Raw genomic sequence first — 95,178 nt, forward strand, 5'->3', positions numbered from 1 at the left:
CTGGTGGCACGATGGTGTGCTCACCAACAAAAGCATCAAGCGACAGATCCTGAAAGAGATGCTGGCCAAGCGCCTCGGGCGCTGAGGCCGACGCAAACACCGCTGTCGCCTCCCCCCAGACGTGGATGCCCGGGACAAGCCCAGGCATGACGCAACCATCAGACATCGGAGTGCTGGATCTGCGCGGCGTGCTCAGGCGTGGTGCTCTTCGAGCGTGGACTCGCCGATCAGGCCCAGCGTGTGCTCGGGGTTGAGATGCAGGCCGGGGTCCATCAACTCGCCGCGCAGCAGCGCCAGTGGCGCGTTGCGGTAGAGCATCAAATCGTGGAAGGGGTCGGTCAGGATCTTGGTCATCCAGACGAGGCCGGTCTCGACGTCGCGGATGAAGAACAGGTGCACCGTGCGGAACATGAGACCGCCGCCGCCGACCACGAGCCAGATCTTGGCCACCTGCCGCATGAAGTCGGTCGCGCCCGCCCAGGGCGTGAACAGGCCGAACAGCGTGGGATCGACCAACAACACCGCCGGCGACAGCGCCCAGATCGACATCAGCACCACCTTGCGCCGAAGGTTGTAACCGACCTTGATCTCTTCCTTGTGCTCGTGCGTCGCCTGGTTGAGCTGGTCGTAGCCGTGCGGCTCGAAGAAGAAGTGACCGGCCTGGCGCGAGGTCATCGACACCAGCCAGCCGACAAGCGCGGAGATCATGGGGTCGACGAACAGCCAGACATAGGCGAACAGAAAGCTCAGCGCGCTGACGAAGTGCAGGCTCTGATTGATGCGGCTGTGGTGATAGTAGCGATGGTCGTCCCAGCGCTGGATCCGCAGCAGCTCGAGATAATTCTTGATCATGCTCTCCCCCAAAATGCTTTCGGGTTCAGGATTTACAGGGATTCGGTGTAGGCCGTGTGACATCATCATTTTGTCATGTGACGATGTGCAGCGGCGCGATGACGCACGGTTACTTTCTCCCCTCATCCTGAGGAGCGCGGAACGCGCGTCTCGAAGGATGAAGGCCCGAGTGCAGCAGCGTGGGCCTTCATGGTTCGAGACGGCGCTTGCGCGCCTCCTCACCATGAGGAGCGGCAGTCAAGCCGCCTTGGCGACGTCGATCTTGCGGAAGCGCACCAGCGAGAAATGACCGAGCGGCGGAATCAGGCGGCGCTCGGAAAGCTCGATGCCGTCGGCACGGGCCAGCCACTTGGCGTAGCGCGACCAGGCGAACTCGGCGGTGCGGAAGCCGAGCGGACGCACCACCGGCTGGAGCTTCTGCTCGATGAAGCGGCGCATGCCGGTATCGGCGCTGACGCGGGTGAGGATGATCAGCTCGCCACCCGGACGCAGCACGCGGGCGAATTCGTCGAGCGCGACTTCCGGATTCGGCACGGCGGTGACGACATACTGGGCCATCACGACGTCGAAGGAATTGTCGGGGAATTCGAGCCTTTCGGCATCCATCACCGCGAGGCCTTCGACGTTCCCCAGCTTGCCCTCGGCGACGCGCTGGCGCGCCTTGTCGAGCATCGCTTCCGAAATGTCGGTGCCGAAGATGCGCAGATGCGGCGCGTAGAGCGGCAGCGAGATTCCGGTGCCGACGCCGACCTCGAGCACGCGGCCGCCGATCTTGTTGGTGGCCGCGATCGCGGCCTGCCGACCCTTGGCGAACACGCCTCCGAACACGAGGTCGTAGACCGGCGCCCAGCGGTCATACGCCTGCTCGACCGTGCCACGGGTGAGGTCGAGCTGCTGGGTGCCGTCAAGATTCATGATCTTAGCCATCGATGGGGTTCTCGCTGTGGTCGAACGGTTGAGATCAGCCGCGCACCGGCCGCCGCGCCATGACCGGCGAGGCGCGCAAGGCACGGCTGGGCTGAAGTGAAGTGAGGTTGCCGACGAACTGGCGCGCGCTGTTTTCCCAGGAACGCTCCAGCGCGAAATGACGACAGGTCTCGCGCGACATGGTGAGCGCGCGCAGGCACGCGGTACGCAGATCGTGATCGATCGCGCCGATCGGATGATCGGCGATGACATCCTTCGGACCCGTCACCGGAAACGCCGCAACCGGCGTGCCGCAGGCGAGCGCTTCGAGCTGCACCACGCCGAACGTATCGGTCAGGCTCGGAAACACGAACACGTCGGCGGCGGCAAGATGCGCGCTGAGATCGGCGCCCTTCTTCTCGCCGAGGAAGACGACATCGGGGTACTTCTTTTCAAGTGCGGCCTTCTGCGGGCCGTCGCCGACGACGACCTTGGTGCCGGGCAGGTCGAGCGAGAGGAAAACCTCGAGATTCTTCTCCACCGCCACGCGGCCCATCGTCATGAAGATCGGCCCGGGCAGATCGAGCTTTGCCGGCGAGGCGGGATGAAACAGCTCGGTATTGACGCCGCGCGTCCAGAAGCCGAGCCGCTTGAAGCCGCGCTCGGACAGCTCCTGCCGCAGCGAGGGCGTCGCCACCATGGTCATGGCGGCGGCATCGTGGAAGTGGCGCAGCACGGCATAGCCGACGGCGGTGGGGATGCCGGTCCGCACCGAGACGTATTCCGGAAAACGCGTGGTGTAGGAGGTGGTGAAGGCGAGCCGGTTGCGGCGGCAATAGGCTCGCGCCGCCCAACCGATCGGCCCCTCGGTCGCGATGTGCAGGGCTTCCGGCGCCGCCTTCTCGATCCGCCGCGCGATCTCTTTGCCGCTCGGCAGGGCAATGCGCAGCCCCGGATAGGTCGGCAGCGGCCACGATCGAAAGCCGTCCGGCGTGACGAAGTCGATCTCGACATCCAGTGCCTTGGCGGCACCAGCCAGCGAGGTCAGCGTCCGGACCACACCGTTAACCTGCGGATGCCAGGCGTCAGTCGCGATTAATACCCGCATGGGGAAATCCCGAGAGTTTGATGATTCTCGGCTTAGGACCATCAACCACGGATATTTCAGGCGTGTGACGTCATAGAAATGTCGGCCCGCTGTTTTGTTCGTTAACGGGTCCGCGCAGCCACGAAACCGTCATGAAACAATCCTTTCCGCCATGAAACCGTTTTCGGTTTTCCGCGCAAACGTCCCGAAACTTCTTGCCGTTAGTGATCTACGCAACAGAGCACCGAAACGGTGCCGGGGTGACTAAGAACACCGCGCAAACAGGGGCGACCAATGATCAATCTGGACATGTTGAAGACTTATTCGCGCGCCGTTGCTTTTGGCGCGGTGGCTGTGACCGCGATCGCGTTCGCCGGCCCGGCCAAGGCCGCGCCCGTGCAGCTCTTCCCCTTCTTCCAGCCGTTGCCGACGATCGCAGCGCCGCAGCCATACCAGCCTTATCAAGCCACGCCCTATCAGGCCGCGCCGTCCGAAGATCGGGACGCTGTCGAAACGCCGGCGCGGTTCCGTCGCCAGACGGTCTCCTATGCGACGCGTGAGGCACCGGGCACCATCATCATCGATACGCCCAACACCTATCTCTATCTCGTGCTCGGCAACGGGCAGGCGATGCGCTACGGCATCGGCGTCGGCCGTGACGGCTTCACCTGGTCCGGCACGCAGTCGGTGACCAAGAAGGCCGAGTGGCCGGATTGGACCCCGCCGCCGGAGATGATCGCCCGCCAGCCCTATCTGCCGCGCCACATGGCCGGCGGCCCCGGCAATCCGCTCGGCGCCCGCGCCATGTATCTCGGCGGCACCATCTACCGCATCCACGGCACCAACGCGCCCGAGACCATCGGCAAGCACGTCTCCTCCGGCTGCATCCGCCTGACCAATGACGACGTCGCGGATCTCTACTCCCGCGTCAACGTCGGCACCAAGGTGATCGTGCTGCCGATGACGGAACGCCGCGCCGACCTCGGAGCCGCGACGCGGTAAGCGGCAGGACATTGTGACGCAAACGGCCCCGGAACCCACCGGGGCCGTTTTCGTTTGCCCTCGGCATCCCGATGCGCGCGCGTGCTGCGGCGCGATCCCCGATGGAGGCGCAAATGCAATCACGCCCGCAAACGCCGCCGGGCACATGGCTGCGCACGATGAGCGGCGCCGGCGCATTGACGCTGCTGCTGACCGCGCCCGCCTCGCTGGCACAGCACCCGGCCAGCGACGACGCAGCCCGGCAGGCCTTCAACAATTCCTGCCGCACCTGCCACTCGGTGAAAGAGGGCGACAATCGTCTGGGTCCCAATCTCAATAAAATCGTCGGACGCAAGGCCGGCTCGCTGCCGAACTACAACTATTCTCCGTCGATGAAAGAAGCCGGCTTCGTCTGGGACCAGGACAAGCTCACCCGCTTCATGGTCAAGCCGGACGAGATCGTGTCCGGCAACAAGATGCAGCCCTATGGCGGCGTCTCGGCGGAGGAAGCGGCGAAGGTGGTTGGTTATTTGCAGGCGGCTTCGCAGTAACCAACCCCGCGATGCAGGGGCCGCTTCGTTTGGAGTCGGTGATCGTGGCCATCCTTCGAGACGCCCGCCTGCGGCGGGCTCCTCAGGATGAGGTCGGAGCGTGCGGCCCGCAGGATAGTAGTTGAGCCTCATCCTGAGGAGCCGCGCTACTAGCGGCGTCTCGAAGGACGAGGCTTTCACTCTGCCGGGAGCCCCTCAAGTCTGCCCGCGCCGCCGCTCCGAGATCAGCCTCAGCCATGCCGCCGAATGAAACGCGCTCATCAGCAGATACATCGGCACCATCCCGCCCAGCAAAGATTCGTGTCCGGCGGCGCACAGCATGTCCGCCGAGCCGCCGCCGAGCACGGCCGTCAGCACGGCCATGATCGCGCAGGTGGGCGTGGCCGCCAGCCCCAGCCATCTGGCGAGGTGACGCGCGGCCACGACGCGGTCACGGCTTGCACTGGGGACCGCGCTGACGGGATGGGTCATTTCCTTTCGCCTGCGGCCTCCTCGCGAAAAGCCTTCTCGCCGGCGGCCGAGATCTCGACCCATTTCTTGTCGGGCGCCGCACCTTCGGTGTAGCTGTCATGCCAGTTCCACCATTTGTAGGTCGGCGTCTGGGGATAGCCTTTCGGCGAATCCTCCCAGACCTCCTGCCGTCCCAGCGGCGTGATGTCGAGATAGTTCCAGGTGCCGCCCATCTGCTCGTCGCCACGGCTCTTGACGAAGTAGGTGCGGAAGATGCGGTCGCCGTCGCGGTAAAACACGTTCGTGCCGTGCCATTCGTCCACGCCGAAATCGGCATCGAAACTGTCGGTGACGGTGACCCATGGCATGGTCCAGCCCATCCGCTTCTTCAGCCGTGCGATATCGGCCTGCGGCGCGCGCGAGGCGAACACCAGCGTGGTGTCGCGGGCATTCAGATGCGCGACATGGGCGACCTGGTCGGCCACCATGGAGCAGCCGCGGCAGGCATGATCGGGCCAGCCGAACACGCCAGGCTCGAAGAAGGCGCGGTAGACGATCAGCTGCCGCCGGCCCTGGAAAAGGTCGGGCAGACTGACCTTGCCGCCGGGCCCCTCGAACGCATAGGTATTGGTGACTTCCATCCACGGCATGCGCCGGCGTTCGGCGGCCAGGGCGTCGCGGGCACGGGTATGCGCCTTTTCCTTCACGAGCAGTTGCTGACGGGCGGCCTCCCAGTCCTGCGGCGACACCACCGGCGGTGTTTGCATGGCAGCCTGTCTGTTAGTTCCTGCGTTTTCTGATGATGTCATCATGGCTCTCCTGTTTCCGCACATTGTCGGCCGTCAACGATTTCTCGCACCGGACAGTTGCGGAGTGGGAGTAACAAGTGTGGCGGGATTTTAATGGAGTCGCTGATCACGGCCGCGGCGCGCGCGCTCGAAGCCGGCGATCCGCTCGGCGCCTTGAACCGCGTTGCTCTGCGCAACGATGCACCTTCGCTGGCGCTGCGCGGCATCGCGATGGCGCAGCTCGGCGATCTCGCGAAGGCGAAGACGCTGCTGCGGAGTGCCGCACGCGCCTTCGGGCCGAAAGAGGCGGTCGCGCGCGCAAGATGCGTGGTCGCGGAAGCCGAGATCGCGCTCGTCTCCCGCGACCTGAACTGGCCGGCAAAGACGCTCGCGGCCGCGCGGGCGACGCTCGCAAGCCACGGTGACCTCGCCAACGCGGCCCATGCGGGCCACATCGAGGCGCGCCGTCTTCTTCTCGTCGGGCGCCTCGAGGAAGCCGAACGCACGCTGGCGGAGATCAAGACCACGCCGCTCCCCCCGGCTTCGCAGGTCGTCCGCGAGCTTGTGATCGCCGGCATCGCCCTCAGGCGGCTCAGAACGAAAGACGCGCGCGTGGCGCTCGGTCGCGCGGTGCGCGCAGCACGGCAGGCCGGCATTCCCGCGCTTGCGGCCGAGGTCGAGATCACGACCTTCGTGCTCGACACGCCCGCAGCGCGCCTGATCACGCGCGGGCACGAACGGCCATTGCTGCCCGAGGAGGTCGAGGACCTCGCGACATCAGAGGCGCTCGTGGTGGATACGTTTCATCACGCGGTTCGCAGGCGAGGCATCGTCGTGCCGCTCGGAAGGCGGCCAGTGCTGTTCGCGCTCGCCCGCGTCCTGGCGCAGGCCTGGCCCGCGGATGTCTCGCGGGAGGCTTTGATCACAGCAGCTTTTCAGGCGAGGCACGTCGACGAATCGCATCGCGCCCGGCTTCGCGTCGAAATCGGGCGGCTCCGCACCAAGCTCAAGCCGCTCGCCGATGTCAGCGCGACGAAGCAGGGTTTTGCGCTGACACCGCGAAAGACGCGGCAAGTTCTGGTGTTGGCACGGCCCGTCGAAGAAAAGCACGCCACTGTGCTCGCCTTCCTCTCCGACGGCGAGCCCTGGGCGAGTTCGGCCCTCGCGCTGGCGCTGGGAACGAGCGCGCGCACCGTGCAGCGTGCCCTCGAAGAGCTGGCGCGGTCGAACAAGGTGCAGTCCTTCGGACACGGCCGGGCGCGGCGCTGGATGACGCCGCCCGTCCCGGGTTTCCCGACAGGCTTGTTACTCCCCGGACCGCTCCTGAAGACGTAAGGTGGGGTCACACCACAGGGACCGAGCAACATGAAGCGTTCAGCCGCCGAGATCGTCAGGGAATACGGGCCCTTTGCGGGCGTCGATGCCGTGCACGGCGTCACCTATGACGGCGCCCATGTGTGGTTCGCGTCCGGCGACAGGTTGAACGCGGTCAATCCGGCCAATGGCAAGATCGCCCGCTCCATCGATGTCGCCGCGCATGCGGGAACGGCGTTCGACGGCCGGCACCTGTTCCAGATCGCCGAGGACCGCATCCAGAAGATTGACGCTGCGACCGGCAAGGTGCTCGCCACCATCCCGGCACCTGGCGGCGGCGGCGATTCCGGATTGGCCTGGGCCGAGGGCTCGCTCTGGGTCGGACAGTATCGGGAACGCAAGATCCACCAGGTGGATCCCCAGACTGGAAAGGTTCTCCGCACCATCGAAAGCAAGCGCTTCGTCACCGGGGTTACCTGGGTGGACGGCGAATTCTGGCACGGCACCTGGGAAGGCGAGGACAGCGACATCAGACGGATCGACCCCGAGACCGGCAAGGTGCTGGAGCAGCTCGACCTGCCCGCCGGGACCATGGTGTCAGGACTGGAGTCCGACGGCGGCGACCGCTTCTTCTGCGGCGGCGGCAGTCGCGGCAATGTGAGAGCGGTTCGCCGTCCCAAGCGCAGCTAGGTGCGCACTAACGAATGCTCGGCAACGGCGCATCGCGGCCGTTAACCTGTTCGCCCCAATTCCACCCCATCGGTGCGCTCTAGCGCCCTCCTCGCCTGCCCTGTAGACTTCTGCCCCGGGCGGCCTGGGGGATTGATGCGACTAACGCTGAACTTGAAGACTGTCCTGATCGCCGTCGTGGTGCTCGCGGCATCGTTTTTCGTCAGCCTGAAGGCGATGGACTGGCTGTCGCCGCGGGCGACGAATTCCGCGCCACCGGTCGCGCAATTGCCGCCGCTGCCGCCGGTCGCGAAGAGCTCAATCGTGGTGGCGCCGGTCGCCATCGCGCTGTCGGCGATCCGGGAGCAGGCCGAGAAGGCCGCGCCGCGCAATTTCGCCGGCAAGGCCGAGAACCCGATCTCACAGATCCTGCAGGACGCCGACATCGGCTGGTCCGCCGTGCGCGGACCGATGTCGGCTGCCGGCGACAAGGACGTGCTGACAATCTCGACGCCGCTCAACGGCAAGCTGAACGTGACGGGCTCGCTGTCGTCGAAGGCGACCGGCGCGCTCGGCGAAGCACTCGGCAGCGTCCTCGGCGGTGACGCAGCGAAACGGATCGGCGCGGTCAACATCAAGAATCTGAACGCCAGCGCCGAGATCAAGGGCAACGTGGTCGTCACCTCGCGACCGAAGCTCGCGGCCAACTGGCACCTCGAGCCCAATCTCGGTGCCCAGGTCAATCTCGGCGACACCAACCTCAACGTCGCGGGCGCCAAGGTCAACGTACCGGCGCAGGTGAAGCCGCTGATCGACAAGAATGTCGGCGAGCAGATCAACATCGTCTCCGAGCGCATCCGCAACGATCCTTCGCTGCGGGAGAACGCGAAAGTGCAATGGGCCAAGGCCTGCCGCTCGATCGCGCTGCAAGGCTCGGGCTCCTCGGCCGCACTGCCGTCGCTCTGGCTGGAGATGAAGCCGATCCGCGCCATCGCGGCGCAGCCGCGCGTCGACGCGCAGGCCGTGACCCTGCTGATGGGCCTCGAGCTTGAGACCCGCGTCACCGCTACCCCGACCAAGCCCGACTGCCCGTTCCCCGACAGGATCTCGATCGTGCCGCCGACTGGCACCGGCGTGAACATCGGTGTTCCCATCGACGTGCCCTTCACCGAGATCAACAAGCTGGTCGCGGCGCAGATGGTCGGCCACACTTATCCCGAGGACGGCTCCGGCCCGGTGGACGTCACCGTCAAGAGCGTCAACGTGATCCCGTCGGGCGAGCGCCTGCTGATCTCGCTGCTGGTACGCGCCAAGGAGAAGAAGAGCTGGCTCGGTCTCGGCGCCGAAGCGACCGTGCACATCTGGGGCCGGCCGATGCTCGACCAGGCACAGCAGACGCTGCGGCTCGCCGACATCCAGCTCGCGGTGGAGTCCGAGGCGGCCTTCGGTCTGCTGGGGGCCGCGGCGCGCGCGGTGGTGCCGCAGATGCAACAGGCGCTGGTGCAGAAGGCGACGATCGATCTGAAGCCGATCGCCGCCAATGCGCGCGAGAAGGTCGCGGCCGTGATTGCGGACTTCCAGAAGAGCGAGGACGGCGTCAAGGTCGACGCGAAGATCGACAGCCTGACCCTCGCCGACATCGCCTTCGATTCCAAGACGCTGCGCATCATCGCGGAAGCCGGCGGCACGCTGAATGTGTCCGTAACGAAACTGTCGGGGATGTAGTGAACCTTCACTCACGGGTGTCGCCCGCGACTTGGTCGCTTGCGCCGCTGGCATTCTCGTCGGAGGATGCTAAGCTGTTCTTCGCAATCTCGAACGAGGTGCCGACGGCACTGTAGAGGACACCGCGAGGACACATGGAAGCCGGCATGGTCACGCCTGCGCCGGCGCTGGTGCGCTTTTCCGGCATTCAGAAGACCTATGATGGCGAGTTCCTCGTGGTGAAGAACCTCGATCTCGACATCAGGAAGGGCGAGTTCATCACCCTGCTCGGCCCGTCGGGCTCGGGCAAGACGACCACGCTGATGATGCTGGCTGGCTTCGAGGTTCCGACCCATGGCGAGATCTACCTCGCGGACCGGCCGATCAAGAACGTGCCGCCACATAAGCGCGACATCGGCATGGTGTTCCAAAACTATGCCTTGTTTCCGCACCTGACGATCGCGGAGAATATCGCCTTCCCGCTATCCGTCCGCAACACGAACAAGGCGGAAACGCAGGAGCGCGTAAAGGCGGCCTTGCGCATGATCAAGATGGAAACCTTGGCGCAGCGCCGGCCCGGGCAGCTGTCCGGCGGTCAGCAGCAGCGTGTGGCGCTCGCCCGCGCGCTGGTTTTCAATCCGCAACTCGTGCTGATGGACGAGCCCCTGGGCGCCCTGGACAAGCGCCTGCGGGAGCAGATGCAGCTGGAGATCAAGCAACTGCACGAGACCATGGGCATCACCGTCGTCTACGTCACCCACGATCAGAGCGAAGCGCTCACCATGTCGGACCGCATCGCCGTGTTCAACGACGGCATTGTGCAGCAGATCGACAGGCCCGACGCGCTGTATGAGCATCCGGTGAACAGCTTCGTCGCCCACTTCATCGGCGAGAACAATGTGCTGGCCGGCACTGTCGAGACAATCGAAAAGGAATATTGCCGCGTCGCGCTTGCTGGTGGCGGCGTCGTGACCGCACGGGCGATCAATGTATCAGGCGCTGGCGCATCGACCTCCCTGTCGGTGCGGCCGGAGCGAATCGCCATTGTCTCGGATGGCACCTCCAGCGAGGGGCCGAACCGGCTGCCCGCCAAGGTGCAGAACACGATATATCTCGGCGACCATGCGCTGGCCGTGCTCGATGTCGCCGGCAACCGCGAGTTCATGGTCAAGCTTCAACCGGGGGCGCGTGACGACTTAAGACCTGGCGAAAGCGTGTTCGTCACCTTCCGCCCCGAGGACTGCCTGGCCCTCGATCCCGTCTGATCCAACCCTGCAGCTCCAAGTGGACCGGCATCGATCAACCTCAACGCAACTCTCATGAAGAAGGAACAAGACCATGCTGAAGCGCAAGATTGCTCTGGGTTTCGCCGCGGCGCTCAGCGCCAGCGCTGCGCTGGCAACGGCCGCGCAGGCGCGTGACCTCACCGTCGTTTCGTGGGGCGGCGCGTATCAGGATGCCCAGAAGAGGGTCTATTTCGAGCCGTTCAAGAAGGGAGCGGGTGTTCCGATGAACGACGAGTCCTGGGACGGCGGCGTCGGCGTGTTGCGCGCCAAGGTGCAGGGTGGCGCCGCGACCTGGGACCTCGTCCAGGTCGAGAGCGACGAACTCGCGGTCGGCTGCGAGGAAGGCCTGTTCGAGAAGATGGACTATTCCAGAATCGGCGGCGAGGCCGCCTATATCCCGCCGTCGGTCAATCCCTGCGGTGTCGGCGCCATCCTCTATGATTTCGTTCTCGGCTACGACAGGGACAAGCTGAAGGAGGCCCCCAAAGGCTGGGCCGACTTCTTCGACACCAAGAAGATTCCAGGCAAGCGCGGCTTGCGTCAGGGTCCGAAGACCACGCTGGAGATCGCGCTCATCGCCGACGGCGTCGCACCGAAGGACGTCTACAAGGTGCTGGCGACCGACGATGGCGTCGAGCGTGCGTTCAAGAAACTGGATACCATCAAGAACGACATCGTCTGGTGGAAGGCCGGGGCCCAGCCGCCGCAATTGCTCGCCTCCGGCGAGGTGGCGATGACCTCAGTCTACAATGGCCGCATCGACACCGCGAACAAGAACGACAAGAAGAATTTCGGCATGGTGTGGGACGGAGCGCTTTTCACCCTCGACAGTTGGGTCATCCTGAAGGGCAGCCCGAACAAGGACGCGGCCTACAAGTTCCTGGACTTCGCCGGCAAGGCGGAGAACCAGTCAAAACTGTCGGAGAACATTGCTTACGGCACCTCGAACAAGGACGCCGCGGCTCTGCTCGCGCCCGCCGTTCTGAAGGACCTGCCGACGGCGCCGGACAACATCAAGAACGCAGTCGAGATCAACGTTGCCTTCTGGCTCGAGAACATCGACCGCCTGACCGAGCGCTTCAACAAATGGGCAGCGAAATAGGCCGCGACAGCACCGGCGTGCGGCGCGCATTGAAAGCATTTTCGTCGCGGCCATCCGTCGAGACGCCCGCCTTAGGCGGGCTCCTCAGGATGAGGACGGAGTGCGCGGCAGCGACTTCAGAGAGCCTCATCCCGAGGAGACCGCGAAGCGGTCGTCTCGAAGGACGAGGCGCTTGCTCAGGTTGCTCCGAAAGGCCACACGCCATTGCCACAGCCAAAATGGCGAGAGATGTCCGGTCACAGTGGGGCTCCCGATGACGGCAGCCTCCTCAACCGGCGCCGATGCCCGGACCGAGGTGCCGCTCAAGCGCCGCCTGAAGCGGGCGGAGCGCGCGCGCCAGATCAGGGCGTTGGCACTGATTCTGCCGCTTCTGCTGTTTCTGCTCTTCACCTTCGCGGGCCCGATCGCCGGCATGCTGTGGCGCTCGGTCGATGACAGGGAGGTGCGCCGGGTTCTGCCTCAAACGGTCGCTGCTCTCGCCAACTGGGACGGCAAGGACCTGCCGGACGAAAAGGCCTACGCGGCATTGGCAAGCGACATCCTGGCGGCGCGCGCCTCCGGCACCATCGCCATTGCGGCCAAGCGGCTCAACTACGCACTGAACGGCTTCCGCACGATCCTGACCAGCACAGCACGCAATCTGAAGGCGGAGCCGGAGCCCGGAACGGCCAGGGAGGCGCTGGGCAAGATCAACCCGGCCTGGCGCGAACGCACCACCTGGACGACGCTCAAGGACGCCAGTGGCCCGATGACCGGCTTCTACCTTCTGTCGGCCCTCGACCTGACGCGGAACGTGGACGGCGCGATCGTCGCAGCCCCATCGGATCAGGCCATCTACCGCAACGTTTTCGCCCGCACCTTCATCATCAGCCTTAGCGTCACGGCGCTCTGCCTGATCCTTGGCTTCCCGGTCGCCTACCTGTTGGCGACGCTGCCGCCGGGCCGGTCCAATCTGCTAATGATCTTCGTCCTGCTGCCGTTCTGGACGTCGCTTCTGGTTCGCACCTGCGCCTGGATCGTCTTGTTGCAGAGCAAAGGCGTCGTGAACGACAGCTTGCTCTGGCTTGGCATCATCGACGCGCCGTTGCGCCTGATCTACAACCGCTTCGGGGTCTGCGTGGCAATGACCCACGTTCTCTTGCCGTTCATGATCCTGCCGCTGTACAGCAGCATGAAGGCGATCTCGCCTGCTTACATGCGTGCCGCCGCCTCGCTCGGTGCGCCACCGGCCACAGCCTTCCTGCGGATCTACCTGCCTCAAACCCTGCCCGGCATCGGCGCCGGAAGCCTGCTCGTCTTCATCCTGGCGCTCGGCTACTACATCACGCCGGCACTCGTCGGGGGCGCCGCCGACCAAATGATCAGCTACTTCATCGCGCTCTACACGACCGAGACCGCCAACTGGGGCCTTGCTTCGGCGTTGGGTGCGGTTCTGCTGCTCGCCACTGTTCTGCTCGCTCTCGTCTACGGAAAGCTGGTGCAGGGCCAGCAGGTCACGGGAGGAATGAAGAATTGAGCGATAATCCTTCCCTTCGCACGCCCAGCCAGCGCATCGCGTGGACCACGACCATCGTGATCTCCACGCTGGTGTTCATCTTCCTGATCGCGCCGATCCTGGCGATCATGCCGCTGTCCTTCAGCTCGGGTTCCTACCTGACCTATCCGCTGCCGGGCCTCTCCTTGCGCTGGTATGACGACTTCATCAATTCGCCGCGCTGGATGAATTCGCTGAAGAACAGCATGATCATCGGTGTCGCCTCGACCCTGCTGTCCATGGTGCTTGGCACGCTGGCCGCACTGGGCCTGGCGCAGTGGAACAGCCGGTTCAAACCGCTCGTGCTGGCGTTCGTGTTGTCGCCGGTCGTCGTGCCCGGTGTCATCACCGCGGTCGGCCTGTATTTCTTCTTCGCACCGATCGGACTGACCGGTACTTATCTCGGCCTGATCCTGGCCCACACCGCCCTGGCGACGCCCTTCGTGGTGATCACGGTCGGCGCGACGCTGCAAAGCTTCGACACCAATTTGGCGCGCGCCGCCGCCTCGCTTGGCGCCTCGCCGCTTTACGCGTTCCGCCGCGTGATCCTGCCGCTGATCCTGCCCGGCCTGGCGTCGGGGGCGTTGTTCGCATTCGCGACCAGCTTCGATGAGGTGGTGATCGTGCTGTTCATGGCCGGTCCCGAGCAGCGCACCCTGCCACGCGAGATGTTCAGCGGCATCCGCGAGAACATCAGCCCGACCATCACGGCAGCGGCGGTGATTCTGACGACGGTATCGGTCATCCTCCTCGCCACACTGGAAGGCTTGCGCCGACGCAACGAACGGCTCAAGGGCAGCAGCGCCTGACCGGCGACTCGCGAGTTGCAGGGAACGTCAGCCGGGATGCCGTGTCTGGTTTGCAGTTGGACCGATCCGGACGACATACCGATAATGCGCGACGGTATGTCCCAGACGTAGATCGGGGCTGGACTGTGAATCGGTCCCCCGGTCCGCACAGATAGCCCCTTGGCCAATTGAAAATTTGGCCTGCTTATGAAACGACTACAAGTTGTTTGGTCACCTATTCATTTCGAAAGGCAGTCCTTTGCAAGAGATCGTCGTACAGGTCGAAAACGATCATATAGAGCGGGTCACTAGCGCTAAACCGATCGTGGCACTCTCCGAACTGATTTGGAATGCATACGACGGCGACGCATCCAGAGTTTCGGTGAATTTCCAGGGTGATGCTCTCACCAAACTATCGCTTATACAAGTCGAAGACGATGGGGACGGCATTCCTCACGAGCGCGTAGACGGTCTGTTCCAGTCGCTGGGCGGATCATGGAAACGGAAGGGCCTAAAAACAAAGCGCGGCCGCTTCCTTCATGGTGAGCGGGGACAGGGTCGCTTCAAGGCGTTCGCACTCGGCGCCAGCGCGACGTGGATTTCGAGCGCTAACGGCGCACGGTTTTCGATTGCCGGGCACAGGGCAAACCTAAAGAAGTTTATCATTTCAGATGTCTTCCCCACGACCGCCCATGGATGCACCGTCGAGATCGGAGAAATTCAGAAGGACTTCGAAATCCGAGGTGAACATGGATTTGGCGATCAAATCAGGGACGTCTTCGCCCTACAATTGTATGAAGACCCTAGCTTCGAGATCATCTACGACGGCGAACGCATCGATGTTCGCGAGGCTATCCGCGATGTCACCCCCTATGACATTGCCGTCACGCTCCCGGACGGCGCTATAGTCTCCGGAAGGCTAGAAATCGTCGAATGGCGGAGGCGCGTCGAACGTAAGCTCATGCTTTGCCTCCCGGGCAGATTTAGCTTCCATGTCATGGCGCCCGGCATCCACGCGCGCGGTTTCGATTTTACGGCCTATCTCACCGCCGACCTGTTTCGAAAGCTGGTGGACGAAAACACAGAAGGGCTCGTCGAGCTTAACCCGGCCGCAGACACGTTGATCGACGTCGCCAAAGACAAGCTCCGCGAGCATTTTCGTAGCAGGGAGGCGGAACGATCACGCAGCAAAATCCAAGAATGGAAAGACGCGAAGATCTATCCGTATGGCGATCAAGCGACCACCGATCCGATCGAACGAAATGAACGTCAGGTCTTCGACGTTGTCGCATTGAACCTCGCCGATTACAGCAATGATTTCGATAAGTCACCGCAAAGGCAGCAGCAGCTCATCCTTCAATTAGTCAAGGCGGCGATCGAAACCGGACCGTCTGCGCTCCCCGCCATTCTGGAGAAAGTTATCGATCTACCCAAAGAAAAGCAGGATGAACTCGTCGAGCTATTGCGGAAGACAACGCTGACCGCTGTCATCAATTCAGCGCGAGCGGTCACTGACCGCCTCGATTTCCTGAAGGCGCTGCAAATTCTCGTTTTCGATCCTCAGTCGAAGCGGCAACTTCTCGAACGCTCTCAGCTACATCGGATCATTGCCGAGGAAACGTGGGTCTTTGGCGAAGAATTTAATCTGATGAACGACGACGAAGATCTCTCCGCTGTTCTACGCAGTCATCTCAGGTTGCTTGGACATGATCGCACTGAGCTATCTCCCGAGCGCGTACTCGACACCGAAGGTAAGCCCGCCATAGTCGATCTCATGCTTTCGTGCCGGGTGCCAACTCCAACCGACTTCGAGCGCAAGCATCTCGTGGTCGAATTGAAACGTCCCAGCCAGCCCATCAACGAAGACATCATTTCGCAGGTAAAAAAGTACGCGAAGGCAGTGGCCTCCGACGATCGCTTCAAGGCTCCTGGCGTCGAGTGGGATTTCGTGGCGGTTTCCAATAGCCTGACTCGTGACGCCGAAATTGAAACTCGACAAACGGGCAAAACGCGCGGATTAGTTGCCGAATACGACGATCCAAAGGTCCGGGTCTGGGTGAAGACATGGGGCCAGATTGTTTCCGAAGCCGAAGGACGGCTCACGTTTTACAAGCGGCGATTAGAATACAAGGCTAACGACGCAGAGGCGCTGAGATACCTGAGGACAGTCAATCCCAATTACCTGAGTGAGGAAGTAAAAGCAAAGATTGCGGCGCTAGATCGCGACGAGCAAATTTAGTCGGGAGCACGGGAGCCAAATGGCTGGCCAGAAGAATGAGCAACAGGGGGATCACGACTCTACATGTCCGCTAGTGGCCGTAGATCGTCGGTTGGATGACGTTCATCGGCATTGGCATTCTGCGGAAAGGGCATACTTTGAGCCGGAGGGCTTTCGGGTTGCGATCCAGACCGCGATCCAAACCCTCAGAACGGTCACGTTCATTTTGCAAAGCAACAAGGCGCAGATACCAGACTTCGATGCGTGGTATGCATCGTGGCAGGAAAAGCTCAAGGCGATCCCGCTGATGCGGTGGATGGTGGACGCGCGGAACAAAATCGAGAAGCAGGGCGATCTTGAAATGTATAGCCATGTTCGGGCGGAACTCGTGGCTTCATACCTCAATGACGGCCCGGTTATTCAAGTCCCAGCAAATTTGTTCGAGGGGCCCGATGTCCTGCTCCGAAATCTCCCCAAGTCCGATCTCGGTGATCACTTTTGGAAGCATGGGACTCTGAGAGTGCAGCGCCGATGGGTTGAGAACTCATTGCCAGACCACGAGCTTCTCGATGCGGCGGCTACCGCTTATGGCGCCATCGCCGAGATCGTCGCTGACGCACATGTCAAGATCGGTCGAGCTCCACCTACAACGACGAATATTGAGACGGGCGAAGAATACGGTAGTGGGCGAGCGGGAAGACTGCCTTGCATGGTCGGACACGGAGAAGCCCGCACACTGAACATTTCGCTTTCCGATGGCCAAGCCTTCGATTTATCTCATGAAGAAGTGACAGTGGATTTTGAGAAGGGTAAGGAGGCCGCAACCAGGTACGGAGTAAATCCAGACGACGTGTTTGGGCGCGGGGAGGATCAGGAGAGCATTCTGCGATCCTTGTTTGACACGGCGCGGCGCATGACCGAGACAGACGGTCATCATGTCACCATGCTTGTGCTGCTGCGCGGCACCACAGTTGTGCGGCTTGCTCAGGTCGAATTTCCCGACCATGGCTCGAAGTACATTGTCATGCGCGACATTGCCCATGAAGTCGTAAGAAAGGGAGTCGATGGCGTCATCCTTGTCGGCGAAAGCTGGATGGCGGTTGCCGATCCGACAAAGCCTTACATGCGCGCGGTCGATGCGCTGGACAGAAAAGAAATGCTTGCCGCTACTCTGGTCCGGATAACAGGCGATCCAATCCAATTGTCTGCAATGTTCGACCGGCAAGGCGACAGCGTCAAGTTGGGCGAAACCGTAGAAGCCCGGGACGGGGAACACTTTATTTTCGCACCGGTTTATGAGGTTTGGGGCCGCCCAATTCCAGATCGCTGGCAGGGCTAAACGCAATGACTACTGAGAAACGTATTGAAGGGGCTCTCGGCCTAATTTTTGAGGGCATCGGAATGCTGCAAGCCGAATTCTCGCAACGCCGCTTCACTATCGATGGCCGACTAGTCGGCGACATTGGCGAGATAATCGCGGCGACAGAGTTCGATATCCATTTGGATGACGTGAGCCGAGCGATCTACGATGGCAGAACGCCCGATGGTCGCGGCGTACAGATCAAAGCGACATTTCAGGACCATCTAACGTTCAAGACGCCGCCGGAATTGTACCTCGGTTTCAAATTGTATCGGGATGGGCGCCATGAGGTCGTGTTCAATGGGCCGGGTCAAATCATCTTTGATCACTACGCGCATCGCGTCGGCATAGGCATAAAGTTACTGCGCTTTCCCAACTTTACGCTAAAGAGGCTATCGGCCGGAATATCAGATGGTCTTCGAGTGCCGAAACGAGCGCTTATTTCCGCCTGAAAGGATTTTGGTACTCCCATCGGATCGCGGGCCCTGCGCTTTGCGGCGAGCTGCCCGCTCCCACAAGGGGAGAGGGAAGAAACACCGCCGTGCTCTGCTTATTTCTCCACCCACTCACGCATCTTTGGCTTAGCGGCCGCGACCGTTTGTCGCTAGAACGGTCCCCGCAACAAGCGCCCGAACAACAACGCAAAGGGAGAAACAAAATGCAGAAACTCATCGCCGCCGTCGCGGCCGGCTTCGCCATCGCCGCGACCTGCGGCGCGGCGCAGGCGCAGATTTCCGACGATGTCGTCAAGATCGGCGTGCTCACGGACATGTCGAGCCTCTATGCGGACGCGACCGGCAAGGGCTCGCTTGCCGCCGTTGAGATGGCGGTCGCCGATTATGGCGCCAAGGTCGCCGGCAAGCCCGTGCAAGTGGTCGCCGCCGATCACCAGAACAAGCCTGATGTCGGCGTCAACATCGCCCGCAACTGGTACGACAACGACAAGGTCGACGCGATCTTCGATGTGCCGACGTCCTCGGTGGCGCTGCCGATCTCGGCGCTGACGCGCGAGAAGAACAAGATCCACATCAATTCCGGCGGCGGCTCGTCCGATATCACGGGCGTCGCCTGCTCGCCCAACACCGTGCACTGGACCTACGACACCTACGCGCTGTCGAACGTCGCCGGCAAGGCGATGGTGAAGCGCGGCGAGGATACCTGGTTCTTCGTCACCGCCGACTACGCCTTCGGCATGGCGCTGCAACGCGACGCCGCCAACGTGGTCAAGGAGAGCGGCGGCAAGGTGCTCGGCGAGGTCCGCCACCCGCTCAACTCGTCGGACTTCTCCTCCTTCCTGCTCCAGGCCCAGGCCTCCAAGGCCAAGGTGGTCGCGCTGGCCAACGCCGGCGGCGACACCACCAATGCGCTGAAACAGGCGGCCGAGTTCGGCCTGACGCAGGGCGGCCAGAAGATGATCGCCTTGCTCATGGAGATCACCGACGTTCATTCGCTCGGCATCAAGTCGACGCAAGGGCTGATCATCACAGACGCGTTCTACTGGGACACAAACGAGGAGACGCGCGCCTTCTCGAAGCGCTTCAACGAGAAGGTCGGTCACATGCCGACCATGATCCAGGCCGGCCTCTATTCGGCGACGATGCATTATCTGAAGGCGATCGAGGCCATCAAGACCGACGAGGCGCCGAAGGTGATGCAACAGATGCGTGCCACGCCGGTCAACGACTTCTTCGCCAAGAACGGCAAGATCCGCATCGACGGCCGCATGGTCCACGATATGTATCTGTTCGAGGTCAAGAAGCCCGAGGAGTCCAAGGGCGAGTGGGACCTCTACAAGCTGATCGCCACCGTGCCCGGCGACGAAGCCTTCCGCCCGCTCGACAAGGGCGGCTGCCCGCTGGTGAAGGGGAACTAGGGACAGCTAACCGGCCGGCGTCAATTCCTCATCCTGAAGGAGCGCGTCTTCGTGCGCCTCGGAGGATGAAGGCCCGGCCGGTGGCCTCGCCGTTCGAGACGCGCGCAAAAAGCGCGCTCCTCAGGATGAGGGTCAACAGCTCGCAATGACGCAAAAAGACACGACGGCGCCCGGTGAAAACCGGGCGCGCTTCGTTTGGGCGTTCAGAAGCCCATTACTCCGAGTACTTGAACTCGGGCATCTTCTTCAGATCGTCCTTGCTCGCATTGAACACTGCGTGGTCCGGATACCACTTCGAGCCTGACGACGCCGTCGCAGTCTTGTCGGTGCCGGTCGCAGCGCCCGTGGTGGTGGTCGACTTGCTCATCGTGCCGGGTCCGCCCGGAGCCGGAGCCGTACCGGCGCCGGAATAGGCCACTGCCTCATTGACGAATTTCAGCTTCTCGTACGGAACGGCGACGAGATGCTCGCCCATGCCGAGAAAGCCGCCGACGCCGATCACGGCGATCTTGATCGCACCCCCTTTGTCCATCAGCAGGTCGTTGATCGAGCCGATGTTCTCGTTGGCGTCGTTGTAGATCTTCAGACCCGCCATCTTCGATGCGCGCCACTCACCCGACGCCGTCGTACTTGTCGTCGTCGCGGTGCTTGCCGCGGTTGGCGACTTGTCGGTGGTAGTCGGGTTTTGCGCAAATGCAACGGTCGCAAACAGTGCCGTGCCGGCAAGGCCGGCGGCGATCGATTTCATCAACATGGTGTCCTCTCCTTCAGCAGAAACTTGTGCGGAGAGAACAAATACGATCACCGGCAGTTCCTGAGCTACGGCAATTTCGTTGCGCAATTGCGCTGCGTTGCGACGAAAGTTCCTGCGTCGCACAGGAACGTTGCGCGGTTCCCCACCGACGATCTCGCGCCCTGGGATGTAGCACAATCGCGGCGAAGAACGCGCCGACCTGCGTCGCTCAGGTCAGCTCTTGTAGTCGATCAGCAGCGCAGAAAAATCCGAACTGCTCGGCGAGCTCGTCGTGCTGCCATTGGTGCCGTAAGACGAACTCGACGACGACTGCGACTGCTGCAGCGCATCGAGGAACTGCTTGAGGATATCGGCCGTGGTGGAGGTGGTCGACGTGCTGCTGGTTGAGTCCGCCGACGACGAATCCGAAGAGCTGTCATCCGGCGGTGGACCGGGCGGCGGCCCTCCCGCACCACCGGGACCGCCGGCACCGCCGGGGCCATTGGCGAAGGCGGACTGAAACACGTTCTTCAGCTCGTCGGCCTGGTCCGAGGTCAGCGTCCCGTTCGACACCTCGTTCGAGATGAGGTCGTCGATCTTCGACTTCATGTCGTCCTTGGAGGGACGCGTGCCGCTCGACTGGTCGCTCGATCGGCTCTGCTGGAGCGCTGTGTCGATGTCGGTCAGCGCCGTCGACAGCGCCGACTGATCCGACGACGAGACCGCGCCGGCGGAAATTTCAGATTGCAGTTCTTGCTGCAGCTTTTGCAGGGGGGACTGGTGGGTACCGGCGGAGGCCGCCGAAATCGAGGTCATGATGGCTCCGGGCTTTTTGCGGGGTTTCTTGAGTGACTCCGCCACGGTATGGTTAACGGCCCTAACGAGACCTTGCCGCTCCACTGCCGGGTGATGTCGTGGTGTTGCGGCAAAGGCCGTGGAAACAAACTGAAACAAAAATCTTCGCCTTTTGGCCCGAATCTTGGACAAACAAAGCGCATGGCCATTCCCAATCCCAACATCCTGGTCGTCGAAGACGACCGCGAAACCCGGACGTTGATTGCGAAATACCTGCGCAACAACGCCTGCAACGTCACCGCCGTGAGCGACGGCCGCGAGATGTCGCGCGCCATGGCCGATCACCGCGTCGACCTCATCATTCTCGACGTCATGCTGCCCGGCGAGGACGGCCTCAGCCTGTGCCGCAAGGTGCGCGCGGAGGCGCAGACGCCGATCATCATGCTGACCGCACGCGGCGAGGACATCGACCGCATCGTCGGCCTCGAGATGGGCGCGGACGACTATCTGGCGAAACCGTTCAACCCGCGCGAGCTGCTCGCCCGCATCAACGCGGTGCTGCGCCGCCAGGCGTCCGCACAAGCCGCAAGCTCGATCGAAGGCGCCAGCACGCTCGCCTTCGAGGGCTGGCGCATCGATCTGCGCTTGCGCGAGCTGCGCAATCCCGAAGGCGCGCGCGTCGCGGTGACCAGCGCCGAGTTCGATCTGCTGCGGACGTTCTGCGAGCGGCCCGGCCGCGTGCTGTCGCGCGACAGCCTGCTCGACCTCACGCAGGGGCGCAACGCCGGCTCGTTCGAACGCTCGATCGACGTGCTGGTCAGCCGCATTCGCCGCAAGATCGAGCCCAACCCGGCCGATCCGACCGTCATCAAGACGGTGCGCTCCGGCGGCTATCTGTTCACGCCAAGAACTGAAGCGGTAAGACCTGAAGCGGCAAGAACTGAAACTGCAGGAACGGAAGCGGTCGCGGCAGCCTTGAGCATCTGACATGCGGCTTTTGGGATTTTTCCATCTCAGGAGCATCAGCGGCCAGATCGCCGCGCTCGTGGTGGTGTCGATCGTCGCGCTTCATCTCATCATCACGGCGGGTTTTCTGATTACGCGGCCGGACCGCGCGGTCGCGCCGCCGGACAGCGAGCATGAACTGGCGAATGCCGCGCTGCTGCTGTCCGCGGCCGACGCGAGCGAGCGGCCGCGCCTTCTCGCCGACATCGCGCGCGCCTTTCCGGATCTGCGGGTCGAAGCGATCGCGCCCGGCTCCGCGACGCCCAGCGGCGACAGCGAAGGCCCGCATTTGCACGGCATGCGCCGCCATCTCGGTGAGGGCTACAAGATCGTCACGCTGGCTCCGAACGGCGGCTCGTCCCGGATCGGCATCCAGCTGCCTGACGGCACAACGATCGCTGGCCATATTGAGCGGGAACGGCCGGGCTGGTTCTGGGGCAATCCCTGGATTTCGACGCTGCTATCTGCCGTAATCAGCGTGACGCTGCTTGGCGTATGGGCCGCCCGTGCGCTCGCCGCGCCGCTGTCGTCGTTTGCAAAGGCGGCCGAAAGCTTCAGCCTGGACGGGGCGGCCGACCCGCTGCCCGAGCGCGGCCCGGAGGAGATCCGCTCGGTCGCGCGCGCGCTGAACCGCATGCACGAGCGGATCGCGCGGCTGATGTCGGACCGCACCAAGATGCTCGCGGCGATCAGCCACGATCTGCGCACACCGATCACGCGGCTGCGCCTGCGCGCCGAGTTCATCGAGGACGAAGGCAACCGCAAGCGCATGCTGATCGATCTCGACCAGATGCGCTCGATGCTGGAATCCGTGCTGTCGCTCCTGCGCAACGACCGCAAGGTCGAGGCGGTGACGCTGGTCGACATCGCGAGCACGCTGCAGCTCATCGCCGACCAGTTCGGCGACATGGGCCATGTCGTGCACTATGACGGCCCGCTATCTGCGACCGCCGCGGCGCGGCCCGATGATCTGCATCGCGGCGTCACCAATCTCGTCGAGAACGCCGTGCGCTTCGGCGCCGAAGTGACGATCCGCCTCGACATATCGGGCACCAAACTCGTCATCGACGTCGAGGACGACGGTCCCGGCATTTCGGACGCGCGCAAGCTGGAGATGCTGGAGCCGTTCGTGCGCGGCGACGATGCGCGCACCATGGACGATTCCACCGGCTTCGGGCTGGGCCTGTCGATCGCGCGGGCGATCGCGGTCGCCCATGGCGGCGAGCTGTCGCTGCATGACCGCGAACCGCACGGGCTGATCGTGCGGATGCAATTGCCGGTGTGGCAACAGCCGCGGCTCGCCGCGTAACCTTACGCCGCGAGCGGCGGGTGCTCGACTTCCACCTCGTCAAAGATTGCCATCGCCTCGAAACGATAGCCGCAGGCGCTGCAATTCCAGAGATATGAGATGCGCCCCTCGCCCGGCTCGATCCAGTCGGGCTGCGCGATCGGCGTGCCGCATTGGGCACAGGGATTATGTCTGGGGATGTCTCCGATGTGTGCCTTCACCACGTTTGCTTTTGTCATGGCACCTCTCCCGATTTGCGCCGCTCTCATACTCGCTTTCGCGCCCGCACGCGAATAGACAGGCCCGCTGTCGCGAATGGCGGCTTCGTCTGCCTGACAACCCCTATGCCGGTCTTGCGTCGGAATGACGGCTCTGCGCCGCAAAATCGTAATCGGCGGCGTTTCGCCACATCATCGCCGCGTTCAAGAGTCCTAACGGTTCCAGTGCAGGTTACCCAAGGACCTCGGGGGATATCTGATGAAAATTTTACGTATTGCCGCGCTGCTCGCGGCCGGACTGACGTTGCCGCAGGCCGCATTCGCGGGCGAAGCGGAGTACGCCGAGATGGTCGCGGCCCATGCGCGCGCCAACGGCGTGCCGGAAGCGCTGGTGCACCGCGTGATCATGCGCGAGAGCCGCTATCAGCCCGGCCTGGTCGGTCATGGCGGCACCATCGGGCTGATGCAGATCAAGCTCGCGACCGCCCGCGGTGTCGGCTACACCGGCGATGCCGCAGGCCTGCGCGATCCCAACACCAACCTCACCTATGCCGTCAAATACCTCGCCGGCGCCTATCACGCCGCCAATGGCGATCACGCCCGAGCCGTGCGTTATTTCGCGGGCGGCTATTACTATGTCGCAAAGCGGCAGCGGCAGGAGGTCCAGGTCGCCAATACGGGCGAGCCTTGGCTCGAGCCGAACGGCAATCCGCAGCCGATGTTCGGCACCGTACCGCACCGAAAGCTCGCCCAGCGCGTCGGCAACGCCCGGGCGCAGGCGCCCAGGTAAGTTCCTGCCAACCGCGTTGACACCACAGCCCGTCAGTTGACACAGCCCGTCACTGGCATACATTAGAGCCGTTCCGAGGGGTGCTCCGAGGAGGAGCTGAGATACCGCTAAATGGGCCAACCGGCCCAGGACCGCGGTGACCCTTTGAACCTGATCCGGGTCATGCCGGCGAAGGGACAGGGATGTTGCAGACGACCAAACGACCGGATTCTTCGATATCCATCATCGGCGCAGGCATTGCGGGCGCCTGGCAGGCCTTGTTGTTCGCGCAGGCCGGCCACGCGGTCACCTTGCACGAGCGCGGTGACGCCGAAATGACCGATGCCACCAGCCATTGGGCCGGCGGCATGCTCGCGCCTTATTGCGAGGCGGAAGTTTCCGAGCCGATCATCTCCAGGCTCGGCCTGCGCTCGCTCGACATCTGGCGGCGCGAGCTGCCTGACACCCCCTTCAACGGCTCGCTGGTCGTCGCCCATCCGCGCGAGCGCAACGATTTTGAGCGCTTTGCCCGGATGACCGAGGGCCATCGCCGGCTCGATGCCGCCAGTCTTGCCCAGCTCGAGCCGTCGCTCGAAGGCCGCTTCCGCGACGCGCTGTTTTTTCCGACCGAAGGCCATGTCGAGCCGCGCCGCGTGCTGCCGAAACTGCACGAGCGCATCCGCGCCGCCGGCGGCACCATCAAGTTCGACAGCGACGTTTCCGCCGGGGATCTCGACGGCATCGTGATCGACTGCCGCGGCCTTTCTGCGCGCGACGATCAGCCCGACTTGCGCGGCGTCAAGGGCGAGATGATCCTGATCGAAACGGACGAGGTGCAGCTTGCGCGCCCGGTGCGGCTGATCCATCCGCGCTGGCCGCTCTACGTGATCCCGCGAGAGCACAATCTGTTCATGCTGGGCGCGACCTCGATCGAGGCCGAGGACACCGGCGTCAGCGTGCGCTCGGCGCTGGAGCTGCTCGGCGCGGCCTATGCCGTGCATCCCGCCTTCGGCGAGGCCCGCATCGTCGAATTCGGCTCCGGCCTGCGTCCGGCTTTCCCCGACAATCTGCCGCGGATCGGCATTCGCGGCGGCAAGATCAGCGTGAACGGGCTCTACCGCCACGGCTTCCTGATCGCACCTGTTTTGGCCGAACTGACGCTCGCCTATATCGAGCGCGGCCAGATCGATAATGAGGTGATGCAATGCGCGTGATCGTTAACGGCGAGCATCGCGAGATAAACTCGGCCAGCGTCGACGCGCTGCTGAGCGAGCTCGACTACGAGGGCACCCATTTCGCGATCGCGCTGAACTACGACGTCGTGCCGAAGAGCCGCTGGGCCGAGACCCACCTTAAAGCCGGCGACGAGATCGAGATCATCACGCCGCGGCAGGGAGGGTGATGGGGATGCGCTCGCCAAACACTCCGCTGTCATCGCCCGGCTTGACCGGGCGATCCAGTACGCCGCGGCGTCTCGGTTCCAGCCGCGCGGCCGCGGCGTACTGGATCCCCGCCTTCGCGGGGATGACAGGGTCAATCGAGGAGACACCTCCCACATGGTGACCTTCTACGGCAAAACCTTCGCCTCCCGCCTGCTGATCGGCAGCGCGCTCTATCCCTCGCCTGCGATCATGCAGTCGGCGATCCGCGCCTCCGGCTCGAGCATCGTCACGGTGTCGCTGCGGCGCGAATCCGCCGGCGGCAAGAGCGGCGATGCGTTCTGGAAGCTGATCCGCGAGCTCGACGTGACAGTGCTGCCGAACACCGCCGGCTGCCGCAGCGTGCGCGAGGCGGTGACGACGGCAAAGCTCGCACGCGAATTGTTTGCGACGTCCTGGATCAAGCTCGAAGTGATCGCCGACAACGATACGCTGCAGCCCGACGTCGTCGGCCTGGTCGAGGCCGCTACCATCCTGATCAAGGACGGCTTCGAGGTGTTCCCCTATTGCACCGAAGATCTTTCGGTTGCGAACCGGCTGGTCGATGCCGGCTGTCAGGTGGTAATGCCGTGGGCCGCTCCGATCGGCAGCGCAAAAGGCATCACCAACCGCGACGCGCTAAAACTGATGCGCGAGCGGCTGCCCGACATCACGCTGGTGGTCGACGCCGGCATCGGCGCGCCGTCGCACGCGGCCGAGGCGCTCGAGCTCGGCTACGACGCCGTGCTGCTCAACACCGCCATTGCAAAAGCCGCCGATCCCGTCGCCATGGCCAACGCCTTCCGCCTCGGCGTCGAGGCCGGCCGCACCGCATACGAAGCCGGGCTGATGAACGCCCGCGATTTCGCCTCCCCCTCCACCCCTGTCGTTGGGACCCCGTTCTGGCATGCCGTATCCTGATCCGTTCTATCCCGTCGTCGACAGCCTCGCCTGGGTCGAGCGCCTGACCAAGCTCGGCGTCGGCACCATCCAGCTGCGCGCGAAAGATCTCGACGATTCGCAGGCGCTGCAAATCGTCAGCGACGCGCTGGCGATCACGAACGGCACGCCAGCCAAGCTGGTCGTGAACGATTACTGGCGCGCGGCGATCGTCGCTGGTGCAAAGTACCTGCATCTCGGCCAGGAGGACCTTGCGGACGCCGACCTCAAATCCATTCGCGAGGCCGGCCTGTCGCTCGGCGTCTCCACCCATGACGAGGTGGAGCTTGAGACCGCGCTCGCCGCCAAACCCGATTATGTCGCGCTGGGCCCGATCTTCTTCACCACGCTCAAATCGATGCGCTTCGCGCCGCAGGGCATTCCAAAGATCCCGGAGTGGAAGAAGCGCATCGGCCCCATCCCGCTGGTCGCGATCGGCGGCATCAAGTTCGAGCAGGCCGCGGAGATCTTTGCGGCAGGCGCGGATTCCATCGCCGTCGTCAGCGACGTCACCCAGAATGCCGACCCGGATGCGCGGGTGCGGCAATGGCTCGGCCAGGCGAAGGAGGCGGCGTGATGCTTCATCTCCAAAGCCTTCCACACACTCCACCGTCATCGCCCGGCTTGACCGGGCGATCCAGTACGCCGCGGCTTCTCGGCTCTAGCCGCACCGCCTCGGAATACTGGATCCCCGCCTTCGCGGGGATGACAGCGGTATTTGTCTCTCGCGCAGCGATGCCAACGAACTAACTAGGAGGATCCCATGAACATCCGCTCCAACCCTGAAAAAACCATCCCTGCCGTCACCACTGGCCCGCTGCCCTCGTCACGAAAAATCTTCGCGTCCCCGGACGCCGCGCCTGATATCCGCGTACCCTTGCGCGAGATCATCCTCTCCGAAGGCGCCGGCGAGCCGAACCTGCCGGTCTACGACACCTCGGGCCCCTACACCGACCCAAGCGTGACCATCGACGTCAACGCCGGTCTCGCGCGCGGCCGCAAGGCCTGGGTGCTGGAGCGCGGCGGCGTCGAGGAATATCACGGCCGGCAGATCAAGCCGGAGGACAATGGCAGCGTCTCCACCGACAAGGCCGCGCGTGCCTTCTCCGCCTATCACCAGCCGCTGCGCGGCCTCGACGGCAACATGATCACGCAGCTCGAATTCGCCCGCGCCGGCATCATCACCAAGGAGATGATCTACGTCGCGGCGCGTGAAAATCTCGGCCGCAAGCAGCAGCTCGGGCGCGCCGAGGCAGCGCTTGCCGACGGCGAGAGCTTCGGCGCAGAGGTCCCCGCCTTCATCACGCCGGAGTTCGTCCGCAGCGAGATCGCGCGCGGCCGCGCCATCATCCCCTGCAACATCAACCACTCCGAGCTCGAGCCGATGATCATCGGCCGCAACTTCCTGACCAAGATCAACGCCAATATCGGCAACTCGGCGGTGACGTCATCGGTCGAGGAAGAGGTCGAGAAGATGGTGTGGGCGATCCGCTGGGGCGCCGACACCGTGATGGACCTCTCGACGGGCCGCAACATCCACACCACCCGCGAATGGATCCTGCGCAACGCGCCGGTGCCGATCGGCACCGTTCCCATTTATCAGGCGCTCGAGAAATGCGACGGCGATCCGGTCAAGCTGACCTGGGAGCTCTACAAGGATACGCTGATCGAGCAGTGCGAGCAGGGCGTCGACTATTTCACCATCCACGCCGGCGTGCGGCTGCAGTACATCCACCTCACCGCGAACCGCGTCACCGGCATCGTCTCGCGTGGCGGCTCGATCATGGCGAAGTGGTGCCTGGCGCATCACAAGGAGAGCTTCCTCTACACCCATTTCGACGAGATCTGCGACCTCATGCGCAAGTATGACGTTTCGTTCTCGCTCGGCGACGGCCTGCGCCCGGGCTCGATCGCCGACGCCAATGACCGCGCGCAGTTCGCCGAACTCGAGACGCTGGGAGAACTCACCAAGATCGCGTGGGACAAGGGCTGCCAGGTCATGATCGAGGGCCCCGGCCACGTGCCGATGCACAAGATCAAGATCAACATGGACAAGCAGCTCAAGGAGTGCGGCGAGGCCCCGTTCTACACCCTCGGGCCCCTGACCACCGACATCGCGCCGGGCTACGACCACATCACCTCGGGCATCGGTGCGGCCATGATCGGCTGGTTCGGCTGCGCCATGCTCTGCTACGTCACGCCGAAGGAGCATCTCGGCCTGCCCGACCGCAACGACGTCAAGGTTGGCGTCATCACCTACAAGATCGCCGCCCACGCGTCCGATCTCGCCAAGGGCCACCCGGCCGCACAGCTGCGCGACGACGCCCTCTCCCGCGCCCGTTTCGACTTCCGCTGGAGCGACCAGTTCAACCTCGGCCTCGACCCCGAGACCGCGAAAAACTTCCACGACGAGACCCTGCCGAAGGAAGCCCACAAGGTCGCGCATTTCTGCTCGATGTGCGGCCCAAAATTCTGCTCGATGAAGATCACCCAGGACGTGCGGGATTATGCGGCGACGCTGAACGATCCGAACGGTGTGGGGATGTCGATGAGCGGGACCGCCGAGGACGGCATGGCCAAGATGAGCGCGAAGTTCAAGGAGATGGGCGAGAACTTGTATCTGGATGCGGAGAAGGTGAAGGAGAGCAATCGGGTGTTGTGAGCTCTGCGCTCGTCATGCCCGGGCTTGCTCGGGCATCCATCGGAAACGAAGCCGGGCGAGAGCTCGGCTTCATTTCTGATGGCATCCATCTAGGTGTGCAGCTTGAGAATTTGGGTGGGACCGGCACGATACTTGAAACCACAACGGACGCCTCATAACCTTGAGAGCAGAAAGGTGCTTTCCATGGCCAAAGCGGCGAATGGATCGATAGACTGAAAGAGCCCGGAGCGCTCATGCGGGCTACTGCCTGGATGTCTGACGTGCCCGAGCACACCCTGTACCGCCTCCCCGACCAACTTCGCGAAAACCTCCGCCTCGTCTTCGTCGGCACCGCCGCCAGCACGCGGTCGGCCGGCCTCGGGCACTACTACGCCCATCCTGGCAACCGCTTCTGGCGCGCGATTCATGAGGCCGGGATCACGCCGCGGCGCTATCAGCCGGGCGAGTTCGCGGCGCTGCTTGACCTCGGGATCGGCTTCACCGATCTCTCCAAGTCTGGCGCCGGGATGGATCACCAGATCGAGGCCGCGTCGATCGACGTGCCGGGATTCAGGGCCAAGATCGAAAAGTATCGGCCGAGGACGATTGCGTTCACGAGCAAGAAGGCTGCGAGCTTGTTTTATGGCAGGTCGTCGAGCGTAATCTCACTTGGACGGCAGCAAGCCGACGGGAGCTTGCCGGAGATATTCGTGCTCGCCTCACCGTCGGGTGCAGCGTCCGGTCACTGGACGCTGGAGCCGTGGCGCGAGCTTGCGGCGTGGCTCGGTTTGCCGGACGCTCAACACCCACCGACCTCATCCTGAGGAGCCTGCGAAGCAGGCGTCTCGAAGGATCGCCGCGGGCGAGATGCGGGCCTGCATGGTTCGAGACGGCGCTGCGCGCCTCCTCACCATGAGGGGTGCCGCTTGCGCCTCAGGAGCGTAGCGCGAGACGTCAAGAAACCGTCTTCTTCAACAACGGCTGATCCTCTTTGACATCTGCTCTGCATTCCGCCTCCCAGGGGAAGTGTCGATTGACGTCCTGCCAGATGATCTGGAGGCAGGGGAATGCGAGCCGGGAGTTGGAGTAGAACCAGACCGCCGTGCCGAGATATTCGGGGTAAGCCTTGAACGGCACTTGCCAGAAGCCGAGCTTGTAATCGTTCTCCAGAAGATCACCGCAGATATCGCCGTCGACGAATGTGTGCCCCTCCGCCACGCGATCGCGAACAAGATTGATGATCGCCTGCGCGTTCTCCGAGCGCTGGCCGAAGATGATCAGCTCGGGGTGACCGTAGTTCAGAAAGAGGCCGATTGAAAATGCAAACGGCGGATTGGCGTCCGGAATGCCGACGATATGGCAGCCATGATTGCGGACGTTGCGAAAAATGGCCTCGTCCGGCGCTCCATCGGGCTTGGGCCATTCGAAATTGTCCAGCATGCGCGGCGACACGGCATTACTCCTCGAATAACTCCTTGAACAGTGTCTTCGCGCGTTCAAGTCCCTCAGGCGTGAACACCACCGACTTCACCTTGCCGACGGGATCGTCAATCATGCCCTTTTCATGAAGACGGTCGAGCACATCCCAATCGAATCCCTTCCATGCCCGATACTGACCGTGCAGGGTCAGATAGAGCAGGGCCAGCGCGGCGTCGTCGATCTTGTCCTTGTTGATTGCCATCTCGCAATCCTCGTGAGCAGTTTCGCGTATCCTATTGGGCAATCCGGAATCCGCAATGCCCCCCGGCACGTGCTGGCTCGTTCAAATGATCGCAGTATGACCGCAACCGTCATTGCGAACGAAGCGAAGCAATCCAGACTGCCGCCGCGAACAGGCTCTGGATTGCTTCGCTCCGCTCGCAATGACGAAAGGTGTACGACCGCCGCGGCCGGGTCGGCTGCTACCGCATCACTCACACCCGCCGACCTCATCCTGAGGAGCCTGCGAAGCAGGCGTCTCGAAGGATCGCCGCGGGCGAGATGCGACCCTGCATGGTTCTCCGAGCGATGCGAAGCATCGTCCGGAGACGGCGCTGCGCGCCTCCTCACCATGAGGATCTGGCTTCGCATACGCCCCAGGAAATCCAGATAGTCTGTCGGAAACCGTCCCCGCCAATCGTCCTCTGGACACAACGCGACACCACCCCGGAGCCCGCCAAATGCCCCCCATCATCACCGCCTTCGAAAGCTCGCCCGATCGCGGCAGGGGACAGGCGCGCGACATGCGCGTTCGCTGGGCGCTCGAGGAAGTGGGCCAGCCTTACGACGTGCGACTGGTTTCGTTCAAAGCGATGAAAGAGTCGGCGCATCGCACGCTGCATCCGTTCGGGCAGATCCCGACCTATGAGGACGGTGATCTCGCCCTGTTCGAGTCCGGCGCCATCATGCTCCATATTGCCGACCGCCATGCCGGGCTGCTGCCGACTGAGCCGAACGCCCGGGCGCGCGCGATCGCGTGGATGTTTGCCGCGCTGAGCACGCTGGAGCCGCCGATCGTCGAGCTCGGGATGGCCATGCTGTTCGAGCGCGACAAGAGCTGGTACGCGGAGCGCCTGCCGGTCCTGAAGGATCGCGTCCGCGTCAGGCTCGGCGAATTGTCCCGTCGCCTCGGCGATGCCGATTGGCTCGACGGCGCATTCAGCGCCGGCGATCTCATGATGGTGACCGTGCTGCGCAGGTTGAACGCATCGGGCCTGCTGGACGAATATCCAGATATCGCCGCCTATGTCGCCCGCGGCGAAGCGCGGCCGGCCTTCAGGCGCGCTTTCGACGCTCAACTGGCGGTTTTCATCGCCGCATCGAAGGGTTCGTAGGGTCGGTTGGCGCTCTAAAGATCGAAATTGGTCGGCAGCATCACCACGTCACGAATTGTCATGCCGCGCGGCCGCGTCAGCATGAACATCACGACGTCAGCCACTTCGCTGGCCTCCAGCAGGCTTCCCGATTCCCTGGCTTCCCTCAGCTTCTCCGGGGGCCAGTCCGCGAGCAGTGCGCTGACAACCGGGCCGGGCGAGATCGAGCCGACGCGGATGCCGTGCTTGAAGACCTGGCGCCGCACCGTCTGGACAAAGCAGTTGATCGCCCATTTGGACGACGCATAGACCGGCTCCCACGGCGTCGGAAAATGCGCCGCCAGCGAACTGGTGACGATGATGTCGCCGGTCCGGCGCGCGATCATGTGCGGCAGCACGTCGTGCACGTTCTTCATCACGACGTTGACATTCAGGTTCAGCATCCGGTCGATCGCCATGGTGTCGGCATCGACCAGATCGCCACCGACATAGGTGCCGGCATTCGCATGCAGGATGTCGAGCTGGCCGGCCTGCTCCAGAACGCGCGGCAGCAGCGTTGCGCAATCCTTTGGGTCCAGCAGGTCGACGAGCAGCGGGATCACTGCGTCGCCATGCTTGTCGCCGAGCGCATTCAGCGCGGCCTCGTCGCGGTCGACCATCACCACGCGCGCGCCCGCGGCCAACATCGCCTCGGTGCTGGCCAATCCGATGCCCGACGCAGCGCCGGTCACGGCCGCAACCTTGCCTTCCAAGTCTCTCGCCATAGGGATCCCCATCTCGCCGAGGTCAGCAGGATCCGGAGTATAGCGATCCCGGGCGACGTTGTCGGGGACAAACCGGCGACGATGCCATCGTCCGCCGAAGGAGGCGGCGCACAAAGCGGGACTGTTGCAAGCCCGTCACTGCGGAGATACGACTTCAGCTCGAGGAGCATCCCATGCTGACCCTCTATTCCTATCCAGACCTGTTCGGCGTCGCCGACAACAACGGCTACGGCCTCAAGGTCTATGCCTTCCTGAAGCTCGCGGGCGTGCCGTTCGTGCATGAGCACGTGTTCGACGCCTCCGCCGCGCCGCGCGGGCAGCTGCCCTATATCGTGGATGACGGCGAGACGATCGGCGACAGCGAGACCATCGTCGCGCACGCGATCGCGAAGTACCGCCTCACCATCGATGCAGCGCTAACTGCGGAGCAGAGGCGGACCAACCATCTCGTCACGCGCATGCTCGACGATCTCTACTGGGTGATGTCGTATTCGCGCTGGAAGGACGAGCGCTATTATCCGGCGTTTCGCGACGCCTTCATCGCGCAGCACAAGCAGATCGACGCGACAGGATTCGAGAAGGCGAAGGCGTATAATTCGCAGCGCTATCATTTCCAGGGCATCGGCCGCTATACGCCCGAGCAGGCTTACGCGCGGGGGCTCGCCGATCTGCAGGTGCTGGTCGAGATCGTGCCGGCGACCGGCTTCGTGCACGGCCAGGCGCCGACCAGCATCGATGCCGGCATCTACGGCTTCATCGCCAACATCTATTACTTCCCAATCCCGACGCCGCTGAAGGCGTTCGTCGATCCGCACACAAATCTCGTCGCGCATTGCGGGCGGATTCATGCGGCGGTGACGCCGCAACCACAGACCTCATCCTGAGGAGATCGCGAAGCGATCGTCTCGAAGGATGGCCGCGGGCGAGACGGGCCCGCATGGTTCGAGACGGCGCTACGCGCCTCCTCACCATGAGGGTCTAACACCGCAATGAGGGGCACGGTGCTTGCGCGCCTTTGCCCCCTCTACACGCCCTACCGCATCGTGATCGCGAGCCCGCTCAGATCCGCATTCGCCATCAGGCCTACCTGTGTGCCGGACAGCTCGAGCACGGCGCCCTTCTGGTTGGACAGCACGATCGCACGCGCGCCGCGGCCGATCGCGATGCCGGCACCGGCGGCGCCGTAGACGCCGGCGATGTCGGAGGGCCGGTTGATGTTGGAGACGCGGCCGCGCAGCACGGTTTTGGAGCCGCCGAAGACCAGGCCGTAATCGAGCCCGCCGGTCGAGAGCGAATAGGAGCGGCCGCGGAAGCTCAGCACGCCCGAGCCGCCGGACCCGCCGATGATCCAGCCCGCCTTGTAGATCGTCAGCACCACGGTGCCGCCGTCGGCCAGCGCGGAGGTCGAGAGGCCGGCAAGCGCTGCAATGCCGAGCAGCGCGGCGCGGAAGGCGGATGCGATCTTCATGGGGGTCTCCGGGGGCTATTTTTCAAGGAGGGAAGCGAATCAGACGCGGCGAATGTATCCGATGCATCGCGGCGGCAACATGATGGGGTGGGCGTGAATCGCGGTCTGTAGCACACGCTCAACTGTCATCGTCCGGCTTGACCGGACGATCCAGTATTCCAGAGATCGCGGTGGGATACCGAGACGCCGCGGCGTACTGGATGCCCCGGTCGAGCCGGGGCATGACGGCGGAGTTTGGCGCGACCAGGCACCACTGCCATCATGCCATTCTGCCCCTGTTTTGCCCGACGGAGCAATCGATTATTTTGCTTTTCCGAAGCCAAAAAAAACATCAATGGTTCCCGCAGGATGCCTACTGTGCATGGGGTTGTTTTCGCGTTTTTTGTTGGAGCGGGCCCGACCTGCCGCTACGCTTACCGCCTCCAGCCGTCCATCCGAGGTGATCCATGCCGATCCAGCATTTCGCGCCCCCGCCGCACGTCAAGGCGCCGCCGCTGTCCTTTGCCACGCGCGCCGGTGATCTCCTGTTCGTCTCCGGCATTCCCGGCTTCGACGCCGGCGGCGCGCTGCCCGATGGCTTCGAGGCGCAGTTCGCCAACGTCGTCGTCAACATCAAGCGCGTGCTGGAGGAGGCCGGCGCCGGCTTCCGCGATCTCGTCAAGGTCAACGTGCTCCTGACCCGCGCCTCCGACGTCGCCGCCATGAACGCGCTCTACGCCGGCGCCTTCGGCCCACCACCCTACCCCGCCCGCACCACCTGCGTGGTCCAGGCGCTGCCCGATCCGAAGATGCTGATCGAGATCGAGGCGGTGGCCTCGCTGGCCAAGGGATAGGCAAGGGATAGGCAAGGGATAATCAAGCGACAGCCAAGGGATAAGGGTCGTCCGAACAGCCGACGAACGGCTGACATATCCGTGAACGGTCGCCGCCCCGCTTGCCAGCCGCGCAGATTTGCCGCACCAGTTTCCTTCTCACGTTCCCATCAGGAGATATTTCATGCGTCGCGTTCTCGCCCTCTGTGCCGTTGCCGGCATCGCCACCTCCGTGTTCGCCGTGCCGGCCTCTGCCGCGGTCGGCTATTACGTGATCCGCTGGGACAACACCGGCATCTGCCAGGTCTGGAACGAGGACCTCAAGTACAAGCCGTTCCAGTGGGGCGTCTCGACCTACAAGGTCGTCAGCAAGCCGCTCCCGACCTTCACGGCCGCCTCGGACCTTCAGATCAAGCTGCGCGCCGAGCGCCGCTGCACGCTCTGAGCCTTACGCGACAGATCATATTTGAGGGCGGATTGCCTAAGCGATCCGCCCTTTTCCTTTTCGACGCACCGCCGATTTTTTCGGCCCAGATCACGCATTTTCCGCGCACGCGCTTTGAACCTGGCCACCTGGCGGAACTACTCACATCTTGTCCGGGGCGCGCGCCCAAAAGCGTCTCGCACCACCCCTCCCCAGCAAGGATGCGATGCTAGCATCCTTGCCCGCTCGTTTTTTTACCTCGTGGCTTTGGAGCCAATCGGTGCGCGCACCGGCGACAGCAACGATTCTCGCCGCATCGCTCCTGCTCGCCGCAACGGCGTACGCGCAGGCCCCGCAATCCTTCCGCGTGATCTCGCCAATCTTCGGCCAGCTGGTCAGCTTCGCGATGCCGTCGAATTTTTCCGCGGTGTTCGAGAACACCGCGGGCGGCCACTACATCCGCGAGGCGGTGCTGAAGGGCGAGACGCCGGAACGCTGGACCGAGATGATCACCGTGACAGGCGAGAAGGGCATGACGCTCACTCCAGGTTCATCGCCGGAGAAATTCGCGGGCTCGATCGCGAGCGGTTTCAAATCCGCCTGCCCCGACAGCTTTGCGGCAAGACCGCTCGGCACCACCACGTTCGGCCGCTTCGAAGGTTTCGTCGCAGTGATCGGCTGCGGCCGCGTCGACAGCGGCCCGACCCGGCACAGCGAGACCGCACTCCTGGTCACGCTCAAGGGCACGACCGACTATTACACGATCCAGTGGGCCGAGCGCGGCCCCGAAAGCGACGAGCCACCCGTGAACGACGACCGCTGGCATGCGCGCACTCAGCCCGATCGAGCTCTGCCCGATCGTAGCAGGCGAAGCCGCGCCCTATCCGAGCTGCGTGAACAAGAGCTGAGCTCTCACGCGTCCTTGTACGCGCGGGGATGGATCAGGACATCGCGCGCGGCGGCGAGGTCGATGAAGGCTTCGGCGCTGCCGCCCTGGTCGGGGTGCATGCCCTTGGCCGCGCGGCGATAGGCCTGGCTGATATCCTCGCAGGTGAGCTGCACGGCGAGCGGCAGGCCGAGCACCTTGCGGGCGCGATCCTCGCTGGACAGTTTTTTCGGCATGGCGTTGCGGCGGCCGAAGCGCGGCGCGGTGAGATCATGAACGACCTCGAGGACCACGCCGATGCGCCGCTGGGCCGCCAGCGTGACGCTGTGATCGTCATTGTCCACGGCCTGGCGCAGCACCGGCAGCGCCTGCTCGGCCGCCAGGCGCAGCATGGTATCGGTGCTCATCCGCACGATCTCGGCGACGAGCCGGCCCGCCTCGGCCCAATCGGCGCCTTGCGACGACCGCAGGCGTTCGAGTGCCAGTTTCCAGGATTCAAGCCGTTCCATCATGCGCGCAACGTTTAGCAACGAAGATCAGTATGCCAAGGCCGCCGTTTCCGACCCCTTAATTTCGGGTTAGCCTTTCATGAAACTTAGAAGCGAAATCGGGAGGAAATTGTCATGGCATTGCTCGCTAACCATATCGCCGTCGTCACGGGCGCCGGTTCCGGCATTGGCCGGGCAATCGCGGAAGGCTACGCACGCGAAGGCGCGCGGATCGTGCTGCTCGACGTCAACGCCGACACGGTCGCGGCAGCCGCCGAGGGGATCCGCAAGGCCGGCGGCAAGGCCGAGAGCTTTGCGCTCGACGTGACCAAACGCGACGACTGTTTTGCGCTCGCCAAGCAGGTCGCCGACAAGGTCGGGCAGGTCTCGATCCTCGTCAACAATGCCGGCATCACCCGCCGCAACGCCTTCACCGCGGAGCCGGAGACAGTGGCGAAGGACTGGAACGACATCATCTCGCTCAACCTCAACGGCGTCTTCAACATGACGCAGGCGTTCCTCAGCCCGTTGCGCGCAGCTAAGGGTCGCATCGTCAATATCGGCTCGATCCAGTCCTTCGTGCATCTGCGCACGCCGAGTTCGGCGGCCTACACCACCTCGAAGCACGGCGTGCTCGGCTTCACCAAGGCGCTCGCGGTCGAGCTCGGCAAGGAGGGCGTGCGCGTCAATGCGATCGGGCCGGGCTTCATCGAGACCAACATCAACGCCAATGTGCGCGCGACGAATCCGGCGCTGGTGCAGGCCTTCGTCGATCACACCCCGCTGGCGCGCACCGGCAAGCCCGAGGACATCGTGGGCCCCGCGATCTTCCTCGCGTCGGATATGTCGGCCTACGTGACAGGAACGATCGTGATGGTGGACGGCGGATACCGGACGGTGTGAGCGGGGCGAGATATGCCCGCATCACGATGCATCTCGCGCCAATCGCGGCGCCTTCGCGGCAATCCTGAGGTCAATTGGTGCGATCGCCCGCGGTTAACCTTTCATTAACCAAACCCGCCCACCGTAGATCTACGGCTTGGGGGTCGTTGGTTCTCGATCCGCTTCCAAAGATGGAAGCGGGCGTCGATCGGGAGGTGTTTTGATGACCACTGTTCATGTCGCTACGTCCGAACCGGGCGCGCAATTCCTTGCCCCGAACCAGATCGTTCCGCTGCTGATCGGCGCGACCGTCGACGAGGTCGAGCGTGAGCTCGTGCTCCAGACACTCGCGCGCTGCGACGGCAACCGGACGCGCGCGTCGCGCGTGCTCGGCCTGTCGGTGCGCACGTTGCGCAACAAGATCAGGATCTATGCCGCCTCCGGCATCGAGGTCCCTGCCTATCACGACTAGCGCGTGACGTGCAGCCGATTGATGTTGATCAAACCCTGCGCAATGCCGGGCGGAATTGCCGCTGCCGTCAAAGGCCGCTAAGTAGCTGGCTTCCGCAGAGGGAGCAGTGGCGTGGCAGACGAACAAAAACGGCAGGGACCGCGCGGACGTCAGGGCGAACCGGGACGGCCGGGACCACAGGGTCATCCAGGCAAGCGGGGACCGGACGGCGCGCGCGGCAAGCCCGGGCCAGAGGGCAAGCCGGGCCCGATCGGAAAGGCCGGACCGCTGGCCAAGCCCGGCCCGCAAGGCAAGCAGGGCGAAGCCGGCCCGCGCGGGGTAGCCGGAGCGCAGGGATCAGCCGGCCCACAAGGCCCCGCCGGCCCGCAGGGCGCGCGTGGTGAAGCCGGGCCTCCGGGCCAATTGCCGTCGATCGAACAAGTGTTACCGTGGCTCGATCAGCTTTTCGACGCCTGGGACGAACGCCGCCGCCAGCGCGAGCATGAAGCTGCCGAGCGCGAGGCGCTGGAGGCCGCCGTGCAGGAGGTCGACGACGTGCCCCTCGATGACGGGGACGACGGCAGCGAAGGCGATGATCACAGGAAGAAGAAGAAAAAGAAGAAGCACGGCCACAAGGACTGACAGACGAATCTATTTCGTCCCGTTCTCGCGTCGCGGCAGCATGCCCATGCGCTCGAACTGCCAGCGCATGGCGCGGTACCAGAGATAGCCGACTGCTGCGCCGCAGAAGGCGAGGACTACGATGCTCGCGCTCGAGGACGAGCCGCTCCACCACGTCATCCACGCGGTCCACAGCAGCGTGAAAACGATGGCACCTGCTTTCAGCGGAAGAAGGGGGCGGCTCATGGTCGTGCTCCGGGGTGTCAAAAGCCCGGCGAACATCATCGCGCGTTGAAACCGCTTTCACCGTGAGGCAGATCACGGAACGACGTTCGAGGCCGCCTAACCGAAACGCAGCCGCGAGCGTTCCTTCGCCTTTTCCGCCTCGACTTCCCGATCGCGCGCCGGCGCATGAGTGTGCAGCGACGTCAGGAGTTTTCGCGCGACCTCCGAGACCTCCGCCACGGCGCGATCGAAGGCCGCCTCATTGGCCTGCGACGGCTTGTTGAAGCCGGACAGTTTTCGCACGAACTGGATCGCACTGGCGTGGATCTCATCCTCCGTCGCCGGCGGCTCGAAATTGAACAGCGTCTTGATGTTGCGGCACATGCAGTCTCTCCTGATGCTTCCCTTGAAGACGATCGACGACAGCGAAATCCTACATCCTTCCGGACAGTTCTGCTAAGTTCCGCCGCAACGCGGCCGCCGACCATGAGCCGCATGGGGAAATCGACATGAAAGCTTCTTGCGCGGCGCTGTCAGCCATCCTGTTGTCCGTCTCGTTGTCGGCCATCTCGACATCCGCATTGGCGGCCGATTATCCGGCGCCGAAGCAGGGCGACTGGATCGCCAGGGATTTCAAGTTCCACACCGGCGAGACCATGCCGGAGCTGAAGCTGCACTACACCACCGTCGGCGAGCCCTCGGGCCAGCCGGTGCTGGTGCTGCACGGCACCGGCGGCTCGGGCGCGAGCATGCTGTCGCCCGCCTTTGCCGGCGAGCTGTTCGGCGCGGGGCAGCCACTCGACGCCTCCAAATATTACATCATCATCCCCGACAATATCGGCCATGGCAAATCGTCAAAACCGTCCGACGGGATGAAGACGAGCTTTCCGAAATACGATTACGACGACATGGTCGAGGCGCAGTATCGCCTGGTGACGGAAGGGCTCGGGGTCAAGCACCTGCGGCTCGTCATCGGTAATTCGATGGGCGGCATGCAGACCTGGATGTGGGGCGAGAAATATCCGAAGGCGATGGACGCGCTGGTGCCGATGGCCTCGCAGCCGACCGAGATGGCGTCGCGCAACTGGATGCTGCGGCGGATCATGCTCGACACCATCCGCAGCGATCCCGACTACAATGGCGGCAGCTATACCGGCCAGCCGCGCATGATGAAATACGCGATCGCCGCCTACGGCATCGCGAGCATTGGCGGCACGCTGGCCTATCAATCGCAAGCGCCGACGGCAGCCAAGGCCGACAAGATCGTCGACGATCGGCTGGCCATGCCGATCACGGCAGATGCCAACGACTTCCTCTACCAGTGGGAGTCCTCGCATGATTACAATGCCGGCGAGAAGCTGGAGCAGATCGAGGCCTCGCTGCTGCTGATCAATTCTGCCGACGACGAGCGCAACCCGCCCGAGACCGGTATCACGGACGCTGCGATGAAGCGGGTCAAGAATGGGCGTCTCTACCTGATTCCAGGGAGCACCGAGACGCGCGGCCACGGCACCACGGGCAACGCAAAATTCTACAGCGAGCAGGTCCGGCAATTGCTGCAAGCTGTGCCGCAGCAAACGACTGAATCGGTGCGCCGCTGATTTTGCATCGCATCAACAGCCATAGACGCCGCATATTATTTGAGCATGCAATGTGCTGACAGCTCGGGCTTAATCGGGTCAACGATACGAATCGGCGCGCGGGACAATTGCACGTCCCGCCCGACATCCGCGCCTGGTTCAAGAGCGTGATTGCACCGAACGGCGTGCCCTGCTGCGACATCTTCGACGGCCATCGTACCGACTACGACGTGCGCAGCGGCGCCTATTGGTTGCCGATCAAGGGACAATGGATGCAGGTGCCCGAGCGCGCCATCATCCACGACCGCGGCAATCCGGTCGGCCAGGCCGTGGTGTGGTACGTCCACCACCGCGGCGCCATCATCATCAGCTGCTTCGTGCCGGCAGATGCGGTGTAGCAGACGGCAGACCCGAATTTCATTGCCTGGAAATGGTCCAATCCGATAGTTTGACGCGAAGCTGAAGCGGAGGCACGCCGTTGACTGATCTTTGCGCCGAAGACCTCGCCACCATCTATGCCCAGCCGAGCCCGCGCGTGATCGCGAAAGCGCGCCCCGCGATCGATACGCACGCGAAGAAATTCATCGAGATGTCGCCGTTCTGCGTGCTCGCGACATCGGGCGTGGACGGCAGCGTCGATGCCTCACCACGCGGCGGCGGCGTTGGCTTCGTCCACGTCGCCGGCCCCAACCAGCTGCTGATGCCTGATCGCTCCGGCAACAACCGCATCGACAGTTTTCGGAACGTCGTCGAGGGGTCGGGCTTCGTGCATCTGTTGTTCTTCGTCCCCGGCATCGACGAGACGCTGCGCGTCGGCGGCCGCGGCACACTGTCCGCCGATCCGGACCTGCTCGCCTCGATGGTGGAATTCGGCAAGCCGCCGCGCGCGGTGCTGAACGTCGCCGTCAGCGAAGTCTATTTCCACTGCGGCAAGGCACTGATGCGCTCGAAGCTGTGGTCGTCCGAGAAGGTGCCGCGCTCGGTGATGCCGAGCATCGTCGAGGTGGTCCATGAGCAGACCGGCCTTGGTGAGCCGCAGAGTCAGGAGATCGTGGAAGAGCTCTACAAGACGCAGTTGTAGTTGGCGTCCTAAACTGTCGCCCCGGCCTGGCGCGCAATTGCGAACCAGGCCGACACGAAGTTTTGTGGCAGCGCTAACGCGCTGACTAATGCCCCTCGCCCTCGAGCCCGCCGACGTGCTTCTGGGTGTAGAGTTCGAGGCCGATGCGGCCGATCAAATCCAGCTGGGTCTCGAGGAAGTCGATGTGGTGCTCCTCGTCGCTCATCAGCTTCTCGAACAGGTCACGCGTGACGTAGTCCTTGACGCTGTGGCAATAGGTTGCCGCTTCCTGATAGAGCGCGCGCGCGCTCATCTCGGCGGCGAGATCGCAATCGATGATCTCCTTGACGTTCTGGCCGATGCGCAAGGGATCGAGCACCTGCATGTTCGGAAAGCCGTCGAAGAACAGGATGCGCTCGGTGAGCTTGTCGGCGTGCTCCATCTCCTCGATGGACTCCTTGCGCCAGACCTTGGCCATGTCCCGCAGCCCCCAATTGTCGAGGAAGCGATAGTGGAGCCAGTACTGGTTGATAGCAGTCAGCTCGTGACGCAGTGCCTTGTTGAGATAGTCGATAACTTTTGCGTCGCCCTGCATGATGCACTCCAGATCTTGCGTCCAAATCGGCTCTGCACCGAATTTAGAATGCTTCTAAATGAGTTTAAGGACGGGGGCAACCGGCTACGGGGACGCAGCCGGGATAAAGCTCAGCCGAGGTTGCGGAAGTTTTCAGCAGGCCGCGAGGGCAAACTGGGCGGGCCCGGCCGTCTCGTCGTTGGCGGCCACGGTGTGGTTGTGGGGGCAGCCGGAGCAGCAGGACTTGGCACACGGGCCGAGCGCTTCGTCGATGATGGTCTTGATCGTCCGCGCGCAGCGGCCGCATTCGGCGCTACAGCCGAGACACCCATAAACCTGCTTGGCATGGCGCACGGCGTCGTCGGACTCGGCGACGGCGGCGCGGATGTCGTCATCGCTTAGCACGTTACAGGAACAAACGATCATGGAAGCAGCAGGCCCTTCGGTGATGCGCCATCATCGATATTTAAGAGGCCGTTCGGATGCAAAAGGAAAAAGCGGTATTTGAAGCTATTCCAAACTGGCGCGGAAACAGCCTAGAACGGCTCTAAAATAGGGTGTTGCGCTGGATCAATTTCGCGGCGGATCTAGTCGCCCCGCCCCCTCCACCACCATCGCCTCCGCCTCCGCCTCCGCAATCCGTCGCCCCCGGCGAGGTGCCGTTCATTGATCATTCAACCGAAGTATGGAACCTTGCCCCAAAGAGTTCCGCGTGTTTGTTCGAAAGGCCCAAGCCAATGAAGAAGTCGTTCCTTGCAGTTGCTGCCGTCGCCACCCTGGCCCTGACGGCCGGTACACCCGCCCATGCGCAGCGCGGCGTTGCTGCGGGCGTGGCAGCCGGAATCATCGGCGGTGCCATTGTTGGCGGCGCATTGGCCTCCCCGTATAATTACGGACCTGGCCCGGGTTACGGATATGGTCCGGGCTACGGCCCCGGTTACTACCCGCCCCGCTATTACGCGCCGGGTCCTGGCTATGTCGCCGACGACTATTACGGCAACGGCTGCGTCTGGCAGAAGCAGCGCTTCTGGGACGGTTATGCGTGGCGCGCCCGCCGCGTCAGAGTCTGTGGCTGAGTCGCGCCAAGCCGTTTCATTCCGGATGCGCCGTTCATCTCGGGGCCTGAAAAAGACCGCTTTTTCTCGTCACAGCTCCGTGTGCGTTTACCGCGGATTGACCATTTGCGCGCTTCCTAGCTGCAAGGCCAATTCCATCAGAGTCTGCGTGAACCTTTGAACCCCGGACGCTCCTAACAAGGTGCGTCCATCTCTCAGGAGAGCCAAGAGCATGAAGAAGACTTTAGTTGCCGCCCTCGCGGTTGCGACGATCGCCGGTTCGCTGGTGACTGCCACTCCGTCGGCTCAGGCCCGTGACGGCGTCGGCGTCGGCATCGCAGCCGGCCTGATCGGCGGCGCCATCGTCGGCGGTGCCATCGCGTCGAGCCGTCCGGCCTATGGCGGTCCGGTATACGTGGCCGAGCCCGGCCCGCCGCCCCCGCCCTGCTACTGGCAGCGTCAGCGTTATTGGGACGGCTACGGCTGGGCCGTCCGCCCGGTTCGCGTTTGCTACTGATCTGATCGCATGGCGCTCATAAGCGCCGCGATCAAAGCCCGGCCGAGCATCTCGGCCGGGCTTTTTCTTTGGGCCAGAGGACCGAGACCCGCTATCGCGCCGCCTGAATCGAGCGCAGCACCTCTTCGCTCGGCCAGCAATCGACCTTGAGGCCTGCGGACTTTTGGTAAGCACCGAGCGCGGCGCGCGTCTGCATGCCGGCCTTGCCGTCGATCTTGTCCTTGTAGAGCCCGACGCGCGTCAGCCCGCGCTGCATCGTCTCGACGTCCTTGGTACGCAATTGCTTCGAGGCCGACCACGGCGTCGCGAACGGTTGCGGGCTCGTCATGCGGTCGCTGAGATGGCCGACGAACAGCACGTAGAGATCGGAGAAATTGTATTCCTTGATGACGAAGTAGTTCTTCGTGGTCAGGAAGGACGGGCCGTAGATGCCTTCCGGTTGCAGCAGCGAGGCCGGCTGTGTCTGCTCGGCGGCACTGAGCTTTTGTCCCCGCACCGGCACAAAGCCTTCGCGCAGCCACTGGCCGATCGGCTTCGTCACCTCGGGCACACCGCTGGTGCAATCGACCTTGGCAGGCGCCTGCACTTCGTAAGCCCAGCGCACGCCGCTCTGCCAACCCTTGTTGACAAGCTGCTGCGCGGCGGATGCGAGCGCATCCAACACCGAGTGCCAGATGTCGATGCGGCCGTCACGGTCGAAATCGACGCCGTGCTTGTAATATTCGGACGGCAGGAATTGCGTGAGGCCCGTGGCGCCGGCCCAGGACGAGCGCATGTCCTTGCGTGTCACAACGCCGTCGCCGAGGATTTTCAGCGAGAGGATGAACTCGTTGCGATAGGTGTCCTTGCGGCGGCCGACATAGGCCTGCGTCGCCAGCACGCGCACGAGATCGTAAGGCAGCGTGTAGCGGCCATAGTCGGTCTCGCGGCCCCAGATTGCCAGCATAACGGTGGCGGGCACGCCGGAGTTTTTCTCGATCTCGGTCAGCGCCGGCCGATATTTTTGCAGCAGAAGCTGCCCCTCGCCCGCGAGCCGCGCGATCGAGGCTTCCCTGACGTAGTCGGCCGGCACCTGCACGAACTCGGCCTGCGACGGCGCCCCCGTTGCGGGCCGTCCCGGCAGGATCAGATCGGGCAGCTTGTAGTCAGGTTCGAGCCCGCGCGTCTCTCGCTCGAACGTCGCGCGCGACACGCCGGCGGCCTGCGCTTCCGGCCAGAGCGAGGCGATGAACTGCGTGAAGGCGGCGTCGGCGGCGCGGGCGGGCGGCAGGCTACAGGTGATGGTGATCACCGCAGCTATGAGCGCCCGCCGCATCATACCGAAATCACCGCGTCAGCTTCTTGTACTTCACGCGATGCGGGATGATGCTGTCCTGGCCGAGCCGGCGCATCTTGTCCTTTTCGTAATCCTGGAAGTTGCCCTCGAACCATTCGACGTGACTGTCGCCTTCGAAGGCCAGGATGTGGGTCGCGATGCGGTCGAGGAACCAGCGATCATGGCTGATGATGACGGCGCAGCCGGCGAAATCCTCCAGGGCTTCTTCGAGCGCGCGCAGCGTGTCGACGTCGAGATCATTGGTCGGTTCGTCGAGCAGCAGCACGTTCGAGCCGGATTTCAGCATTTTCGCAAGATGCACGCGGTTGCGTTCACCGCCTGAGAGCGCGCCGACCTTCTTCTGCTGATCGGCGCCCTTGAAGTTAAACGAAGAGCAATAGCCGCGTGAATTGACTTCCCTCTTGCCGAGCAGGATCAGTTCATTGCCGCCGGAGATCTCCTCCCACACGTTCTTGCTGCCATCGAGCGCGTCGCGGGACTGGTCGACGTAACCGAGATGAACGCTCTCGCCGACCGTGATGGTGCCCTTGTCCGGCTCTTCCTGCTTGGTGATCATCCTGAACAGCGTAGTCTTGCCGGCGCCGTTGGCGCCGATCACGCCGACGATACCGCCGGGCGGCAGCTTGAAAGTGAGATCGTCGATCAGCATGCGATCGCCGAAACCTTTGCTGAGCCCTTCGAAGTCGACCACGTTCTGACCGAGTCGCTCGGCCACAGGAATCGTGATCTGCGCGGTCTGGATCTGCTTTTCGCTCGCCTGTTTCAGCAGTTCGTCATAGCGCTGGTAGCGCGCCTTGGATTTGGCCTGGCGGGCTTTCGGCGAGGACGCGATCCATTCCTGCTCGCGGGCCAGCGTCTTCTGATGAGCAGCGTCCTCGCGGCCCTCCTGCTCGAGCCGCTTCTGCTTCTGCTGCAGCCAGGACGAATAATTGCCCTCGTAGGGGATGCCCTTGCCGCGATCGAGCTCGAGGATCCAACTCGTGACGTTGTCGAGGAAGTAGCGATCATGGGTGACGATCAGGATCGCGCCGGGATAGTTGCGCAAATGCCCTTCCAGCCACGACACGGATTCTGCGTCGAGATGGTTGGTCGGTTCGTCGAGCAGCAGGAGCTCGGGCTGGTCGAGCAGCAGCTTGCACAGCGCGACGCGGCGGCGCTCGCCGCCGGAGAGTTTCGAGACGTCGGCATCGTCGGGCGGGCAGCGCAGCGCGTCCATGGCCTGGTCGACCTTGCTGTCGAGATCCCAGAGGCCCTGGGCCTCGATCTCGTCCTGCAGCTTGGTCATCTCGTCCGCGGTCTCCTCGGAATAATTCATCGCCAGCTCATTGTAGCGATCGAGGATGGCCTTCTGCTTGGCGACGCCCAGCATGACGTTCTCGCGCACGCTGAGTGTCGGATCGAGATGCGGCTCCTGTTCGAGATAGCCGACGCGGGCGCCCTGGGCGACCCAGGCCTCGCCGTTGTACTCCTTGTCGAGGCCGGCCATGATCTTGAGCAGCGTCGACTTGCCCGAGCCGTTGACACCGAGGACGCCGATTTTGGCGTCCGGGTAGAACGACAAATGGATGTTATCGAGCACCTTGCGGGTCGGGTAGCTCTTGGTCAGGCCCTGCATAAAGTAGATGAACTGGCGCGCCATCGGTCCCGAAAACCTTCGATTTGAGGAAATTTGCTTGCCGCCGATGTAGCGATCCCGCCCTCAAAGGGCAATGTTTTCCCTCCGTTCACCACGGATCAATACGGGTCGGACACCATCCGGACCTGGATCCGGACAATTGAAACTATCTTTTAATAAATCAGGCCAAAGCTCGGTTTCGCGCGGAAACAGCGCCACCCGCTCAGAAATGAACGGGAGCACAGCGAGACAGCGTCATGGCCGTGATCGAGACCAATTCTCTTCCCGTTCCGGTAGACTCCGGGAATGCGTCCGTGTTCGTCTCGGAGATCAAGGGCTTCTGGAAACGTTTCTTCGCCACCGCTTTCAACCCCTACAGGCCCGAACTGCATTACATGCGCGGCCCCGGCCCCGCCTGGCGGGCCAAACATGGCATGAATGCGCCGTTCCGGCTCAAGCCTCCGCGAGCTCTGAGCCTTAATCACCTATCAGATTTTTGAAGACGCGAACGGCTTGCGCACGGTCGTGATTGCGCGCAACCATGGCCCGGTTCCACCTCACCCATGGATGAACGCTGATGACGCGGTTGCGCTGTGCAATTCTCGACGACTATTTCAACCTCTCCCTCGATGTCGCCGACTGGCAAAGGCTGTCCGACCGCGTCGACGTCACCGTCTTCAGCCATCCCTTCGCTTCCGAACAGGCTGCGGCCAGCGCGCTCGCCGATTTCGAGATCGTCTGCGCCATGCGCGAGCGCACGGCGTTTCCGAAGAGCTTGTTCGAGAGCTTGCCGAAGCTGAAGCTGCTGCTGACATCAGGCATGCGCAACGCCTCGATCGACATGGAGGCCGCGAAGGCGGGTGGCGTTACGATCGGCGGCACGCAATATTCGCGCGATCCGACCGCGCCCTTGACCATGGGCCTGATCCTGGAACTGACCCGCGGCATCGGCCGCGAGAACGCGCGCATGCATGCGGGCGAGCCCTGGCAGACCTTTGCCGGCGTCGAGATCGAGGGGCTGACGCTCGGCGTCATCGGGCTCGGCAAGCTCGGCAGCAAGATGGCGGGTATCGCGAAAGCGTTCGGCATGAACGTGATCGCCTGGAGCCCGAACCTGACGCCGGAGAAGTGCAAGGACGCCGGCGTCGGCTATGCCACCAAGGAAGAGCTGTTCGCCAAGGCCGATATCATCACCATCCATGTGGTGCTGAGCGAGCGTTCGCGCGGGCTGGTCGGAGCTGCCGATCTTGCGCGAATGAAGCCGACAGCCTTCCTCGTCAACACCGCGCGCGGGCCGATCGTGGACGAGCAGGCGCTGCTCGAGGCGTTGCAGCAGAAGCGGATTGCAGGCGCCGGCATCGACGTGTTTTCGGTCGAGCCGCTGCCGACGGACCATCCGTTCCGCAAGCTCGACAATCTCGTGCTGACGCCGCATCTCGGCTACGCCACAGAGGACGGCTTGCGCATCCATTACGGCCAGATGGTCGACGCGATTGACGCCTTCACCAAGGGCGGTGAGCTGCCGCGGAAGCTGGCCTGAAGCCTCAGGCTGCCGCGCGGTGGCTGGTGGGCTGCCTTGCCGCATCGGCAAAGCCGTCGCGCCAGGAGGCATGCGCCGGCAGCCAGCCGAGCTCGCGCTTTGCCTTGTCGTTGGATGCTCCGCGCACCTCTGTCATCATCGCAACCATATGCTGGCCCGCAAGCAGGCGCCCGAGCCAGGCGGGAATGTGACGCGGCGGCTTGGCACCAAGCAGCTCGGCCAGCGCGGGCAACCAATCCCTCACCTGCGCCGGATGATCGTCGACGATGTTGTAGATGCCGCCAACGCGTCCGCCTTCAATCGCGGCAAGCGTGGCAGAGGCGGCATCTTCGGTGTGAATGAACGACCACGTGCCGCCGCCATCGCCGATCACCGGCACACGCCGGTGGCGCAGCTGGTCGATCATCGCTGGCGAGAGCGTGCCGGTGCCAGGTCCATAGAAGAATCCATAGCGCAGCACGATGCCCCCCGGCTTCGTTGAAGCGGTGACGCTTCGCTCCAGATACCGGATTGCCTCAAGGGTGCGTCGCAGCTCTTGCGGGGGATGCGGGTCGAGTTCATCGATCTCGGTCTTCACCGTTCCCCCGGCGCGACTGAAGGTCCAGCCGCAGAAGCTTTGCGCGATGAAGCGCTTGGCGCCGGCCTCGCGTGCGGCGTTGAGAAGAATGTCGGTTCCGCGGGTGCGGAGCTCGTTGGTTCGCGCGAAAGCCCGATCGAAGTGCCGGAGGTCCGTGGCGGCCGCGAGATCTGTCATCTGGTGGATGACGGCGTCGGGCTTCGCCGCGATCACCGCGGCGCGCATGCTGTCGGCATCGAGGCCGTCGGCGACGACCGGCTCCGTACCCAATCGACGCACAAAATCTGCTTTTGCCGCATTCCGTGTCGTGCCAATCACGGAATGACCTGCTGCGACCAGCAATGGAACAAGATACCGACCGACCGCGCCGGTCGCCCCCGCAACAAAGATGCGCATCCTGTGCTCCTCAATTCGTTGCAATCCTCCCGGACGTAATCGAGGTGCTGAGCCGTTCAAGCAAGGCATGCGCAAGCAAGGCATGCGTAAGTAAGGCATGCGCAAGCGAGAGATGCGCGCATGCGTCAAATGATTACGGCGCGTGGCCGAAATTCACGCGCCGTAATCAGATCAATTCTTGCGAGGCCGGTTCAGCGCACGGTGACTGGTGCGGGTAGCGGCGGCACCACCGTCGGCTGGGTGCCCGGGACCGGACCGGCCTGCGCGGCCATCGGCGCGGGCCCGGCAGCACCAGGCACGGGCGCGGCGGATGCGGTCGCAGTTCCCGGCGGCGGACCACCCGGCATCACGACCACACGGGTGCCGACCTTGACGCGATCGAACAGGTCGGAGACGTCCTCGTTCAGCATGCCGATGCAGCCGGAGGACACGAACTTGCCGATCGTCGAGGGCTGGTTGGTGCCGTGGATGCGGTAGACGGTCGAACCGAGATACATCGCGCGGGCACCGAGCGGATTGCCGGGGCCGCCGGCCATGAAGCGCGGCAGGTAGGGCTGGCGCTCGATCATCTCCGTCGGCGGATGCCAATCCGGCCACTCCGCCTTGCGGGTGATCTTCTGCACGCCGGTCCATGTGAACCCGTCGCGGCCGACGCGGACGCCGTAACGGACCGCACGGCCGTTGCCGAGCACATAGTAGAGGTAGGTATTCGGGGTATCGACGATGAGCGTTCCGGCCGGCTCCTTGGTCGCCAGCGAAACCTCCTGGCGACGCAGGTTCTGCGGCAACTGCGCCGGAGCGGCGTCGGGCTGCTCCTCGGGCGGCAGCGAGGCGATCGCCATCGGCCGGCCATCGGCGCCAACAGGCGGCTGCCCGGCCTGGACCGTTCCGGTCGCGGCGGGACCACCGACCGCCTCGGGCGGACGCCAGCCGTCACTGCCGGGCGCCTGAGCAGGACGATCCGCATAGATCACCGCGGGCGGCCCGGCGGGGCGGCCGTAGCGCGGGTCGTCGGGCGACGTCACGGGACCCTGCGGCGGCGCGGCCGAGTAGACGGGCGCGCCCGCGGGACGACCATAACGGGGATCATCCGGCGACATCACCGGACCCTGCGGCGGGGCCGCCGAATAAACCGGGGGAGCGCCGGCCGGACTGCCGTAGCGCGGATCCGGGCCAGGCGGCGGCAGCGCCGCCTGCGGCATCGCGTCGTCTTCATCGTCCAGCGCGTCGAAATTCGGTGCGCGGTCGCCGGGCCGATATTCGGCCGGCGCGCCATAGCTCGGCGCCTGCTGGACCGGATAGCTCTGAGCCTGTGCGAGCGAGGTTCCCGCCGCAGCGACTGTCGCGGCAGCGCATATCGTCAGAATATGTTTGATCATCATCGCTCTTGTATAGTCCCCGGGCCCCGTCCGGACCGTTAACGGCCAGATGACGGAAGATAGCGGCACATTCAAGACATTACAGGTTGATTTGTGCTTGATTTGCCGATTTGTGATCCGCAAGACTACCGTTGCCCCGTTGCATCATGGGACGAAAATCAACTCACGCTTGAGATCACCGGAGTCGCCGGCTCCGTTTTTTACGGAACGACCCGGAATCGTTGCGGTATGTTCGAATCAGCCTGATTCGCCTCCGCTTTGAGCTTCGATCCCCGCGTGGCGAACGCGGCAAGCAGTACCGTCACCGCGTTCAGATGGCTCATGGGCCCTGGCCAATTCGCCGCCGGGGCGGAAATTCGCAATCCCTCGATGCTTCCCGGCTTTCGCTTCCTGTTTGCCGCGATCCTGCTGTCAGCCTCCATCCTGGTGTTCGGCCTAGGCGCCGCCGCGCTGCTGCGGGCGACCCACGAGCAGTATGTCAGCAACCCCTCCTGGCGGAACGGCCCGCAGGAGAAGGTGTTTGCGCAAGCTCCCGAGCCGGCCCAGCCGGTGCTCGCGGTACTGCGCGCCGAGCCGGAGGCGGTCGAGCCCACGCCGTCGCTGCGCGACCGGGTGCCGACGATCGGATTGCCGGCGAGCGAGCCCGAGCAGATCGCGCTGACGACCGAGACCGAATTTCAGCCGCAGATCGTTGCACCTCCCGCTGACGTCCCCGCCGAACCGGCCAATGCCGAGACCATGGCCGAGACCAAGGCCGAGACGACGGCGGACGCCGCGGCGCCGGCCTCGAGCAACACGCTTACTCCGGCCGACGCCACCACATCCATCGCCGCGGCCAAGCCCGTTCCGATTGCTCTCGCGAGCAAGCCAACACCTGCCGCCGCCAGCGGAGCCTCGGCTTCGTCCACGTTCGACATGGCGAGCGCGAAGTTCGCCGCGTTGAACGACCCGGCGACCACGGCCTGGAAGGATCCGCCGGCGAAAGCCAAGGGCGACGCTAAGGCCGACAGCAGCTCGCCGGAGAGCAAGGCGACCAAGCCGCGGGCGCATCGGGTGAAGAAGCGCCGCCGCATTGTCCGGCGTCCGCCGCCGCCGGTTCAGCAACTCGATCCGTTCGGGCAGCCGCAACCGGCCTTCGCCGCGACGACCGCGCGCGCGCGTCAGTAAGGTTACGCCGGCCCGGTCGCGATCGGCGGGCCTTTTTCCTGGCCCCATTCCGACCATGAGCCGTCGTAGAGTGCGGTGTCGGTGATGCCGAGGCGATAGAGCGCGAGCGTCAGCACGCCGGCAGAGACGCCGGAGCCGCAGCTCGTCACGATCGGCGCATCGAGCTTGACGCCGGCGTTCGCGAAGGCGGCGCGGAGATCGTCGAGCGGCTTCATCGTGCCGGTCGCGGCGTCGAACAGCTGATTGTAAGGCACGTTGCGTGCGCCGGGGATGTGACCGGAGCGGATGCCCGCGCGCGGCTCGGGCGCCCGGCCCTCGAAACGGTCGGCGGCGCGCGCGTCGATCACCTGCTCGGCACGGCTTTCGACGTTGGCGACCAGTTGCTGCATGCTGCGCACGCGTTTTGAATCATAGCTCGCCTTGAACGTCGCAGGCTTCGGCTTCACTTCGCCGGTCTCGGTCGCACGTCCCTCGGCGCGCCATTTCTTCAGGCCGCCATTGAGGATACGCACATCGTTGTGGCCGAAAGCCAGGAACATCCACCACGCGCGCGGCGCGGCGACCCAGCCGCCGGCATCGTAGATCACGATGGTGTCGGCATTGGAGATGCCGAGATTGCCGACGTCGCGGCCGAACTGCTCGGCGCTCGGATACATGTGCGGCAGCGGGTTGGAATGGTCCGATACCGCATCGACGTCGAAGAACACCGCGCCCGGCAGATGGGCTGCGAGATAATCGTCCTTCGGCAATGGCAGCACGCCCGGCAGCTTGAAGCTGGCGTCGATCACCTTGACGCCGGCGTCGTTGATGTGGGTGGCGAGCCATTCGGTGGAGACGAGAGGATCGGTGGGGGTCATTCGCTACTTCCTTTGTCATTCCGAGCCGCGAGCGAGGTTGAAGCAGTACGCGTCAAATTCTGCTGTCATCGTCCGGCTTGGCCGGACGATCCAGTATTCCAGAGGCGATTGTGATTGAACGAAGAGGCCGCGGCGTACTGGATTCCCCGCTGTCGCGGGGAATGACGCCGGAGATTGGAGCGACAGCGAAGCACTCCTCACCCCTTCTTCTTCGGCTCCCACTGCTCCACCGGCCCGCCGGCATCCCGCCAGGCGGCGTAGCCGCCGGCGATGTGGGCGACGGGCTTCAGGCCCATGTCCTTCGCGGTCTTCGCCGCGAGAGCGGAGCGCAGGCCGCCGGCGCAGTGGAACACGAACTTCTTGTCCTCCTGGAACACCGGCTTGGCGTACGGGCTCTGCGGATCGATCCAGAATTCGAGCATGCCGCGGGTGCAGGCGAACGCGCCGGGGATGCGGCCGTCACGCTCGATCTCGCGGGGATCGCGGATGTCGACGATGACGACGTCGCCGTTTTTGGAGATCTCGATGGCATCCTTGGCGTTGAGCGTCTCGATCTCCGCATTGGCCTCGTCGATCAGCGCCTTGATGCCGCGGGTGATGGTCTGGGGCATGTGGTTCTCCCTCTTGTTGTCCTTCCGTGGAGCGCGAGCTAATGCGTCAATTCCTTCATCGCACCCTCGAGCCCCTCGATCGTGATCGGGTACATGCGATTGGCGAAGATGCGTTTGATGATGGTGGTGGATTCCGAATAGTCCCAATGCTTCTGCTGCACAGGATTCAGCCACACCGAATGCGGATAGGTGTGGATGATGCGGTCGAGCCAGACCGAGCCGGGCTCCTCGTTGACATGCTCGACCGAGCCCCCGGGCACCATGATCTCGTAAGGCGACATCGAGGCGTCGCCGACGAACACGATCTTGTAGTCGTGCGGATATTTGTGCAGCACGTCCCAGGTCGGCGTGCGGTCGGTGAAGCGGCGCTTGTTCTGCTTCCACACGCCTTCATAGAGGCAGTTGTGGAAGTAGAAATACTCCATGTGCTTGAACTCGCTCTTCGCCGCCGAGAACAGCTCCTCGACCTGCTCGATATGCGCGTCCATCGAGCCGCCGATGTCGAAGAACACCAGCAGCTTCACCGCGTTGCGCCGCTCGGGCCGCATGTGGACGTCGAGATAGCCGTGATTGGCGGTCTCGCGGATGGTGGTGTCGAGATCGAGTTCGTCGGGCGCGCCAGTGCGCGCGAACTTGCGCAGACGGCGCAGCGCCACCTTGATGTTGCGAATGCCGAGCTCGACGTTGCCATCGAGATCCCTGAACTCGCGTTTGTCCCACACCTTCACGGCGCGGTTGTTGCGGTTCTTTTCCTGGCCGATGCGAACGCCTTCGGGATTGTAACCATGGGCGCCGAACGGCGAGGTGCCGGCGGTGCCGATCCACTTCGAGCCGCCCTGATGACGGCCCTTCTGCTCCTCGAGGCGCTTCTTCAGGGTCTCCATGAGCTTGTCCCAGCCCATGGCCTCGATCTGCTTCTTCTCTTCGTCCGTCAGGTATTTCTCGGCGAGCTTCTTCAGCCACTCCTCGGGGATCTCGGCGCCTTCCATGGCATCGAGCAGGCTTTCCAGCCCCTTGAACACCGTGCCGAAGACGCGGTCGAACTTGTCGAGATTGCGCTCGTCCTTCACCAGCGAGGTGCGCGACAGATAGTAGAAATTCTCAACCGAGTAATCCGCGAGGTCAGCGTCGAGCGCCTCCACCAGCGTGAGGTATTCGCGCAGCGTTACGGGGACCTGCGCATCGCGCAGAGAAGTGAAGAATTGCAGGAACATGGGTGACAGATTGCCCGTCGGGGGGCGAACGTCAAGGGGCGGAGGCCACTGCGCTGCGCTGGACCAGGAGGCTTTTTGCTCTAGAATTGGCGGTCTCACGGGGTTGTCTTGGGGACGTTTGCAATGGGAATTCTCGCAGCGCTCATCATTGGCGCGATCGCCGGCTGGCTTGCCGGCAAGATTGTCCATGGGGCGGGATTTGGGCTGATCGGCAACATCGTCGTCGGCATCATCGGCGCGCTCGTGGCCAGCTGGATTCTACCTCAGCTGCACATCCAGCTCGCAACGGGCACGGTCGGCGCCATCGTCGATGCCACGATCGGCGCGGTGATTGTGCTCGTCATCCTTTCGCTGATAAAACGGGTCTGAAAGCCTGACCGAACCAGGAACGGCCGCCACGCGCGGCCGTTCCCATGTCGCGACCAGGGCAACGCCTGGGACGACGACCAACAAGGACGCGCGATGAAATTTACCGGCACCAAGGACTATGTTGCGACCGACGATCTCAAGGTCGCGGTCAATGCCTCGATCGTGCTGGAGCGCCCGCTGCTCATCAAGGGCGAGCCCGGCACCGGGAAAACCGTTTTGGCCGAGGAAGTGGCGAAGGCGCTGAACGCCCCGCTTCTGACCTGGCACATCAAGTCCACCACCAAGGCGCAGCAGGGCCTCTACGAGTACGACGCGGTGTCGCGCCTGCGCGACAGCCAGCTCGGTGATAGCAAGGTGTCCGACATCAAGAACTACATTAAGCGTGGCAAGCTGTGGGACGCCTTCACCGCCGAGCAGCGCCCCGTGCTCCTGATCGACGAGATCGACAAGGCCGACATCGAATTCCCGAACGACCTCCTGCTCGAGCTCGACCGCATGGAATTCCATGTCTACGAGACCGGCGAGACGATCAAGGCCAAGCAGCGCCCGATCATGATGATCACCTCCAACAACGAGAAGGAGCTGCCGGACGCCTTCCTGCGCCGCTGCTTCTTCCACTACATCAAGTTCCCCGACGCCGACACCATGACCCGGATCGTCGACGTCCACTTCCCCGGCATCAAGAAGCGCCTGGTCGAGGAAGCCCTGCGCATCTTCTTCGAGGTCCGCGAAGTGCCCGGCCTGAAGAAGAAGCCGTCGACCTCGGAGCTGCTCGACTGGCTCAAGCTGCTGCTGAACGAAGACATGAGCGTCGAGCAGTTACGCGAGCGCGACCCGCGCAAGCTGATCCCACCGCTGCACGGCGCGCTGCTCAAGAACGAGCAGGACGTGCATCTGTTCGAGCGGCTGGCGTTCCTGAGCCGACGGGAAGTGTAGGCTTCTCGTGTCCCGGACGCGCTGCAGCGTGCAACGCTGCTGCGCAGAGCCGGGACCCAGAATGCGACACGGCACAATGCGGCGACATGGGCCCCGGCTCTGCAGCGCACCGCTGAAGAAGCGCTGCGCTGCGTCCGGGGCGCGAGAGTAAATTGTGGCGCACGCTCTCTCCATATCGTCATTGCGAGCGGAGCGAAGCAATCCAGAATCCCCCCGCGGTAAGACTCTGGATTGCTTCGCTCCGCTCGCAATGACGGAATAGGAGGCGGCAGCGCCGCTCTTCCAGCTTGCATTTTGATCGCAGACACACGCCCGCATCCTCGCGGCGCATTTCGCCCGAGCTATGCTCTCTCCATCGCCCTCATCAAAAAGGGCGCAGGGAAGACCGGGTGCCGGCTGGCACCCACGGTCCGCTGTGCGCGGGTAGCGCAAAAGGAATTGCACAGCGGCATACAGGTGAAGCCCAACACACGGCCTTCCCTGCGCAGTGGCTTTACGGCTTATGCCGTGCTCTCCCGGGAGCCGAGTTCCTGTTGGCCTCCCTCGTCTTCACGAAAGTCGCGGACACCGCGCCGGTTGACGCGAATGCCGCATCCGCAAAGGCTTGACCGTAGCAACGACGGCCAGGACCACACGGTTTTGCCGTACGCACACAGCGTCGCTCGTCCACACGAAGCCTCGGGCTCACGGAGAGCAATCCGCCCTGCCCACGCCTCTCGCACACGACGCTGCCGCGTCCACCGCAACCCGGCCCGCGTTTCGAACGACTCGCGAACCGCCCCTCTTCGTCGGGCCGGGCTGTTTCGATTTATGCCGCAATTCCGAATTTCGGTAAAGTGGAATGTTTTCGCGCAGAGGGATTGACGTAGTGCATGGTGTTTTGCCCGTCGGGCACGCGTAGGATGGGTAGAGCGCAGCGAAACCCATCAAACTTTTCCCGCGGTGATGGAGGCGATGGGTTTCGCTACGCTCTACCCATCCTACGAAGATGCCCTACGCCACCGCCGCATCCGGCACGCGCGCGGCTTCCATCGGCTGCTTGCCGCGGATCAAATCCGAGGCGCGGTCGGCGATCATCATGGTCGACGCATTCAGGTTCGCCGAGATCATGCGCGGCATCACGGAGGCATCGATCACGCGGAGGCCTTCGAGGCCGTGAACGCGGAGCTGGTCGTCGACGACCGCCCAGGTCGAATCGGCCGGGCCCATGCGGCAGGTGCAGCCGGGATGGAAGGTGGTGGTGCCGCGTTCGGTGGCCGCGGCCAGAAACTCGTCGTCCGTGTTGATGTCAGGGCCGGGGAAATCCTCGTAGGCGTAATAAGGCGACAGCGGCGCGGACTTCAGTAGGTTGCGCGCGAGCTTCATGCCGCCGACGATGACGCGGCGATCGAGCTCGGCGTCGAGATAGTTGGTCTGGATGATCGGCGGCGCAAAGGGATCGCTGGAGCGGATGCGGACATAGCCGCGGCTCTCGGGGCGCTGCTGCCAGGAGGCCACCGTCATGCCGGGCTCGTCCTCGAGCTGGCCCTGCACGCCTTCCTTGTAGCTCGCCGGCGTGAAGGTGAGCTGAAGGTCGGACGAGTCGGCGCTCTCGCCGGAATGCCAGAAGCAATAGACCATGGTCGGCGACAGCGAGAGCAGGCCTTTGCGCGCGGTCGCCCATTTCAGCGCCTCGATCCACAGCGAGAAGCCGCGGCGAAGCTCGTTGATGGTCCTGATGTCTTTGACACGCGCCACAGTGCGCGGCGCATAATGATCCTGCAGGCCCTCGCCGACCGGCAGCGCGTGACGCACCTGGATGCCGTGGGTCTGCAACAGGTCGGGCGAGCCGATGCCGGAGAGCTGCAAGAGCTGCGGCGAATTATAGGTGCCGCCGGAGAGGATCACTTCCTTGTTGGCGCGCACCTCCACCGGCGTGCCGCCTGAGCCGCCCTTCATGTAGCGCACGCCGACGGCGCGCTTGCCCTCGAAGATGATCTCGGTCGCGTGCGCGTGGGTGTGGACATGCACGTTCGGCCGCTTCATCGCGGGCTTGAGAAACGCGGTCGAGCCGGAGACGCGCAAGCCCTTGTCGATGGTGCGCTGACAATAGGAGACGCCTTCCTGGGTCTTGCCGTTGTAATCGGGGTTGCGGGGGATGCCGAGCGAGACCGCGCCTTCCATGAAGGCTTCGCAGAGCGGATCGCGCCAGTTCATCGTGGTGACGGTGAGATTGCCGTGGCGGCCGCGGTAAATGTCCTCGCCCTCGCCGACCCGCTTCTCCAGCCGTCGAAAGTAAGGCAGCACATCGGCATAGCCCCAGCCGCGATTGCCCATCTGCGCCCAGGTGTCGAAATCCATGCGCTGGCCGCGGTTGTAGATGTGGCCGTTGATCGAGGACGAACCGCCGAGCGTCTTGCCGCGCGGCGCATAGATGCTGCGCCCGCCGGTCCAGGGCCCGACCTCCTGCTGGTAGGCCCAGTTGATGCTCTTCATGTGGAAGGTCTTGATGAAGCCCGCCGGCAGATGGATGTAGGGATGCCAGTCGCTGGGTCCGGCCTCCAGCACGCAGACGCTCACGTTCGGGTCTTCGCTCAGCCGGCTGGTGAGCACGCAACCCGCCGAGCCCGCGCCGATGATCACGTAGTCAAATCTATCCATGGTGCCTCGGCCGCCGCTCAGCGTGGCTTGTCGTTGAGTTGATAATTCAAATGCGTCCGCACGGTCGGCCATTCGGCCGCGGTGATGCTGTAGACGACGGTATCGCGCAGCGTGCCGTTGGGCGCGACCTGATGGCTGCGCAGAATGCCGTCCTGCTTGGCGCCGAGACGCTCGATGGCATTGCGGCTCTGATGATTGAAGAAGTGCGTGCGGAATTCCACCGCGATGCAGTTCAGGGCTTCGAAGGCGTGGGTGAGCAGCAGCAGCTTGCACTGCGTGTTGAGCGGGCCGCGCTGCGCGCTCTTGCCGTACCAGGTCGAGCCGATCTCGACGCGGCGGTTGGCGGCATCGATGTTCATGTAGGTCGTCATACCCACGATCTTGCCGCTGCCATCGAACACGGTGAAGGGGAGCATCGAGCCCGCGGCCTGAAGACCGAGCCGGCGGTCGATTTCCTTGGTCACGTTGTCCGGCGTCGGGATCGCGGTGTACCAGATGGTGGAGAGCTCGCCATCCTTCACGGCCTCGATCAGCCCCTCGCGGTGCTGATGCGACAGCGGCTCGAGTCGGGCATGCTGTCCGCGCAGGGTGATGGGATCAGGCCAGGGCATTGCAGGTCTCTCTCTGTTGTCGTTGCGAGCGAAGCGAAGCAATCCAGAGTGCCTGCTCCTCGTCCTGAGGAGCGCGTCTTCGCGCGTCTCGAAGGATGAAGGCCCCGCTGGTGACCTCGCCCTTCGAGACGCGCGCTAAGGGCGCGCTCCTCAGGGTGAGGTCTACTGGATTGCTTCGCTTCGCTCGCAATGACGGCTTGGCTCACTTGTTCAAGAAATTCAACGGCAAACCGCCGCGCGGCCAGTCCATGGTGATCAGCTCGCCCTTGCCCGAGAGCGTGATGTAGGCGGTCTTCAGCTCGGGGCCGCCGAAGGCGATGTTGGTGGTGACGCGGTCGCCGGTCGGCACCTGCTCGACCAGGGTGCCATCGGGCGCGATCACCGAGATGCAGCCGGAGACGAGGGTGGCGACGCAGACATTGCCGTTCGCTTCGACCGCCAGCGAGTCGAACATCTGGTAGCCGCCGAGGCCGCAGATCGGTTTGCCGCGCTCGCCGCGATAGATCACGTCGCGCGGCTTCAGCGTGCCGGGCGCGGAGAGCTCGTAGGCCCAGAGCCGGCCCGTCGGCGTCTCCGCGATGTAGACGGTGTTCTCGTCCGGCGACAGGCCGATGCCGTTGGCCGGCAATACGCCATGAACGATTTCGACGATCTCCTTCATGCCGGGCTTGAGATAATACATGCCGCCGACGTCCATCTCGCGCGCGCGGCGCTTGCCGAGATCGGAGAACCAGAGGCCGCCGTGCTTGTCGAACACCAGATCGTTCGGACCGCGCAGATCGTGCTCGCCGCACTTGGTGACGACGGTCTCGATCTTGCCCGATTGGAGATCGACGCGCTGAATCGAGCCGCCGAGATAATCGTCCGGCTGCGGGCCGGGCATGATCATGTTGCGGGTCGGGATCCAGGAGAAGCCGCCATTGTTGCAGATGTAGACCTTGCCGTCGGGGCCGAGCGCCGCGCCGTTCGGGCCGCCCGGAATCTTCGCGACGATCTCCTTGCGGCCGTCGGGATAAACGCGGGTCAGGCGCTGACCGCGGATCTCCACCAGCACCACCGAGCCGTCCGGCATCACGACCGGCCCTTCGGGAAATTCAAGGTCGGTGGCGAGAACGCGGACGTTGGACATGTGGGGACCCTCCCGATGGCTTGTTATGACTTGCACGGGATGTCCGGTACGGGTCCCACACGCAAGATTTGCCTGCGGTTATGACAAAGTCACCGCGGCTTGCCAAGCAAGCCGGATGGTATGCCAGCGTTGCGCGCTACTGCTTCATTGCCCCGGCTCGGCGGAGCAGCGTTACACGCTGCGCCGCATCCGGGACACGGCATTCACTTCGCATCCTTCGGCGACGGCGCGTCCTGCTTCTTCTTCACATCCTCCGCGATCTTCGCCTGCGCGGCCTGGAGATCGCCGAACGTCTTCTGCAAGCCGGCAACCGTCGTCTTCAACGCATCGATCTGGCGAGCCGCGGCGTCCAGCTTCTGCTGGTGATCGAGGTTTAGCCTGGTGATCGTCTTCTGGAGAAAGTCGACGTTGCTCTGGAGGCAGCTGGTGCGGCGCTCCATGGTCTTCTCGACGGTGCAGATCTCGATGCCGGGCACGTCCTGCGCGCGAACCGGCGCATTCGCCAGCGCGGCGAGCAATAACATCGCGAAACAGACGCCGGCACTTCGAAGATGCATGCTGGTTCCTCGTCAAATCAATCACGGCAATGTGCGCTTTTTGCGCGCCGCCGCATAAGGCTACCACACTCGCACCGCATTCTCGCGTTGAGCTTGTAGCTGTTCCCTCGGACGGGGAGCGATGATCTGCACGCGGAGGGAAATGGGCACTTCTTCCGCGGCTTTGTTTAGGGGAGATTTTTGGAATGGCAACGCGCGACAGACGACTTGCAGAATTCGACGGCTCCGGAGAACCGCCGCCCGGCCTTGCAGTCGAAGTGCTGTGCGAGGACCATAGCGGGACGTATCAACTGCCGTTCGCTTGCCGCTATGTGGAGGGACGCTGGCAGAACCACACCGCCGGCGTCGCGGTCGAAGCAACCGTCATCGGCTGGCGCGTGCCGCGCTTGAAGCACTCGGGCGTGGCCTGAGCATCGAATTCTGTCTCAAAATGCAACGGGGCCGCGTCCCGGCTTAATCTTCGGAACGCGGCCCGAACGAATCACGTCCGAATCAGCCGTGGGGCGCTGTACGCGCCTGTTCACGGCTAGATGTCGCAACCGGTTCGCACGCGTATACAATATCTGTGCAGCGCGTGAGCAGGCCGAGCCGGCCACGACGCCAAAAAGTTAACGGCTTCAATGACTTCAATGCCATGACTGCCGGGTGCGGCGGTTCAGGCCGCGCCCCCAAAACAGGCAGGGCGGCACCAGGCCTGCCTAATATTCGACCTCGAGCTCCTCGATCTCGGCCGGCTCGTCCCTTGCCGCTGCGATCCATTCCCTCATCTCGGGCATGGCCAGGATGGTATCGGCATAGGCTTTCAAAAGCGGTTCGAGCTTGACGTCATAGGTGACGAAGCGCGTCACCACCGGGGCGTACATCGCATCCGCCATGGTGCGCTTCTCGCCGAACAGGAAGGGGCCGCCCGATTTCTCCAGGCAGTCGCGCCAGATCGCCCAGACGCGATCGATGTCGGCCTGCGCGCGCGACCAGATCTTGAAGCCAGGGAAATGTCCCTTCAGATTCACCGGCAGCGAGGCGCGCAACGTGGTGAAGCCGGAGTGGATTTCGCCGCAGATCGAGCGGCAATGTGCGCGCTGGACGCTGTCAGCCGGCAGCAGGCCGGCATCCGGCATCGCCTCGTTGAGATATTCGGCGATCGCCAGCGTGTCCCAGACCACGGCGCCGTCGTGCCGCAGGCACGGCACCAGGATCGATGACGACAGCAGCAGGATCTCCGCGCGTGCCGACGCGTCGTCGGGCGCGGTGGCGATCTCCTCGAAATCGAGCCCGGAAAATTTCGTCAGCAGCCAGCCACGCAGCGACCAGGACGAGTAGTTCTTGCTGCTGATGGTCAGTTTCGCCTTCGCCATATGGCCTCCCCTCACGCCTTTGACCTGCACCCGCCCGGCCTGCGGGGAATGCTCGCTTCCCGCAAACAAAGCAGCAAGCGACGTGCCAATCTGGAGGTCGGCCCATCTCCGGTTTGGCTTCGATATTGCATAGCAGCATGGGACAGGTGGGCGTTTCAGTATGATGTCGATGTATTATCAGGCCTTTCAGAACCATATGGACCTGACGGCGCCGTGGCGGTCGGGCGCTTCCTCCGCACTCCAATTCCTCAATCTGGTGCCGCAGGGCTTGTCGGATCAGGTCGTCGGCCGACTGTCGGCCGCGCTGGAGCTGATCTCGCGCTCCACCCTCACCTATCACCGCCCCGCTTACGGCATCGACAGCGTCATGGTGGGCAACCGCGAGGTCGGCATCACCGAGGAGGTCGCTTACGCGACGCCGTTCGGCTCGCTGCTCCACTTCAAGAAGGATGGCGCGCCCGAGCAGCCGCGCATGCTGCTGGTGGCGCCGATGTCCGGCCATTTCGCGACGCTGCTGCGCGGCACCGTGAAGACGCTGCTGCAGGACCACGACGTCTACATCACCGACTGGCACAATCCACGCGACATTCCACGCAGCGAGGGTCGCTTCGGGCTCGACGACTACACCGATCACCTCATCGATTTCCTCGGCCAGCTCGGCCCGCGCCCGCATATGGTGGCGATCTGCCAGCCCTCGGTCCCGGCGCTCGCGGCCGCCGCGATCATGTGCGAGGGCAACCATCCCTCGCGGCCGGCGACGCTGACACTGATGGCGGGCCCGATCGACACGCGCATCCAGCCGACCAGGGTCAACGAGTTCGCCAAGAGCAGGCCGATCGACTGGTTCGAGCAGAACCTGATCAACTACGTGCCGATGCAGTGCCGCGGCGCGCTTCGGAAAGTCTATCCCGGCTTCGTGCAGCTCACCGCCTTCGTCTCGATGAATCTCGAGCGCCACATCAAGCAGCACATGGATCTCGCCAACCACATCGCCAAGGGCGAGAAGGACAAGGCGGCCAGCATCAAGAGCTTCTACGACGAATATTTCGCCGTGATGGACCTGCCCGCCGAGTTCTACATCGAGACCGTGCGCGACGTATTCCAGGAGCATCTGCTGCCGCAGGGCAAGCTGGTGCATCGGGGACGTCCGGTGAACACCAAGGCCGTCAGCCGAATGGGGCTGATGACGGTCGAGGGCGAGAAGGACGATATCTGCTCGATCGGCCAGACACTCGCGGCGCAAGACCTCTGCACCGGCGTGCGCGCCTATCGCCGCGTTCACCACATGCAGGCCGGCGTCGGCCATTACGGTGTGTTCTCGGGCAAGCGCTGGAACAACGAGATCTATCCGCTGCTGCGGGATTTCGTGCACGTGAATTCCTGAAGGCGCACCAAATTCCTTCGGCAATATCAGACAAAGCATCGTCGCTTTGGGAAAGACGCCGGCGCTGCACCAGCCCTAAAACACGGACATGCCGCTTCAGCCGGAGGCCTTGCCATGTCCGAATTGCCAACCCCAGCCGCCACGCCGGCCGCGATCGTCGACGCACTGAAGGCGGTCGCAGGCAATCCGCCGAAGGTGCGCGCGAGCTTCGCCAAGGGTCGATGCGTGCGCGGCACGTATACCCCGTCCGACCGCGCGGCAGAGATCACGCGATCGCTGAGCTTCACAAAGCCCTCGCGCGTGCTGGCGCGCTTCTCAGTCGGCGGCGGCAATCCTGACGTAGCCGACACCAGCAATTTGGTGTTGCGCGGCTTCAGCTTCAGGCTTGGCGGCGACGCCCATCGCTCGGACATTTTGGTGGAAAGCGCGCCTGTGCATTTTGCACGGACGCTGGACCAGATGCTCGCCTTCCTTAAGGCGCGCATTCCGGGCGCGGACGGCAAGCCCGACATGGCGAAGGTCAAGGCCTACTCCGCGGCCAATCCTGAGACGCTGAATCAGGCCAGTTACATCGCCGCGCGCCGGCTGCCCGGCAGCTTTGCCGGCACGACCTATTGGGGCGTGCACGCCTTTCCCGCGACCAGCGCGAAAGGTGAGACCCGCTTCATCAAGTTCAAGCTCGCGCCTGTCGGCGGCGATATCACGCTGAGTGAGGACGAAGCCGGGGCGAAGTCCGCCGACTTCCTGCACAAGGATCTCGCGCAGAGGATCGCAGCTGGCGACGTTCGCCTCAACGTGATGGCCCTGCTCGACCGTCCCGGCGATCCCGTCATGGACGTCACCCTGCGATGGCCGGACGAGGACAACCGGGAGGAGGTGCGGCTGGGGACGATCGTCATCACCAGTCTGGAAGCCGACGATGCCTGCGACCGGTCCATCTTCGATCCTGCTAATCTCGCCGATGGCATCGGCCATCCGCCGGACGAGATTTTCGCGGCGCGCCGCGCGGCCTACAACAATTCGCTGGCGAAGCGCCGCTGATTAGATCTTTTCTCGTCCGCCATCCGTTTCGCGACGCCACGCGCCCGGACTGACGCCGACCATCGACGAGAACACCCGCGTGAAATGGCTCTGATTGGCAAATCCGGCCGAGATGGCAATCTCGGACAACGGCAGGTCGCGGACCGTCATCAGTTGCTTGGCTGCCTTCACGCGCTGTTGGAGCAGCCATTGATGCGGCGGCAGGCCGGTGGAGATGCGGAATGCACGTGAGAAATGGCTGACGGAAAGGCCGAGCTCGGTCGCGATCTGCTGCAACGCGATCTTGCCTGAGAGATCGGAGTCGAGCCGCTCACACGCGCGCTTCACCTGCCATGGCGCGAGACCGCCGCGGCTCGGTTCTGCGGCGGGTTTGAGCCCGCCATAGGTCTGGCCGACATGGGCGGTGAGCGCGAGCATCATGTGATCGACGAAAAGCTGGTTGGTCTCGTCGGGCCGACGCAGTCCTTCCTGCAACGAAGCGCCGACATGTCGGATGATCGCGTCGTCATGACCGACACCGGGCTCGTAGCTGAGCTCGCCAATGCGCGACCCGCGGGGCTGCACGGCAAGGTCACCAATGGCCGAGCGCGGCAAATAGAAGAAGAGCGAGTGAAACGGCTTGTCGATCACATAGCGCGGGTCGCGCTTGAGGTCGTACAGATAGGTCGCTCCTGCGCGAACATCCGCCTTGGTGACACAGCGGCCCTGCTCCCAGCATTCGCAATCCGGATAATCGCGGAATTTCAGGCTGACGAGATAGGCATCTTCCGCCGCCAGGGAGCCGGAAATATCCGGTGTCGGATCGTCGTTGCGGACTTCGGTGACCGCGAGCGCGGCGCTATGCAGCGAACGCGTGATCAGCACTGGTGCTTGCTTCGAGTGAAGGCCCTGTCCGAGCCTCCGTCCGTAGACGCCCGCTTGTGTCATTTCAATAAACCTATCCGTAAAGGCACTTCTTCGTCGACCTTCCCGATATTCGCGCATTATCGGAGATCGCCGGCCAACGGTCCAGCCGCAGCGCATAACACGAAGCTTTTGCCGCAGGCTGTCGCGCCGGATCGCGCCGCGATGATTTCATTGTGATTTCAGCGTGATGTCACAGGCCCGGCATCGCGAAGGACAACACAGTTAATCTGTTCTGCGACTCACCGCACGATTTCGTCGTGCGTTCTCGAAAGCATTCGCAGCGCGCCTGCGCGCCTCAGGCGGACCACTCCTCGCCCCAGACCTGGACGACGTGACCCGGCGACACTTCGCGATATTGCCGAACCGGCGGCCAGACGCTCGCGGCACAAGACCTTTGCACCGGCGTGCGCGCCTATCGCCGCGTCCACCACGTTGTCGGACATTACGGCGTGTTCTCGGGCAAGCGCTGGAACAACGAGATCTATCCGCTGCTGCGGGATTTCGTGCACGTCAACTCGTGAAGCGCCGTTCCCTGGCCCGCACGTCACGTTGCAAATCTCAATGTGCAATTGCGCATTGAGGTTCGAAGATGCTGGCGGCATATCGAGACGCCTCTGCCCCCAAACGACCGGCTAGAGAGCACGTGGCTAACGCTCTTGCTTGAGCAGCTCTTTCGCTTCTTCGACTTCGGGAAGATTTCGCTCCGCATCGAATTCAGCAAGGACGGGAGCGAGCACCTCGGATACCGCGCCCGCTCGGCCCCTTCTCTTGAGCAGGCGTGCGAGACCAAGGGCGCTGCGCAACTCGAAAGTCTTCGCCTGTTGGTGTCGTGCGATTTCCAGCGCTCGCTTGAGGGCATGTTCGGCACTGCATTCGTCAGGGTCATGGCGCGACAACAGTTCGCCGTAGACGCGATGCAGCTCGGCATCAAGCCAATGCTGACCGGATTGGCCCGCCCATGCGATCAATTCGCTCAAGATTTCCAGCCCGTTTTCGAGTTGACCCGACTCTGCGGCCGCCATGGCGACATGCATCCCCCAAAACGGTTCACAGAGATAGCAGTCATTCTCGTGCAGCAAGGTCCAGCCGCGGCGCATTTCCGTCAATCCGGTCGTTCGGTCGTCGGCGCGCCACTTGGCCAGGCCATTCAGGTAGGTGCCGGCGGCCACATACAGCGGCATCGTGTGGTCCCGAGCGAGACCGAGCGCCAGGATCGTCTCTGTTTGCTGCAACATGCCCCCGCATAGTCCGTCAAACACAGCGCGATGAACAAGCGCATTGGCCTGGGAAAGAGCCCGTTTTTCTCCTGAAGCACTCACCGCTTCGGCGGCGAGCCGGCGCGCGCGAGCGATCCCGCCAAGCGGCCAGAGCACCAGGGCAAGAAATCTCATAATCACGAACGGAAGATCCAGCGCCGAAGCCCTGAACGTCGCGGGATCCGGCTCGGCACCATAGATATCCAGCGCCTGCTCAAGATGCACTCTCGCGTTCAAGTAGTCACCCCCGAACCAGCAGGTAACCCCGCCCGTCCAGTGGGCTACGACGGCGGCCACCGGGGAGTCCGGTCGTCGGTCAGCGGCGCTCCCGATGGCATCCGCCAGCTCCCGCATCGGAGCGAGTTCGCCGTGTGTCAGGCAGGCATTGAAGAGTCCCGAATGGACTGGCGCAAGTTCAACTGGATCATTGATGTCGGCTACGAACTGCCGAGCGCGCGTCCATGCGGCTACCGTTTCGGGAGCGCTGTGCCCGAGGCTGCCCCGTAGTGCGCGACCATAGGCGATTTGAAGATGGAGCCTGCTCATCATCCCGCGAGGCGCATCAGGCAACTCACCGGCGGTGGCAATCGCCTTGCCGAGATGTGCGATCGCCTCGGAATAGGCCGAACGCTTCAGCGCCTGCTGTCCCGCCTTGCGCCACCACTCGTGGGCGACCTCGCTCAACCCCGCCTCGGTGAAGTGGTGTGCCAGAACTTCCGGCTCGGTCTCAGCGACGACTGGAAACTTTTCGCGCAGGACGTCGCCGATGCGGGTGTGCAGCACATGCCGTTTGCTCTTGAGCAGGCTCTCGTAGGCCGTTTCCTGAACGAGAGCGTGCTTGAAACTATAGTTTGCTTCGGGCGGAACCCCGCGACGCACCAGCAGTTCGGCCTCTTCGAGTTGCCCTAGCGCAGCACTCAGCGTCAGATCATCGCGTCCCGCCACATATTTCAGCAGCGCGTATGAGAAGTCGCGGCCGATGGCGGCGCCTATCTGCGCCACCTCCTTGACTGGAGCGAGCCGGTCGAGCCGCGCCATCAGCGAATCTTGCAGCGTCGCGGGAATAGCGAGCGGCGGGAGCGGACTATTGAGGCGATAGCGCCCGGCATCTTCGACGAGCAGCCCGGACTCGAGCACCATCTTGGTCAATTCTTCGACGAATAGCGGGATGCCATCCGTCTTGTCGATGATCTGCTTCATCATCTCGCGTGGCAGCTGGCGACCCACGGCCACCTGTTCGACCAGCGCGCGCGAGTCCTGCCGGTCGAGCCGGTCGAGCCGCAACAGACTGACGTTGGCAAGGCCCGACCATGAGGGCTCGAACTCCGGCCGGGATGTCATGAGCACGAGTATCGGCAGTCCCCTGATCCGATCGACCGCGAGATCGAACAGTTCAAGTGTCGTGGCATCGGCCCAATGCATATCCTCGCAGATAATTAGCAGGGGTTGCTCTCGCGCCAACCCCTCGAGCTGATCGAGAAGGGCGGCAAATGTCTGTCGCCGCTGCTGCGCCGGGCTCAAACCGAGCGGCGAACAATGGTCTCCGGTTGGAATCGAAAGGAGAGCCGCAATGAGCGGTGTCGCTCGGGCGACCTGCTGTGTTCCAAGCGCCAGCATTGCTTCGAGCTTGTCGAGCTTTTGCCCGCACGTATCGTGCGAGCGGATGCCGGCGGCGCGCTCGAGCTGCGCGACAAAGGGATGAAGCGCACTGTTGGTGTGGTAAGGCGAACACTGATATCGCACCCGGCGGTGCGCGCCCAACGAGGGGCTTTCGGACAGCGTTGCGACAATGCGCGACTTGCCGATGCCCGCTTCGCCAGAAATCAATACCATCTGGCCCTGCCCCTGCCATGCCCGGCGCTGGCGCGAGAGAATGAATTCGATCTCGTCCTTGCGGCCAACAAAGCCGATCGAGCGCGCCGCGCGGACCGCCTCGAAGCGACTCTCGGATGCGGTCGCTCCCTCCACCGCCCAGACTGCGATGGGTTCGGCTATTCCCTTGACTTCACGGCGGCCGAGATTGCGAAAAGCGAAGAGATCACCAAGCAGCCGGCGCGTCGACGAAGCAACGACGACCGCCCCCGGCTCCGCCAGGCTCTGGAGCCGAGCAGCGAGGTTTGGTGTATCGCCGACGGTTGCGTGCTCCTCTGACGCATCTCCACTGATGAGGTCGCCGACCACCACAAGCCCGGTCGCAATTGCGATCCGCATTTCAACCCGTTCGTCAGCGCCAGTTTTGAGATGCCGAATCGCGGCTATAGTGTCGAGCCCCGCTCGCACTGCGCGCTCCGCGTCATCCTCGTGGGCGCGAGGATAGCCGAAATAGACGAGTATTCCGTCGCCAACGAACCTGGCTATCCTGCCGTCATAAGCGGCAATGACTCTCGCGCAGGCCGCGCGGTAGGCCCGGATCACCTCCCACATATCCTCGGGATCGAGACGCGCCGAGAGCGCAGTCGAGCCGACCAGATCGCAAAACATAACGGTGAGATGGCGCCGCTCGGCGTCATGAGGAGGAGCCGGCGATGCGATCAACGCGGCTGGATCGAGGTCGGCAATAGCACGCAGCATTTTGCGGCGATGGCCGAGCAGGACTCCGAGCTTATCGAAGTCCTCGTCCATCAGTTCGGGAAGGACGTCGATGTCAATCCCATTTTGGACAAGACGCTCTGCGTATTGCCCAAGCCCCAGCTTCTCGAGCCACTCCGCAATCTGCATTGGCTCCACCGATCGTGTAGTAGGCGGTTAGCAGAATTTTGGACCACGGCGCGGGGACAATATCCCAACACCATCATGATGGCACGTCTTGTTTGTTGCGCGATCATTTAGGTTGCTCAGTACCGGTACCGCTTCCGAGCAGAGACATTGCCCAATGCGAGCGGCTGCGCTACCAAAAATCGTCAGCACGCAGCGTTGGGCTACAGAGGTTGCGATGAGTTGTCGGCCGTCAGCTACTCACTTTCGGACCTGAAGCCGAAACCAACACTGCGGCCTGCGCCCACGTCACGACGCCAAGCAGACGCTTTTCCGTGAGCACAGTATTGTTCATTCCTTGTCCATGGACGCTTCGTAGTTGCGAGCCATCGTCCCCGCCGCAACTTGAAGCGAAGAACCAACCACCCAACAGCCGGCAACAAAGCCTATCAGGCCATTGGGCAAGGTTTGATCAAGGACAAGGATGCTGACGGACAGAGTTGCTGCAATCGCGGCGCCGAACGTTCCGGCCGCACTCATGACCTCAGCCGCCTCGAAACCGTTCCATTCGTCCGAGATGCTCGAAATCGACCTCCGAGCGGCACTGCGGGACAAATCAATTCCGACATAATAGCTAAGAGCTCCGTACAGCATCGTTAGCAGCACGATCCAGCCGCTTTCAAACAGTCCGTCTTTCTGACGCAACAGGGTCGCACCCACATAGAGGCCGCAAGAGGCCCCAACGGCTGCGAGCCCAATTCTTTCAATAAGATGGGCCGATTTGATCAGACTGGAACGAGCGATCCGAAGATTGCCGGTTTGCTTCGTTACGGATAATGCGCTGGAAACTGCATTGCTAATCTTCATTGGAGTCTCCCTCTCAGGTAAGTAGCGGCCTACCGGCCGACCTCGAATAGAGGCTGCCTCGTGGACGTGCTTTGCGATTCCGTGGATTCCAATTTCTGAGATCTGTGCTGAGTGATGGGGCTGGCTTGCTCATGAGCAAGACGAGAGCCAATCCAAAGCTGCGAGCTCGCCGCTTCGCAGGCATTGCATCTCACCCGTGTCTGTCAATTAGCTCCGGGTGCGGCAATTTCTTGTGGAAGTGATAGCTCAAAAAGAGAGTGATGGAATGTGAGACGGTTCACATACCGTGGTTTCCTGTCGCTCCATCCGGTCACAATTTCCGGAGGACGCCTCTGCATCGTCGCGACACCCGGGAGCGCGCAAGCAGGAGCTGAACGGCGCGGTCTACTCGCAAGCTGTCCCCGCATTTCGCCGACGTCAAATCTATCCGCCCTTGCTGTTTTCGTGCACGTCAACTCATGAGGTTAGGCCGCGTCACCGGAAACGCACCGCGCCTGCGCGCCTCAGGCGGACCACTCCTCGCCCCAGACCTGGACGACGTGACCCGGCGACACTTCGCGATATTGCCGAACCGGCGGCTGGTAGTCGGGCGCGCGCACGGGGCTTCTGATCTCGTCGTTCGAGGCCTCGCGCCGGGTGCCGCGGCGCGCTGGATCGGGCACCGGCACGGCCGCCATCAGCTTCTTCGTATAGGGGTGCTGCGGATTGCCGAACAATGCCGCGCGCGGGCCGGTCTCGACGATCTCGCCGAGATACATCACCGCGACGCGGTGGCTCATGCGCTCGACCACCGCGATGTCGTGGGAAATGAAGAGATAAGCAAGCCCCATGCTGGCCTGAAGATCGAGCATCAGATTGACGACCTGCGCCTTGACCGAAACGTCGAGCGCCGAGACCGCCTCGTCCGCGACGATCAGCTTCGGTCCGAGCGCAAGCGCGCGTGCGATGCAGATGCGCTGGCGCTGGCCGCCGGAGAATTCGTGCGGAAAACGTGCGGCCATGTCGGCGGTGAGGCCGACGCGCACGAGCAAATCGGCGACCTTCTCCCGCGCCTGCGACGCCGTGGCGAGCCCGTTGGCGAGCAAGGGAGCCGCGATCGCCGTTCCCACCGACATGCGCGGATTGAGGCTCGCGAACGGATCCTGAAACACGATCTGCATCTGCTTGCGGAAGTCGCGCAAGGTTCGCGCACTCATGGCCAGCACATCCTGCCCGTCGATCAGAACGGTGCCGCTGTCCGGCTCCGTCAGCTTGAGGATGGAACGGCCCGTCGTCGACTTCCCGCAGCCGGATTCGCCGACCAGTGCCAGCGTCTCGCCGGCGCGCAAGGTGAAGGAAACGTTCTCGACCGCATGGACGCGGCCCGAGACTTTGCCGAACAGGCCCGAACGGATCGGAAAGCGCGTGGTCAGGTTGGCGACTTCGAGCAGCGGGCGCTCGGCGGTCGAGACCGTATCGGGTGTCTCCGCCGGATCGTCCGAGGTCCCCGTCACCTTGTCGACGATCGGAAACCGCATCGGCCGCACGCGTCCATCCATCGAGCCGAGGCGCGGCACAGCGGCGAGCAGTGCCCTTGTATAGGGATGCGAGGGGGCTGCGAAGATGCGCGAGGTATCGTCGGTCTCCACCGCCTGGCCGCCATACATCACCACGGTGCGGTCCGCGATCTCGGCGACCACGCCCATGTCGTGGGTGATGAAGAGGATCGACATCCCCTCCTCGTTCTGGAGCTCCTTCAACAGCTCCAGGATCTGCGCCTGAATGGTGACGTCGAGCGCAGTGGTCGGCTCGTCGGCGATCAGGAGTTTCGGCTTGCAGGCCAGCGCCATCGCGATCATCACGCGCTGGCGCATGCCGCCGGAGAAGCGATGCGGATGCTCGTGGAAGCGCGATTTTGCCGCGGGGATGCGAACACGGTCGAGCAAGCGGATGGTCTCGGCCTCCGCCGCCGCGCGCGACAGGCCGCGATGCTGGATCAGCGCTTCCGCAATCTGGAAGCCGATGGTGAGCACCGGATTGAGGCTCGTCATCGGCTCCTGGAAGATCATGGCGATTTCGTTGCCACGAACATCCTTCATGCTGCTCTCGGGCAGCGTCAGCAGATCGCGACCGGCAAGCCGGACGCTGCCCTCGACGCAGCCGTTCTCCTTCGGAATGAGTCGCATGATCGAGAGCGCGGTGACGCTCTTGCCGGAACCGGACTCACCGACGATCGCCACGGTCTCCTTGGGGGAGACATCGAACGACACATTGCGGACGACGGGACTCCATTGCCGTTCGCGCATGAAGGACGTGGTGAGGCCTGAGACCGACAGCACCGGCGCCTGCGCGTCGGCAGCGACGTGGTCGGGTATGCTTGCGCCCATGCTCATGCCGATGTCCTAATAGCCACGACTACGGTCGACACGCCCCGGCAAATCCTCGCCGCGGCGGTGGCGTTCGATCACGTCGAGCACGAAATCGACCGCCGTATCCGGCGACGTCATGCTGGCATTGTGCGGCGTCAGCAGAATGCGCGGGTGGCTCCAGAACGGATGACCCGCAGGCAGCGGCTCCGGCTCGGTGACATCGAGGACGGCGCCTGACAACGCACCGCTGTCGAGCGCTGCGAGAAAATCGGTTTCGACCAGATGCGAGCCACGCCCGACATTGACGAGCGACGCGCCGCGCGGCAGGCGCGCGAACATATCTGCGTTCAGAATGCCGCGGGTCTCGTCGGTCAAAGGCAGCAGGCAGACGAGAATGTCGGCCTGCGCAAGGAAATCCGGCAGCGCATCCGCGCCCGCATAACAGGTCACGCCCTCGATCTCGCGCGGCGAGCGGTTCCAGCCGAGAAGCGGAAAGTCGAACGTCTTGAGGCGCTCGAGCACGGCCTGGCCGAGCCGGCCGAGGCCCATCACGCCGATACGACGACGTCTGGCCGGTGTGATCCGGATCTCGCGCCAGACCTGCTCCTTCTGCTGGGCGATGAAGTCCAGGAGATCACGATGCAGGGCGAGCACAGCCATGGTGACATATTCGACCATGGTTTCGGCGATGCCGGGCTCGAGCATGCGCACCAACGGAATGTGCGGCGGAATTTTTGACGCGTCGAACTGGTCCACGCCCGCACCGACCGAGAAGACGAGCTCGACATTAGGGAAAGTCGTCGCGATGTCATCCGGCGGCACCCACGCCACGAGATAGCGGACGTCAGCGGGATCGCCGATGTCGGGCCAGAGCCGGAACGGCACATCAGGCGCGCGCTGGGCGAAGAAGCGCGCCCACTCCTCGCCGCGAACCATGTTGGCCTTGTAGAGAACCGTCATGCGGCCAAAACTCTCAAAACGGGCTGACCGGCGCGAGCCGCCGGCCGTCGATCAGGCGCTTGTGGCTGTACGCCGCAGGATCGACCAGCGGCGTCGCGCCCGTCACGATGTCGGCGGCCAGCTTGCCCGCCGCGGGGCCGATGCCGAAGCCATGGCCGGAGAAACCGGTGGCAAGGAAGAAGCCCGGCAAGGCGTCGACCGGCGAAATCACCGGGATGGTATCCGGCGTACAGTCGATCGTGCCGCCCCAGGCTTCCGCGATCTCGATGTCCTTCAATTCCGGATTCGACTTGATCAGCGAAGCCAGCGCCGCATTGACCAGCGACATGTCGGGCGCGGGATCACGGACACGCTCGGTCTCGAACGGCGACGGCTTGTCCAGGCTCCAGTCCGTGCCGCGCATGAGTTGATCGAAGAACGACTTGCCGAGCGACAGTTTCAACCCGTTCTTGCGGTGCAGGTAGGTCGGCCAGAAGGTCAGCGCATAGCGGAACAGGTCGGGCGACAGTTCAACCGTGCCGCGGTTGCGCAGCGCCAAGGTGAAACCGCCGTCAAGGCGGCGGCGGATGCAGTAGAGATCGGTGCCGAGCGCACCGGAGGTGATCTCCGGTCCCGGCGTAGTCCGGCATGCGGTGGCGTTGACGAGGCCGATCGGCAGCTCGATGCCGTGGCGCCGGCAGAACAGCGATGACCACGCCCCTCCGGACAGCAGTACCGATTGCGTGCGAACGGTGCCCTTCTCGGTGACGACGGCGCTGACCCGTCCACCCTGCGTTTCCAGTCCGCGCGCGGCGCAGCCCTGATGGAGGGTGACGCCGTGTTTTCGCGCGGCGGTCGCGAGCGCGGGCACAGCCATCGACGGCTCGGCGCGCCCGTCGCTCGGCGTGTGCAGGCCGCCGACCCATTTCTCGGAATGACCGGGCAGGCGCTCGGCGACCTCGGCCGGCGTCAGGACCGTCGAGTGCACCTGCATCTCGCGCGCCGTTGCGGCCCATCGCTCCCAGCTGGCGAGCTCATCCTTGCTCTTGGTCAGGAACAGCACGCCGGTGCGGCGGAAGCCGGCATCGACGCCGGCATCGTTCTGCATGTCTTCCCACAGGCGCAGCGCCTCGCGGGCAAGAGGAATTTCTTCACGCGCGCGACCCTGCTGGCGGCACCAGCCCCAATTGCGGCTCGACTGCTCACCGCCGACGTGTCCCTTCTCGACCAGCGCGACGGAGAGGCCCTTCTTCGCTAGATGATAGGCTGCGGAGACGCCGATGACGCCGCCGCCGATGACGACGACGTCCGCCTGCGCCGGCAGGCGCTCGTCGCTGTTTATGCGGGTGAGCGGCGGGGACATGAGACACTCCTTAACATCAGCCTGGACTTCAATTCGATCGAGATCTTGCTCGTCATGGGATGTTCATTCGCGGATCGAGCGCGTCGCGCAGGCCGTCCCCGAGGAAGTTGAAGCTCGTCACGGCAAGCGTGATCGCGAGGCCCGGCGCGATCGCGAGCCAGGGCGCGCTGGCGAGATAGATCTGCGCGTTGTTGAGCATGTTGCCCCAGCTCGCGGCCGGCGGCTGGATGCCGTAACCGAGATAGCTGACATAGGATTCGAGCAGGATCGCCTTGGCGACGTTCAACGTCGCCGCCACCATGATCGGCGCCATCGCATTCGGCACAAGCTCGCGGAACATGATGCGCATGTTCGACGAGCCGAAGGCGAGAGCCGCGACCGCAAACTCACGCTCGCGCAGCGAACGCACCTGGGCCTCCACGACGCGGGCAACGGCCATCCAGGCGGTCGCCGCAATCAGCACGGTGGTGGTGACAAGGCCTGGCTCCGTGAGCGCCGCGAGCGCAAGCAGCAGGAAGATCGTCGGAAAGCATAATACCGCGTCGACGAGCCGCATCAGTACCGCGCCGACCACACCGCCATAGAAGCCGGCAAAGGCGCCGACCACGATGCCGACTGCCATCGCAATCACCATCGCGACGATGCCGATCGAGAGCGACACGCGCCCGCCCATCATCAGCCGCGCCAGCACGTCACGGCCGAGCTCGTCAGTGCCGAGGATGTGCGCGCCCGAAAACGGCGGCGCGAACCGCTTCATGATGTCGATATAGGTGTCGTCGAACGGTAGCAGATACGGGCCGAATGCTGAGCCGAGGATGAGGACCAGAATGATCACCGCGCCCGCGAGCGCGAGGCGATGCCGGCGGAATCGCCGCCACGCGGCCTGGCCGGGTGCGAGCTGGACCGTGGAGAGGGCTGCAGTCGCCATCGTCTAGCCCACCCGGATGCGCGGATCGACGACGGCGTAAAAGATGTCGGCGAGCAGCGAGCCGATCAGCACCATCGTCGCCGAGAACATCAGGATGCCCATTACCACGGGATAGTCGCGATAGCCGATGGAATCGAGGAACAGCCGACCCATGCCTGGCCAGGTGAATACGGTCTCGGCGACCAACGCGCCACCGAGCAGCGTCGGAAACTGGAGGCCGGCCACCGTGATCATCGGCAGCAGCGCGTTGCGCAGGGCGTGAACGGTGAGGATACGCCATTCCGGCATGCCTTTCGCACGCGCGGTGCGGATGTAGTCCTGGTTGATCACCTCTAACATCGAGGAGCGCATGAAGCGGCCCCACATCGCGGTCTCGACCAGCGCCAGTACCAGCGCCGGCGCAATCAGATGATGCAGCAGGTCGAGGAAGGAGCCGTCGCCGACGGTCTCGCGATTGCCGGACGGCAGCCAGCCGAGCTTCACCGAGAACACGTAGATGGTGACGAGGCCGAACCAGAAGGTCGGGATCGACAGCGCGATCATGGCGCCGACGGTTGCGAGCGTATCGAACAGCGAGTAGCGGCGGAGCGCTCCAAGCACGCCGATCCAGCAGCCAAGCAAGACCGCGATGATCGTCGCCGTCGCCATCAGCTCCATGGTGGCACCGAGATGCGAGGAGATCACCGACAGCACGGCCTCGCCGTCGCGGTAGGAGCGACCCCAGTCGCCTTTCAGCATACGACCGAACCAGTCGAGATACTGGATCGGAAGCGGACGATCGAGCCCGAGCTGGCTGGTGACGCGATCGAGATCCTCCTGCGTCATCTGCGCGGAGGCCGCAAATTGCGAGAGCGGGCCGCCGGGCGCCAGATGCAGGATGGCGAAGCCGATCGCTGAGACGATCACCAGCAGCATGATCGCCTGCGCCAGGCGATTGGCGACGTAACGGGCCATCTCAGGCGATCCCGCGGATCGGATGCATCAGGCCCAATACCACTCGCGGATGTTCCAACAGTTGATCGACATGTTGATGTTGGGGCGGAAACCCTGGAGCCCTTCCTTCACGCCTTCCGCGATGAAGCCCTGGAACAGCGGCAGGATGGCGAGATCGTTGCGGATGAGCTTTTGCAGCTCGCCATAGGTTGTCTTGCGCTGCGCCAGATCGAACTGCCTGGCGCCTTCGGCGAGAAGCCGATCCGCTTCCGGGCTCTGGTACTGATAGGTGTTGTAGCCGCGGCCGCCTTTGGCGGGAATGGCGCCGGAGCCGAAGCGCGGCGTCACATCGGGGTCGCTGCCCAGCATGAAGTTCACCCCCACGATCACCGAGTTGAACTTCGACTGCTGCCAGAAGTCGCCCCAGATTACCGCCGCCGGCATGTTGTTGACGCGCATCGCGGCGCCGATCGCACGCCAATCCTGGATCAGGAGCTGCTGGGTCTGCTCGCGCACGGCGTTGCCGGATGTGGTCGAGTTGGCGAATTCGAGCTTGACGCCACCCTTCTCGCGCACGCCGCCGGCGCCGCGAACCCATCCCGCGGCATCGAGCAGCGCATTGGCTTTGGCAGGATCATATTTGTGCTGCGGCAGGCCCTGCTGGAACGACCAGGCCTGCTGCGGCACGAAACTCTCGGTTTGCGTCGGCAGGCCGTAATTCAGCGCATCGATGATCGCCTGCTTGTTGATGGCGAGATACAAAGCTTCGCGCACCGTGCGGTCGGCCAACGCACCGAACTCCAGATTGGGCGCGATGTGCTCCACCGAGGATGTCGCGGAGACGAAGATCTTGCGCCCCTTCAGCGTCTTCGCCTCCTGCACGAAGTTCGGCAAAATGCCTTGCAGGCCGGTGTAATCGACCTGGCCGGTGCGGAACTGGGTGTAGAGGACTGTGAGGTCCGGAATGTACTTGAACACCACGCGCTCAACGTAGGGTCCCTTGCCGTGGTAGCCGGCATGAGCATTCAAGAGGATATGGTCGCCTGGCACACGCTCGCCCCAGCGGAACGGCCCGGTGCCGACAGGCGCATTGTGGAACGGCGAGGCGTTCGGATCCGACAGCTTTTCCAGGATGTGCTTGGGTACGATGAAGGTCAGCGCGCCCAGGATCGACATATAAGGCGAATAGGCCGTCTCCATCCGCCAATGGATCTCGTCGGGCGCGACGACCTTGATGTCCTTCACGAGGTTATGGCCGACGCGGCTGCGCGCGCGGAAATCAGGATTGTTGATCAGTTCGAGCGAGAATTTTACGTCCTCGGCCGTGAACGGCGTGCCGTCATGCCACTTCACGTCGCTGCGCAGCTTGATCTTCCAGGTCAGGCCGTCGGCCGACAGGCCGCCATTCGCGATGGTCGGGACTTCGCGCGCGAGGTCGGGAACGAAGGTGCCGTCGGGATCGATGAACCAGAGCGGCGAGAACACCTGCCACCAGATGCCCTGGTCGACCTCGATGCCCGGCATCAGGGGATGAAAGACCGTTGGCTCCTGCGATAGCGCCGCGATCACCGGTCCGCGCGGCTTGTTCGGCGGATTGGTCGGGCGTTCGGTCTGCGTAAATGCGTGGCCTGGAAGCGTCCATCCCGCCGCGGCGCCCGCGCCGAGCTGAAAGAGCTGACGGCGATTCGGAATGTCGAGATGCAGTGCTCCAACGCCGAACTTCCCGGTGTCGTCCGCCATGACCACTCTCCGTTTTCGCACGCGGCACCGTCTCCCGCGCCCCCAAGACCCCGGCAAAGGGACAGGAGTGGGCTTTAGTGCTTCTAAATTTTTCTATCAAAAGTTCATCACGACTAAATACAGTTGTCAATCAAATTGCTAGGATGCGCGACCTTTTCACGCCGCCGGAGCATTTTGGGCGGCGAGGCAATGCATGGGAGAGCGACATGGATGGTCGCGGCGACACGACCGGTCCGAGGGACGCCCCGAGGATCGAGGCTGACGATGCGGTCGACCAGCGCCTCGGCGAGACCGTGCGACTGCTGCGCCAGCGTGCCGGGCTGTCGATCCAGGACGTCGCCAACAAGACCGGCCTCTCCAACGGCATGATCAGCCAGCTCGAGCGCGCACGCGCCATGCCGTCGATACGCACGCTGCGCCTGCTCAGCATCGCGCTCGACGTCCCGATCTCCTATTTCTTCGAAACCACCGATCCCGCCGACGTGCAACGCTACATCGTGCGCAAGAACAGCCGGCGCCTGCTGCGGCTCACCGCTAGCGGCGTCGTCAAGGAAGCGCTGACGCCGGCAGACAAAGGCCAGCTCGAACTCTATGAGCTCACGCTCAATCCCGGCGCCTCGTCCGGCACCGACTTCCTGCAGCATACCGGCGAGAAGGCGGGCTATATCCTCTCGGGCAGCCTGCGGCTGTGGCTCGACAACCAGGCCCATCTGCTCGAAGCCGGTGACAGCTTTCGCTTTCCGAGCATCGTGCCGCACATGTTCGACAACCCGACCCAGCAGACCGCGCGCGTGATCTGGGTGACGACGCTGCGCCAGACCGATTCTCCGGCAGGTTGAAGCGCCGCCGCCCGGCACCACCGCAAATTGCTCCTCGACGCCGCCGCGCGGAATCTGTAGCTCACGTGGAGCCGGACTCATTGACAGGGTGGACGCGAGGGTCCGCGACCGACGCGTTGGTGTGAGACCATGAAATTCAGGGGGCTTCTGACACTCGCGATGGTCGCGCAGGTCGTCGTGACTGCGGCGGCCCTCCTCGCCTCCTATGCCGTGACCGGAACCGGGTTCGGCACGGTCCAGCTCATCGCCCTGCTCGCAAGCGGTCTCGTTGCGGCGCTGAACGCGCGGCTCTGCACGCGCATGATCGCGACGTTGCAGGACAAGCGCATTGCCGCACGACTGGCCGAGCAGGCGCAGGCCAGCGCGCAAATTACCCAGGCCGTCATCAAGACCGCGCTCGATGCCTTCGTTCAAACCGATGCGAACGGTATCGTCCTGGAGTGGAGCATTCAGGCCGAAGCCTTGACCGGTTGGACGCGCAAGGAGGCGCTCGGCACGGACGTCGTCAACCTCCTCGTCGCCGAGCCGCTGCGCGACGGCTTCAGGCAACGCATGATGCGGCTCCTGCCGGAACTGTCGGATGCGCCGATCGGCATCCGGTTCGAAGCGACCCTGCTGCACCGGAACGGCGACGAGATCCTGATCGAGGCGTCCAGCACGGCGCTCCAGCTCGGGGGACGCACCCTCATCAACAATTTCGTCAAGGACGTCACCCAGAAGCGCGCTGCCGAGGAGCAGCTGATCCAGGCCCAGAAGATGGAGGCGGTCGGCCAGCTCACCGGCGGCATCGCGCACGAGTTCAACAACATGCTCACCGTGATCACGGGCACGATCGAGATCCTCGCCGAAGCCGTGAAGGACAATCCGCCGCTCGCGACCATCACCAAGCTGATCAGCGACGCCGCCGACCGCGGTGCCGCGCTGACGTCGAGCCTGTTGTCCTTTGCCCGCAAGCAGGCGCTCAAGCCGGCCGAGATCGACGTCAACAAACTGCTTGAAGAGCTCGCGAAGCTGCTGCTGGCGACCTTCGACAAGAAGATCGAGATCGTAAGCCGGCTTGACGGCAATATCTGGCTCGCCCTGGTCGATCGCGGCCAATTGAGCTCGGCGCTGCTCAATCTCGCGATCAACGCCCGCGACGCGATGCTGGATGGCGGCAGGCTGACGCTGACGACGCGCAACGTCGTGTTCGGCGTCCGCGAAGCCGTGGCGGTCGGGGCCGGCTATGCCGGCGACTATGTCGAGATCGAGATCGCCGACACCGGCACCGGCATTCCGCAGGCCATTCTGGAGCGGATCTTCGATCCCTTCTTCTCGACCAAGGACGTCGGCAAGGGCACGGGGCTCGGGCTCAGCATGGTGTTCGGTTTCGTCAAGCAATCCGGCGGCGGCATCAAGGTCTCGTCCGAACAAGGTCGCGGCACGATTTTCACGATCTACCTGCCGAAGGCGGAGGCGAGCACGCTTCGCCCGGCCGGCTATGACGAGCGCAAGGTCGTGGGCGGGACTGAGACCATCCTTTGCGTCGAGGACGACCGCGACGTCCGCCAATATGTCACGGTCCAGCTCGAAAGCCTCGGCTACAAGGTCATCCCCGCCGCCAATGCGGCCGAGGCGCTCGCCATCGCAGCCGAAGGCACGCCATTCGATCTGCTCTTCACCGACATCGTGATGGCCGGCAGCTTGAATGGACGAGAGCTCGCCGACGAGATGGTGGCAGCGCGCCCCTCGCTGCGGGTGCTGTTCACGTCGGGCTATGCCTACGACTCGCTGCATGCGCAGGGACGCGCCACCATGGGCGCGCCGCTTCTGACAAAGCCCTACCGCAAGGCCGAGCTCGCGCGCATGCTGCGCCGCTCCCTCGACACCGCCGTCGACGCGGCTGGCGATCCGATCCCGACGCCCTATTCGGTGCAGGCCGATGTCGAAGGCTTTCTGCGCAAGCAGGCGGCTGAACGCGACGGGCGCTAGTGCAGCGGAATGGATGGACAGCGCGCGATAGCTGCGCAAAACTCATCCCAGACATATCCATTGGAGACGAGCCATGACGTCACTCGAAAAAGGCATCACCGCGAACGGCACGGGCTATGGCGGCAAGACCTGGAACATTCTGGGCCAGGTCTATTTCCCGAAGGCCGTCACCGAGTCCACCTTCGCGTTCGAGACCAACAGCGAGCCGGGCCAATTCGTGCCGGTGCACATCCACCCGACTCAGGACGAATTCATCCTGGTGCAGGAAGGCACGCTCGACCTCAAGCTCGACGGCAAATGGGTGAAGGCCCATGCCGGCGACCTCGTGCGCCTGCCGCGCGGCATCCCGCACGGCTATTTCAACAAATCCGACAAACCGGCCCGCGCGTTGTTCTGGGTCTCGCCGATGCAGAAGCTGGAGGCGCTGTTCAACCAGCTCCATGACCTGACCGACCCGGCCGAGGTCGTGCGCATCTCGGCGCTGCACGAGGTCGACTTCCTGCCGCCCGAAGCCAATGACTAGGCTACGATCCCCCGACAGACGAATCGTTGGGGAACCGGCCATGCCTGCACGACGTCAACTCCTCGCAATCATCGCGGCGCTTGGGCTGGCCCTTACGACGTTCGTCCCGAGCCAGGCGCAAACGCTCACGGCAAGACAATCGGAGGCGGCTGCGACCTACGAGCGTGCGCTCGGCGATTTCAAGGCGATTCTGGCCGAGCGCCGCCGCCAGATCGACGCAAAGGAGCCGCTGCCGAACCTGCCCGGCCAAGCCATCTATCTTGCGCGGGTCGCCGTCATCAGTGCTTACAAGGATCTCACCGACGCCTTGCCGTCGCGGATCGGTCGGCCCAACAAGTTCGAAATACCGCCGGCCTATTTCGACGCCGATATCGAACCGCTGATCGACGAATACTCAAAACTGTTCGACATCATGGAAGCGCCGCCGGCCGGCGCGCAGAACTCGGCCACGCCGTTCAAGGACGTGGTCGATCTCGCTGCCGCGATCGCGCGGGCCAAGGGGCTGGCGCCGATTCACGCCGAAGTAGCGGGCCGGATCAGCCTCGGGCTGTTCTTTGCCGAGACCAACGGCAAGCAGAACGTCCGCAACGGGCGCTCCAACACCTATATGGGCAGCTTCCAGACCGGCCCGTCCGAGGACCGCAACGGCCGCAGGAAATGGCAAGCCATCAAGGCAGAGATCGCCGCAAGCGATCCCGAGCTGAGCGCGCGCGACGACAAGGAAGAGGCGCGCGCCCGCGACACCGATCATCGCTTCAATCACTGGACCAACGTGCGCGACGGCCTGATGAACGCACATGCGGATGTTTTCCGGGATATCCCGGGAATCGTGAAGACGCTGCCCGACCCGATTGACCAGATGAAGCTGTTCGAGCTGATCCAGATCGTTCCCACGCCGACCCGGTCGGCGCTCAAGTCCGGCGATCTCCTGAACTACAGGGTGTCCAGTCCGACGATCATGAAGCACCTGCGCAACAACAGCATTTTTGCTTTTGGACAGGCCGACCGGGCGCGAACCTCGGCAAGCTTCCGGGAAATCCTTGGCGCAATGTGGCTGTTCAAGCGGAAATTCGAGAAGGCGATGGCGAAATACGCGGAGATCAAGCCGCGTTAATTCTCCGGCTTGCAGGGCGATTACATATAAGGCGATTACATATAAAACGAGCGTGGCGGATAGCTCGCCTGCGGTCCATCCTTCGATACGCCCGCCTACGGCGGGCCCTCAGGATGAGGTCGCGTTTTACCGCGCGATACTAGACCCTCATGATGACGAGCCCGCCGAAGCGGGCGTCTCGAGCCATGCAGGCCGAGCACGTTCGGCGGTCCTCCTAGCTGTTCATGTCCGATCGCGCTGGCCTGCTCCGCACGCCCTACTCGGTGCGGATCGGCGAGTCCTTCAGGCCGTTATTGTCATAGGCCTTGCGAAGCGTGCCGTTCGTCGTCGCTTCCGTCATGAACTTGGTGACGAAAGCCAGTGCCTGGCTGTGGCCGAGCGGCACGGCGACGGCGGTGACCGTCTTCTTGAAGGTCTCGTCCAGCACCTTCGTGCCCGGGATCTTCTGCGCCATCTTGTTGAGCTGGTCGCGCGACAACGCGAAGGCGTCGATCTCGCCGCTGCTGAGGAGGCCGAAGACCTCGTCATAGGTCTGGTAGCCCGTGACTTTCGCGTTCTTCAGATGCGCGACCGCGCCGCGCATGGTGGTCGTGGCGTTGACGGCCGCAACCTTGATGCCCACCTGGTCGAGCGTGGCGAAATTGGTGACGCTTGACCCTGCCTTGACGATGTAGGTGGCGTCGGCGACCTCGTAGATCGGGCCGAACATCATTTTGGTCTCGCGCTCGGGATCTTTTGGCAGCCAGGTGACGTCCCAACTGCCTTTCGACGCCGCATCGGTGATCTGGCCGGAATTCTGGTGCACGACATATTCGACGGGCACGCCGAGCTGGGCGGCCATCTCCTTGCCGAGATCGACCGGCACGCCTGCATAGCCGGCTTCGGTCTTGGTGGACCAGAACGCGCCGCCCGCCGGGCTGATCGCGATTGCGACGCGGAGCTTGCCGCTCGGTGCGATGTCGTCCTTCAAACCATCGGCTAGCGCGGGCATGGCAACCGCCGCTGCGAGAACGAGGCCGGCGAGGGCCGACTGAAGATACGTGGGCATGTCATGATCTCCTGACCTTTTCTTCTTCTCTTGTTCTTTCCGACCGCCTCGCGCGCCACCGTTCGGCCATTGACATAATTCTGGTCGATCGTGCGGGCGATGAAAAGCGGTTTGTCATGGCAAAACTGCCAAAGGCCATAGCGCGGTTTGCAGTACCAAGGCCCATGACTGCCACCTGATGACTGCCATCCGATGACTGCCATGGCTATGGTGTTCCACGGCCGGGCATTTGTTGGTAGCCTCTCGCCCCGACAGACAGTAACCGGGGGCCACCGAATGACCTGCGCGAATCCCTCACGGCGCAACGGAGCGTGGAGACATGCCGGGCGGGCCCTGGCCGCGGCGATGGCCATGGCCGCGCTCACCGGCTGCGAGGACAAGAATACGTTCGTCGCGCCGCCGCCGCCCAAGGTGGACGTCGCCGCGCCCGTGCAGCGCGCGGTCACGCGCTATGTCGAGGCCACCGGCAACACCGCGCCGATCAAGAATGTCGATCTCGTCGCGCGGGTGCAGGGATTCCTGCAATCGATCGACTACCAGGACGGCACCTTCGTCAAACAGGGCACCCAGTTGTTCACGATCGAGCCCGAGACCTACAAGCTCAAGCTCGATCAGGCGCAGGCGGCCGAGGCCGGCGCGCAGGCGTCGCTCCGGCAGGCGGAAGCCGACTACAAGCGGCAGAGCGACCTCGTGCAGCGGCAAGCGGTCTCGCAAGCGACGTTGGACAACTCGACCTCGAACCGCGACAACGCGCAGGCCAACCTCCAGCAGGCCCAGGCCAACACCCGCCTCGCCGAAGTCAACTACGGCTACACCAAGGTGAGCGCACCATTCGACGGCGTCGTCAGCGCCCATATGGTCTCGATCGGCGAGCTCGTCGGGGTCTCCTCCCCGACCCAACTCGCCTCCATCGTGGCGATGGACCCGATCTATGTGAACTTCACCGTCAACGAGCAGGACGTGCTGCGCATTCGTGCCGAGGCCGCCCGACGCGGGCTGACCGCCGCCGACATGAAGCAATTTCCAATTCACGTCGGCTTGCAAACCGAGGCCGGCTATCCGCACGAGGGCAAGCTCGACTACGTCGCGCCGACCATCAACCAGTCGACCGGCACGCTCGCGGTGCGCGGTCTCGTGCCCAACGACAAGCGGGTGCTGCTGCCCGGCTATTTCGTGCGCGTTCGCGTGCCCTTCACCCAGGAGAAGGACGCCCTGCTCGTTCCCGATACCGCGCTCGGCAGCGACCAGGGCGGCCGCTATCTCCTCGTCGTCAGCGGCGACAACATCGTCGAGCAACGCAAGGTGCAGATCGGTCCCGTCGACAACGGCCTGCGCGTGATCGAAAGCGGCTTGAAGCCTGATGACCGCGTGGTGATCGCGGGGCTATTGCGCGTGATCCCGGGCCAGAAGATCGACCCGCAAATGACGAAGATCGAGCAGCCGCAGGCGTCCGCCAAGTAAGATCCAAGTGAGGGGCCGCCAGTCATGATCTCAAAATTCTTCATCGAGCGGCCGGTCCTCTCGAACGTCATCGCGCTGCTGATGATCCTGATCGGCGGCGTCGCGCTGTTCAATCTCGCGATCGCGCAATATCCCGATGTGGTGCCCCCGACGGTGCAGGTCACCACGCGCTATCCAGGCGCCAGCGCCAAGACCGTGATCGACACCGTGGCGCTGCCGATCGAGCAGCAGGTCAACGGCGTCGAGGACATGCTCTACATGCAGTCCTACAGCGGCTCCGATGGCACCTATACGCTGACGGTGACGTTCAAGATCGGCACCGACCTCAACTTCGCGCAGGTGCTGGTGCAGAACCGGGTCTCCAGCGCGCTGTCGCAACTGCCCCAGTCGGTGCAGAACCAGGGCGTCACCGTGCAGAAGCGATCGACGTCGATCCTGCTGTTCGTGACGCTGACCTCGCCGGACAAGACCTTCGACAGCCTCTATCTGAGCAACTACGCCACCATCAATCTCCGCGACGAGCTCTCGCGCCTGCCCGGTGTCGGCAACGTCACCGTGTTCGGCGCCGGCCAGTATTCGATGCGGGTGTGGCTCGATCCGAACAAGCTGCAAGTCCGTGGCCTGGTGCCGCAGGACGTCATCCAGGCGATCCAGCAGCAGAGCCAGCAGGTCTCGGCCGGCCAGGTCGGCGCGCCGCCGACGCCACCGGGACAGGCGTTCCAGTACACGCTCAACGTCAACGGCAGGCTCGACGACACCACCGAGTTCGAGAACATCATCGTCAAATCAGGCACCAGCGGCGACGTCACCCGGGTGCGCGACGTCGGCTCGGTCGAATTGGGCGCGCAGACCTACAGCCAGATCTTCTCGCTGAACAAGCAGCCGGCCACCGGCATCGGCGTGTTCCAGTCGCCCGGCGCCAACGCGCTCCAGGTCGAGCAGGCGGTCGAAAAGAAGATGGCGGAGCTCGCCAAGGCTTTCCCGCAGGGCATGAAGTACGACACGCCGTTCGACACCACCAAATTCGTGCAGGCCTCGGTGCACGAGGTCTACATGACGCTGATCGAGGCCGGCCTCCTGGTGCTGGTCGTGATCCTGGTGTTCCTGCAGGACTGGCGCGCGATGCTGGTGCCGGCGACCACGGTGCCTGTCACCATCATCGGCGCGTTCGCCGCGATGGCGGCGCTCGGCTTCACCATCAACATGTCGACCTTGTTCGCGATCGTGCTTGCGATCGGTATCGTCGTCGACGACGCCATCGTCGTGGTGGAAGGCGCGGCGCACAACATCGAGCAGGGCATGAACGGCCACGACGCCGCGATCAAGGCGATGGACCAGCTGTTCGCGCCGATCGTCGGCATCACCCTGGTGCTGATCTCGGTGTTCTTGCCGGCCTCGTTCCTCGCGGGCCTCACGGGCCGCATCTATTCGCAATTCGCACTGGTGATCGCGGCAACGGCGCTTTTGTCCGCCATCAACGCGGCGACGCTGAAGCCGACGCAGTGTGCGCTCTGGCTGCGGCCGACGGTGCCGCCGGAGAAGCGCAACTTCTTCTATCGCGGATTCAACAATGTCTATGACCGCGTCGAGCGGGGCTACACAAGGCTGATCAGCTTCCTGTGCGGGCACGCCACGGTCTCGGTCGCATTCGCGCTGGTGCTGATCGGAATCGGCGGCTACGGCCTGTCCCGGGTGCCGACCGGCTTCCTGCCGATCGAGGACCAGGGCTATCTGATCGCCGCCGTGCAACTGCCCGACGGCGCCGCGCTGGAGCGGACCCAGAAGGTGCTCGACAGAGCGGCCGAGCTGATCAAGGACACGCCCGGAGTCCAGCAGGTCATCACCATCGCCGGCATCTCCGCGCTCGACAACAGCGCCAGCCTTGCCAATGCCGGCGTCGCCTACATCATCCTGAAGGACTGGGGCGCGCGCAAAGGTCCGGGCGAGGATCTGCGCTCGCTGGTCTACGGACTGAACGACAAGCTCGCAGTCATCATGGAGGCGCGCACGCTGGTGCTGCCGCCGCCGCCGATCCAGGGCATCGGCAACGCCGCCGGCTTCTCGATGCAAGTCGAGTTGCGCGACGGCAACAGCGATTTCGGCAAGCTCCAGGCCATCACGAGCGCGATGGTCAGTAACGGCCAGAGCCAGAGCGCGCTGCAGCGCGTCCAGTCGTCGTTCCGCTCCTCGGTGCCGCAATTCAACGTCGAGATCGACCGCATCAAGACCCAGACGCTGCACGTCACGACGGATCAGGTGTTCGCGGCGCTGTCGACCTATCTCGGCTCGTCCTATGTCAACCAGTTCAACAAGTTCGGCCGCGTGTTCCAGGTCTATACGCAGGCCGATCCCGCGTTCCGCCTCACCGAGCGCGACATCGCCAACCTGCAGGTGCGCAACTCGAACGGCGACATGATCCCGATCGGCACCGTCGCCACGATCACGCCGGCCACCGGCCCCTCGCTGATCAGCCTCTACAATCTCTATCCCTCCTCGACCGTCATCGGCCTGCCGGCGCAGGGCTACTCCTCGGGCCAGTCGCTGAAGCTGATGGAGGAGATCGCGGACAAGACGCTGCCGCCGGGCACCGGTTACGAATGGACCGCGATGTCCTATCAGGAGAAGGCTGTCTCCAACCAGATCTACTGGGTGTTCGGGCTCGCCATGCTGCTGGTCTATCTCGTCCTCGCCGGCCAATACGAGAGCTGGTACGCGCCGATCTCGGTGATCCTCGCGGTGCCTCTGTCGCTGATCGGGCCCATGCTGATCCTCAATGGCCTGAAGATCGACAACAACCTCTACTGCCAGATCGGCCTGATCCTCCTGATCGCGCTGTCGGCCAAGAACGCCATCCTGATCGTCGAGGTCGGGCTGGAGCTGCACGGCCGCGACGGCAAGCCGGTGCTGGAATCCGCCATCGAAGCTGCGCGCGCCCGCTTTCGTCCGATCCTGATGACGTCGTTCGCCTTCATCCTCGGCGTCGTGCCGCTGGTGATCGCGACCGGCGCCGGCGCCAGCGCGCGCAAGTCGATCGGCATCACGGTGTTCTCGGGCATGCTGGCCTCGACATGCCTTGCGGTGCTGTTCGTGCCGGCCTTCTTCGTGGTGGTGCAACGCTTCGAGAACTGGCGCGCGTCAAAAAAGGCGACGAAGGCTGCGGCGGCGGCCGAGGTGAAGTCCTAGGCTTTCTCGGTGGAGGTCTGCCGCGCCTCGCCGCTCGACACCAGCAGCACCGAGACCTTCGCCTGCCTGAGCACGGCGTCGGCGACGCCACCGAAGGAGAGATGGTCGCCTTGGATGCGGTCGACGCCCATCACCACGAGATCGACATCGGTGGTCTCGATCTCGCGCAGGATCGCCGCCTCCGGCGCCCGGTTCACGCGCAAGGTCGTGGTGATGTCGACCTCATAACGGGCAGCGAGATCGCTGGCGTCCTTCAGGATGCCGGCCTCCTGGCTCAGACCACGAGAGGCGCCGCGCTGCGCGCCCTTGTCGCGCGTCGTCGCGACATAGATCACGCGGAGCGAGCCTGATCCCGCCGCCTGCGTCAACGCCACCGCGACCTCGGCACCGCGCTTGGAGACGCCGCTGCCGGAGACCGGAACGAGGATATTGAGTGCGTCGGGCATCGGCTGCTTCAGGTGCTTTCCCTTCGCCGCCAGGATTGCGAGCGGTCCTTCGAACTTCGCTGCGATGTCCTCAACTTCGCCATCGAAGCGATCCTTGGCGGCAGTGACCTTGTCGACGCCGATGACCAGAAGATCGAAGCCCTTCTTTGCCTCATCTCCGATTGCCTCGCCGAGCCCCGACTTGCGGACACGCGTCGTGACGTCGACGTTGCCGGCATCGCCATGCGCCGACACGGTCTCGGCGGCCTTCTTCACCACCACTTCCGGGCTTTCTTCCTCGCCGCTCCCCTTCTCCCGCTCCTTGGCGCGCTTGCCGATGTGCAGCACGGTGATCGGCAGGCCACGCATCCCGGCAATCAGGCCGGCAATGTGGGCGGCGAAGGTGGCATTGACGCTTTCGTCCACTGCCAGCAACGGCCGTTCGAGATTGGCGACGAAGCCGCGCTTCTCGAACTCTTCCCGCTCCAGGCGCTCTTGCTCCTCCTTGTTCATCGGCAGCTTTGCCAGCGCCGCGCGCAGCATCGGCGGCATCGCCATCGTGGTCACGATCGCCATCGTGACGATCATCGTGAACAGGTTCTGGCTGAGCACGCCGATCGAAAGACCGATGGTGGCGATGATCACCTCGGTCGAGCCGCGCGCGTTCATCCCGCTCGCGAGCGCCAGCGACTCCCTTGTGTTCAGCCCGCCCAACGTGCCGCCGACGAAGGCGCCGCCGAACTTGCCGACGCTGGCGATCACGACCAGCAGCCCGGTCAGCATCAGGAGATTGGGATCGCGCAGCACCGTGAGGTCGGCGCTCAAGCCGGCCAGGCCGAAGAATACCGGCATGAAGAAGCTCGAGATCAATCCGCGCAGGCGCTCGTCGATTTGCCTCGTCAGGATCGGGGACTCTCCGACCAGAATGCCGGCGACGAAGGCGCCGAGCACCGTGTGGACGCCGATCAGGTGCGTGATCAGCGCCATCACGCTCATCAGCAGCAGGATCACCGTGACGACGGGCGCGGTGCTGACGAGATTGTCGTTGGCCCAGCGGATGAGCTGAGACACAAGCTTGCGGCCGATGGTGAAGCTGATGGCGAGGAAGGCCAGCGTGCCCAGCACGGCTTTCGCCACCGAGGCGATATCCAGCGTGCCGTGCGAGGCGAGGCTGAAGATCACTGCGATGATGATCCAGCCGATGGTGTCGTCGATGACGGCGGTCGCGACGATGATCTGGCCGACATTGCGGCGCATGAAATTCATTTCGCGCACGACCACGGCGACGATCTTCACCGAGGAGATCGACAGCGCCGTGCCCATGAACAGCGACGCAACCAGGCGGGCTTGTGGGTTCGGCAGCAATGCATCGGGCAGGAACTCGCCGAGCGCAAAGCCGCAGGCGAAGGGCACGAGGATGCCGGCGACCGAGATCGCGATCGCGGCCTTGCCGACCTTCCTGACCAGCTTGAGGTCGGTCTCCATGCCGGTCAGCAGTAGCAGCAGGAGGATCCCGAACTGGGCGATGCCGTCTATCATCGCTTTCTGCTCGGGCGTTTTGGGGAAGATCGCGTGCTGCGCGTCAGGCCAGATCCAGCCGAACAGCGACGGGCCGAGCAGGATGCCGGCGAGCAATTCGCCGATCACCGAGGGCTGCCCCATGCGCTGCATGGTCTCGCCGAGACCGCGGCCGACCGCGATCAAGAGCACGATCTGGGCAACCAGCAGGAATTCGGACGGACCGGCCGATTTGCCGCCCTCGGCAGCGGCCGCAATGGTGGTGAGGACAAGAGCCGCGGGGACAAGGCCGACCGGTCGGAGCAGGCTCCAATGCATGCTGGTGTCTTCCCCCTTCATTTGCTCCGGCAAGGTGCCGGACGGGGATAGAACCCGCGGGAGGCGGAGCGGGTTCCCGTCGCTTGCGGCGAGTTGGGGGGCAACAACAAAAAACGCGAAAACAACCCCATGCACAGTAGAGATGGGGTTGAAAAGGTTGAAGAAATTTCGTCTTTGCCGAAACCACTTGCTCCGTCGGGCAAAACACCGGCACAATGGCATCATCGGGCGGCATGCGTGACGTGCCGCGACCTTCCGGTCGTTGCGAGCGAAGCGAACCAATCCAGAGTCCCTTCGCAGAAAGATTCCGGATTGCTTCGCTTCGCCTGCAATGACGAAGAGACAGCGTGAACTCCCTCACACCGCCTGCGGTGTCCTGATTTCGCGCGGCAGGATGATCGCCGCTGCGATCGCGAGCAGGCAGAGCGCGGCGAAGGCGTGCAGCATGGTGACGAAGCCGCCCTGCTCGTAGAGCCAGGCGACCAGACCCACTGACGCGCCGGCGGCGGTGAAGCCTATGAAATAGCGCACGGCATAGGCGCGCGAGCGCCATTCCTCGCTGGTGTACTTGCCGACCATGGCGTCGTTGACCGTGACCTGCCCGAACGCGCCCATGACGATGCCGATCGAGACCAGGATCAGCGGCAAATTGGACAGGCTCGCGGCCAGATACAGGAACGGCGCCAGCATGAAGGACAGCGGCAGCGCCACCGTCTTCAGCGAATAGCGGTCGAGCAACCGGCCGATCGTGTACTGCGTCATCGCGCCGAACACGTAGACGCAGGCGGCGATGACGCCAAGCAACGCCGGGCTTTTGGTGAGATCGGCAAGCCGCTCCGCAAACAGTTTTGGCAGCGCGACGGTGACGGCATTGAACGTGGTGGAAATTGCGATCACCACGATCAGCAGCGACAGGATCACGCGCCACATGTCCTGCTTGGCGACGCGCGCCTGCGCCGCGGCCTGCTTCGAGCCCTTGCGGTCCTCGTGCACGACCATCATCGCAAACGCGATGCCGATCATGATCGTCACGACGCCCGGGACGATGAAGGCCAAACGCCAGCCGAGATATTGGCCGATCACGCCGGTGACCAGCGCCGACGAGGCAACGCCGAGATTGCCCCAGACGCCGTTCAATCCCATTTCGCGGCCGAGCTTGTCCGCGTAAGACACGATCATCGCGGTACCGACAGGATGATAGATCGAGGCGAAAATGCCGATGGTGAACAGCGCCGCGCCGAGCTGCGCCGGGGTCTGCACGAAGCCGACCGAGATCATGGAAAGACCGATGCCGACGAAGAAGATCAGCATCATGTGGCGGCGGCTCCAGCGGTCGCCGAGCCAGCCGGTGAGCAGCGAGCCCGCACCGAAGGCGACGAAGCCTGGCGTCGCGTAGGGCAGGAGTTCCGAATACGCCATGCCGAGCGCCGGTCCCATGATGATCACGGCGGCGGCGAAGATCAGCATCGCATAATGGTCGATGAAATGACCGGCGTTGACGAAACTGATCACCCGGCTGGGGCTGTTCATGGGAATCCTCTCCTGCTCCGAAATGAGTTATATGTCAGGCGCATTACGGGATGCTGCCAATGACTGTCGTCGAAACGCCAATCCTCCGGGAGGTCCGGGGCAACCACCGCTCGACCGCCGGGGTGCACCTGGTTGCGCGCGACTATCCCAAGGGCATGCGGATCGATCTGCATATGCACCGCGAGGCGCAGCTGATCTATGCGGCCAAGGGCACCATGCAGGTGACGACGCCCGAGGGGCGCTGGCTGGTGCCGCCGGACCGCGCGGTCTGGGTCCCCGCGAGGCTCGAGCACGCCATCGACCTGCTCGCCGACATCGAGATGCGCACGCTGTATTTCGACCTGTCCTGGCTGAAGCGCGAGCAGCGCCATGAGGGACTGACCAAGGAATTCGTGGTGCGGGTGTCGCCGCTGCTGAATCAGGCGATCCTCGCGCTGTTCGACGTCCGCAATACCGAGGAGCGGACCGATCTGCTGGTTCGCCTGGTGATGCTGGAATTGGTCCAGGCCGAGGATTCCGCGACCTTCGTGCCGCTTCCGCACGAGCCGCGCTGCCGGCGCGCGGCCATGATCGTGCTCGATGATCCGACCGGCCTGCACGACATCGACACGCTGGCGCGCGAGGTCGGAACCTCCGCCCGCACGCTGTCGCGGTTGTTTTCGACAGAGACGCAATTGAGCTTCAAGAGCTGGTGCCAGCGCGCAAGAATTGCGGCAGCGATCCAGCTTCTGTCGACGGATGCCGGCGTGTCGGTGAAGCAGCTCGCGACACAGCTCGGCTATGCCAGCGTGCCGGCGTTTTCGGCGGCGTTCCGCCAGGTGACGGGGCGGACGCCGACGAAATTTGCGGGAAAGGCATGACAAGCATGCCTTATTCCTGCGCTTGATTGTGATCGGCTTCCACCTAAATCCCGTGTAAGCTTCCCGCACCGCACAAACCTGACACGAAAGCTCAGATGGCAAACGCCTTCTTCTCCGACCTGCTCACCACCATCTCCGAGCGTGGCCGCACGCTGCTTCGTCGCGGGGATTCTGCTGACACCACGCAGGATGCCGACGGGCTGATCGAGCTCTGCGGTGCGCTGCTGTCGGGCCGGGGCGAAGCTTCGGGCACTGCCATGGCGCGTGAGGTGCTCGACACCTACCAGGAGTTGGATGAGACGGGACGCCGCGCCTTCTTCGAAGCACTGGTGCGTGATTTCGGCCCGGATCGGGAACGCCTGTCCAAGGCGATCGAGACATGGCGTGCCAAGCCGGCCGACGAGGATGCCAGCGCCCTTCACTTCGCCTCCGAGCCGCGCCGGCAGGAGCTGATCCGCCGCCTCAACCGCGCGCCCGGCGGCACCGGCGATCTCGTCAACATGCGCGCCGATCTGCTCGGTATGATGAACGGACACACCGATCTCGCCGCGCTCGATCGCGACGTCTCGCATCTTCTCTCTTCGTGGTTCAACAGGGGGTTTCTCGTGCTGCGCAGGATCGACTGGTCGACCCCGGCCAACATCCTCGAAAAGATCATTCGTTACGAAGCCGTACACGAGATCAGCGACTGGGACGATCTGCGCCGCCGCATCGATCCGGTCGACCGCCGCTGCTACGCCTTCTTCCATCCCGCAATGGTCGACGAGCCGCTGATCTTCGTCGAGGTCGCGCTGACCGAGACCATCCCCGGCGCGATCGCGCCGCTGCTCGCGGTCGATCGCACATCCGTCCCGATCGAGCGGGCGCGCACCGCCGTGTTCTACTCGATTTCCAATACCCAGCGCGGTCTCGGCGGCATCTCCTTCGGCAGCTTCCTGATCAAGCAGGTGGTGGAGGAGCTGCGCCGGGAAACGCCGAAGCTCGACAATTTCGTGACGCTGTCGCCGGTGCCGGGCTTCATGCCGTGGGTGAAGCAGGACAAGGATTTGCCGCTGTCGGACGAGGACCGCGAAGTGCTGAAGCGTCTCGACGATTCCAAATGGTTCGAGAACCCCGAGACGACAACGCTGCTGCGTGGCGTGATCGAACCGCTCGCGGCGTATTACTTCCTCAAGGCGCGCACGCCGAAGGGCAAGCTGATCGACTCCGTCGCGCGCTTCCATCTCGGCAACGGCGCCCGCCTCGAGCGCATCAACTGGCTCGGCGATCTCTCGCCGAAGGGCGTGCGGGAGTCGGCCGGCGTGATGGTCAACTACCTCTACCGCCTCGACGACATCGAGAAGAACCACGAAGCCTACGCCAATGACGGCGTGGTCGTGGCCTCGAGCGCGGTGAAGAAGCTGCTGAGGGGCGAAGGACGAAGGCTGCTGGATATGCGGCTGTCGTAGGCAGCGACGGCTCGCGCCATATCGTCATGGCCAGCGCAGCGCCATCATCGCGAAGAGCTCTTGCGACGAAGCAACCCAGGCTGCCACCCGCGGAAAGATTCTGGATTGCTTCGCTACGCTCGCAATGACGGAGAATGTGGCGACACCTTGCCCAACTCGAGCCCTTCGCCCGCTGCGAGCCTAGGCGCCCCCGAACGAGCCAGCTCCCTCCACCGTCATTGCGAGGAGCGAAGCGACGAAGATTCCATGGGGAGTGGATAGCGACCAAGTCTGAGGCCAGACTGAGGTGGCAATACCACCCAACCTGGAGACGACGATGTTGCTCGATCATCCTTCCGACGGACCGACCGCTATCCGCACGCAGTTTGGCGCAATTTTTGTGTC

General features: G+C 63.7%; 92 protein-coding genes, 2 pseudogenes and 1 riboswitch (1 of these 95 only partly in view). Of the genes and pseudogenes, 53 read left to right on the top strand and 41 right to left on the bottom strand.

The window, feature by feature from the left end:
* On the top strand, positions 1-85 hold the end of the coding sequence (locus ABIB06_RS15040; RefSeq protein WP_354049231.1) for an aminotransferase class III-fold pyridoxal phosphate-dependent enzyme. Its footprint begins 1,580 nt before the window's first position; the window shows 85 of its 1,665 coding nt (coding positions 1,581-1,665); its start codon lies beyond the left edge, outside the window; it ends in the stop codon at positions 83-85.
* Between the two features lie 107 nt (positions 86-192).
* On the opposite strand, the gene ABIB06_RS15045 is transcribed toward ABIB06_RS15040, so the two are convergent.
* From ABIB06_RS15045 to ABIB06_RS15055, 3 genes are all read right to left on the bottom strand, one after another.
* Positions 193-852 carry a hypothetical protein gene (locus ABIB06_RS15045; protein ID WP_354049230.1) on the bottom strand — a complete coding sequence of 220 codons (660 nt, stop codon included), beginning with the start codon at positions 850-852 and terminating at the stop codon, positions 193-195.
* A 237-nt stretch (positions 853-1,089) separates the two neighbouring features.
* Complete coding sequence (locus ABIB06_RS15050) at positions 1,090-1,779, bottom strand: class I SAM-dependent methyltransferase (RefSeq protein ID WP_354049228.1); 690 nt, start codon at positions 1,777-1,779, stop codon at positions 1,090-1,092.
* Between the two features lie 34 nt (positions 1,780-1,813).
* Positions 1,814-2,866, bottom strand: coding sequence for a glycosyltransferase family 4 protein (locus ABIB06_RS15055; RefSeq protein WP_354049226.1), 1,053 nt, complete (start codon positions 2,864-2,866; stop codon positions 1,814-1,816).
* A 273-nt stretch (positions 2,867-3,139) separates the two neighbouring features.
* On the opposite strand from ABIB06_RS15055, the gene ABIB06_RS15060 reads away from it, so the two are divergent.
* Both ABIB06_RS15060 and ABIB06_RS15065 read left to right on the top strand, forming a co-directional pair.
* Positions 3,140-3,847 carry a L,D-transpeptidase gene (locus ABIB06_RS15060; protein ID WP_354049224.1) on the top strand — a complete coding sequence of 236 codons (708 nt, stop codon included), beginning with the start codon at positions 3,140-3,142 and terminating at the stop codon, positions 3,845-3,847.
* A 113-nt stretch (positions 3,848-3,960) separates the two neighbouring features.
* Entirely contained in the window at positions 3,961-4,377 is a 417-nt protein-coding gene (locus ABIB06_RS15065; RefSeq protein WP_354049222.1) for a c-type cytochrome, read from the top strand.
* A gap of 195 nt (positions 4,378-4,572) precedes the next feature.
* Here the strand turns inward: ABIB06_RS15065 and ABIB06_RS15070 are convergent, their stop codons facing one another.
* Positions 4,573-4,848 carry a hypothetical protein gene (locus tag ABIB06_RS15070; RefSeq protein ID WP_354049220.1) on the bottom strand — a complete coding sequence of 92 codons (276 nt, stop codon included), beginning with the start codon at positions 4,846-4,848 and terminating at the stop codon, positions 4,573-4,575.
* Entirely contained in the window at positions 4,845-5,639 is a 795-nt protein-coding gene (locus ABIB06_RS15075; protein ID WP_354049218.1) for a DUF899 domain-containing protein, read from the bottom strand. Before ABIB06_RS15075 ends, ABIB06_RS15070 begins: the two co-directional genes overlap by 4 nt.
* Before the next feature lie 90 nt (positions 5,640-5,729).
* On the opposite strand from ABIB06_RS15075, the gene ABIB06_RS15080 reads away from it, so the two are divergent.
* The 11 genes from ABIB06_RS15080 to ABIB06_RS15130 all read left to right on the top strand — a co-directional run bounded on the left by ABIB06_RS15080 (position 5,730) and on the right by ABIB06_RS15130 (position 19,463).
* On the top strand, positions 5,730-6,950 hold the full coding sequence (locus ABIB06_RS15080) for a winged helix-turn-helix domain-containing protein (protein WP_354049216.1): 1,221 nt from the start codon (positions 5,730-5,732) through the stop codon (positions 6,948-6,950).
* Positions 6,951-6,980: 30 nt separating this feature from the next.
* Entirely contained in the window at positions 6,981-7,619 is a 639-nt protein-coding gene (locus ABIB06_RS15085; RefSeq protein ID WP_354049215.1) for a Vgb family protein, read from the top strand.
* A 135-nt stretch (positions 7,620-7,754) separates the two neighbouring features.
* Complete coding sequence (locus tag ABIB06_RS15090; protein ID WP_354049213.1) at positions 7,755-9,323, top strand: DUF4403 family protein; 1,569 nt, start codon at positions 7,755-7,757, stop codon at positions 9,321-9,323.
* 134 nt (positions 9,324-9,457) lie between these two features.
* The gene (locus ABIB06_RS15095) at positions 9,458-10,567 is read left to right on the top strand and encodes an ABC transporter ATP-binding protein (RefSeq protein ID WP_354049211.1); all 1,110 of its coding nucleotides are present in this window, start codon (positions 9,458-9,460) and stop codon (positions 10,565-10,567) included.
* A 73-nt stretch (positions 10,568-10,640) separates the two neighbouring features.
* Positions 10,641-11,690, top strand: a complete 1,050-nt coding sequence (locus ABIB06_RS15100) for an ABC transporter substrate-binding protein (RefSeq protein ID WP_354049209.1) — start codon at positions 10,641-10,643, stop codon at positions 11,688-11,690.
* A 253-nt stretch (positions 11,691-11,943) separates the two neighbouring features.
* Complete coding sequence (locus tag ABIB06_RS15105) at positions 11,944-13,206, top strand: ABC transporter permease (protein WP_354049207.1); 1,263 nt, start codon at positions 11,944-11,946, stop codon at positions 13,204-13,206.
* A complete protein-coding gene (locus ABIB06_RS15110; protein ID WP_354049205.1) occupies positions 13,203-14,033 on the top strand; it encodes an ABC transporter permease in 831 nt (276 codons plus the stop codon). Before ABIB06_RS15105 ends, ABIB06_RS15110 begins: the two co-directional genes overlap by 4 nt.
* 238 nt (positions 14,034-14,271) lie before the next feature.
* Entirely contained in the window at positions 14,272-16,251 is a 1,980-nt protein-coding gene (locus ABIB06_RS15115) for an ATP-binding protein (protein ID WP_354049204.1), read from the top strand.
* Between the two features lie 19 nt (positions 16,252-16,270).
* A complete protein-coding gene (locus ABIB06_RS15120; protein ID WP_354125596.1) occupies positions 16,271-17,569 on the top strand; it encodes an Ea47 family protein in 1,299 nt (432 codons plus the stop codon).
* A gap of 5 nt (positions 17,570-17,574) precedes the next feature.
* Positions 17,575-18,042: a DUF6998 domain-containing protein gene (locus ABIB06_RS15125; RefSeq protein WP_354049200.1), complete on the top strand. Its 468-nt coding sequence runs from the start codon at positions 17,575-17,577 to the stop codon at positions 18,040-18,042.
* A 206-nt stretch (positions 18,043-18,248) separates the two neighbouring features.
* Positions 18,249-19,463 carry an ABC transporter substrate-binding protein gene (locus ABIB06_RS15130; RefSeq protein ID WP_354049198.1) on the top strand — a complete coding sequence of 405 codons (1,215 nt, stop codon included), beginning with the start codon at positions 18,249-18,251 and terminating at the stop codon, positions 19,461-19,463.
* Between the two features lie 214 nt (positions 19,464-19,677).
* Here the strand turns inward: ABIB06_RS15130 and ABIB06_RS15135 are convergent, their stop codons facing one another.
* Positions 19,678-20,217 carry a PRC-barrel domain-containing protein gene (locus ABIB06_RS15135; RefSeq protein WP_354049196.1) on the bottom strand — a complete coding sequence of 180 codons (540 nt, stop codon included), beginning with the start codon at positions 20,215-20,217 and terminating at the stop codon, positions 19,678-19,680.
* A gap of 213 nt (positions 20,218-20,430) precedes the next feature.
* Entirely contained in the window at positions 20,431-21,012 is a 582-nt protein-coding gene (locus ABIB06_RS15140; protein WP_354049194.1) for a hypothetical protein, read from the bottom strand.
* Positions 21,013-21,192: 180 nt separating this feature from the next.
* Between ABIB06_RS15140 and ABIB06_RS15145 the strand changes: the two genes are divergently transcribed.
* Entirely contained in the window at positions 21,193-21,978 is a 786-nt protein-coding gene (locus ABIB06_RS15145; protein ID WP_354049192.1) for a response regulator, read from the top strand.
* 1 nt (position 21,979) lies between these two features.
* Complete coding sequence (locus tag ABIB06_RS15150) at positions 21,980-23,305, top strand: ATP-binding protein (protein WP_354049190.1); 1,326 nt, start codon at positions 21,980-21,982, stop codon at positions 23,303-23,305.
* 2 nt (positions 23,306-23,307) lie between these two features.
* Here ABIB06_RS15150 and ABIB06_RS15155 read toward each other — a convergent pair whose 3' ends face one another.
* Entirely contained in the window at positions 23,308-23,523 is a 216-nt protein-coding gene (locus ABIB06_RS15155) for a hypothetical protein (RefSeq protein ID WP_354049188.1), read from the bottom strand.
* 238 nt (positions 23,524-23,761) lie between these two features.
* On the opposite strand from ABIB06_RS15155, the gene ABIB06_RS15160 reads away from it, so the two are divergent.
* The 7 genes from ABIB06_RS15160 (at position 23,762) to ABIB06_RS15190 (ending at position 30,093) form a co-directional block, all read left to right on the top strand.
* Positions 23,762-24,292 (top strand): transglycosylase SLT domain-containing protein, encoded by a 531-nt coding sequence (locus ABIB06_RS15160; protein ID WP_354049186.1) that lies wholly within the window; start codon positions 23,762-23,764, stop codon positions 24,290-24,292.
* Positions 24,293-24,358: 66 nt separating this feature from the next.
* Positions 24,359-24,487: riboswitch (TPP riboswitch) on the top strand.
* Positions 24,475-25,485 (top strand): FAD-dependent oxidoreductase, encoded by a 1,011-nt coding sequence (locus tag ABIB06_RS15165; protein WP_354049184.1) that lies wholly within the window; start codon positions 24,475-24,477, stop codon positions 25,483-25,485. Its footprint overlaps the riboswitch before it by 13 nt.
* On the top strand, positions 25,476-25,673 hold the full coding sequence (gene thiS / locus ABIB06_RS15170) for a sulfur carrier protein ThiS (protein WP_279660912.1): 198 nt from the start codon (positions 25,476-25,478) through the stop codon (positions 25,671-25,673). The genes ABIB06_RS15165 and thiS overlap by 10 nt, the downstream gene beginning before the upstream one ends.
* A gap of 154 nt (positions 25,674-25,827) precedes the next feature.
* The gene (locus ABIB06_RS15175) at positions 25,828-26,610 is read left to right on the top strand and encodes a thiazole synthase (protein WP_354049182.1); all 783 of its coding nucleotides are present in this window, start codon (positions 25,828-25,830) and stop codon (positions 26,608-26,610) included.
* On the top strand, positions 26,597-27,205 hold the full coding sequence (locus ABIB06_RS15180) for a thiamine phosphate synthase (protein WP_354049180.1): 609 nt from the start codon (positions 26,597-26,599) through the stop codon (positions 27,203-27,205). Before ABIB06_RS15175 ends, ABIB06_RS15180 begins: the two co-directional genes overlap by 14 nt.
* A gap of 186 nt (positions 27,206-27,391) precedes the next feature.
* Positions 27,392-29,290, top strand: a complete 1,899-nt coding sequence (gene thiC / locus ABIB06_RS15185; protein ID WP_354049178.1) for a phosphomethylpyrimidine synthase ThiC — start codon at positions 27,392-27,394, stop codon at positions 29,288-29,290.
* 251 nt (positions 29,291-29,541) lie between these two features.
* Complete coding sequence (locus tag ABIB06_RS15190) at positions 29,542-30,093, top strand: mismatch-specific DNA-glycosylase (protein WP_249811262.1); 552 nt, start codon at positions 29,542-29,544, stop codon at positions 30,091-30,093.
* A 130-nt stretch (positions 30,094-30,223) separates the two neighbouring features.
* Here the strand turns inward: ABIB06_RS15190 and ABIB06_RS15195 are convergent, their stop codons facing one another.
* A complete protein-coding gene (locus ABIB06_RS15195; protein ID WP_247442669.1) occupies positions 30,224-30,721 on the bottom strand; it encodes a DUF4262 domain-containing protein in 498 nt (165 codons plus the stop codon).
* Between the two features lie 4 nt (positions 30,722-30,725).
* Positions 30,726-30,950, bottom strand: a complete 225-nt coding sequence (locus ABIB06_RS15200) for a DUF6429 family protein (RefSeq protein WP_247442672.1) — start codon at positions 30,948-30,950, stop codon at positions 30,726-30,728.
* A gap of 478 nt (positions 30,951-31,428) precedes the next feature.
* Here ABIB06_RS15200 and ABIB06_RS15205 point away from each other — a divergent pair, with 478 nt between their 5' ends.
* Positions 31,429-32,082: a glutathione S-transferase family protein gene (locus ABIB06_RS15205; protein WP_354049174.1), complete on the top strand. Its 654-nt coding sequence runs from the start codon at positions 31,429-31,431 to the stop codon at positions 32,080-32,082.
* A gap of 14 nt (positions 32,083-32,096) precedes the next feature.
* Here ABIB06_RS15205 and ABIB06_RS15210 read toward each other — a convergent pair whose 3' ends face one another.
* Positions 32,097-32,825 carry an SDR family oxidoreductase gene (locus tag ABIB06_RS15210; protein ID WP_354049173.1) on the bottom strand — a complete coding sequence of 243 codons (729 nt, stop codon included), beginning with the start codon at positions 32,823-32,825 and terminating at the stop codon, positions 32,097-32,099.
* A 173-nt stretch (positions 32,826-32,998) separates the two neighbouring features.
* On the opposite strand from ABIB06_RS15210, the gene ABIB06_RS15215 reads away from it, so the two are divergent.
* Positions 32,999-33,709: a glutathione S-transferase family protein gene (locus ABIB06_RS15215; protein ID WP_354049171.1), complete on the top strand. Its 711-nt coding sequence runs from the start codon at positions 32,999-33,001 to the stop codon at positions 33,707-33,709.
* Positions 33,710-33,858: 149 nt separating this feature from the next.
* On the opposite strand, the gene ABIB06_RS15220 is transcribed toward ABIB06_RS15215, so the two are convergent.
* Entirely contained in the window at positions 33,859-34,293 is a 435-nt protein-coding gene (locus ABIB06_RS15220) for a hypothetical protein (protein WP_354049170.1), read from the bottom strand.
* Positions 34,294-34,739: 446 nt separating this feature from the next.
* Here ABIB06_RS15220 and ABIB06_RS15225 point away from each other — a divergent pair, with 446 nt between their 5' ends.
* From ABIB06_RS15225 to ABIB06_RS15235, 3 genes are all read left to right on the top strand, one after another.
* Positions 34,740-35,126 carry a RidA family protein gene (locus tag ABIB06_RS15225; protein ID WP_354049169.1) on the top strand — a complete coding sequence of 129 codons (387 nt, stop codon included), beginning with the start codon at positions 34,740-34,742 and terminating at the stop codon, positions 35,124-35,126.
* A gap of 163 nt (positions 35,127-35,289) precedes the next feature.
* Entirely contained in the window at positions 35,290-35,550 is a 261-nt protein-coding gene (locus ABIB06_RS15230; protein WP_247347810.1) for a hypothetical protein, read from the top strand.
* 259 nt (positions 35,551-35,809) lie between these two features.
* A complete protein-coding gene (locus tag ABIB06_RS15235; protein WP_354049167.1) occupies positions 35,810-36,559 on the top strand; it encodes a hypothetical protein in 750 nt (249 codons plus the stop codon).
* Here the strand turns inward: ABIB06_RS15235 and ABIB06_RS15240 are convergent.
* Positions 36,442-36,927, bottom strand: coding sequence for a J domain-containing protein (locus ABIB06_RS15240; RefSeq protein WP_354068911.1), 486 nt, complete (start codon positions 36,925-36,927; stop codon positions 36,442-36,444). The two genes, ABIB06_RS15235 and ABIB06_RS15240, sit on opposite strands and share 118 nt — an antisense overlap.
* A 111-nt stretch (positions 36,928-37,038) precedes the next feature.
* On the opposite strand from ABIB06_RS15240, the gene ABIB06_RS15245 reads away from it, so the two are divergent.
* From ABIB06_RS15245 to ABIB06_RS15255, 3 genes are all read left to right on the top strand, one after another.
* Positions 37,039-37,806: an SDR family NAD(P)-dependent oxidoreductase gene (locus ABIB06_RS15245; RefSeq protein ID WP_354049165.1), complete on the top strand. Its 768-nt coding sequence runs from the start codon at positions 37,039-37,041 to the stop codon at positions 37,804-37,806.
* A gap of 202 nt (positions 37,807-38,008) precedes the next feature.
* Positions 38,009-38,257 (top strand): helix-turn-helix domain-containing protein, encoded by a 249-nt coding sequence (locus tag ABIB06_RS15250; protein ID WP_354049163.1) that lies wholly within the window; start codon positions 38,009-38,011, stop codon positions 38,255-38,257.
* Between the two features lie 111 nt (positions 38,258-38,368).
* Positions 38,369-38,878, top strand: a complete 510-nt coding sequence (locus ABIB06_RS15255) for a collagen-like domain-containing protein (protein ID WP_354049162.1) — start codon at positions 38,369-38,371, stop codon at positions 38,876-38,878.
* Positions 38,879-38,887: 9 nt separating this feature from the next.
* Here the strand turns inward: ABIB06_RS15255 and ABIB06_RS15260 are convergent, their stop codons facing one another.
* Both ABIB06_RS15260 and ABIB06_RS15265 read right to left on the bottom strand, forming a co-directional pair.
* Entirely contained in the window at positions 38,888-39,103 is a 216-nt protein-coding gene (locus ABIB06_RS15260; RefSeq protein ID WP_247347816.1) for a hypothetical protein, read from the bottom strand.
* 96 nt (positions 39,104-39,199) lie between these two features.
* On the bottom strand, positions 39,200-39,466 hold the full coding sequence (locus ABIB06_RS15265) for a DUF2277 domain-containing protein (RefSeq protein WP_092021683.1): 267 nt from the start codon (positions 39,464-39,466) through the stop codon (positions 39,200-39,202).
* Positions 39,467-39,591: 125 nt separating this feature from the next.
* Between ABIB06_RS15265 and ABIB06_RS15270 the strand changes: the two genes are divergently transcribed.
* The 3 genes and pseudogenes from ABIB06_RS15270 to ABIB06_RS15280 all read left to right on the top strand — a co-directional run bounded on the left by ABIB06_RS15270 (position 39,592) and on the right by ABIB06_RS15280 (position 41,743).
* Positions 39,592-40,683, top strand: coding sequence for an alpha/beta fold hydrolase (locus ABIB06_RS15270; protein ID WP_354049159.1), 1,092 nt, complete (start codon positions 39,592-39,594; stop codon positions 40,681-40,683).
* A 110-nt stretch (positions 40,684-40,793) separates the two neighbouring features.
* Positions 40,794-41,060, top strand: a pseudogene (locus tag ABIB06_RS15275) (hypothetical protein); the annotation flags it as partial.
* Positions 41,061-41,140: 80 nt separating this feature from the next.
* On the top strand, positions 41,141-41,743 hold the full coding sequence (locus tag ABIB06_RS15280; protein WP_247347819.1) for an MSMEG_1061 family FMN-dependent PPOX-type flavoprotein: 603 nt from the start codon (positions 41,141-41,143) through the stop codon (positions 41,741-41,743).
* Positions 41,744-41,828: 85 nt separating this feature from the next.
* Here ABIB06_RS15280 and bfr read toward each other — a convergent pair whose 3' ends face one another.
* Both bfr and ABIB06_RS15290 read right to left on the bottom strand, forming a co-directional pair.
* Positions 41,829-42,317 carry a bacterioferritin gene (gene bfr, locus ABIB06_RS15285; protein WP_247347820.1) on the bottom strand — a complete coding sequence of 163 codons (489 nt, stop codon included), beginning with the start codon at positions 42,315-42,317 and terminating at the stop codon, positions 41,829-41,831.
* Between the two features lie 132 nt (positions 42,318-42,449).
* Complete coding sequence (locus ABIB06_RS15290; RefSeq protein WP_354049156.1) at positions 42,450-42,722, bottom strand: (2Fe-2S)-binding protein; 273 nt, start codon at positions 42,720-42,722, stop codon at positions 42,450-42,452.
* 311 nt (positions 42,723-43,033) lie between these two features.
* On the opposite strand from ABIB06_RS15290, the gene ABIB06_RS15295 reads away from it, so the two are divergent.
* Together ABIB06_RS15295 and ABIB06_RS15300 are read left to right on the top strand one after the other, a co-directional pair.
* On the top strand, positions 43,034-43,372 hold the full coding sequence (locus ABIB06_RS15295) for a hypothetical protein (protein ID WP_354049385.1): 339 nt from the start codon (positions 43,034-43,036) through the stop codon (positions 43,370-43,372).
* 211 nt (positions 43,373-43,583) lie between these two features.
* Positions 43,584-43,868 carry a hypothetical protein gene (locus ABIB06_RS15300; RefSeq protein ID WP_247442699.1) on the top strand — a complete coding sequence of 95 codons (285 nt, stop codon included), beginning with the start codon at positions 43,584-43,586 and terminating at the stop codon, positions 43,866-43,868.
* A 91-nt stretch (positions 43,869-43,959) separates the two neighbouring features.
* Here ABIB06_RS15300 and ABIB06_RS15305 read toward each other — a convergent pair whose 3' ends face one another.
* Both ABIB06_RS15305 and ettA read right to left on the bottom strand, forming a co-directional pair.
* A complete protein-coding gene (locus tag ABIB06_RS15305; protein WP_354068913.1) occupies positions 43,960-45,186 on the bottom strand; it encodes a lytic murein transglycosylase in 1,227 nt (408 codons plus the stop codon).
* A 7-nt stretch (positions 45,187-45,193) separates the two neighbouring features.
* Positions 45,194-46,843 (bottom strand): energy-dependent translational throttle protein EttA, encoded by a 1,650-nt coding sequence (gene ettA / locus ABIB06_RS15310; RefSeq protein ID WP_354049152.1) that lies wholly within the window; start codon positions 46,841-46,843, stop codon positions 45,194-45,196.
* Between the two features lie 233 nt (positions 46,844-47,076).
* Here ettA and ABIB06_RS15315 point away from each other — a divergent pair, with 233 nt between their 5' ends.
* Entirely contained in the window at positions 47,077-47,319 is a 243-nt protein-coding gene (locus tag ABIB06_RS15315) for a hypothetical protein (RefSeq protein ID WP_354049150.1), read from the top strand.
* Positions 47,320-47,396: 77 nt separating this feature from the next.
* A complete protein-coding gene (locus ABIB06_RS15320; RefSeq protein ID WP_247347828.1) occupies positions 47,397-48,359 on the top strand; it encodes a D-2-hydroxyacid dehydrogenase family protein in 963 nt (320 codons plus the stop codon).
* 4 nt (positions 48,360-48,363) lie between these two features.
* Here the strand turns inward: ABIB06_RS15320 and ABIB06_RS15325 are convergent, their stop codons facing one another.
* On the bottom strand, positions 48,364-49,332 hold the full coding sequence (locus ABIB06_RS15325) for an NAD-dependent epimerase/dehydratase family protein (RefSeq protein ID WP_354049148.1): 969 nt from the start codon (positions 49,330-49,332) through the stop codon (positions 48,364-48,366).
* 191 nt (positions 49,333-49,523) lie between these two features.
* Positions 49,524-50,711 carry a L,D-transpeptidase family protein gene (locus ABIB06_RS15330; RefSeq protein ID WP_354049147.1) on the bottom strand — a complete coding sequence of 396 codons (1,188 nt, stop codon included), beginning with the start codon at positions 50,709-50,711 and terminating at the stop codon, positions 49,524-49,526.
* A gap of 321 nt (positions 50,712-51,032) precedes the next feature.
* Between ABIB06_RS15330 and ABIB06_RS15335 the strand changes: the two genes are divergently transcribed.
* The gene (locus ABIB06_RS15335; RefSeq protein ID WP_354049145.1) at positions 51,033-51,878 is read left to right on the top strand and encodes a prolipoprotein diacylglyceryl transferase; all 846 of its coding nucleotides are present in this window, start codon (positions 51,033-51,035) and stop codon (positions 51,876-51,878) included.
* Positions 51,879-51,880: 2 nt separating this feature from the next.
* Here the strand turns inward: ABIB06_RS15335 and sseA are convergent, their stop codons facing one another.
* The 3 genes from sseA to ABIB06_RS15350 all read right to left on the bottom strand — a co-directional run bounded on the left by sseA (position 51,881) and on the right by ABIB06_RS15350 (position 54,560).
* Entirely contained in the window at positions 51,881-52,735 is an 855-nt protein-coding gene (gene sseA, locus ABIB06_RS15340; protein ID WP_354049143.1) for a 3-mercaptopyruvate sulfurtransferase, read from the bottom strand.
* Positions 52,736-52,932: 197 nt separating this feature from the next.
* A complete protein-coding gene (locus tag ABIB06_RS15345) occupies positions 52,933-53,346 on the bottom strand; it encodes a rhodanese-like domain-containing protein (RefSeq protein WP_354049142.1) in 414 nt (137 codons plus the stop codon).
* A gap of 38 nt (positions 53,347-53,384) precedes the next feature.
* Positions 53,385-54,560 (bottom strand): vWA domain-containing protein, encoded by a 1,176-nt coding sequence (locus ABIB06_RS15350; protein ID WP_247347834.1) that lies wholly within the window; start codon positions 54,558-54,560, stop codon positions 53,385-53,387.
* 123 nt (positions 54,561-54,683) lie between these two features.
* Between ABIB06_RS15350 and ABIB06_RS15355 the strand changes: the two genes are divergently transcribed.
* Positions 54,684-54,929: a GlsB/YeaQ/YmgE family stress response membrane protein gene (locus ABIB06_RS15355; RefSeq protein WP_007613712.1), complete on the top strand. Its 246-nt coding sequence runs from the start codon at positions 54,684-54,686 to the stop codon at positions 54,927-54,929.
* A gap of 93 nt (positions 54,930-55,022) precedes the next feature.
* Positions 55,023-55,865 (top strand): AAA family ATPase, encoded by an 843-nt coding sequence (locus ABIB06_RS15360; RefSeq protein ID WP_247442707.1) that lies wholly within the window; start codon positions 55,023-55,025, stop codon positions 55,863-55,865.
* A 993-nt stretch (positions 55,866-56,858) separates the two neighbouring features.
* Here ABIB06_RS15360 and ABIB06_RS15365 read toward each other — a convergent pair.
* The 4 genes from ABIB06_RS15365 to ABIB06_RS15380 form a co-directional block, all read right to left on the bottom strand.
* Entirely contained in the window at positions 56,859-58,505 is a 1,647-nt protein-coding gene (locus tag ABIB06_RS15365) for a GMC family oxidoreductase (RefSeq protein WP_354049137.1), read from the bottom strand.
* Positions 58,506-58,522: 17 nt separating this feature from the next.
* A complete protein-coding gene (locus ABIB06_RS15370; RefSeq protein ID WP_354049135.1) occupies positions 58,523-59,116 on the bottom strand; it encodes a GNAT family N-acetyltransferase in 594 nt (197 codons plus the stop codon).
* A 202-nt stretch (positions 59,117-59,318) separates the two neighbouring features.
* Positions 59,319-60,245, bottom strand: a complete 927-nt coding sequence (locus ABIB06_RS15375) for an SMP-30/gluconolactonase/LRE family protein (protein WP_354049134.1) — start codon at positions 60,243-60,245, stop codon at positions 59,319-59,321.
* Positions 60,246-60,448: 203 nt separating this feature from the next.
* Entirely contained in the window at positions 60,449-60,802 is a 354-nt protein-coding gene (locus ABIB06_RS15380) for a hypothetical protein (RefSeq protein WP_354049132.1), read from the bottom strand.
* Positions 60,803-60,987: 185 nt separating this feature from the next.
* Between ABIB06_RS15380 and ABIB06_RS15385 the strand changes: the two genes are divergently transcribed.
* On the top strand, positions 60,988-61,212 hold the full coding sequence (locus tag ABIB06_RS15385) for a hypothetical protein (RefSeq protein ID WP_247347841.1): 225 nt from the start codon (positions 60,988-60,990) through the stop codon (positions 61,210-61,212).
* A gap of 288 nt (positions 61,213-61,500) precedes the next feature.
* Here ABIB06_RS15385 and ABIB06_RS15390 read toward each other — a convergent pair whose 3' ends face one another.
* The gene (locus tag ABIB06_RS15390; RefSeq protein WP_354049129.1) at positions 61,501-62,157 is read right to left on the bottom strand and encodes a glutathione S-transferase family protein; all 657 of its coding nucleotides are present in this window, start codon (positions 62,155-62,157) and stop codon (positions 61,501-61,503) included.
* Positions 62,158-62,317: 160 nt separating this feature from the next.
* Here ABIB06_RS15390 and ABIB06_RS15395 point away from each other — a divergent pair, with 160 nt between their 5' ends.
* Positions 62,318-63,541: a polyhydroxyalkanoate depolymerase gene (locus tag ABIB06_RS15395; RefSeq protein ID WP_354049127.1), complete on the top strand. Its 1,224-nt coding sequence runs from the start codon at positions 62,318-62,320 to the stop codon at positions 63,539-63,541.
* 114 nt (positions 63,542-63,655) lie between these two features.
* Complete coding sequence (locus tag ABIB06_RS15400; protein ID WP_354068916.1) at positions 63,656-64,582, top strand: catalase family peroxidase; 927 nt, start codon at positions 63,656-63,658, stop codon at positions 64,580-64,582.
* Here the strand turns inward: ABIB06_RS15400 and ABIB06_RS15405 are convergent, their stop codons facing one another.
* A complete protein-coding gene (locus ABIB06_RS15405) occupies positions 64,583-65,509 on the bottom strand; it encodes a helix-turn-helix domain-containing protein (RefSeq protein WP_354049124.1) in 927 nt (308 codons plus the stop codon).
* A gap of 347 nt (positions 65,510-65,856) precedes the next feature.
* Here ABIB06_RS15405 and ABIB06_RS15410 point away from each other — a divergent pair.
* Positions 65,857-66,009 (top strand): annotated as a pseudogene (locus ABIB06_RS15410) (polyhydroxyalkanoate depolymerase); the annotation flags it as partial.
* Positions 66,010-66,135: 126 nt separating this feature from the next.
* On the opposite strand, the gene ABIB06_RS15415 reads toward ABIB06_RS15410, so the two are convergent.
* The 8 genes from ABIB06_RS15415 to ABIB06_RS15450 all read right to left on the bottom strand — a co-directional run bounded on the left by ABIB06_RS15415 (position 66,136) and on the right by ABIB06_RS15450 (position 78,556).
* Positions 66,136-69,462 (bottom strand): adenylate/guanylate cyclase domain-containing protein, encoded by a 3,327-nt coding sequence (locus ABIB06_RS15415; protein ID WP_354125597.1) that lies wholly within the window; start codon positions 69,460-69,462, stop codon positions 66,136-66,138.
* 327 nt (positions 69,463-69,789) lie between these two features.
* Entirely contained in the window at positions 69,790-70,305 is a 516-nt protein-coding gene (locus ABIB06_RS15420; RefSeq protein WP_354068918.1) for a hypothetical protein, read from the bottom strand.
* A 503-nt stretch (positions 70,306-70,808) separates the two neighbouring features.
* A complete protein-coding gene (locus tag ABIB06_RS15425) occupies positions 70,809-72,677 on the bottom strand; it encodes an ABC transporter ATP-binding protein (RefSeq protein ID WP_354049118.1) in 1,869 nt (622 codons plus the stop codon).
* A gap of 9 nt (positions 72,678-72,686) precedes the next feature.
* Positions 72,687-73,613: a 2-hydroxyacid dehydrogenase gene (locus ABIB06_RS15430; protein ID WP_354049116.1), complete on the bottom strand. Its 927-nt coding sequence runs from the start codon at positions 73,611-73,613 to the stop codon at positions 72,687-72,689.
* 13 nt (positions 73,614-73,626) lie between these two features.
* Positions 73,627-74,955 (bottom strand): NAD(P)/FAD-dependent oxidoreductase, encoded by a 1,329-nt coding sequence (locus ABIB06_RS15435; protein WP_354049114.1) that lies wholly within the window; start codon positions 74,953-74,955, stop codon positions 73,627-73,629.
* 52 nt (positions 74,956-75,007) lie between these two features.
* Positions 75,008-75,883 carry an ABC transporter permease gene (locus ABIB06_RS15440; protein ID WP_354049112.1) on the bottom strand — a complete coding sequence of 292 codons (876 nt, stop codon included), beginning with the start codon at positions 75,881-75,883 and terminating at the stop codon, positions 75,008-75,010.
* Between the two features lie 3 nt (positions 75,884-75,886).
* Positions 75,887-76,837, bottom strand: coding sequence for an ABC transporter permease (locus ABIB06_RS15445; protein WP_247347852.1), 951 nt, complete (start codon positions 76,835-76,837; stop codon positions 75,887-75,889).
* A 27-nt stretch (positions 76,838-76,864) separates the two neighbouring features.
* Positions 76,865-78,556, bottom strand: coding sequence for a peptide ABC transporter substrate-binding protein (locus ABIB06_RS15450; protein WP_354049110.1), 1,692 nt, complete (start codon positions 78,554-78,556; stop codon positions 76,865-76,867).
* A 206-nt stretch (positions 78,557-78,762) separates the two neighbouring features.
* On the opposite strand from ABIB06_RS15450, the gene ABIB06_RS15455 reads away from it, so the two are divergent.
* The 4 genes from ABIB06_RS15455 (at position 78,763) to ABIB06_RS15470 (ending at position 83,003) form a co-directional block, all read left to right on the top strand.
* On the top strand, positions 78,763-79,395 hold the full coding sequence (locus ABIB06_RS15455; protein WP_354049108.1) for a cupin domain-containing protein: 633 nt from the start codon (positions 78,763-78,765) through the stop codon (positions 79,393-79,395).
* Positions 79,396-79,524: 129 nt separating this feature from the next.
* Positions 79,525-81,366, top strand: a complete 1,842-nt coding sequence (locus ABIB06_RS15460; protein WP_354049106.1) for an ATP-binding protein — start codon at positions 79,525-79,527, stop codon at positions 81,364-81,366.
* 73 nt (positions 81,367-81,439) lie between these two features.
* Positions 81,440-81,889, top strand: coding sequence for a cupin domain-containing protein (locus tag ABIB06_RS15465; RefSeq protein WP_247347856.1), 450 nt, complete (start codon positions 81,440-81,442; stop codon positions 81,887-81,889).
* 40 nt (positions 81,890-81,929) lie between these two features.
* Positions 81,930-83,003, top strand: a complete 1,074-nt coding sequence (locus tag ABIB06_RS15470; protein WP_354049104.1) for a hypothetical protein — start codon at positions 81,930-81,932, stop codon at positions 83,001-83,003.
* Between the two features lie 256 nt (positions 83,004-83,259).
* Here the strand turns inward: ABIB06_RS15470 and ABIB06_RS15475 are convergent, their stop codons facing one another.
* A complete protein-coding gene (locus ABIB06_RS15475) occupies positions 83,260-84,051 on the bottom strand; it encodes an ABC transporter substrate-binding protein (RefSeq protein WP_354049102.1) in 792 nt (263 codons plus the stop codon).
* A gap of 276 nt (positions 84,052-84,327) precedes the next feature.
* Between ABIB06_RS15475 and ABIB06_RS15480 the strand changes: the two genes are divergently transcribed.
* Positions 84,328-85,512: an efflux RND transporter periplasmic adaptor subunit gene (locus tag ABIB06_RS15480; RefSeq protein ID WP_354068920.1), complete on the top strand. Its 1,185-nt coding sequence runs from the start codon at positions 84,328-84,330 to the stop codon at positions 85,510-85,512.
* 24 nt (positions 85,513-85,536) lie between these two features.
* Complete coding sequence (locus ABIB06_RS15485; RefSeq protein ID WP_354049099.1) at positions 85,537-88,695, top strand: efflux RND transporter permease subunit; 3,159 nt, start codon at positions 85,537-85,539, stop codon at positions 88,693-88,695.
* On the opposite strand, the gene ABIB06_RS15490 is transcribed toward ABIB06_RS15485, so the two are convergent.
* Positions 88,692-90,956: a cation:proton antiporter domain-containing protein gene (locus ABIB06_RS15490; RefSeq protein ID WP_354049384.1), complete on the bottom strand. Its 2,265-nt coding sequence runs from the start codon at positions 90,954-90,956 to the stop codon at positions 88,692-88,694. The genes ABIB06_RS15485 and ABIB06_RS15490 overlap by 4 nt on opposite strands.
* 357 nt (positions 90,957-91,313) lie before the next feature.
* Positions 91,314-92,486 carry an MFS transporter gene (locus ABIB06_RS15495; protein WP_247347861.1) on the bottom strand — a complete coding sequence of 391 codons (1,173 nt, stop codon included), beginning with the start codon at positions 92,484-92,486 and terminating at the stop codon, positions 91,314-91,316.
* 59 nt (positions 92,487-92,545) lie between these two features.
* Here ABIB06_RS15495 and ABIB06_RS15500 point away from each other — a divergent pair, with 59 nt between their 5' ends.
* Both ABIB06_RS15500 and ABIB06_RS15505 read left to right on the top strand, forming a co-directional pair.
* Complete coding sequence (locus ABIB06_RS15500; protein ID WP_354049097.1) at positions 92,546-93,346, top strand: AraC family transcriptional regulator; 801 nt, start codon at positions 92,546-92,548, stop codon at positions 93,344-93,346.
* A gap of 95 nt (positions 93,347-93,441) precedes the next feature.
* Positions 93,442-94,794: a malonyl-CoA decarboxylase gene (locus ABIB06_RS15505; protein ID WP_354049096.1), complete on the top strand. Its 1,353-nt coding sequence runs from the start codon at positions 93,442-93,444 to the stop codon at positions 94,792-94,794.
* The last annotated feature ends 384 nt before the right edge of the window (positions 94,795-95,178 follow it).

The sequence above is a fragment of the Bradyrhizobium sp. LB8.2 genome (assembly GCF_040548035.1).
GTDB lineage: Bacteria > Pseudomonadota > Alphaproteobacteria > Rhizobiales > Xanthobacteraceae > Bradyrhizobium.

What these genes read in the sequence shown, in the direction of transcription:
- ABIB06_RS15495 (WP_247347861.1), bottom strand. Translation starts at nt 92,486, where the DNA reads ATGAACAGCCCCAGCCGGGTGATCAGTTTCGTCAACGCCGGTCATTTC.
- ABIB06_RS15190 (WP_249811262.1), top strand. Translation starts at nt 29,542, where the DNA reads ATGTCTGACGTGCCCGAGCACACCCTGTACCGCCTCCCCGACCAACTT.
- ABIB06_RS15175 (WP_354049182.1), top strand. Translation starts at nt 25,828, where the DNA reads ATGGTGACCTTCTACGGCAAAACCTTCGCCTCCCGCCTGCTGATCGGC.
- sseA (WP_354049143.1), bottom strand. Translation starts at nt 52,735, where the DNA reads ATGACCCCCACCGATCCTCTCGTCTCCACCGAATGGCTCGCCACCCAC.
- ABIB06_RS15100 (WP_354049209.1), top strand. Translation starts at nt 10,641, where the DNA reads ATGCTGAAGCGCAAGATTGCTCTGGGTTTCGCCGCGGCGCTCAGCGCC.
- ABIB06_RS15225 (WP_354049169.1), top strand. Translation starts at nt 34,740, where the DNA reads ATGCCGATCCAGCATTTCGCGCCCCCGCCGCACGTCAAGGCGCCGCCG.
- ABIB06_RS15270 (WP_354049159.1), top strand. Translation starts at nt 39,592, where the DNA reads ATGAAAGCTTCTTGCGCGGCGCTGTCAGCCATCCTGTTGTCCGTCTCG.
- ABIB06_RS15335 (WP_354049145.1), top strand. Translation starts at nt 51,033, where the DNA reads ATGGGCCCTGGCCAATTCGCCGCCGGGGCGGAAATTCGCAATCCCTCG.
- ABIB06_RS15435 (WP_354049114.1), bottom strand. Translation starts at nt 74,955, where the DNA reads ATGTCCCCGCCGCTCACCCGCATAAACAGCGACGAGCGCCTGCCGGCG.
- ABIB06_RS15425 (WP_354049118.1), bottom strand. Translation starts at nt 72,677, where the DNA reads ATGAGCATGGGCGCAAGCATACCCGACCACGTCGCTGCCGACGCGCAG.
- ABIB06_RS15320 (WP_247347828.1), top strand. Translation starts at nt 47,397, where the DNA reads ATGACGCGGTTGCGCTGTGCAATTCTCGACGACTATTTCAACCTCTCC.
- ABIB06_RS15295 (WP_354049385.1), top strand. Translation starts at nt 43,034, where the DNA reads ATGAAGAAGTCGTTCCTTGCAGTTGCTGCCGTCGCCACCCTGGCCCTG.
- ABIB06_RS15300 (WP_247442699.1), top strand. Translation starts at nt 43,584, where the DNA reads ATGAAGAAGACTTTAGTTGCCGCCCTCGCGGTTGCGACGATCGCCGGT.
- ABIB06_RS15140 (WP_354049194.1), bottom strand. Translation starts at nt 21,012, where the DNA reads ATGACCTCGATTTCGGCGGCCTCCGCCGGTACCCACCAGTCCCCCCTG.
- ABIB06_RS15390 (WP_354049129.1), bottom strand. Translation starts at nt 62,157, where the DNA reads ATGGCGAAGGCGAAACTGACCATCAGCAGCAAGAACTACTCGTCCTGG.
- ABIB06_RS15055 (WP_354049226.1), bottom strand. Translation starts at nt 2,866, where the DNA reads ATGCGGGTATTAATCGCGACTGACGCCTGGCATCCGCAGGTTAACGGT.
- ABIB06_RS15130 (WP_354049198.1), top strand. Translation starts at nt 18,249, where the DNA reads ATGCAGAAACTCATCGCCGCCGTCGCGGCCGGCTTCGCCATCGCCGCG.
- ABIB06_RS15360 (WP_247442707.1), top strand. Translation starts at nt 55,023, where the DNA reads ATGAAATTTACCGGCACCAAGGACTATGTTGCGACCGACGATCTCAAG.
- ABIB06_RS15150 (WP_354049190.1), top strand. Translation starts at nt 21,980, where the DNA reads ATGCGGCTTTTGGGATTTTTCCATCTCAGGAGCATCAGCGGCCAGATC.
- ABIB06_RS15065 (WP_354049222.1), top strand. Translation starts at nt 3,961, where the DNA reads ATGCAATCACGCCCGCAAACGCCGCCGGGCACATGGCTGCGCACGATG.
- ABIB06_RS15075 (WP_354049218.1), bottom strand. Translation starts at nt 5,639, where the DNA reads ATGATGACATCATCAGAAAACGCAGGAACTAACAGACAGGCTGCCATG.
- ABIB06_RS15240 (WP_354068911.1), bottom strand. Translation starts at nt 36,927, where the DNA reads ATGATGGAACGGCTTGAATCCTGGAAACTGGCACTCGAACGCCTGCGG.
- ABIB06_RS15330 (WP_354049147.1), bottom strand. Translation starts at nt 50,711, where the DNA reads ATGATCAAACATATTCTGACGATATGCGCTGCCGCGACAGTCGCTGCG.
- ABIB06_RS15405 (WP_354049124.1), bottom strand. Translation starts at nt 65,509, where the DNA reads ATGACACAAGCGGGCGTCTACGGACGGAGGCTCGGACAGGGCCTTCAC.
- ABIB06_RS15470 (WP_354049104.1), top strand. Translation starts at nt 81,930, where the DNA reads ATGCCTGCACGACGTCAACTCCTCGCAATCATCGCGGCGCTTGGGCTG.
- thiS (WP_279660912.1), top strand. Translation starts at nt 25,476, where the DNA reads ATGCGCGTGATCGTTAACGGCGAGCATCGCGAGATAAACTCGGCCAGC.
- ABIB06_RS15325 (WP_354049148.1), bottom strand. Translation starts at nt 49,332, where the DNA reads ATGCGCATCTTTGTTGCGGGGGCGACCGGCGCGGTCGGTCGGTATCTT.
- ABIB06_RS15445 (WP_247347852.1), bottom strand. Translation starts at nt 76,837, where the DNA reads ATGGCCCGTTACGTCGCCAATCGCCTGGCGCAGGCGATCATGCTGCTG.
- ABIB06_RS15350 (WP_247347834.1), bottom strand. Translation starts at nt 54,560, where the DNA reads ATGTTCCTGCAATTCTTCACTTCTCTGCGCGATGCGCAGGTCCCCGTA.
- ABIB06_RS15305 (WP_354068913.1), bottom strand. Translation starts at nt 45,186, where the DNA reads ATGATGCGGCGGGCGCTCATAGCTGCGGTGATCACCATCACCTGTAGC.
- ABIB06_RS15210 (WP_354049173.1), bottom strand. Translation starts at nt 32,825, where the DNA reads ATGGCGAGAGACTTGGAAGGCAAGGTTGCGGCCGTGACCGGCGCTGCG.
- ABIB06_RS15505 (WP_354049096.1), top strand. Translation starts at nt 93,442, where the DNA reads ATGGCAAACGCCTTCTTCTCCGACCTGCTCACCACCATCTCCGAGCGT.
- ABIB06_RS15230 (WP_247347810.1), top strand. Translation starts at nt 35,290, where the DNA reads ATGCGTCGCGTTCTCGCCCTCTGTGCCGTTGCCGGCATCGCCACCTCC.
- ABIB06_RS15420 (WP_354068918.1), bottom strand. Translation starts at nt 70,305, where the DNA reads ATGAAGATTAGCAATGCAGTTTCCAGCGCATTATCCGTAACGAAGCAA.
- ABIB06_RS15480 (WP_354068920.1), top strand. Translation starts at nt 84,328, where the DNA reads ATGACCTGCGCGAATCCCTCACGGCGCAACGGAGCGTGGAGACATGCC.
- ABIB06_RS15165 (WP_354049184.1), top strand. Translation starts at nt 24,475, where the DNA reads ATGTTGCAGACGACCAAACGACCGGATTCTTCGATATCCATCATCGGC.
- ABIB06_RS15380 (WP_354049132.1), bottom strand. Translation starts at nt 60,802, where the DNA reads ATGCATCTTCGAAGTGCCGGCGTCTGTTTCGCGATGTTATTGCTCGCC.
- ABIB06_RS15160 (WP_354049186.1), top strand. Translation starts at nt 23,762, where the DNA reads ATGAAAATTTTACGTATTGCCGCGCTGCTCGCGGCCGGACTGACGTTG.
- ABIB06_RS15500 (WP_354049097.1), top strand. Translation starts at nt 92,546, where the DNA reads ATGACTGTCGTCGAAACGCCAATCCTCCGGGAGGTCCGGGGCAACCAC.
- ABIB06_RS15260 (WP_247347816.1), bottom strand. Translation starts at nt 39,103, where the DNA reads ATGAGCCGCCCCCTTCTTCCGCTGAAAGCAGGTGCCATCGTTTTCACG.
- ABIB06_RS15125 (WP_354049200.1), top strand. Translation starts at nt 17,575, where the DNA reads ATGACTACTGAGAAACGTATTGAAGGGGCTCTCGGCCTAATTTTTGAG.
- ABIB06_RS15090 (WP_354049213.1), top strand. Translation starts at nt 7,755, where the DNA reads ATGCGACTAACGCTGAACTTGAAGACTGTCCTGATCGCCGTCGTGGTG.
- ABIB06_RS15135 (WP_354049196.1), bottom strand. Translation starts at nt 20,217, where the DNA reads ATGTTGATGAAATCGATCGCCGCCGGCCTTGCCGGCACGGCACTGTTT.
- ABIB06_RS15050 (WP_354049228.1), bottom strand. Translation starts at nt 1,779, where the DNA reads ATGGCTAAGATCATGAATCTTGACGGCACCCAGCAGCTCGACCTCACC.
- thiC (WP_354049178.1), top strand. Translation starts at nt 27,392, where the DNA reads ATGAACATCCGCTCCAACCCTGAAAAAACCATCCCTGCCGTCACCACT.
- ABIB06_RS15385 (WP_247347841.1), top strand. Translation starts at nt 60,988, where the DNA reads ATGGCAACGCGCGACAGACGACTTGCAGAATTCGACGGCTCCGGAGAA.
- ABIB06_RS15430 (WP_354049116.1), bottom strand. Translation starts at nt 73,613, where the DNA reads ATGACGGTTCTCTACAAGGCCAACATGGTTCGCGGCGAGGAGTGGGCG.
- ABIB06_RS15200 (WP_247442672.1), bottom strand. Translation starts at nt 30,950, where the DNA reads ATGGCAATCAACAAGGACAAGATCGACGACGCCGCGCTGGCCCTGCTC.
- ABIB06_RS15400 (WP_354068916.1), top strand. Translation starts at nt 63,656, where the DNA reads ATGTCCGAATTGCCAACCCCAGCCGCCACGCCGGCCGCGATCGTCGAC.
- ABIB06_RS15290 (WP_354049156.1), bottom strand. Translation starts at nt 42,722, where the DNA reads ATGATCGTTTGTTCCTGTAACGTGCTAAGCGATGACGACATCCGCGCC.
- ABIB06_RS15370 (WP_354049135.1), bottom strand. Translation starts at nt 59,116, where the DNA reads ATGCCCTGGCCTGATCCCATCACCCTGCGCGGACAGCATGCCCGACTC.
- ABIB06_RS15485 (WP_354049099.1), top strand. Translation starts at nt 85,537, where the DNA reads ATGATCTCAAAATTCTTCATCGAGCGGCCGGTCCTCTCGAACGTCATC.
- ABIB06_RS15450 (WP_354049110.1), bottom strand. Translation starts at nt 78,556, where the DNA reads ATGGCGGACGACACCGGGAAGTTCGGCGTTGGAGCACTGCATCTCGAC.
- ABIB06_RS15265 (WP_092021683.1), bottom strand. Translation starts at nt 39,466, where the DNA reads ATGTGCCGCAACATCAAGACGCTGTTCAATTTCGAGCCGCCGGCGACG.
- bfr (WP_247347820.1), bottom strand. Translation starts at nt 42,317, where the DNA reads ATGCAGGGCGACGCAAAAGTTATCGACTATCTCAACAAGGCACTGCGT.
- ABIB06_RS15490 (WP_354049384.1), bottom strand. Translation starts at nt 90,956, where the DNA reads ATGCATTGGAGCCTGCTCCGACCGGTCGGCCTTGTCCCCGCGGCTCTT.
- ABIB06_RS15205 (WP_354049174.1), top strand. Translation starts at nt 31,429, where the DNA reads ATGCCCCCCATCATCACCGCCTTCGAAAGCTCGCCCGATCGCGGCAGG.
- ABIB06_RS15070 (WP_354049220.1), bottom strand. Translation starts at nt 4,848, where the DNA reads ATGACCCATCCCGTCAGCGCGGTCCCCAGTGCAAGCCGTGACCGCGTC.
- ABIB06_RS15215 (WP_354049171.1), top strand. Translation starts at nt 32,999, where the DNA reads ATGCTGACCCTCTATTCCTATCCAGACCTGTTCGGCGTCGCCGACAAC.
- ABIB06_RS15315 (WP_354049150.1), top strand. Translation starts at nt 47,077, where the DNA reads ATGGCCGTGATCGAGACCAATTCTCTTCCCGTTCCGGTAGACTCCGGG.
- ABIB06_RS15475 (WP_354049102.1), bottom strand. Translation starts at nt 84,051, where the DNA reads ATGCCCACGTATCTTCAGTCGGCCCTCGCCGGCCTCGTTCTCGCAGCG.
- ABIB06_RS15440 (WP_354049112.1), bottom strand. Translation starts at nt 75,883, where the DNA reads ATGGCGACTGCAGCCCTCTCCACGGTCCAGCTCGCACCCGGCCAGGCC.
- ABIB06_RS15145 (WP_354049192.1), top strand. Translation starts at nt 21,193, where the DNA reads ATGGCCATTCCCAATCCCAACATCCTGGTCGTCGAAGACGACCGCGAA.
- ettA (WP_354049152.1), bottom strand. Translation starts at nt 46,843, where the DNA reads ATGGCGCGCCAGTTCATCTACTTTATGCAGGGCCTGACCAAGAGCTAC.
- ABIB06_RS15455 (WP_354049108.1), top strand. Translation starts at nt 78,763, where the DNA reads ATGGATGGTCGCGGCGACACGACCGGTCCGAGGGACGCCCCGAGGATC.
- ABIB06_RS15180 (WP_354049180.1), top strand. Translation starts at nt 26,597, where the DNA reads ATGCCGTATCCTGATCCGTTCTATCCCGTCGTCGACAGCCTCGCCTGG.
- ABIB06_RS15345 (WP_354049142.1), bottom strand. Translation starts at nt 53,346, where the DNA reads ATGCCCCAGACCATCACCCGCGGCATCAAGGCGCTGATCGACGAGGCC.
- ABIB06_RS15465 (WP_247347856.1), top strand. Translation starts at nt 81,440, where the DNA reads ATGACGTCACTCGAAAAAGGCATCACCGCGAACGGCACGGGCTATGGC.
- ABIB06_RS15060 (WP_354049224.1), top strand. Translation starts at nt 3,140, where the DNA reads ATGATCAATCTGGACATGTTGAAGACTTATTCGCGCGCCGTTGCTTTT.
- ABIB06_RS15375 (WP_354049134.1), bottom strand. Translation starts at nt 60,245, where the DNA reads ATGTCCAACGTCCGCGTTCTCGCCACCGACCTTGAATTTCCCGAAGGG.
- ABIB06_RS15085 (WP_354049215.1), top strand. Translation starts at nt 6,981, where the DNA reads ATGAAGCGTTCAGCCGCCGAGATCGTCAGGGAATACGGGCCCTTTGCG.
- ABIB06_RS15105 (WP_354049207.1), top strand. Translation starts at nt 11,944, where the DNA reads ATGACGGCAGCCTCCTCAACCGGCGCCGATGCCCGGACCGAGGTGCCG.
- ABIB06_RS15045 (WP_354049230.1), bottom strand. Translation starts at nt 852, where the DNA reads ATGATCAAGAATTATCTCGAGCTGCTGCGGATCCAGCGCTGGGACGAC.
- ABIB06_RS15080 (WP_354049216.1), top strand. Translation starts at nt 5,730, where the DNA reads ATGGAGTCGCTGATCACGGCCGCGGCGCGCGCGCTCGAAGCCGGCGAT.
- ABIB06_RS15415 (WP_354125597.1), bottom strand. Translation starts at nt 69,462, where the DNA reads ATGCAGATTGCGGAGTGGCTCGAGAAGCTGGGGCTTGGGCAATACGCA.
- ABIB06_RS15095 (WP_354049211.1), top strand. Translation starts at nt 9,458, where the DNA reads ATGGAAGCCGGCATGGTCACGCCTGCGCCGGCGCTGGTGCGCTTTTCC.
- ABIB06_RS15220 (WP_354049170.1), bottom strand. Translation starts at nt 34,293, where the DNA reads ATGAAGATCGCATCCGCCTTCCGCGCCGCGCTGCTCGGCATTGCAGCG.
- ABIB06_RS15250 (WP_354049163.1), top strand. Translation starts at nt 38,009, where the DNA reads ATGACCACTGTTCATGTCGCTACGTCCGAACCGGGCGCGCAATTCCTT.
- ABIB06_RS15120 (WP_354125596.1), top strand. Translation starts at nt 16,271, where the DNA reads ATGGCTGGCCAGAAGAATGAGCAACAGGGGGATCACGACTCTACATGT.
- ABIB06_RS15395 (WP_354049127.1), top strand. Translation starts at nt 62,318, where the DNA reads ATGATGTCGATGTATTATCAGGCCTTTCAGAACCATATGGACCTGACG.
- ABIB06_RS15355 (WP_007613712.1), top strand. Translation starts at nt 54,684, where the DNA reads ATGGGAATTCTCGCAGCGCTCATCATTGGCGCGATCGCCGGCTGGCTT.
- ABIB06_RS15365 (WP_354049137.1), bottom strand. Translation starts at nt 58,505, where the DNA reads ATGGATAGATTTGACTACGTGATCATCGGCGCGGGCTCGGCGGGTTGC.
- ABIB06_RS15460 (WP_354049106.1), top strand. Translation starts at nt 79,525, where the DNA reads ATGAAATTCAGGGGGCTTCTGACACTCGCGATGGTCGCGCAGGTCGTC.
- ABIB06_RS15245 (WP_354049165.1), top strand. Translation starts at nt 37,039, where the DNA reads ATGGCATTGCTCGCTAACCATATCGCCGTCGTCACGGGCGCCGGTTCC.
- ABIB06_RS15155 (WP_354049188.1), bottom strand. Translation starts at nt 23,523, where the DNA reads ATGACAAAAGCAAACGTGGTGAAGGCACACATCGGAGACATCCCCAGA.